Below are 112,966 nucleotides of genomic sequence, written 5' to 3' on the forward strand. Positions count from 1 at the left end.
CGGCGGAAGAGGTACGCCGAGCGCGTCGCGGAGCCGAGCCACATCCTCGACGACAGCCCACCGATGCTCACCGGCGATCCGCACCCGCACGACCCGTCGAGCCGCCGCCAGCTCCGTCAACCACGTCTCGGCGTCCGCGTCGTCCACACATCGCTGCGATGCCTCGCACAGCGAGAGCGGACCGATCATCCGCAGCACGTCGAACAACCCCTCGGCATTACGAGCGCGGCGATCCTCGGCGAGCCGCTGCAGCTCCGCCTCGGTCCGCAGCACGACCTCGGCGTCGAGAAGCTCACGCAGCTCCGTCCGGCCGAGCAGCTCCGCGAGCAGGCTCTGGTCCAGCGCAAGAGCGGCCGCACGCTTCTCAGCCAGCGGCGTATCGCCCTCGTACATGAACGCGCCGACGTATCCGAAGAGCAAGGACTTCGCGAACGGCGAAGCCTCCGGGGTCTCGACCTCGACCACCGAGATCCGCCGCTCGCTGATCCCGGTCAGCAGATCCTTGAGCGCCGACAGGTCGTAGACGTCCTGCAGCACCTCACGCAAGGTCTCGAGCACGATCGGGAACGAGCCGTACTTACTGGCCACGCTGAGCAGCTGCGCCGACCGCTGCCGCTGCTGCCACAACGGTGATCGCCGACCCGGATTCCGCCGCGGCAGCAGCAGCGCCCGCGCTGCACACTCACGGAACCGCGAGGCGAACAGCGCCGACCCACCGACCTCCGCAGTGATCAGGTCCTCGATTTCAGCCGGATCGAACAGCACCAGCTCAGCACCCGGCGGCGCCTCATCCGTCTCCGGCAGCCGCAGCACGATGCCGTCGTCACCCGACACCGACTGCGCGTCCATCCCGTACCGCTCGCGCAGCCGCGCCGCGATCGCCAGCGCCCACGGTCCGTGCACTTGGCCGCCGTACGGCGAATGCACGCAGACTCGCCAGTCGCCGAGCTCGTCGCGGAACCGCTCGACCAGGACGGTCACGTCGTCCGGCACCCGACTGGTCGCATCTCGTTGCTCAGCCAGATACGACACCAGGTTGTTCGCTGCGTACTCGTCGAGCCCGGCGGCGCGTGCGCGCTCAACGGCCTTGGCCGCCGGCAGCGAAGCCATCTTCCGCACAAAGGCACCCGTCGCCGCGCCCAGCTCGGCCGGCCGGCCCACCGCGTCGCCCTTCCAGAACGGCAGCCGCCCCGGCTGACCAGGCGCGGGGGAGACCAGCACGCGGTCGTGGGTGATGTCCTCGATCCGCCAGCTCGACGCGCCCAGCGTGAAGACGTCGCCGACCCGCGACTCGTACACCATCTCCTCGTCGAGCTCACCGACACGATGGTTCGTCGACTCGCCGACCAGGAAGACACCGAACAACCCGCGGTCCGGGATCGTGCCGCCGCTCGTCACCGCGAGCCGCTGCGCCCCCGGCCGCCCGGAGATCTCCCCGCTCACCCGGTCGAACACGATCCGTGGCCGTAGCTCGGCGAACTCGTCCGACGGGTAGCGACCCGACAGCATGTCGAGCACCCCGTCGTACGCCGATCGTGGCAGCGTCGCGAACGGCGCGCACCGCCGCACCAGAGCGAAGAGCTCGTCCACGTCGACCGTGTCCAGCGCCACGATCGACACGATCTGCTGAGCCAGCACGTCGAGCGGGTTGGCCGGGATGTGGAGGCTCTCGATCAGCCCGTCGCGCATGCGCTGCACGACAACCGCCGTGTCGATCAAGTCGCCACGGAACTTGGGGAACAACACGCCACGCGACACAGCGCCGACCTGGTGACCTGCACGCCCGACCCGCTGCAGACCGCTGGCGACGGATGGCGGCGCCTCCACCTGTACGACGAGGTCGACGGCGCCCATGTCGATGCCGAGCTCGAGGCTGCTCGTCGCCACCACGCACGGCAGCCGCCCCGACTTCAGATCCGCCTCGATCAGCAGCCGCTGCTCCTTGCTGACCGAGCCGTGGTGAGCCCGCGCGATCAACGGCGGCGCTGCCAGCGACGCACCCGACTGCGCCATCAGCTGAGCCGGTGAACCCGCGTCGGGCAGCTCCAGCTCCGCACGCTCGGCGGCGATCTCGTTCAGCCGGGCGGTGAGCCGCTCGGCCAGTCGGCGCGAGTTGGAGAAGACGATCGTGGACTTGTGCTGCGAGATGAGGTCGAAGACATGCTCTTCGACGTGTGGCCAGATCGACGCGTGCTGCGGCGGACCGGCCGCCGACCCGGAGGTCTCGATCTCGGTGCTCGCCAGCTCGGCCATGTCCTCGACCGGCACGACGACGCTCAGGTCCCACTGCTTGGTGAACTTCGGCTGCACCACGGTCACCGGCCGCTCGCCACCGAGGAAGCGCGCCACCTCCTCGACCGGCCGAACGGTCGCCGACAACCCGATCCGCTGGGCCGGCTTCGGCAGCAAGGAGTCCAGCCGCTCCAGCGTCAGGGACAGGTGCGCGCCACGCTTGGTCCCGGCGACCGCGTGCACCTCGTCGACGATCACTGTCTCGACACCGCGCAGCGCTTCGCGGCCCTGCGAGGTCAGCAAGAGGAACAGCGACTCGGGGGTGGTGATCAGTACGTCGGACGGCCGGGTCGCGAACCGTCGTCGCTCGCCGGCCGGCGTATCGCCCGATCTGACCGCGACCTCGATGTCGATCGGCGCCTCGCCGAGCCGCCGCGCGGTCTCGCGGATCCCGATCAGGGGCGCCCGCAGGTTGCGCTCGACGTCGACCGCAAGCGCCTTCAGCGGAGACACGTACAGCACCCGGCAGCGCAGCTTCGGGTCGTCCGGCGGCGGTGCGCTGGCCAGCCGGTCGAGTGCCCAGAGGAAGGCCGCCAGCGTCTTGCCCGAACCCGTCGGGGCGACCACCAGCGCATCCCGGCCCGCGGTGATGGCGTCCCACGCCTCGAGCTGGGCCGGGGTGGCCGCCTCGAAGACGTCGCCGAACCACGCCCGGGTCGCGGGCGAGAACCGGCTCAACGCGCTGGTTTTCTTCACGTCGCCCATCTTGCCGGGTCCCTCGGACACTTTCCGCGTTTCTGCCTCTGACCAGGCAGTTCACGTCCGGTGACGGCGTTGTCCCCTTCTTCTGGAATGATCGACGGCATGATGAACCGCGTACGTGCAGCGTTCGTCCTCGTGGCCTGCCTGGTCGCGTTGACCGGATGCGTGAAACTCGACGCCGACCTCAAGGTCGGCTCGAACGAGACCGTCTCGGGCAACATGCAGATCGGCGTCGACAAGCAGCTGCTGGAGTCCAGCGGCCAGTCGCTCGACAAGGTCCGCGGGCAGATCGAGAACGGGATCAAGGAGACCACGACCGACGGGGTCACCTGCAAGGCGTTCGAGGACGACCGGTACGTCGGTTCCAACTGCACCTTCGAGAGCGTGCCGTTCGACAAGATGGGCAGCTCGAGCGGTGAAGGCGTCAGCTTCCGCAAGGACGGCGACAAGGTCATCGTGACCGTGAAGGCGGACAACCTGGGCAACAACGTGCCGTCCGGGAGCCAGCCGACGGTGAACTTCAAGATCACCATGCCCGGCAAGATCCTCGAGCACGACGACGGCGCCAAGATCGACGGCCGGACGGCGACGTACGACAGCCTCGACAAGCTCGGGAACGTGTCGCTGACCTCTGAGGCGGGCAGCAGCTTCCCGCTGTGGGCAATCATCCTCATCGTCGTGCTGCTGTTGCTGGTCGTCGGTGCGGCCGTCTTTTTCGTGCTTCGCAGCCGCAAGGCCAAGGCGCAGCAGGGATATGGGCAGTACGGGCAATACCCGGGGCAGCCGCAGCAGGGCCAGTGGGGGCCGCAGTACGGCGGCCAGCCTGGGCAGTACCCGGGACAGCCGGGCTACGGCCAGCAGCAGGGCTACGCGCAGTCCGGTCCGGGCGGTCAGTACGCACAGCCTGGGCAGCCCGGGCAGTACGGCGGCCAACCCGGCCCGTACGGCGGACAGCCGGGGCAGGGCCAGCCGGGTCAGGCGCCGTACCCGGGTCAGCCTGGTCAGCCGCAGTACCCTGGACAGCCTCAGCCGCAGCAGGGCCAGCCTGGGCAGGGACAGTGGGGTCCGCCGGCCCAGCCGCCTCAGCGGGGTCAAGGTGGCTGGGGACAGCAGCCAGGCCAGCAGCAGGACGGTTGGGGGCAGGACCAGCAAGGCCGTCCTCCGGCGCAGGGCCAGCCTGGTCCGCAGGGCGGTTCGCAGGGCGGTTGGGGACAGCCACCGAAGGACGACGACGGGCAGGCATGAGACTGACGGAGTTCTGGGCGCGGATGGACGAGCATCTCGGTCCCGCCTATGCACGGACCTGGGCCGAGACCCAGGTCGTTCGGGAGCTCGGCGGCCGTACGGTCGTCGAGGCCCTGGCCGACGGTGAGCACGCCAAGACCGTCTGGCGGGCCGTCTGGGCCCACCTGCAACTCCCACCCAGCGAGCGCTGACGGCCGGCGGGCCGTCAGCGCCGCCCTCAGGTGGCCGTCAGCTCAGGCTCCGGCTCTGCGAGGTCGTCGGTCGGCTCCGGGTCACGCTTCTTCGCCAGCTTGCTCGGCCACCACAGGTGCCGGCCGATGTCGAGGTTGAGCGCGGTCACCAGCACCGAGCGAACGACGATGGTGTCCAGCAGGACACCGAGCGCCACCGCGATGCCGATCTCCGCGAACGCCACCACCGGCAGCGTGGCCAGCACCGCGAACGTCCCGGCCAGCACGAGGCCGGCCGAGGTGATCACGCCACCGGTCGCGGCGACGCCGATCAGCGCGCCGCGCCGAGTGCCGTGGATCTTCGACTCCTCGTGCACACGGGTCATCAGGAAGATGTTGTAGTCGATGCCCAAGGCAACCAGGAAGACGAAGACGAACAGCGGCAACGACACGTCCGCGCCGCCGAACCCGAGCACCTGGTCGAACACCAGCGCACTGATGCCGAGCGCAGCGCCGAAGGACAGCACCACGGTCGCCACGAGCAGCACCGGTGCGAGCAACGAGCGCAGCAACAACATGAGGATCAGCAGCACGACCGCCAGCACGACCGGGATGATCACCCTGTTGTCCCGGTCCGCGGCTCGCTGGGTGTCCAGCAGGATCGCGGTCCCGCCACCGGCCAGCGCGTCCGCTCCCGGCACTGCGTGGACTGCTTCTCGGACTCGGTCCACGGTGTCCTTCGCGGCCTGCGTGTCGGCCGCGTCTGTCAGGGTGCCCTCGAGATAGGCCAGTCCGCCCGCGACTCGGGGCTCCGTCACCGCGGCGATACCTTCCGTCGACTCCATCGCCGTACGGACCTCTGTCGCGCTCTCCGCGTTGCTCACCACGACGAGTGGATTGCCCGCGCCGGCCGGGAAGTGGGCGGCCAGGACCTTCTCGCCGACCACTGACTCCGGCGTACCGACGAAGGACTCTGCGTTGCTGAGTCCGTTTGCGTCCAGGCGCAGCATGCCGAGTGAGGCGACGGCCAGTACGAGCGTGGTCGTGACCCACGTCAGACGCGGGCGTACGGCGATCCGTCGGCCGATGCGACCCCACACGCTCGTCTCGGTGTGGTCTGCGGAGCCGTACGTCGGCTTCAGCGGCCAGAACACCCAGCGACCGCAGATGACGAGTAGTGCGGGCAGCAAGGTCAGCATGGCGGCCAGAGCAACGACGATGCCGACCGCTGCGACCGGTCCGAGGCCACGTGTCGAGTTCATCGAGGCAAGAAGCAGGCAGAGCATGCCGGCCACGACAGTCGACCCAGAGGCCACGATCGCCGGGCCGCACCGGTGCAGCGCGAACGCCATCGCCTCGTGCCGATCCTCGTGTCTCCTGAGTTCTTCGCGATATCGAGCCACCAGGAGCAGGGCATAGTCTGTCCCAGCGCCGAACACGAGCACTGTCAGGATGCCGGCGCTCTGGGCGTTGACGGTGAGGTCTGCCTCGGTGGCGAGGTAGTAGACGACCGCCTGCGCGGCGAACAGGGCTGCTCCGGCTGAGAACAGCGGCAGCAACCAGAGCACCGGACTGCGGTAGGTCAGCAGGAGGATGACGATCACTACGGCGGCAGCGGAGTACAGGAGCTTGCCATCGATGCCGGCAAAGGCCTCCTGCGAGTCGGCAGCGAAGCCGCCCGGACCTGTCACGTGGAAGGACATGCCCTCGGGGCGATCGGCTGCGACGCGCCTGAGGTCGTCTGCGCGTTCGCCGATTGTCTCCCAGCCACCGGAGCCGGCGTTGATCGGCACGAGTACCTGCAGTGCCTTGCCGTCCTCCGACGGGATCGGCCCGATCACCTCACGGTCGATGTCCGGCAACTCCGCGAACCGCGTCACATGCTGTGCGACCGCCTGCTGGTCAGCAGGGGTGATGCCGGACGACCGCTCGTAGACGAGCACTGCTGGGATCTCGTCAGGCGAGGAGAACTGCTCAGTCGCTTTGAGAACTTCGGTGGACTCGGCCTTTCCCGGCAGCCAGGACACGGCATCGTTCTCCTGCGCACCGGTCAGCTTGCCCGCCGGACCGAATGACGCCGCAATGGCAACGAGCCACAGCGCCAGCACGATCCACTTGGACACCTTGCCGCACGGCAATGCCGCCAGCCGTCCTGCTCCGCCCACCACAACCACGCCCCCTAAAGGGGACGCCCGCCCGCACGCCGGACTGTCCACGACGCACCCCCCGATCCAGCCTGCTGGCTGCACCGGACAGGGTCAACGACCACGCTGTAGTACTGCACTCACCCTGCGTCTCAATGCCCGGTCGGTCAGGGCTTCCAGCCCGTCCGGGCGGCCCACTCCTCTGCAGGTAGGTAGATGAGGTCGCAGACCGGGTCCTTCAGGTCGGCGTAGTCCGCGGTCGACTCGATGGGCAGTGCGGCGGCCCGTCGCTTGAACTCGCCGTACGCCGCTGCCGTCTCCGGGTGGCTGCGCAGGTAGTCGCGGAACAGCAGGGCATAGCGCTGGTTGGCTCGACCGGCGACCCGGACGTGCAGGTTCACCCGGCGCCGGTACATCGGCTCGACCAGTAGCCGCTTGACCCACTGCAGGTCCTCGGCGGGCAAGCCGGGCACCGGGTGGTCTCGCCTGGGCGGACGCAGCTCCCAGTCGGCCGCGACCATCCGCTCGGCCACGTCGTCCAGCTCCGGTTCAGTCCCGACGGTCACCTGCATGTCGAGGACGTCCTTCGCCGCCAGCCCAGGTACGGAGGTCGATCCGATGTGGTCGATCCGCTGTGCCGCTTCCCCCAGCAACTCACTCACGGCGCGCGCGATCTTCTCGTACTGCGCCGGCCAGCTCTCGTCCGCCCTCACGATGACGATCCCAGTCATGCCGAGATCATCCCAGCCTTTGCCTGTGCTCAGACAGGCTTGACCCGGAAGGCGCTGGACATGAGGAGCTCGGCGGCCTCGTACGCCGCCTTGCGGATGGCCTTGCGTTCGTCGAAGAAGCCGCCGACCACTCCGATCGCGGGCAGCTTGCCGACGAATCTGGCGGCGAGAGTGCCGCGCGGACGCTCCTCGAACACGTCCCCCAGCCCGCCGAACAGCTTGCTGATCCGCCAGACCAGTCTCACGCCCTTGCGCAGTCCTGCCTCCTCCGACTCGTCACCGAGCCCCAGTTGCTTGGCCACATCCTGGCCGGCTGCGGTGGGGTCGTCGTACTTGAGCACCTCGTCCGGTGTGATCGGCCGGTCGGTCAGTACGCGGGCGATGATCGCCGTACGGTCGGCATGGGCCTCGACGCCGTACTCGCGGCAGACTGCGCCGATGACCATGGCCTGTACGGCGGCGCCGAGCGTGTCCTTGATCGGCAGGCGATCGGCGGCCGCACCGCTGATCCGGGGGAGGCCTGCGACGACAGCAGCGAATCCGCCGAGCCGCTCCACCCACCAGTCGCAGCGCTCCGCCAGCGGCAGCGTCGGCCACTCGGCGTGACCCGGCACCTTCATCTTCAGCAGCCGGTCGATCGCCAGGATCAGGCCCTTCTCGGCCAGGTTGGGCTGCTCCTGGGCCGAGTAGTCGGTGAGGACGCTGCGGATGCCGAACGGGTCCTGCGTGCGGAGCGAGTCGAGCACCGAGTCGATGCCGAACTCGACCCTGCTGAGCGCCAGGATGACGGCGGAGTCGGGGATGTCTGGACGGTCTGCCACGCCGCAAGGGTAGGGAGTCGGCGGGTCCAGGACGGTTGCCGGGACGACTTCGGCGTGTCAGTTGCGATTCGAACACGTGTTCGGGATAGTTTGGTCTCCTGAAGGTGCTGGGCGGCCGAGTTTGTCCACAGATTCCCGGTGGCGACGAAAACTGTCCGACGTAACCCGTACCTTCTCTGGCGACAACGAAATCCTTCGGGCGGCTGGGACGGCGGCCCCGATACGTAGATGGGTCAGGTGGCAGTCACATGGCTGGTGCAACGAGTGCGGAACGCGCGGCAACGGATCGTGAGAAGGCGCTGGCGACCGCGCTGACGCAGATCGAGCGGCAGTGTGGCAAGGGCGCGGTGATGCGGCTGGGGGAGCAGGGCAAGGCCCCCATCGAGATCATCCCGACCGGGTCCATTGCGCTCGACATCGCGCTCGGCATCGGCGGTCTGCCGCGCGGCCGGGTGGTGGAGATCTACGGCCCGGAGTCCTCGGGTAAGACGACGGTCGCCCTGCACGCGGTGGCGAACGCCCAGCGGGCCGGCGGTATCGCCGCCTTCATCGACGCCGAGCACGCGCTCGACCCGGAGTACGCGCGGAAGCTGGGCGTCGACACCGACGCGCTGCTGGTCTCGCAGCCCGACTCCGGTGAGCAGGCGCTGGAGATCGCCGACATGCTGGTCCGCTCCGGCGCGATCGACATCGTCGTGATCGACTCGGTGGCCGCGCTGGTGCCGCGGGCCGAGATCGAGGGCGAGATGGGTGACAGCCACGTCGGTCTGCAGGCCCGGCTGATGAGCCAGGCGCTGCGAAAGATGACCGGTGCGGTCAACGGCACCGGGACGACGGCCATCTTCATCAACCAGCTGCGCGAGAAGATCGGCGTCATGTTCGGCTCGCCGGAGACCACGACCGGTGGCCGGGCGCTGAAGTTCTACGCGTCGGTGCGGTTGGACGTGCGCCGGATCGAGTCGCTCAAGGACGGCAGCGACGTGGTCGGCAACCGGACCCGCGTGAAGGTCGTGAAGAACAAGGTCGCCCCGCCGTTCAAGCAGGCCGAGTTCGACATCATCTACGGCCAGGGCATCAGCCGTGAGGGCAGCCTGCTGGACCTCGGCGTCGAGCAGGGCTTCGTCCGCAAGGCCGGCGCCTGGTTCACCTACGAGAGCGACCAGCTCGGCCAGGGCCGGGAGAACGCGCGGAACTTCCTGCGCGACAACCCCGACCTGGCCAACGAGCTGGAGAAGAAGATCAAGGAGAAGATGGGCATCGGCCCGACTCTGGACGCGCCGGCCGACGAGGCCGCCGCCGAGGTCGATGTCGACTTCTGATCGACCCACCGCGGGCGGCAGCGATCCTCGGCACCCCGCCGAAGACGCTGCCCCCGCGGCTCTGTCTCTCCCCCACGCCGACCGCCTGGCCCTGGCCCGCTCACTCCTGGCCCAAGGGCCCGGCGCATCTCCTGACGCCGTCGCGCCCGACCAACGCCGTCGTCAGACCAGCACCTCCACGGATCCACAGTCGGCAGGCGACGCCACACTCGATCCACCGTCGCCTTTGAACCGGCGCCGCCCCATCGGCAGCATCAGGCGACGCCCCCGCAATGACGACCCGTGGTCAGACGACTCCACCTCCGACGACGCGTTCCCGTCGGACCGCGCCAGCAGAAACACGCGGACCTCCGCCGACTCACAGGCAGCAGAGGACGCCGCCGTACCCGACGCCGCGTCAGGTCGTGCGAGCGGACGCAGCACCAACCGCACCACCTCTGACTCAGGGCCTGTCGCGGACGCCAGACTCGACACCGCGTCGTCCCCAACCACACGCCGCGGCGCCGGGCGGGATGCGAATGTCGACGATCCCTGGGCGGAAGACGGCGTGCCGCACGAGATCTCCGGTTCGGGTCGCCGGGTCGGGAGGACTCGGCCGACCTCCGGGACCTCGGATCCTTGGGACGAGCTTGAAGGCGTGCAGTCGACTGGGCCGGGGCGGGCTATTCGCGGTGGCGGAGTTCGGCGAGTTGCTGGGTCTGTGGATCCCTGGGGTGATTCGGCCGACGACGGGGAGTCGACTGGCCGTAGTTCTCGCGGGGTCGACCGAGCTGGGGCGTCTGTGGACCCGTGGGGAGACGATGCGGACGACGAGTCGACTGGGTCGGGTCGTGGCGGGCGTCGTACTGGCGGAGTCCGGAGCGTCGCAGGGTCCGTGGATCCTTGGGGTGATGCGGCCGAGTCGGACGGTGCTGGTCGCCGTACCGGCGTCGGGGGAGATGCGGGTGCTGACGACCGGCGGGCGGCCGCGAAGGCATTTGCGGCTGATGAGGAGTCGATCGCAGGTGCCGCCCGGGGCCGACTGGCGCCGGCGGAGGGCGTCGATCCGTGGGCGGAGCCGGACGGCGTCGCACCTGACCGCGCACAACAAGCGCAGACGCGGGCCGCGGCTGAGGTACGCGCGGAGTTGAAGTCTGGGCGCGCGAATGCGACGTCGGCGGATAACTCGTCTCAGGCTGGGGCCGGTCGTAGGTCGGGGGATAGCGGCCGCCCTGGAAGCGCAGGACGTGCTGCTCAGGCAGAAGACGAGGCTGGGGAGATGCCTCGCAGCGGTCAGGTCGGCGGTCGGTCTGGGGACGGTGCTGGTGTCGGACGTTCTGGGGGTGCTGGGTCCGGGGAGCAGGTGGATGACCGGGCTGGGGAGGTGCCTCGCAGTGGTCGATCCGGAAGTCGGTCCGGGGACGGGCGTGGTGCCGGGCGATCTCGGGGTGCTGGGCCCGGGGAGCAGGTGGATGACCGGGCTGGGGAGGTGCCTCGCAGTGGTCGGTCCGGAAGTCGGTCTGGAGACGCGCCTGGTGCCGGGCGGCCTGGGAGTGCCGGGGAGCGGCGTGGGGTTCGGAAGCGGGAGTTTGGGGGGTCTCGGCGAAAGCGGGGTACGGCGGAGGGGCCTGCGGATCCGGGGATGGATGGGGAGTCGGATCCATATTCGGTGGCTCGGACGATTTTGCTGGACAAGCTGACGGGGCAGCCGCGTACGCGGGCTGAGTTGGCTGGATTGCTTGCTGAGCGGGAGATTCCGGACGAGGTGGCCGACGAGGTGCTCGATCGGTTCACCGACGTCGGGTTGATCGATGACGCGGCCTTTGCGAATGCCTGGGTTGAGTCTCGGCATCGGGGGCGTGGGCTGGGGAAGCGGGCGCTGGCACAGGAGCTTCGCCGGCGGGGTGTGGATGATCAGTTGGCGCGTGATGCGCTCGATGAGCTGGATCCGGAGCAGGAGGAGGAGACGGCTCGCGCGCTGGTACGGCGGAAGCTCAGGTCCATGCGCTCGTTGGATCGGCAGGTGGCCATGCGCCGGCTCCTTGGCATGCTTGCCCGCAAGGGATATCCGGGTGGCCTGGCGATGACGATCGTGAAAGACGAGCTCTCCGCATCCCACGAAGAGCTACCCCTCCTCGACTCCTCCGGCATCGAGCCCGACTGACAGGCAACCGTCGTCGCCCCACGTAGGTCTTGCCGCAGCCCTGCTAGAAGCTCGGGCTGCCGACGCTGTCCGGAGTTCCCGCCAGGTGAGGGGCGCGTGGTTGTTGGTCGACGGGCGGTTCGGGGGCTGGGTAGGTTGGGTTGCATGGCTGGCTTCGAGGACGTGGAGCGGTTGGTGGCGGGGTTGCCGGAGACTGCGGAGACGACTCGGCGTGGGAGTCGGACGTGGACAGTTGGCGGGAAGGCGTACGCGTGGGAGCGGCCGTTCAGTAAGGCGGATTTGCGGCGGTTCGGGGATGAGACTCCGCCCCAGGGGCCGATTCTGGCGGTTCGGGTGGAGGACCTGGCTGAGAAGGAAGCGGTGCTCTCGGCGCGGGCGGGGGACGGGTTCTTCACGATTCCGCACTTCGACAACTACGCGGCTGTGTTGATCGAGCTCGACAAGGTTTCTGAGCCCGTGCTTCAGGATGCGCTGCTTGATGGGTGGCTGGTGTTCGCGCCGCCGCAACTCGCGAAGGCACACCTCGACGGGCAGTAGACCCGTCAGACACCACCGACAGCTGGCTCGGCCGTGACGGGCAGTGCCCTGCCGCCGGGCGGTGCCGCGAGCAAGCCGGGCGGTGGGCTGCGACGGCACCGCGGGTCGCGAGCTGGTATCGAGGCGCGCCTTGATGGGCGGTCCGGTCAGGGTTTGCGGGGGTGCTCGGTGGGGGCGGTGCGACGGAGCGGTGGCGTGCTGGGGGTTAGGTGGTGGCGGTTAGGAGGCGGTGGGCGAAGGTTCGGTAGGCGGGGGTGAAGGGGGAGGTTGGGGGGAGGTGGAAGTCGGCGTTGAGGAAGGCCAGGGGGAGTAGGAGCCATTGCCAGGTATCCAGGGCGATGGTGACTGAGGTGTGGTCGGCGTCTAGCGGGTGGATTTCGGCGTCTTGGTATTTGAGGGCGTCGAGGACGGGGGCGATGGGGGCGTCGATGGTGAGGGTGAGTTTCTGCTTGGACTTGTTGAGGGCCTGGCGGAGGTAGGCGGTGGCGGAGTCTGCCGGGAGTGGGCGTGGGGTGTAGGGGGTGTTGGTACGGCGTTCGTCGGTGATGCGGTCGAGGCGGAACACTCGCCAGTCGTCGCGGTCGAGGTCGTAGGCGAGCAGGTACCAGCGGAGCATGTAGTGGATTTGGCGGTAGGGCTCGACTCGGCGGATCGCGTGTTCGCCGCGGGCGTTGATGTAGGAGAACGAGATCGTCTCTACGGCAGCGATTGCTTCGGCGATGGTGCCGAGTTGGTCTGCGGTGACGGTTGGCGCCGGTTGGGGAGTGGTTTCCAGGCTGGAGCGGACGGAGACTACTTGGCCGCGGAGGCGGGCGGGGAGGAACTGGTCGACCTTGCCGTAGGCACGCAACGCTGCGTCGTCGATGCCCCGCTCACCTGATGAGGAACCGGCGGGGGAAGGACGGGCAGGTGTGGTGGGACCGGCGGGGGACGGGCCGGTGGGGGACGGCGCGGCGGGTGAGGGGGTCGTCGGGGACGGCGTGGTTGAGGCTAGGGCGGCTAGGGCTAGGAGGGTGGCTACGGCTTCGTCGTCGTCGAGGACCAGGGGTGGCATGGTGCGGCCGGCGGATAGGCGGTAGTAGCCGCCGGGGCCGGGTTGGGTTTCGACGGGGTAGCCGTAGCTGCGGAGGCGGTCCACGTCGCGGCGCAGGGTGCGCGGGCTGACGGACAGGCGCCGGGTCAGCTCGTCTCCGGTGAACGATCGGCCGGTCTGCAAGGTGGACAGGAGCGCCAGCACGCGGGCGGTCACGTCTGCCATGTCGACCATGATGGCACTAATTGCGGCCAGGATCCGGCCACATCTGCGCATAGCGTCGTACGCATGGCTGACCGAAGCATCACCATTCGCCAGGCCCGGACCAACAACCTCGACGGGCTCGACCTCGTCGTACCGCGGAACCAGTTGGTCGTGTTCGTCGGCAGATCCGGCTCGGGGAAGTCGTCGCTGGTGTTCGACACGATCGCCGCGGAGGCGGGGGTCGAGTTGAACGAGACGTTCCCGCCGTTCGCGCGTAACCGGTTGCCGAAGTGGACCCGCCCGGAGGTCGAGCACATCGACGGCCTGACCCCGGTGATCGTGATCGACCAGCGGCGGATCGGCGGCAACGCGCGGTCGACGGTCGGCACGATCACCGACGCGTGGACGTACCTGCGGCTGTTGTTCTCCCGGCTGAGCGAGCCGCACGTCGGTGAGTCGAACCGGTTCTCGTTCAACGACCCCACCGGGATGTGCCCGACCTGCCACGGTCTCGGCGAGGTCGTGGTCAGCGCGGTCGATCGCTTCCTGGACCTCGACAAGTCACTCGCCGGCGGCGCGATCCGGCTGCCCGGCTTCGGCAACGGCGGCTACTGGTACAGCCAGTACGCCGACATCGGCACGTTCCACGTGGACACACCACTGCGCGACTGGACCGCTTCGGAACGCGAAGCACTGCTGTACGGCGGCCAGGCCGCAGCCGACCTCGGACACAAGCCACCCAAGGACTACGAGGGGGTGGTCGAGCGCTTCGAACGCATCTACCTGCGCACCTCCGACAACCTGTCCGAACGCAAGCAGGACACGATTCGCAAGTTCACGAAGTCCGGGACCTGCCCGGAGTGCGCGGGCGATCGCCTCAACGAGGCCGCGCGCACGGCGACAGTCGACGGCCACTCCATCGGCCGGCTCGCCCACCTGGAGATCACCGAACTGCTGGACGTCGTACGGAAGATCGACACAAGCAGCGTCCGGCCGGTGGTGGCTGCGTTGACGGCGCGGTTGGAGGCGATGGTGACGATCGGCCTCGGGTACCTGGCTCTGTCGCGGGCGACGACCACGCTGTCCGGTGGCGAGTCGCAGCGGATCAAGACGGTCAAGCACCTCGGGTCGAGCCTGACGGAGATGACGTACGTCGTGGACGAGCCGACCGTCGGCCTGCACCCGACCGACGTCGACTCGATGATCAAGTTGCTCGAGCAACTGCGCGACAGCGGGAACAGCGTGCTCGTGGTCGAGCACGACCCGGCAGTCATGCGCCACGCGGACCAAGTCGTCGAGGTCGGGCCGGGGGCGGGAGCCGGAGGTGGGCGGCTCGTGTTCCAGGGAACGTTCGCCGAGCTCGGTGATGCCGGTACGCCGACCGGGAAAGCGCTGGCCCGGACGCGACCAGAGAAGGCCCAACCGCGCCGGGCGGACGGAACTCTGACCGTGACGGATGCCAAGCGCAACAACCTGCAGAGGGTCACCGTCGGCTTCCCGACCGGGGTGATGACAGTGCTGACCGGCGTTGCGGGCTCGGGGAAGTCGAGCCTCGCGCAGGAACTGGTCGAGCAGCACCAGGCGATCGTGATCGACCAGAAGCCGGTCAGCACCAACCGCCGCTCGACGCCGATCACCTACACCGGTATCGCACCGGCGATCCGGAAGCTGTTCGCCCGCCACAACAACGTGCCGGCCGCGTTGTTCAGCGCCAACTCGGACGGTGCGTGTCCGGAATGCAAGGGACTCGGCGTGATCTACACCGACCTCGCGTTCATGGACGGGCAGGAGGTGGTGTGCGAGACGTGCCAGGGGCGGCGGTTCACTCCGGAGGTGCTGGCGTACACGGTGAACGGGCGCTCGATCGCGGACGTCGACGAGCTGACAATCGACGAGGCGATCACGGAGTTGCCGGATGCGCGGATCTCGCGGGCGTTGCGGCAGCTCGCCGCCGTCGGGCTCGGGTACCTGCGGTTGGGGCAATCGCTCAGCACGTTGTCGGGTGGCGAGTGTCAGCGCGTGAAGATCGCCAAGGAACTACGGCAGGCCGAGCAACCCACGACGTACGTGCTCGACGAGCCCACGACCGGGCTGCACCTGGATGACATCGACACGCTGCTGGAGGTGCTCGACAGCCTGGTCGAGCACGGGCACACGGTGGTCGTCGTCGAGCACAACCTGGACGTGATTCGGCAGGCCGACTGGTTGATCGACCTCGGTCCGGGGCCTGGCCGGCACGGCGGCACGGTCCTGTTCGAAGGGCGGCCCGCCGACTACGTCGACCGCCCGACACCGACCAGTCTGGCGCTGGCCGAGCGGCCGCCGTACGGCGAGGGGCGTTGACGGGTCGGGTGTGACGGTGTGTTATCCGAAGTAGGACCCGTGTTTGGGCTGGTCCGTAAGCTGGGATTTTCGGTCGATCCGCCCCTGACACCGCGGAGGGTGCAATGAACGATTTCCAGGAACAGGCGAAGAACTGGCTCCGGAACGTCGTCAAGCAGAACCCGGACAAGATCAAGGCCGGTGTGGAGAAGGCCGGTGACTTGCTCGACAAGCAGACCGGCGGGAAGTACGCGGACAAGGTCGACACCGTCCAGCAGAAGGTCGGCGGGTACGTCGACTCCCAGTCGGGCGACACCCCCGCGAGCCAGCCCGCCGAGTCGGCCCCCGACGACGGCGCGCCGGAGGCCGCAAGCCAGGCGGGCACATCAGGCCAGGCAGGGGAGGCCGGTACGGCGACTGAGAGTGAGGCGACCGGTGGTGTGCCTTCGCCCGGTGGCGGTGGTGACCCCGGAGTCGTCGGTGGTGAGGCGCCGGACCCGGCGACCGAGCCTGCGAGCTCGGCCGGATCCCGCCCGGAGGGCTCCCAGACCGGCAGCACGGTGACCGGCGAGTCCGAGGAAGGCCTCCCGGGCCCACGCCCGTAGTCCGAGGACTCGAAGGCCTCCCGGGCACACGCCCCGTAGTAGGAAGACCGCCTCCCGAGAACACGCGCGCGGTCCGGCCGAATCACGAGCGAGCCGAGCTGCGCGACGTACTTGAGCGGTTCGGTTCTGGAGTGGACCAGTGGGGGTGGTGGTCTGCTGGTGCGACCGGGTCGCAGGGTGACGCTGGACGTTGGTTCCGGTGCTTGCGGTGACGGGTCGGGTGGGCTGGGAGTGTCCGTCTTGACCGGGTGATGGGGCACGCCTAGCCTCGGAATCAGTAAGGGATCACTCCACCTGACGGTGGCGGGTATAAGCACCGGCAGGGCGGTTGACCACCGGCCGACCGGCCGGAGAGAAACACGACACCACGCTCGACCGAGCTGAAGACTGACGACGGCGACTCGCAGCGCCGTCGGATAGACGGCACCGCGGCAAGCACCGAACCTGGGTGACGCACACCCACCGGCCGCCCGGCGGTACCGGCGTCACGGAACGGACAGGCGCACCGCCGTAGGCCGGTGGTGCGGTCAGCCGTACCGTCAGTCGCCGTACACGTGGCGAATCCCTTCGACCGAGGCCACAGTCCCGCCTGGTGCGTGACTCGAACGAGGGGAGACGCCGATGACGGCTACGTCGATCGGGCTGTCTCTGATCGGACTGCTGATCGCCGGCCTGCTGGCCTGGATCGGCCTCACCCTCTCCCGCCGCAAGGCCGCCGACGGGTCGGCCGCCGCCGAGCTCGAGGCCGCGAACATCACCGGCGCCGCGAAGTCCGCGGCCGAGTCGGTGCGCCGCCAGGCCGAGGAGGAGGCCGCCGTCCTGCGGGTCCGGGCCGAGGCCGCGGAGCAGCGCGCCGAGGAGATCCGCCGGGCCGCGGAAGACCGGGCGTCCGAGGTACGGCGCGAGGTCGAGCAGCGGGCGTCCGACGTACGGCGGGAAGCCGAGTCGGAGGCGCAGTCGATCCGGGACGACCTGCGCGAGCAGCGGCTGGAGATGGAACGCCGTGAGCACCGGCTGACCGAGCGTGAGGAACGCCTGGACGAGCAGCACCGCTCGATCGAGGAACGTCAGACCGAGCTGACCGCGCAACTGGCCGAGCTGGACCGCCGCAAGGCCGAGATCCGGGACCTGGAGGACGAGCGCCGCCGGATCCTGGAAGGGGTCGCGAACCTCACCACCGAGCAGGCGCGGACCGAGCTGATCGCGTCGATCGAGGCGGAGGCGAAGCGGCACGCGCACACGATCGTGCGCGACATCGAGCGGCAGGCGCTGGACGAGGGCGAGGTCAAGGCCCGCAAGATCATCACCGGCGCGGTGCAGCGGCTGGCGTCGGAGCAGACCAGCGAGTCCGTCGTCTCCGTGGTGCACCTGCCGAGTGACGACATGAAGGGCCGGATCATCGGCCGCGAGGGCCGCAACATCCGGTCGTTCGAGCAGACGACCGGCGTGAACCTGATCATCGACGACACCCCCGAGGCGGTGCTGCTGTCCTGCTTCGACCCGGTACGGCGGGAGACCGCGCGGCTGACCCTGGACTCGCTGGTGCTCGACGGCCGGATCCACCCGAGCCGGATCGAGGAGATCTACGAACGCAGCAAGGGCGAGGTTGCCGAGCTGTGCGAGCGGGCCGCCGAGGACGCGATGGCGGAGGTCGGGATCACCGACCTGCACCCGGAGCTGGCCCGGACCATGGGTCTGCTGCGCTACCGGACGTCGTACGGGCAGAACGTGCTCAAGCACCTGGTCGAGTCCGCGCACATCGCCGGCATGATGGCGGCCGAGCTCGGGCTGGACCCGAAGCTGTGCAAGCGGGGCGCGTTCCTGCATGACATCGGCAAGGCGCTGACGCACGAGTCCGAGGGCAGCCACGCGATCGTGGGCGCCGAGCTGGCCCGCAAGTGGGGCGAGAACGACGACGTTGTGCACTGCATCGAGGCGCACCACAACGAGGTCGAGGTGCGGACCGTCGAGGCCGTGCTGACCCAGGCGGCGGACGCGGTCAGCGGTGGCCGGCCGGGTGCGCGGCGGGAGTCGCTGGAGGCGTACGTGCAGCGGCTCGAGCGGCTGGAGGAGATCGCGATGCACCACGACGGTGTGGAGAAGGTGTTCGCGATGCAGGCCGGCCGAGAGATCCGCGTGATGGTGCTGCCGGACGCGGTCGACGACATCGGCGCACAGGTGATGGCACGCGACATCGCGAAGCAGGTCGAGGAGGAGCTGACCTACCCCGGCCAGATCCGCGTCACCGTCGTCCGCGAGTCCCGCGCCACCGAGGTCGCGAAGTAGCTCAGTCCGCGTACTTGAGACGCCACTCGGGCGGATCGAACGGGGCGCCGTAGATCCGGGTCTCGCGCGCGATCCGCCCGTCCCGGAACTCGACGACGTTCGCGACGTAGTAGATGTCGCCGCTGTAGTCCGAGCGCCCGAGCACCACGAAGTGGTCGCCTTCGCCGGTGATGCGCAGGATCGTGATCGACGGCGGGCTCGGGTACTCCTGCTGCATCGCCCGCATCTTGTCCCGGCCGACGATCCGCTCGCCGGACTGCGGCATCTCCAGCACGTAGTCCTCAGTTCGCATTTCGTGCTCGGCCTCGGCGGACAGCGTCAACTCACCCTCCGCCGCCCACAGCCGCTCCAGCAACTCGCGATTGTCCATGGCTTCACCGTCCCCGCGACTCTTCAGGCAGTCTTAAATGCGGGTGCGACCGGTGACAAGCCGCCGTACGGTCGGACGATGGACATCAGGCCCGCAACCCAAGCCGACGTCGACGGACTCATTGCTCCGGCCGAGCCGGCCGCGCAGCACCACCTGCGCGAACGCTGGGCGACGCAGCAGCGCGGTGACGGCCTGTTCCTGCTCGCACACCAGGACGGCGAGGTCGTCGGCCACACGATGCTGTTCCGGGCATCGAAGTACGACGAGGTCCGGGAGGCTCACGACGTCGCCGAGATCAACGCCCTGCACGCCTACGTCCAAGGCCAGGGCATCGGTACGGCGATCATCCGCGCGGCCGAGGCGATCGCCGCCGACGAGTGGTCCCGCGCGGCGATCGGCCTGGCCGTCGGCGCCGACAACCCAGGCGCCCGCAGGCTGTACGAACGCCTCGGCTACCGGCTCTGGGAAGGCGACCCGGTGATCGACCGCTGGACCGAAAAAGATGCCGACGGCAACGTCGTACGGGCGCACGCGGACCCCTGCGACTACTTGTTGAAGCCCTTCTGATCCTCACGCAGGTGCGCGGGCGTGACGTCGATCGGCCGGGTGGCGACCTGCTCCGGCGGGTCGGTGTTGTACTGCTTCTCGACCTCCGGGTCGATCACGGTGAAATCGTCGCGCTTGTGCGGGTTGGCGAGCCGGTACGAGACCCAGATGCCGGCCACACCGGCGAGCATGATGATGATCCCCAGGGCGGTGAGGTTCAGAGTGTCGGACGTGTCACGAACGGCGAACGCGATGATCGCACCGAGCGCGATCAAAGCGATTCCGGCTCCGATCCTCATGACCGACTCCTTCCTGAACTCCGAGGGTTGTCACTTGCAGTAACGGACATCACTCCCGGTACCCAAAGGGTGTCCTGACATGCGCGCCGGTCAGCGGAAGGCGGCCTGGCCGGTCAGGGCCTGGCCGATGACGAGTTGGTGGACCTCGGAGGTGCCCTCGTAGGTGAGGACGGACTCGAGGTTGTTGGCGTGTCGCATGATCGGGTACTCGCCGCTGATGCCGTTCGCGGCCAGGATCGTGCGGCACTCGCGGGCGATCGCGATCGCCTCGCGGACGTTGTTGAGCTTGCCGACGCTGACCTGCTCGGGGCGCAGCGTGCCCTTCTCCTTGAGCCGGCCGAGGTGGACGGCGAGCAGAATGCCCTTGTTCAGCTCGACAGCCATGTCGGCGAGCTTCGCCTGGGTCAGCTGGTAGCCGGACAGCGGCTTGTCGAAGACCGTCCGCTCACCGGCGTAGGCCAGGGCGGTCTCGAGGCAGTCGCGGGCGGCGCCCATCGCGCCGAAGATGATGCCGAAGCGGGCCTCGTTCAGGCAGCCGAGCGGTCCGGACAGACCACGGGCCTCGGGCAACAGTGCGGACGCCGGCAGCCGTACGTCCTCCAGAACCAGCTCGGACGTGACCGACGCGCGCAGCGACAGCTTCCCGGTGATCTCCGGCGCCGAGAAACCGGCCGTCGAGGTCGGTACGACGAAGCCGCGGACGCCGTCGTCCGTCCGGGCCCAGACCACGGCGACGTCGGCGACCGAACCGTTCGTGATCCACATCTTCGAGCCGTTCAGCACCCAGTCGTCGCCGTCGCGGCGGGCGTTGGTGCGCATGCCGGCCGGGTTCGAGCCGAAGTCGGGCTCGGTCAGGCCGAAGCAGCCGATCGCCTCACCGGCCGACATCCGCGGCAGCCACTCGTTCTTCTGCTCCTCGCTGCCGTACTTCCAGATCGCGTACATGGCCAGCGAACCCTGCACCGACACCAGCGAACGCATCCCCGAGTCGGCCGCCTCGATCTCCAGGCAGGCCAGGCCGTAGGCAACCGGACCGACACCGGCACACCCGTAGCCGGTCAGGTGCATCCCGAGGAACCCGAGTGCCCCCAGCTCCTTGGCCAGCTCCCGCGCCGGAATGCTTGCCGACTCGAACCACTCCGGCAACGACGGCCGCAACCGCTCATCCGCAAACCGACGAGCCGTAGCCCGGACGTCAACCTCCTCCGAGGTCAACAACGAGTCCACATCCACCAGATCCAGCGAAGCCGTCATAAAGCTCACGCTAGCCGGTAGAAGGTGATCAGGAAGCGGCGCAGCTCACTTCCGGTACCAGGGCCACCACCAGTGGCGTTTGCGGGGATGGCGGACGACGATCGTGCCGTGTCTGGCCTGGCCGGTGACGCGGAGGCGGACGCCGCCGGCTCGGGGTGTGGTGGCCTTGTTGCGGGCGGTGCCGTGGACCATGTCGACGGCGTCCATGTCGATGCTCCAGCCCTCCGGCACGATCATCACGACCGAGCTGTGCACGGCCTGGGCGTCGACGTGGATCTCCGGCCACCGGATCACCGCGTCGGTGAAGTCGAGCCGGACCGCGGAGTGCTCGGCGACCGCGTGCACCGTCTGCGGGACCGTCCACGGCCCTTCCCGCCGCTGGGCGCTGTGCTTGGCCCGGATGGTCAGCTCGACCGCGTTGCTGCCGTGCGCGACCGGCACCAGATCTGCGGTCGCGTTGCGCAGCTCGAGCTGCGTCTTGGCCGAGTAGATCTGGGTCAGCCGCTCGTCCAGCTCCTCGAAGTCCAGCCGCCCGTCGCTGTGTGCTTCCTGGACCAGGGCGGCGGCGCGCTCGCGGTCGTGGTCAGAGGCCCGATGCCCGGGCGGCGGCTGCTCCAGACTCATGCCCCAAAGGTAGCGCCGCTACCGGTCCGCTCCAGGAACCGGTCGAACACTGCTGACCAGGTCGCTTCCAGTTCAGCCTCGTAGAGCTCCGCCTCCGCGACCACAGTCGCCGGATCGAATCCCAACGACAGCAGTCGCTCCGGGGTCCAGCGCCGTACTCGATCTGTTGTGACCTCGGGATGGAACTGCACGCCCCAGCTCCGGCCGATGCGCAGCATCTGGATGGGACAGCGCTCGCTCGACATCAACAGCACGGCATCAGCGGGCAGCCGGGTGATCTGGTCCTGGTGACTCTCCACTGCCCGCACAACCGCAGGCAGACCGGCGAGCAGCGGGTCGTCCGCGGCCGCGGGCAGCAGGCGCAGCTCGGTCACACCTTTCTCGGGCAGACCGTGCTTGCCGAGCACCTCACCGCCGAACGTATGCGCCAGCAGCTGAGCGCCCAAGCAGATCCCCAGCACCGGCACGCGGTCGTGCGCCGCCCGCAGCAGCTCGCGCTCGGCCTTCAGCCACGGCGAGGCGTCGTCCGCGTCCGGCAGCATTCCGCCACCCAGCAGGATCAGCGCGGCGTGCCCGCTGATGTCGGACGGGATCGGCTCACCGTCCCACGCGCGTACGACGACCGCGGCGAAGCCCCGCGCCTCGAGCCAGCCGAGCAGGCGGCCCGGTCCGCTGTCGGGATCGTTCTCGATGATCAGCACAGCTGCAGACACAGTCGCCAACCGTAGACCACCGGGGCACACCGCGAGCCGCCGTACCGGCGATACTGAGCAGGGCTCAGCTGGGGGTGTGCGGCACTGTGCCGGCAGTGGATCGGCTGGTGGGCCTGCAACAGGTCACTCCGGCTGCGCTGCTCATTGTGGAGTTCAAGCCCGGAGACACCGGTGCCGAGGCCCGGCTCACGGCGAACGATCCGGTGCTCCTCACCATCAGCGATGTCAGCCATCCGGAGTTCGACGCACTGGTGCTGACCACCACGCTGGGCGGTGCAGCGTCTGCACAACTGCCGGCCGGGTTCTACAACGTGTCAGCTGTCGTGATCGACGACTGCGAGGACGTTCTGCTCGGGTACGGCGTTCAGGACAACCTGAGACTGGTCAGTGGCGACGACCTGATCCTGTCTTTGGCCATCCACACCGACGGCGTGGCCGATGTGCCGCGGCGCTGGCGTCCGGTCCGCAGCCGGTGCTCATGGGACCGGACGGTGACGTCGTACCGATCCTGGACCTGGTGCTGATCGGGCGGGCGCCGGACTGCGACCTGATCCTGGACCACCCGGAGGTGAGCCGGCACCACGCGGAGCTGCTCCGGATGGACGAGCTGAGCTACGAGCTCCGCGACCTCGGCTCGACCAACGGCACCTCTGTGAACGGCGCCCGCGTCCACAGCCGACTCGTCGGGGACGGCGACCAGCTCCGCCTCGGAAGCTTGCCCCTCAACCTCTACCTGGCCTGACGCGACCTAGCCCGCGGACCTGGGACAATGGCGCCGTGAATGCGCGAACCGTCGTCATCCTCGGCTCGACCGGCTCTGTCGGCACCCAGGCGCTGGAGCTGATCGGCCGGAACCGCGACCGGTTCCGGGTGCTCGCGCTCTCGGCCGGCGGGGACAATGTCGGCCTGCTGGCCGCGCAGGCGCTCGAGTTCGGCGTCGAAGTGGTCGGTGTGGCGAAGGCCACGGTGGCTCAGGACCTGCAGCTCGCGTTCTACGCCGAGGCGCAGCGCAAGGGGTACACGCAGGGCGAGTTCCGGATCCCGAAGATCGTCACCGGCCCGGACGCCTCCAGCGAGCTCGCCGCGATGCCGTGTGACGTGGTTCTCAACGGCATCAACGGCTCGCTCGGCCTGCAGCCCACGCTGGCCGCCCTCGACGCCGGCAACACGCTCGCCTTGGCGAACAAGGAGTCCCTCGTCATCGGCGGTCCGCTGGTCACCCGCCGGGTGAAGCCGGGCCAGATCGTCCCGGTGGACTCCGAGCACAGCGCGATCGCGCAATGCCTGCGCGGTGGCTCGGCCGACGAGGTGCACAAGCTGCTGCTGACCGCCAGCGGCGGGCCGTTCCTGGGCCGGGCGCGCAGCGAGCTCGCGGACGTGACGGTCGAGCAGGCCCTGGCGCACCCGAACTTCGCGATGGGCCCGGTCGTCACGATCAACTCCGCCAACCTGGTCAACAAGGGGCTGGAGCTGATCGAGGCGCACCTGCTGTTCGGGATCCCGATGGACCGGATCGACGTCGTCGTACACCCGCAGCAGGCGATCCACTCGATGGTCGAGTTCACCGACGGGTCCACGATCGCGCAGGTCGGCGTACCGACGATGACGGTGCCGATCGCGCTCGGCCTCGGCTGGCCCGACCGGATACCGGACGCGTCGCCGCCGTGGAACTGGGCCGAGGCGAGCACCTGGCAGTTCCTCCCGCTCGATGACAAGGCGTTCCCGGCGGTCCGGCTGGCCCGCGAGGCCGGGACCCGCGGCGGGACCGCGCCGGCCGTCTTCAACGCCGCCAACGAGGTCTGCGTGCAGGCGTTCCGGGACGGGCGGCTGCCGTTCCTGGCGATCGTCGACACGGTGGCACGGGTGGTGACCGAACACGACGTACCCTCGTATGAGGAACTGTCCATCGACGACGTGCTCGCCGCTGACACATGGGCGCGTGCGCGGGCTCGCGAGTTGACCGGCGCGTCGACCGACCACAGCCAGGAGATCACGAACGCATGACCGCGCTTCTCACCGTAATCGGCATCGTGCTCTTCGTAGCCGGCATCCTGATCTCGGTCGGGCTGCACGAGCTGGGCCACATGGTGCCCGCGAAGGCGTTCGGGATGAAGGTGACCCAGTTCTTCGTCGGCTTCGGCCGGACGCTGTGGTCGACCAAGCGCGGCGAGACCGAGTACGGCATCAAGGCTATCCCGGCCGGTGGGTTCGTCCGGATCATCGGGATGATGCCGCCGGCCAAGGGCGAGGACCCGACCAAGGTCCGCAAGGCCAACACCGGCCCGATCCAGTCCATGGTCGAGAACGCCCGAACCGCGGAGTACGAGACCATCTCGCCCGAGGACAACGGCCGGCTCTTCTACCAGAAGGTGTGGTGGAAGAAGCTGATCGTGATGGCGTCCGGTCCGCTGGTCAACGTGGTGATCGCGTTCGTGCTGTTCGGCGGCCTGTTCATGCTGTACGGCGCCAACGTCGCGCAGACCACCGTCGCCACGGTCACCGACTGCGTCATCCCGGCGTCGCAGGCCACCGCGGACCGCAAGTGCGAGGCCGGCGACCAGGTCTCGCCGGCCAAGACCGCGGGCTTCCAGGTCGGCGACAGGATCGTCTCCTTCAACGGCACCCAGATCACCAGCTGGGACCAGCTCACCCCGCTGATCCGGGCGAACACCGACAAGGCCGCCACGATCGTTGTCGAGCGCAACGGTGCGCAGCAGACCCTGCAGACCACCACGATCATCAACCAGGTCCGCGACGAGGCAGGGTCGGACAAGATCGTCTCGGTCGGCTTCCTCGGCGTCTCGCCGGAGATGAAGGTCGAGCGCCAGGACTTCGGGTTCGTGGTCAACAAGATGGGCGAGCTGACCGTCGCCACCGTGCAGGCGATCGGCAACTTCCCGGAGAAGCTGGTCGGCGTGGCCAAGTCGATCGTCGGCGGCGACCGCGACGAGGACAGCCCGATGAGCGTGGTCGGCGCCAGCCGGGTGGCCGGCGAGATCGCCTCCAACCAGTCGCTCACCGGCGGCGAGCGGATCGCGTTCCTGATCTCGCTGCTCGCCTCGCTGAACCTGTTCCTTGCCCTGTTCAACTTCATCCCGCTGCTCCCGCTGGACGGCGGCCACATGGCCGGCGCGATCTGGGAAGGCATCCGGCGCGGCTTCGCGCGGCTGCTCGGCCGGCCCGACCCCGGGTACGTCGACGTCGCCAAGCTGCTCCCGATCGCGTACGTCGCGGCCAGTGCCATCGTGGTGATGGGCGTCCTGCTCGTCATCGCCGACATCGTCAACCCGATCCGGCTGTTCAACGGATAACGCTCCACCTCAACGGACAAGGACTCATGAGCATCAACCTGGGCATGCCCGCGCTGCCGCCGCCGACCCTCGCCCCGCGCCGCAAGACCCGCCAGATCAAGGTGGGCAAGGTGCTGGTCGGCGGTGACGCCCCGATCTCCGTGCAGTCGATGACGACGACGCTGACCTCGGACGTCAACACCACCCTGCAGCAGATCGCCGAGCTGACCGCGGCCGGCTGCGACATCGTCCGGGTCGCGTGCCCGTCGCAGGACGACGCGGACGCGCTGCCGGAGATCGCGCAGCACTCGCAGATCCCGGTGATCGCCGACATCCACTTCCAGCCGAAGTACGTGTTCGCCGCGATCGAGGCGGGCTGTGCGGCGGTCCGGGTGAACCCGGGCAACATCCGCAAGTTCGACGACCAGGTGAAGGAGATCGCGGCCGCGGCCAAGGACCACGGCACCTCGATCCGGATCGGCGTGAACGCCGGCTCGCTGGACCCGCGGCTGCTGCAGAAGTACGGCAAGGCGACCCCGGAGGCGTTGGTCGAGTCGGCCGTCTGGGAGGCGTCGCTGTTCGAGGAGCACGACTTCCACGACTTCAAGATCTCGGTCAAGCACAACGACCCGGTCGTGATGGTCCGCGCGTACGAGTTGCTGGCCGACGCCGGCGACTGGCCGCTGCACCTCGGCGTGACCGAGGCCGGCCCGGCGTTCCAGGGCACGATCAAGTCGTCGGTGGCGTTCGGCGCGCTGCTGGCCAAGGGCATCGGCGACACCATCCGGGTCTCGCTGTCCGCGCCGCCGGTCGAGGAGGTCAAGGTCGGCCTGCAGATCCTGCAGTCGCTGAACCTGCGTGAGCGCAAGCTCGAGATCGTCTCCTGCCCGTCCTGCGGCCGCGCCCAGGTGGACGTCTACACCCTGGCCGAGCAGGTCACCGCCGGCCTGGAGGGCATGGAGGTCCCGCTCCGGGTCGCCGTCATGGGCTGCGTCGTGAACGGCCCCGGCGAGGCCCGCGAGGCCGACCTCGGCGTCGCCTCCGGCAACGGCAAGGGCCAGATCTTCGTCAAGGGCGAGGTCATCAAGACCGTCCCGGAATCCGCCATCGTCGAAACCCTCATCGAGGAAGCCCTCCGCATCGCCGAGCACATGGGCGACACCACCCCCGGCGAACCCACCGTCACCGTCAGTTGACCGCGACGTCCCAGAAGGTGCCATACCCTGCCGGGGTGCGGCACCTTCTGGCGTATGAAGCTGGTGCTTCGTTTGCCGGGATCAATGCATCAAATCGTCAGCCATTTTGGTGTAGCATTGGGTGCATGACACGTATCTCGGTAGACGTCAACGACGAGTGGCTCGACGCGGCCCGGGCCGAGTTGGGTACGGATAGCAAGGTGGAGACGATCAACGCCGCCTTGCACGAGTTCGCCCGGCGCAAGCGGGCGAAAGATCTCATCGCGACGCTCGACGAGGTCGAGTTGGATGTCAGTGCCTCGGCCGACGCCTGGAGATATGGGGGCGGTCGTGATCTGAGCAGGCTGGAGGAAGACGCCAGGGAGGCCCGCACCGCATGATGGCTGGCGCTGCTTATCTGGTGGACACCTCGGTCGTCGTGCTGCGCGGTCGGTACGCGTTGGTCAAGGAGCGCTTCGACACACTGCTCGTCGAAGGTCGCCTGGTGCTCTGCCAAATGGCGCTGCTGGAGTGCCTGAACAACGCTCCGGATCCGCGGTCCTACGAGCGAATGTGGGGGGACCTTCAGGGCCAGCGGTGGGTCGATGTCACCACAGCGTCCATGGACAAGGCCCTGGAGGTGCACCGCGCTCTGGCGAAGAAGAGCCAGCACCGGGGGTTCAAGCTGCCTGACCTGATCATTGCTGCGACCGCAGAGTTGGCTGGCCTGACTGTCTTGCACTACGACGAGGATTATGAGCGGATTGCCAAGGTCACTGGGCAGCCGGTGGAGTGGGTTGTGCCGAAGGGATCGCTCTGAGGGTGGTTGAGTACCTGGTGGTCGGGGCGGTTGCAGGTGAGCTTCGGTATGTGCCGCAGGGGATTCCTCGGGTGGTTACCGGGGTTGGGAAGACTGCGGCGGCGGTGGCTACTGCGAGGGCTTTGGGGGAGCGGGACACTCTTGAGCTGGTGGTGCTGAATGTGGGGACCACGGGGGCGTTGCGGGATGGGATGGCGGGGTTGTACCTGCCGTCGCGGGTGATCAATCACGACGTCAACGCGGAGGCGGTGCGGGCGCTGGGGCTCGACCCGCAGGAGGTGCTGGAGGTCGAGGGCGGGGACGGGACCGTGCTCGCCTCGGGCGATGTGTTCGTGACCGATCCGGTCGTCCGGGCCCGGCTCGCGGAGCGGGCGCAGTTGGTGGACATGGAGGCGTACGGCGTCGTCTACGCCTGCCGCGAGTACGGCGTACCCGTCCGTGTCGTGAAGCACGTCTCCGACTCGGCCGACGAGTCCGCCCTCGACTGGCCCGCGCTGGTCGACGCCAGCGCCAAGGTCCTGGGGGAGTGGGTCACCGACTACGTCCGCTGAGACGCCAGCCACTCGAGTACGGCGGTCTCCCGCACCAGCCACCGCATCACCCCAACCCCACCCGCCTGCACGGCCCGGTTCGCCGCCAGCGCCTCGTCGACCGTCATCCACCGCGGCACCAGTTCCAGCTCGGCCTCGTACCCCTCCAGCGTCTGCTCACGCTCAGCCGCACCGCCCGAGCAGCGGAAGTAGTGCGAGGTCATCCGGAACACGTCGTACGCCGGCTCGGCCGCCGGCACCTCCTCGATCGTCGAGCCGACGCCCGGGCCGACCTGGACGCCGACGACGCCGCACTCCTCGCGGAACTCGCGGCGGAGCGCCTCGGCGTGCGACTCGCCCGGCTCCACCCCGCCGCCGGGGAACTTGTAGTCGCCGTGACGGGAGCCGAGCAGCAGCAGCTCGCGACCGTGGAAGAGGATGCCGCGGACGGCGGTTCGCTTGACGACGCGACCGCCGGGAGGGAGATCCGGTGAGCTGAACCTGCCGAGGAGCATGCGGATATGCTGGCTTGACCTTGACCCTGGGGGCAAGGTTTAGCGTCGGGGTGAAGGAGGCGGGATGCGGATCAGTGATCTGGCGGCCGAGGCCGGGGTGACGGTCAAGGCGGTCCGGTACTACGAGGCGCAGGGACTGCTGAAGCCCCGGCGGGAGGCCAACGGCTACCGCGCGTACGAGGCCGAGGACGTGGTCGTCGTACGGGAGGTGAAGGCGTTGCTGTCGCTCGGCCTGACCGCGGAGCAGACGTACCCGTTCATCGAGTGCCTGCGGGCCGGCAACGACCGGGCGGACGTGTGCCCGGCGTCGCTGGCGGCGTACCGGACCCGGATCGCCGACGTGGACCGGCGGATCACCGAGCTCACCGAGCTCAGGTCCCGGCTGACCGACCTCCTGGCCGATGCCGAGAGCTGGAGGACGAGAACAGGATGAGTGACCTGCGGACGGTCGACGAGTCGACCTTCGACGAGGTGGTACTGCAGGCGGACCAGCCGGTGCTGGTGGACTTCTGGGCGCAGTGGTGCCCGCCGTGCCACCAGATCGCGCCGGTGCTGGCGCAGATCGATGCCGAGCGCAATGACCTGACGGTGGTAAAGCTGAACTCCGACGAGAACCCGGCGGTGTCGGCGAGCTACCGGGTGATGGCCCTGCCCGCGCTGATGCTGTTCCACCGTGGCGAGGTGATCTGGTCGGTGGTCGGCGCCCGCCCGAAACACAAGCTGGTCAAGGAGCTCGACGACGCCCTGCACGCCGTCGTCTGAGCGCCGCTGAGGAAGCCCGCCGGTGGATTCCGCCGGCGGGCTTCGTCGTACCTTGCTTGGTAGCTAGCTAGATTGCTAGCATCCTAGGCATGAGCGATGAAGGCGGGAAGAAGGCGCAGTTCAACGTGTACCTGCCGCCGGAGCTGGTTCGCCGGGTGAAGCACAAGGCGATCGACGAGGCGGTCAGCCTGTCCGCGCTGGTGGAGCTCGCACTGACGGAGTACCTGGACAAGCATGGGGAGGCACGAGGATGAACGATGTGATGATCCGGCCGCTGCGGTTCACGGCCGATGTGGACGCGATGCAGGCGTTCCTGGAGACCCTCGGCCTGCGGGCGCGGATCGAGTCCGAGCGTGGCGGCTGGGCGGTGCTGCTGGCCGGCCGCGGAGCTGTCTCGCTGCACGACGCGGCCACCAGCGACACCGGCGGCCGGCCGGGTCAGACCAGGCTGACGTTCGTGGCCGAAGACATCGACGAGCTGAAGACGACCCTCGAGAACGCCGGCTACGACGACGCGACGATCTTCGACGAGGCGTTCGGGCGCGTCCTGTCGGTTGCCGGGCCGGACGGGACGAAGCTGTGGATCGACGAACGCAGCAAGGATCTGTACGGCTACCGCGAGCTCGACGCGCAGCCGGATGAGCGCTTGGCGGTGACGCCACACCTGACGGTCTCGGATCAGCCCGCCTGGGAGCGGCTGCTGGGCGTGCTCGGCGTCGACCAGAAGGTGTACTTCGCCGCCGGTGACGAGCCGGCCGTCCGGCTCGGGCTGACCACCTCCGAGGATCTGGACGACATGCTGCGACGGATAGGTGCGCAGGCCACCCGGACCGATGATGGTCTGGAGATCGTGGATCCGGACGGGGAGACGGTGGTGGTGCACGGGTGATCGAGGTTCGGAAGGCCGAGCTCGGGGATGTCGAGGGCATCCGGCAGATCGGGCTGCAGACCTGGCCGGCGGCGTACGGCGGTCTGGTCTCGGAGCAGTTCATCGCCGACGGCCTGGCGCAGTACTGGTCACCGGAGGCGGTGGAGCGGGGCATGCGCCGCGGGATCACGCTGGTCGCGGCCGACGGTGAGCAGTTGGTCGGGGTGGTCGGGCTCGGTCGGGAGGACGAGTTCTGGGTGATGTGGAAGCTGTACGTGCTGCCCGATCACCAGGGCAAGGGCGTCGGCAAGGCGCTGCTCGACGCGGCGATCGAGGCTCTGCCGGCCGGTACGTCGGAACTGCTGCTGGACGTCCTGGTCGGCAACGAGAAGGCAATCCGCTTCTACCGCGCCAACGGCTTCGGCGACCCACCCCGCACCCCCGACCGCGACCTCGGCGTCGAAACGATGTGGATGAGTCGTGGCGGTCTCTGATGGTCCCCCGCCTACTGCGCGGCACTCGGCACGGCATCTCGCCGCACTGGAGCAAAGGCCACGATGAAACCACATCGAGGCCTTCACTCCAGCACGCCGAGCTACCGCACCGAGCACCTGCTCGCTACGGCGCGGGACCATCAGACACCGCCTTGACCTCCAGACGGCTTGAGGTTGCAGGGTGCCCCGCATGACAGTGACTGAACCGGTGCGGTTGCGGGACGATCCGGACTTTCGGCGGTACTGGGTCGCTCGGGTGTTGTCGTTCACCGGGTCGATGGTGACGGCGGTCGCGCTGCCGGTGCTCGTTTACCGGCTGAGTGGATCTACGTTTCTCACCGCGCTCACGACGGCGCTCGAGGCGGCGCCGTACCTGCTGACTGGGCTGTTCGCCGGCGCGCTCTCGGACCGGTGGAACCGGCAGCGGGTGATGGTGTCGGCGGATCTGGTCAACGCGGTGCTGATCGGGTCGATCCCGGTCGCGCACCTGCTCGGCGTGCTGACCGTCGCGCAGGTGCTCGTGGTCGGGTTCGCGGTACAGGCGGTCTTCACGTTCTTCGACGGTGCGAACTTCGGCGCGCTCCCTGTGCTGGTCGGGCGGGCCCGGGTCGCGCAGGCGAACTCGGCGGTCTGGACGGCGTCCAGCCTGGTCGAGCTGTTCGTCCCGGCGCTCGCCGGCCTGGCGTTGGCGGTGCTGAACCCGGCCAGCCTGCTCGCTCTCGACGCATTGAGTTTCGTCGCGTCCGCGGTCGCCGTTCGTGGCATCGTGCGTGCGATGTCGGAGCGGCGGGACGGGCAGCAGCCGCTGCGGCCGCGGGTGATCTTCGCGGACATCGCGGAGGGCGTGCGGTTCCTGGTCCGGCATCCCGGCGTCCGGACGATGACGATCGTGGGCAGTCTGCAGTCGTTCGCCGGCGGCGGGTTCGTCGCGCTGATGGTGGTCTGGTGCGACCGGATCCTGCACATCGGTACGTCGGGAGTGCGGTTCGGACTCGTCTGGGGCGCGTGGGGGATCGGTGGGCTGATCGCCGCGCTCGGCCTGCCGCGGCTGCTGAAGCGGATGCCACCGGCCGCGATCACGCTGTACGCGTTGCCGGTGTCGGCGTTGCTCGGGATCGTGACGGCGCTGATGCCGGGGTGGGCCCTGGCCGCACTCGCGTTGCTCGTGTGGGGCTCGGCGTACGTGCTGGTGATCGTCAACTCGATCTCCTACCGGCAGCAGGTGACGCCGGAGCAGTTGCTCGGCCGCGTCAACACGGCCGGCCGGATGCTGTCGTGGGGAGTGGGCTGGACGCTGGGCTCGATCGCCGGTGGTCTACTCGGGAACCAGTACGGCGTCCGCACCGCGATGGTCGTGATGGGTGCCTTCGGGTTCGCCGCCGTGGCAGTCGCTTGGACCTCGCCGTTGCGCCGGATCGCGGACGCTCACGACCCGTTGCGCGCTTGACGGGGGATCATCGGCTAGGTTCTGCGCGTGGGCGTTCGGGTTCTCGGTCCTCGTGACCTCGCGGCGGCGCGTGCCGTGATCGGCCGCGACCCGGTCGTCAACGTGTTCGTCGACAGCCTGGTGCAGGCGTCCGGACTCGATCCACGGCGCGGCGCCGAGGTCTGGGGGTACGTCGAGAAGGGCGTGCTCGAAGCGCTGTGCCACGCGGGCGGCAACATGGTGCCGGTCGGCGCGGACGACGCTGCGCTGCGGGCGTTCGCGTCGTACGCGTTGCGGCGGGGGCGGAACTGCTTCCAGATCCTCGGCCAGGCGCGCGCGGTCGAGCAGTTGTGGAACACCCTCGAACCGCACTGGGGTCCGGCCCGCGAGGTGCGCGACAACCAGCCGTTCATGGTGATCGAGGGACCGCCGGCCATCGCCCCGGATCCATTGGTCCGGGAGGTCGAACCGGTCGAGCTGCCGATCCTCTACCCGGCCTGTGTGGCGATGTACACCGAGGAGGTCGGGGTCCCGCCGCAGACCGGGCCGGACGGGACGTTCTACCGGTCGCGGGTGGCCGAGCTGATCCGGGCCGGGCGGGCGTTCGCGCGGATCGAGGACGACCGGGTGGTGTTCAAGGCCGAGGTCGGGTCGGTCGGGACCGGCGTCTGCCAGATCCAGGGGGTCTGGGTCGACCCGGAGTTCCGCGGCCGCGGGCTGGCCGCACCGGGGATGGCGGCGGTGGTCGAGCTGGCCCGGCAGATCGCGCCGGTGGTGACGCTGTACGTGAACGCCTTCAACGTCCCGGCCCGGGCGGCGTACGAGCGGGTCGGGTTCCGGACGATCGAGACGTTCGCGACGATCCTGTTCTGATACTGGGCGCCCACCGTGATGCTGCGGTGACCGCTGGTGCGCTTTCAGGCTCTGTGCATCACCAAGCTCGCGGCGGGGGACTGTGCGGTGGACAGCAACGGGAATAAGCCGAAGTTCGTGCTGCACTCGCAGATCCATGCGCGCGAGATCGCGACCGGCGAGATCGCGTACCGATGGATCGACCTGCTGGTCACGTCGTACGGCGTGGACCCGGAGATCACGTCGTTGCTCCGTTCCAGTGGGACGTGCAGCAGGGCGGGCCGTGTGACGAGACCTATCCCGGTCCAAAGGCGGAGTCGGAGCCGGAGACGGTCGCGATCCAGGGGTTGCTGGAGGCGATCTTCCCTGATGGGAAAGGGGAGGTGAACGATCCGGCGGCCCCGCCGACGACCGGGGTGATGCTGAGTCTGCACAGTTTCGGGAACGACATCCTGGCGCCGTACGGCTACACGAACACCGCTGCGCCGGACCAGGCCGCATTGGTTGCTCTGGGCAAGAAGATGGGCGCGCTGACCGGGTATCCGGTCTCGACCGGGGACGGCGGGGTGGGGTATCTGGCGCCGGGGGCGACGGACGACTGGCTGTACGGGACGCGCGGGGTGCCGGCGTACACCTTCGAGATCGGGCCGGCGTCGGGGGCCTGCGCGAGGTTCCTGCCGGCGTACTCGTGCGTGTCGTCGACGTTCTGGCCGATTCTGAAACCAGCGTTGGTTTACGCGGCCCGGGCCGCGGCGGCGCCGTACGGGAAGCTGCCGTGATTACCGTCCGGTAGGCTCCGCGCATGGCGTGCGCGGCTGGGCGCGGCTGCCGCTCCAGGTTCCGCTGATCAAATGGGCCCTGAGGGCGTCGCGCGAGACCGAATGAGGCGGCTGGGTGCGCGTGGGCTGTGGATAACGTGGTGAGAGCATGGTCGCCGGACGGATATCCTCTGTGACGTCCAATGTTCCATCCATCTTCTGTCAGGCTTTTGGAGACTCCCGTGATTCTGCGCATGTCGTCGCTGTTCCTTCGCACCCTTCGCGAGGACCCGGCGGACGCGGAGGTCCCGAGCCACAAGCTGCTCGTCCGCGCCGGCTACATCCGGCGGACCGCGCCCGGCATCTACACCTGGCTGCCGCTGGGCCTGCGGGTACTGCGCAACGTCGAGCGGATCGTGCGCGAGGAGATGGACGCGATCGGCGCGCAGGAGCTGGTGTTCCCGGCGCTGCTGCCCCGGGAGCCCTACGAGGCCACCGGCCGCTGGACCGAGTACGGTCCGAACATCTTCCGGCTGAAGGACCGCAAGGGCGCCGACATGCTGCTCGGTCCGACGCACGAGGAGATGTTCACGCTGGTCGTGAAGGAGCTCTACTCGTCGTACAAGGACCTCCCGCTGTCGATCTACCAGATCCAGAACAAGTACCGCGACGAGGCGCGGCCGCGGGCCGGCGTGCTGCGCGGGCGCGAGTTCGTGATGAAGGACTCGTACTCGTTCGACGTGGACGACGCCGGGCTGGAGACGTCGTACGAGGCGCATCGCGACGCCTACATCAAGATCTTCGACCGGCTCGGCTTCGACTACGTGATCGTGAAGGCGATGTCCGGCGCGATGGGCGGGTCGCGGTCGGAGGAGTTCCTGGCGATCGCCGAGAACGGTGAGGACACCTTCGTCCGCTCGCCGGGTGGGTACGCCGCGAACGTCGAGGCGGTCGTGGTCCCGCAGGCGGCGCCGGTGGACGCGTCGGACGTGCCCGCGGCCGAGGTCGTCGACACCCCGGACACCCCGACCATCGAGACGCTGGTCGACGCGCTGAACGCGAAGCACGCGCGCGCCGACGGCCGCGAGTGGACCGCCGCGGACACGCTGAAGAACGTGCTGGTCACGGTCGTGCACCCCGACGGCACCCGCGAGCCGCTGGCCATTGGCGTGCCCGGTGACCGCGCGATCGACGAGAAGCGGCTGGGCGCGCAGCTCGAGCCGGCCGAGGTCGTGGCCTTCGAGGAGGCCGACTTCGAGAAGATCCCCTCGCTGGCGAAGGGCTACATCGGGCCGGGCGTGCTGGGCAAGGAGAACACCTCCGGGATCCGCTACCTGCTCGACCCCCGGATCGCCGAGGGGTCGGCGTGGGTCACGGGTGCGGACAAGTCCGGCTTCCACGTGATCAACCTGGTGCACGGCCGCGACTTCACCGCCGACGGCACCATCCAGGCCGCCGAGGTGCGCGACGGTGACGAGGCGCCGGACGGGTCCGGTCCGCTGGAGACCGCGCGCGGGATCGAGATGGGGCACATCTTCCAGCTCGGCCGGAAGTACGCCGACGCCCTCGACCTGAAGGTGCTGGACCAGAACGGGAAGCTCGTCACGGTCACGATGGGGTCGTACGGCGTGGGTGTCACCCGCGCGGTGGCCGCGATCGCCGAGGGCAACCACGACGAGCTGGGCCTGGTCTGGCCGCGGGAGATCGCGCCGGCCGACGTCCACCTGGTTGCCACCGGCAAGGACTCCGAGGTCTTCGAGAAGGCCGCCGAGCTCGCCGCCGAGCTGGAGTCCCGCGGCCTCACGGTCATCTACGACGACCGCGTGAAGGTCGCCCCGGGCGTGAAGTTCAAGGACGCCGAGCTTCTCGGCGTCCCGACCATCGCCGTCGTCGGTAAGGGCCTCGCCGAAGGCACCATCGAGGTCCAGGACCGCCGCAGCGGAGACCGCGCCAACATCCCCGTGGCCGAGGTCGTGGACCACCTGGTCACCACGGTCCGCAGCTGAACCACCGGCGGCCGCAGCGCCGCGGCCTGCCGTCGCCACCACACCACCCATCGGCCCCCACTCCACACCCCCGGAGTCGGGGCCGGTGGTTTGTCACCACTTCGGCTCCTCGAAGATTTCTTGCTGGGGGATGTCGAGGGATGCCGGTCGGCTTCGATCTCGGGGCGAAGGCGCCAAGGGGGCGCTGGGATCGAGGGGTTGAGATGGCTCAGGGTGTTGGGACGCGTGGGGTCGAGAGGCTTCGGGCGGATGTGGTCGGTGAGGTTGTCGTCGCGGGGGATGCGGGGTATCAGGAGGCTGCGCGGACGTTGGTCGCCGAGGGGCGGCCGGCGGTTGTCGTGCGGTGCGCGGAGGCTGGAGATGTTGCCGCGGCGCTGCGGTTCGCCGAGGCGCACGGGCTGGAGGTGGCGGTACGGAGTGGTGGGCACCACATGGCCGGGTTCGGGACCAACGACGGGGGAGTGGTGATCGACGTCCGGCCGATGGATGAGGTTGCCATCCGAGACGACGCCGTGGTCAGGATCGGGACGGGGGCTACCTGGGGGCAGGTGGCTGAGCGGCTGGGCGAGGCCGGACTGGCGATCTCGTCGGGCGATACGGCCGGTGTGGGAGTCGGCGGGTTGATGGCCGGCGGTGGGATCGGGTGGATGGTGCGCAAGCACGGGCTCGCGATCGACCACGTCGTGGCGGCCGAGGTGGTCACCGCGGACGGGACGGTACGGCGGGTCGACGCGGCGACCGAACCCGAGTTGTTCTGGGGACTGCGCGGCGCCGCGGGGAGCCTCTGCGTGGTGACGTCGTACGACATCGCCGCCGTACACCGGCCGACAGTGCACTTCGGCACCCTCCTGTTCCCGTGGACGCAGGCGGGACAGGTGCTGGCAGGCTGGTCCGAGTACGTCGTGAACGCGCCGGACGAGCTGTCGTCGTCGCTGCAGTTGCCGCCGACGATGATGGCCGACCGGCAGGCACCGGTCGCGGTGATGGTGTGCATCGCCGGGGACGAGGCCACGCGGGACGAGATCCTGAAATCGCTGCGGGACCTGGGCACGGTGCTCACCGACACCGTGGCCGAAATCCCGTACGCAGAGGTGTTCTCGAACGAGTCGATGCCGGCCGACTGGACGCCGCGCGTGCGCAACGGGCTGTTCGACCAGTGGTCGCCGGAGCTGAGCGAGCAGCTCCTCGAGGCCCGGCTACGGCTGCCCGCGATGGCGGTGGAGATCCGGGCGCTGGGCGGTGCGTTCGGCGCAATGCCTTCGGACGCGACCGCGTTCGCGCACCGCGAGGCGCAGTTCATGCTGAACTCGGTGCTGATCGGGTCGATCGACCTGCACGGATCGCAGGTGGCCGGCTTCGACTGGCTCTGGGAGGCACTGGACCCGGAGCGCGCGTACGCGAACTTCCTGTCGCATCCGGCCACGGCCGACCTCGACCGGTGCTACCCGCCGGCGCACCGCGCGCGGCTGGCGGCGTTGAAGCAGGCCGTCGACCCGGACGACGTCTTCCACAGCGCCCTCACGGTCCCGCCCGCCGAGCGCATCCCACCGGCGGCGTGAGTCAGTCGGTGAGGCGGGCGATCCGCTCGCGGAGGTAGTTCTGCTCGGCGGTGTTGCGGGTGCGGTCCAGGGCGGCGAGGTAGTTCGCGCGGGCCAGGTCGGGCCGGTCGGCAAGCTCGTGCAGGTGGGCGAGCACCGACAACCGCCGGTGGTGGTCACCGAGGTACTTGTCGCCGGCCAGCCCGTCGACGATCGCGATCCCGGCCTGCGGGCCCTCGGTCATCGCCACCGCCACCGCCGAGCCGAGTGTCACCATCGGTCCCGGATCGACCTGCGCGAGGATCCGGTACAGGCCGGCGATCTGCTCCCAGTCGGTGCTCTCCACCGCATCGGCCTCACTGTGTACGGCGGCGATCGCAGCCTCGAGCTGGTACGCGCCGACGGGTCCCGAGCGCAGCGCGTCCTCTGCGAGCCGGGTGCCCTCGGCGATCTCGTCGGCGTACCAGCGAGTGCGATCCTGCCGGTCCGCCGGGATCAGGTCGCCGCCCGGACCGGTGCGGGCGTCCCGGCGCGCGTGGGTGAGGACCATCAGCGCGAGCAGCCCGGTCACCTCACTCGACCCGGTCGTGGCCTGATGCAGGAGACGCGTGATGCGCATGGCCTCAGCTGCCAGGTCCACGCGCTGCAGGTCCTCGCCCGCGCTGGCCGTGTGACCTTCGTTGAAGATCAGGTACAGGACGTGCAGGACTGCTCGCAGGCGTACGCCGTACTCCGCGCCAGTCGGCAGCTCGAACCGCGCGCCGGCGTCCTGGATCAGCCGTTTGGCCCGGCTGATCCGCTGTGCCACGGTCGGCTCCCCGACGAGCAGTGCGGCGGCTACCTCGGCCGTGGTCAGGCCGCCGACCGATCGCAGCGTCAAAGCAACCTGCGACGCCGGTGTCAGCGCGGGGTGGCAGCACAGGACGAGCAGGCGGACGGTGTCGTCGGCGTCCTCGCGGTAGTCGGCAACCTGCTCCGCGTCCGCCGGCTCCCGGAGGAAGTCGTTGAGCTCGCGCTGCCGCCGGGCGTTGTCGCGCCGCCAGCCGTCCATCAGCCGCCGCGTCGCGACACTGACCAGCCAACCGACCGGGTGCTCGGGTACGCCGTTCGCCCGCCACTGCACGAACGCCTCGAGCAGCGCCTCCTGGACGGCGTCCTCGCACTGGTCGAAGGCGTCGTACCGCCGGACCAGCGCCGCCAGCGCCCGCGGCGCAGCAGCCCGGATCGCCGCCTCCAAGCCGCCAGTCACCTGACCGTCCGGCATCTGGCGGCCGGTCACCTGATTGCGGCGCCCGGGGCGAAGTCGGCGTCGCCGAGCTCCATGACCGGCCGGACCTCGATCCGGCGCAGCTCCAGCGCCGGCACCTCGGCGGCGAGCTCCAGCGCCCGCTCGATCGTCGGGCAGTCCACCAGGAGCGCGCCCGCCAGGAACTCCTTCGTCTCCAGGAACGGCCGGTCCGAGATTACCGGCGTCCCGGCGACCAGCTGGGCGCTCTGGCTCGTCGACGGGTCGTCCAGGGCGAGGACGGACAACAGCTCTCCGCTCGCCCGCAGCTCGCGGACCCGGGCGGCCAGGCGCTCACGGTCACCCGCCAGCTCGATTTGCTGCTGCGGGGTCAGCCCGGCCAGCGCTTCGGCGTTGTTGTGGATCAGCAGTAGGAACTTCACCCACCCATTGTCCCGATCCAGGGATCAGGGCCGGATCCAGACCGTCCAGCGTTCGATGCGCAGGTAGCTGAGGCGCTGGTACACCGGCTGGCCGTCGTCGGACGCGAGCAGGACCGACGGCTGGTCGTGGTGGGTGGCGGCGGTCCAGGTGAGGGCGGCCCCGGCTCGGCGGCCGCGGGCGGCGGGCATGACCGCGACATTCTCGACGACGGTCACACCGGCGGCGTTGTGGGCGACGGCGGTGGCGAGCGGTACGTCGCCGTCGTACCCGACCCAGACTGTGGTTGGTCCGTCGAGGAAGGTCGCCGCGTACAGCACGCCGGTCTCGACGGGCTGGAGCTCCGGGACCGGATAGCCCTCGATGAACACGCGCTCGGCGTCGGCCAGCCCGGCGGAGTCGGTGACCTGGCGGACGTCGAGATCGGTGACCGGCGGGGTCGCCGTGGCGTCGGGGAAACGGACCATCAGCGGAGGATGGCCGACCAGGGCGAGCCCGTGCTCGCGCAGGTCGCGGGTCGGCCAGGGGCTGACGAAGAGGTACGGCACGTTGTTCGGCAGCCGGCGCGCGACCTCGGCGAGCACCTCGGCCGGGTCGACCGGTTGTTTCGCCACGATCAGGTTCGTGAACGGCCCGCGGTCGCCGAGGAAGCCGCCGGCCCAGGTGTCGCCGTCGTACCAGGGCTTGCCGGCCCGGCGGGCGCCCTCGGTCACCCAGGAGGCGTGCGCGAGGACCGCTTGGCGGACGAGGGAGTCGGCCGGTGCGAGGTCCGGTTCCCAGCCGGTGGCGAGCGACTCGCCTTCGGGTGGCACGATCGAGGACGCCATGCGCCCACTGTGGCACCGCGCCGCCGGATATGTCGTGGGTCACGTCCGCCGGTGTAAGGGTTTTTTGGGACAACGTCCTTACCTGATGATGGCCGGGTGAGTGCTTTCCGCCTGGTGTGCCGCCGTGCCTGACATCTCCCTGTGGACCCTCGTCTTCCTGGTGGTCGCGGCCTTCTCGGCCGGCTGGATCGACGCCGTGGTCGGCGGTGGCGGCCTGATCCAGCTCCCGGCGATGCTGCTCGGCCTGCCGGGCGCGACCCCGGCGCAGATCTTGTCCACGAACAAGATCTCCTCGCTGTGCGGTACGGCGACCAGCGCCGTCACCTTCGGCGTCAAGGTGCGCCCGGACAAGCGGACCGTCATCCCGCTGGCGATCCTGGCCGGTCTCGGGTCCGCCGCCGGCGCTTTGGTGGCGACGAAGATCCCGATGTCCTGGTTCAAGCCGATCGTGCTGGTGCTCCTGATCGGCGTCGCGATCTACACCGCGATGAAGCCGTCGCTCGGCGCGCGTACGGCGTTGCGCTTCGACGGCCGTGATCACTACGTCGCGGCGAGTGTGGTCGGCGTGCTGATCGGCTTCTACGACGGCGCGGTCGGGCCCGGGACGGGGTCGTTCCTGATCTTCGCGCTGGTCGGCTTCCTCGGCTACAACTTCCTGCAGGCCAGCGCGAAGGCGAAGATCGCCAACGTGGCCACCAACCTCGGCGCGATCGTCATCTTCGCCGTGAACGGCGCCCCGCTGTGGATCCTCGGCCTGGTCATGGGCGCGGCCAACATGCTCGGCGGCCTGCTCGGCGCCCGGACCGCGGTGGCCCGGCGCAGCCGGTTCGTCCGGATCATCTTCCTGGTCGTCGTCTCCGCGCTGATCCTTCGATTGGGCTACGACGTCGTCAGCGGTTGGTGAACGTCGGGGCCCAGGGCGCGTCGGCCAAGCCGATCCGCTGGATGGCTTCGGCCGTGCGGGTCGCCAGGCCCTGCAGGACGTCGATCTGGTCGTCGGTGGCGCGGTGGTGGCGGGACCAGTAGGCGCCGATCGCGGCGACCGGGGTCGGTGAGCCGACCGGCACCATCAGCAGGCTGCGGACGAAGGTCGGCAGGTACGCCTCGAGCGGGATGCGTTCGTCGAGTTCGATGTTTGGCACGACCGCGGTCTCGTCGTGCAGCATCGCCCAGCCGCTGATGCAGCTCGTGATCGGGAACCGCTGCCCCTTCCACAGCGGCGCGATCGCGTCCTCGTCGGCGTAGAAGCAACGGTCCTGCTCGCGCAGCACGAAGGTCGCGCCCTGCGCGCCGGTGAGCCGCCGGGCCTCGACACGCACGATGTCGCCGACCTCGGCCAGCGACTGCGCATCCGCCAGGTTCGTCATGCCGTCATTGTGCGGTCCGCGGGCGGCGATTCGCCAGTAGGGTCCGCATCATGGTCGACTACAACGGACGGTTGAGCAGTGTGTACGCCGCGGGGCGAGGAATGACCGTGGACGAGGTCAAGCGCTGGACTGATGCGTTCCAGCCTTACCTACCGGGTGAACGGCCGTTGACCCTGCTGGACCTGGGCAGCGGGACCGGCCGCCTCACGCCTGGGCTCGCCGACGCGTTCGGCGGTCCGGTGTACGGCGTGGAGCCGTCGGACCGGATGCGGGAGATCGCCGAAACGACCGCTGTGCACCCGGACGTGGTCTATCGGAAGGGCAGCGCGGAGGAGATCCCGTTGCCGGAGGCATCGGTCGACGGCGTGCTGATGTTCCTGTCGTTCCACCACTTCCGGGACCAGCAGCAGGCGCTCGAGGAGGTCCGCCGAGTGCTGAAGCCCGGGGGAGTGGCGTTCCTGCGCAGCCAGTTCGCGGACCTGATGCCGGACCTGTTCTGGTACGACTACTTTCCGTCCGCACGAACCGTCGACGCCGGCATGTACCTGTCCGTCGACGCCGTGAAGTCCCTTGCGCGCAAGGCAGGTCTGACACCCGCTGACGACGTGGTCTGGGTGACCACCGAGCCGCCGCGTACCTTGCGCGAGAGCTACGACCGGCTCAAACTCCGGGCGCTGTCGACGTTCGAACGCCTGCCGGAGGACGAGATCGAGGCAGGTTTCGCCCGGTTGGCCGCCGACGCTGACCGCGATCCGGACCGGCGCCTGCCCGTCCATCCCGCGGCGATGCTGCCACTCAGCCGAACTGGGTCCTAGAAGCGGCCTTCTGGGCTTCGCGCCGGGCCGCGGTGAGCAGGGCGTCGCCGAGCACGGTGCCGATCACCGCACGTTCGGCCAGTAGATCGCGGTCATCCGCTGCCTTCGCCAGCCAACGGATCTCGAGCGCCGCCAGCTCGTCGGCTGTCCGTCGGTACACCGCCAGCATGTTGCTGATCGTCGGAGACCACCCGGTGGAGTTCGTGGTTGTCGATCTGCTCGTCGTCGCCCTCCTGGTTGTCGCCGCGGTGCTCGGGCGGCTGACCCTGCTGGCGATTGCGTTCGGTGTCGGGCTCGGCGTGTCACCGTCGCTTTCGCGGCCTCCGTGGACGACGGCACCACCAGCTGGGCGCTGGCGTCCGCCGTCATCGGCTGCCTGCTGTGCATAGCGGTCGTGCTCTCAGGTCACATCCCAGCTGACGTTGAGCGCCGGCGGCTTGCGGAAGACCAACCCGCGCGGCGGCGGGGAGGACGGATCCAGCCGGAGGCCTGGCAACGCGAGCACTGCGCTCACCGCGGTCAGCGTTTCGAGACGGGTCAGGTGCATGCCGAGGCAGATGTGCGGACCGCTGGCGAACGCCAGGTGCCGACGGGCGTTCGTACGGCGTACGTCGAAATCGTCAGGCGACGGGAACAACGCCGGATCCCGGCCCGCACCCGCCAACGACACGGTGACGAAGCCTCCCCGGCGAATCGACGCACCGGCCAGTTCGACATCGCGGGTGGCGTAGCGGTCGACCACCGCCGCGGCAGGTTCGAGGCGAAGCGATTCCTCGATCGCGTTCGGCAGCAGCGACGGGTCCGCGAGCACCAGGTCCAGCTGGTCCTGGTGGTTGAGCAGGTGCCACAAGGCGTTGGTGATCATGCCTTCGGTGGTCTCGATCCCGCCGAACATCAGGACGGCGGCGTTCGCGACCACCTCGTCGACACCGAGCCCGGCCCCGGCGGCCGCGGCGATCAGCGAGTCGGCCGAATCGATGCCTGAGGCAACGTGTGCGTGCAGGGCGGCGAACGCCTTCGAGCCTTCGGCCGTGACCGGACGACCGGCGGCGACGCCGGAGACCGAGTCGGAGATCGCGGTGTACCAGTCGAGAACCGTCGACGCCGACGCCGGCGGCAGGCCGAGCGAGTAGGCGACGACCGCGACCGACAACGGCCCGGCGACGGTCCGCCGGAGGTCTGCGCTGCCGTCTGCCCGGATTGCACCGACCAGTTCGTCGACGGTCTGCTGGACAGGCTGGGTGAACCGCCGGCGGGTCTCCGCGAGCGTGAACGGCTCCTCGAAGGGACCGCGGTGCGCCTTGTGCGTCGCGCCGTCCAGCGAGAGCATTGACGGTCCGACCACCTGCGCGGTCGAGAACCGCGGGTCGTCGACGGTGAAGGTCTCCGGATCCCGCAGTACCTCGAGAGCGAGTGAACGGCCGGCGACCACCCAGCCACGGAGCGCGTCGACCCAGCCGATCGGACGGAGCGCCGCCAGCGCGGGATGCGGATCCATCTCGAGCTCCTCCACGGTGACCATTCAGCCACCCTAAAACGAGCAGACCACCTTCTAGAGTGGTATTGCTGAGACAGATTGGATCTCAACGACTCAGCGGGGCAGCGGGTGACGAATGCCGAACTAAGGCCATCTAGGGTGTGGGCCATGTCTGAGAACCTGGTGCTGCTGCCTGCCGTCGATGTGGCGGACGGTCAGGCGGTCCGGCTGGTGCAAGGGGAGGCCGGCAGCGAGACGTCGTACGGCGATCCGCTGGCGGCGGCGATGGCGTGGCAGGAGGCCGGCGCCGAGTGGATCCACCTGGTCGACCTCGACGCCGCGTTCGGCCGCGGCAGCAACCGTGAGCTGCTCGCGGACGTGACCGGCAAGGTGGACGTCCAGGTCGAGCTGTCCGGCGGCATCCGCGACGACGACTCCCTGGCGGCCGCCCTCGCCACCGGCGCGCGCCGGGTCAACATCGGCACCGCCGCGCTCGAGAACCCGGAGTGGTGCGACCGGATCATCCAGCAGTACGGCGACCGGGTCGCGATCGGGCTCGACGTCCGCGGCCGGACCCTGGCGGCCCGCGGCTGGACCAAGGAGGGCGGCGACCTCTACGAGGTGCTCGAGCGGCTGGAAGCGGCCGGCTGCGAGCGGTACGTCGTCACCGACGTGACCAAGGACGGCATGCTGCAGGGCCCCAACCTGGACCTGTACCGCGACCTGTGCGCGCGCACCGACAAGCCGATCATCGCCTCCGGCGGCGTCTCCAGCCTCGACGATCTCGTGGCTTTGAGCACGCTGGTCGAGGACGGCGTCGAAGGCGTCATCGTGGGCAAGGCCCTGTACGCCGGTGCGTTCACCCTGACCGAGGCACTCGAGCTCACGCGTGGAGGCGACAAGTGAGTCTGGCCGACAAGCTCAAGGACAAGAAGGTCCTGGTCACCGGCGTCACCGGGTTCGTCGGTGAGGCGCTGCTGCACCGGATCATCGGCGACCTCCCCGGGACGACGGTGGTCGCGATCATCCGGCCGAAGGGCTCCCTCAAGGGCGCCGACCGGATGGCGCAGCTGCTGAAGAAGGACATCTTCAAGCCGTTCTACGGCGAGGGCACCCCGCACGCCGACGCCGAGGCGCTGACCGCGGCCCGGATCGAGGTGGTCGAGGGCGACCTGGCCGACGTGCCGGAGCTGCCGAAGGACCTCGACATCGTCGTGCACTGCGCCGGCGACGTGAGCTTCGACCCGCCGATCCACGAGGCGTTCACGACCAACGTGCTCGGCACCAAGAGCCTGCTCGAGCGGATCGTCGAGACCGGGCGGGCGGTGCACTACGTGCACATCTCCACCGCGTACACCGCCGGTCGCCGGCGCGGCGCGATCCCGGAGGCCCCGGTCGACCACAACGTCGACTGGCGGGCCGAGGCCGAGGCCGGCATGGCGATGAAGGCCCGGGTCGAGGAGCAGTCCCGGTCGGCCCCGATGCTGGCCAAGTTCCGCAAGGATGCCGAGAAGCTGCACCGCCGCGCCGGTCATCTGACCGCGGCGGCCGACACCGAGCGCCGGCGGACCGAGTGGGTCGCGAAGAAGCTGGTCGAGACCGGCACCGAGCGGGCCCGCAGCCTCGGCTGGACCGACTGCTACACCTTCACCAAGGCCCTCGGCGAGCGCGTGGTCGAGGAGTTCTCGGCCACGCTGCCGACCTCGATCGTCCGCCCGGCCATCATCGAGTCCGCGGTGCAGAGCCCGCACCCGGGCTGGATCGAGGGCTTCAAGATGGCCGAGCCGCTGATCCTGGCCTACGGCCGCGGCGAGCTGCCCGAGTTCCCGGCCAGTCCGGACTCCGTGGTCGAGATCATCCCGGTCGACCACGTGGTCGGCGCGATCTGCGCGGTGATGGCGACCGAGCCGGAGCTGTCGAAGCCGGAGTACTACCACGTCAGCTCAGGTGCACGGAATCCGCTGACGTTCGAGCAGTTGTACGCCGGGGTCCGCGCCTACTTCTCCAAGCACCCGTTCGATCTGGGCGAGCGCGGCGCGGTCCGGCTGCCGGTGTGGAAGTTCCCCGGCGGCGACTCGGTCGAGAGCATGCTGCGGTACGGCGAACGCGCGCACAAGATCGCCGACAAGATCATCACCACCGTCCCGCGCAGTGAGCGGACCCGGAAGTACGCGCGCGAGCTCGACGTCCAGAAGCGCCGCCTCGACTTCCTCCGCCGCTACATGGATCTGTACTCCGAGTACGCGCAGGCCGAGCTCCAGTTCATCGACGACAACGTGCTGGCGCTGCACAACGCGCTCGAGGGTGACGACCAGGAGAAGTTCTGGTGCGACACCTCGATCGTCGACTGGCAGCACTACCTGCAGGAAGTGCACTGCCCGAGTGTCACCGACTCGCTGCGCCGGCTGGACGTCGTACGGAAGAAGCGGAACAAGGCGCTGGCCGAGTCCGCCGGTGTGCTCAAGAAGATCGGCGAGCCGGCAGGCAGCGAGACAGACGCCGAGGTGATCGCCGCGTTCGACATGGACGGCACGCTGCTGTCGTCGAACGTGATCGAGACCTACCTGTGGATGCGGCTGCCCGAGCTGGACAGCCACCAGCGGCTCGGCGAGATCGGCTCGATGCTTCGCCGGCTGCCGAAGCTGATCTCGGCCGAGCGCAAGGACCGCGGCACCTTCCTGCGGACCATCTACCGCCGCTACGAGGGCGCCGAGCTCGAGGAGCTGAACCGGATCGTCGACGAGCTGCTCGCCGAGCACGTCCTGGAGCGGCTGAGCGGGGACGCCGTACGGCGGATCCGCGAGCACCGCGCGGCCGGGCACAAGACGATCCTGATCACCGGCGCGATCCGGCCGCTGACCCGGCCGCTGGAGCCGCTGTTCGACGAGATCGTCGCCGCCGAGCTGGCCGTCGACGACCGCGGCCGGTGCACCGGGTTCCTGTCCGGGCCGCCGCTGGTCGGGGAGTCCCGGGCTGCGTGGATCAAGCACCGCGCCCGCGGCACGAACATCGACCTGTCCAAGTCCTACGCCTACGCCGACAGCCACTCGGACCTGCCGATGCTGCAGGTGGTCGGCAACCCGGTCGCGGTCTCGCCGGACGTGTCGCTGTTCCGGGCCGCCCGGGCCGCGCGCTGGCAGATCGTCGACTGGAAGACCCCGTCCACCTCGTCAAGACTGGAGCTGCCAGGGGTGAACGCCCGATGATGCTCGCGCTGGAGATGTACCGGTCGCCGGCCAAGTTCCTGGCGGCCAAGGCGGTCGGCGGCCGGATTCCCGGCATCCTGACCGGACCGGCCGCGCCGCTGCGCCTGGTCACCATCAACGAGCCGAAGGCCGAGCGGGAGGGCTGGGCGCGGATCCGGCCGATCCTGTCCGGGATCTGCGGCTCCGACCTCGGCATGGTCACTGGCTCGACCAAGCTGTACTTCTCGGCGATGGTCTCGATGCCGTTCGTGCCCGGCCACGAGATCGTCGGCGAGCTGCTCGACGACTGCGGGGACCTGCCGAAGGGCACCCGGGTGGTGATGGACTCCGTCCTCACCTGTGCCGCGCGCGGCGTCGAGCCGTGCCAGGGCTGCGCGTCCGGCACCACCAACCGGTGTGACCGGATCACGGTCGGGCACGTCGCGCCGGGCCTGCAGACCGGGTTCTGCCAGGACACCGGTGGCGGCTGGGGCAACGTGATGGTCGCGCACCGCAGCCAGCTGTACGCGGTGCCGGACGGGATGTCCGACGAGCGCGCCGTACTGACCGAGCCGCTGGCCTGCGCCGTCCACACCGCGCTGCGGGCGAAGGTGGAGCCGGGCCAGTCGATCCTGATCAGCGGAGCCGGCGCAGTCGGCCTGTTCGCGACCCTGGCGCTGCGCGAGCTGACCCAGGCCGGCCGGATCACCGTCGTCGCCAAGCACGCGAAGCAGCGGGAGCTGGCCCGGGCGTTCGGCGCCAGCGACGTGGTCGCCCCCGACGAGGTGTTCCGCGGCGTACGGCGCTCGACCGGAGCCTTCCGGCTGAAGCCGGAGATGGCCAAGGAGTTCCTGCTCGGCGGTGTGGACATCGCCGTGGACGCGGTCGGCAGCAAGGACTCGATCGACACCGTGCTGCGGGTGACCAAGGCCGGCGGCCGGGTGCTGCTGTCCGGGATGCCGGCCAGCGGCGCCGACCTGTCGCCGGTGTGGTTCCGCGAGCTCGAGCTGACCGGCACCTACGCCTCCGCGCGGGAGGAGCCGAACGACAAGCCGGCCTTCGAGACCGCCCTGGAGCTGGCAGGCAAGGCTCCGCTGGACGGGATCGTCGGTGCGCGCTACCCGCTGTACCGCTGGCGCGAGGCGATCGACCACGCGCATTCGGCCGGCCGACTGGGCACGGTCAAGGTTGCTTTCGATGTGAGGGCCTCATGAGGGCGCTGAACGTACGACGAGAGGGTTTGTGACATGTCTCGGCCAGGTTTTGTGCTTGAGGTGGACGACCGGACGCCGCCGCTGATCGTGCACTCGGGTGAGGGCTTCCAGCTGGAGCGCTTCCCGCTCGGCACCCGGGTGGTGTACCCGCCGGAGGCGCTGCCGCCGGTCCGGGACGTCGAGGAGGCGATCCAGAACGCGCTGCTGAACCCGATCGACGCCGAGCCGCTGCCGGAGCTGCTGACGGCCGGGATGCGGCTGACGATCGCGTTCGACGACATCTCGCTGCCGTTGCCGCCGATGAAGAAGCCGGACATCCGGCAGCGGATCATCGAGGCGGTGCTGACGATGGCCGCCGACGCCGGGGTCGACGACGTCGAGATCATCTCGGCGAACGCGCTGCACCGCCGGCTCACCCCGAACGAATTGCGCGACATCGTCGGCGAACGGGTGTTCCGGTCGTTCTTCCCCGACGGCAAGCTCTACAACTTCGACGCCGAGGACCGCGACAACCTCACCCACCTGGGCCAGACCCGGCACGGCGAGGACGTGGAGATCTCCAAGCGGGCGGCCGAGTCCGACCTGCTGGTCTATGTGAACGTGAACCTGGTGGCGATGGACGGCGGCCACAAGTCGACGTCGATCGGGCTGGCGTCGTACAAGTCGCTGAAGCACCACCACAACAGCCACACGATGATCCACTCCCGGTCGTTCATGGACCACAAGGCGTCCAAGATGCACCACTCCGCCTGGCGGATGGGCGAGGTGCTGACCCAGAACGTCAAGGTGTTCCAGATCGAGACGACGCTGAACAACAACATCTTCGGCGGCGGCCTGGAGTTCCTGCAGAAGCGCGAGTGGGAGTGGTCGCTGAAGGACCAGGCCTCGATGCTGGCCACCAAGCGCGGGCTGGCCGCGGCGCCGGCCAAGCTGCGGCACAGGATCTTCACCGACGTCCGGGCGAACTACGAGCTGACCGGGGTGAACGCCGGCGCGATCGAGCCGGTGCACGACAAGACGCTGGAGATGGTGCACCGCCAGCACCTGGTCGAGGTGCAGGGCCAGTCCGACGTCGGCATCATCGGCGTGCCCTACCTCGGCCCGTACAACGTCAACTCGGTGATGAACCCGATCCTGGCCGCGTGCATGGGGCTGGGCTACCACTTCAACGCCTACCGGGGGAACCCGATCGTCCGCAAGGACGGCGCGGTCATCCTCTACCACCCGGTGCCGTACGAGTTCAGCCAGCTGCACCACCCGTCGTACGTCGACTTCTTCGAGGAGGTGCTGTCGGAGTCGACCGACCCGGCCACCATCGAGGCGAAGTTCGAGAAGCAGTACGCCGAGGACCCGTGGTACATCCACCTGTACCGGACGTCGTACGCGTACCACGGCGTGCACCCGTTCTACATGTGGTACTGGATCTCGCACGCCCTGGACCACTGCGGCGACATCGTCTGGGTCGGCGCCAACCGCAAGACGGTCGAGCGGATGGGCTTCCGGTCCGCGTCGACGCTGCAGGACGCGCTCGAGATGGTCAGCCACTCGGTCGGCCGGTCGCCGTCGATCACCTACCTGCACAACCCGCCGCACCTGCTCGCGGACGTGCGCTGATGGGTACCAGCCTGGTGAAGTTCAGCCGCGACACCGCGCGCGACGTGAAGCAGGTCGCGCGCGGGTGGCGGTGGGGCCGGCGGCCGCAGGTGCCGCGGTCGGCCGAGCCGTACGTGATCCCGAAGGAGACCTCGGTCTTCCCGACCAGGTGGGCCCGGACCCCGGCCGCGATCGCGGTCCGCGAGGTGCTGCAGAAGGGCGCGCTGAACTCGGTGCTGCGGTTCGAGGTGAACCCGCAGGTGAGCGGGCTCGACTCGCTGCTCAAGGTCAACGGCCCGGCGCTGATCGTGGCGAACCACTCGTCGCACCTGGACACCCCGCTGCTGCTCTGCACGCTGCCGGACGCGATGCGCCGCAAGACGGCCGTGGCCGCGGCGGCGGACTACTTCTTCGACACCTGGTGGCGGGCGACCGCGTCGGCGATCGTGTTCAACACGTTCCCGATCGAGCGCCGCGGCGGCAAGCTCAGCTCGACCCCGGGCGACCTGCTCGCGGACGGCTGGAACGTGGTCGTGTTCCCGGAGGGCACCCGGTCGCCGGACGGCTGGATGGAGCGGTTCCGGATGGGGGCGGCGTACCTGGCCGTCGAGCACGGCGTCCCGGTGATCCCGGTCGGGATCAAGGGCTCGTTCGCCGCGATGCCGCGCGGTCGCGGCTGGCCGGTTCCCGGCCGCCCGACGGTCGCGGTCCGGTACGGCGATCCGCTCAGCCCGGCCGAGGGTGAGAGCGCCCGGGAGTTCGCGCCGAAGATCTCCGCCGCGGTGTCGGCCCTGCTGGACGAGGAGTCGACCACCTGGTGGGAGGCCCGCCGTCGGGTCGCCGCGGGGGCCTCGCCGTCGCAGTCCGGTCCGGACGCCGCCCGCTGGCGCCGGGTCTGGGAGTCGACCGCCCCGATGAAGCCTGCCGGCACCAAACGCCGCGCCTGGAAGTGACGCCACTCATGGTCCGGCCGAGGTTCGCCTCGGCCGGTCGACCGTTCTGGATCCTGGCCGGCACGTACTTGGTGATGCTCGCCGTTCTGTGCGCCTCGCTCGCGACCTGGGCGGTCAGCTGGCCGATCGCGGCCTGCCTGTACGTCGTGCTGGTCGCCGTGCTGGCGCTGATGTTCTGGGTCACCTTCCGTGACGCCGGATTCTCGATCGATGCCGAGACCGTCGCCTACAAGGCGAGCGCCTGGGGACCGCCGAGAGTGCTGCCCCGCGCCGGGCTCGTGCGGGTGCTCTCGATCGGCCGGGTCAAGTGGTCGCTGCCGATCGGCATCCTGGTGATCCTTGCGGCGGACGGTAACCGGATCGGCGCCGCGCGCTGGCTGTGGTCGTCCGAGACGCTCGCCGAGGTGACCACGGCGATCGGGCTCCCGGTCGAGCATCGGGACGCCGTCGGCTCGCTGGAGATGATTCGCGAGCTCGGTGTCGACCCGGCCTTCAAACGCAACCCGCTGCACGCGCTCGTGCTGGTGGCCGCCGCGGGCGCCGGCGTCCTGATCGCCTGGCCGGTCGTCCGCGCGCTGCTGCTCTGAGACACGTTCACCGGACCGAGACGTGGGGATCGGTACGCTTGGCCGCGTGAGTCTTGCCGTGCGAGTGATTCCCTGCCTGGACGTCGATGCCGGGCGGGTGGTCAAGGGTGTCAACTTCATCGATCTGCGCGACGCCGGGGACCCGGTCGAGATGGCCAAGGTGTACGACGCGGAGGGCGCCGACGAGCTCACCTTCCTCGACATCACCGCGTCCTCGGGCTCCCGGGAGACGACGTACGACGTGGTCGGGCGGACCGCCGAGCAGGTGTTCATCCCGCTCACCGTCGGCGGCGGGGTCCGGGAGGCGGCCGACGTGGACCGGCTGCTGCGGGCCGGCGCGGACAAGGTCGGCATCAACACCGGCGCGATCGCCCGGCCGGAGGTGATCCGCGAGATCGCGCACCGCTTCGGCAACCAGGTGCTGGTGCTGTCCCTCGACGTACGGCGGGCGCCGGACCAGCCGAGCGGGTTCGAGGTGACCACGCACGGCGGCCGGAAGTCGGCCGGGCTGGACGCGATCGAGTGGGCCCAGCGCGGGTGTGAGCTGGGGGCGGGGGAGATCCTGCTGAACTCGATGGACGCCGACGGGACGAAGCAGGGTTTCGACCTGGAGCTGATCCGGGCGGTCCGGGCGGTGGTCGACGTACCGCTGATCGCGAGTGGGGGAGCGGGCGCGCCCGAGCACTTCCCGCCTGCGGTCGAGGCGGGGGCGGACGCCGTACTGGCGGCGAGCGTGTTCCACTTCGGCGACTTCCGGATCGCCGACGTGAAGAAGGCGCTGCGCGACGCCGGGATCGTGGTCCGGTGACCGTGGACACGCAGGAGACCGAGCGGTCCGAGCAGAACGAGCAGCTGGTCGCGGACATCGAGCAGCAGCTGTCGGCGCTGTTCCGGCGGTCGCGGTCGGCGTCGCTGCGGCTGGCCCGCCGGGTGCACCCGGACATGGATGCGGCCGGCTACGCGCTGATCTCCCAGATCGAGCTCGGCTCGGCCGGCGGTGGGGCGGGCGTGCGCGCGTCGGACGTCGCCCAGGCGCTCGGCCTGGACAAGTCGACCGTCAGCCGCGGCATCACCCAGTTGGAGACCCTCGGCCTGATCGAACGCGTCGGCGACCCCGACGACGGCCGCGCCCGCCTTCTCCGCCTCACCACCGTGGGAGCCGACCGCTTCGAAGCCATGCGCTCCCAACGCCAAACCGAGTTCCGAGCCATCCTCGACCGCTGGAACCCCACAGACCTGGCCGCCCTGGGCCGCCTACTAACCCGCCTCAACGACGACCTCACCTGAACCACCCGCCCTCCGCTCCGCTCCTCGCAGGGAGCGGTCAGCGCAGTTCGGCTTGGCCGTGTTTGTCGTTGCCGGTGGTGCGCCAGGCGGGCCAGGAGAGGTCGGTGTCGTTCCAGGTGAAGAGCGGGTCGTCCAGGGACGGGACGACGTACGTGTTGGCTTCGAAGCGGTTGTTGTTGGAGGTGTAGACGGCGGTGTCGCCGATGTCCTGGACGGCGCCGGTGAGTTGGCCGGCGGACATGGCGACCCGGTTGCCGTGCACCCAGACGTTGCGTACGACGTGCGGCCCGTGCGGCGCGGGGTCCTCGCCGGCCCGCCCACCGCTCTCGATCAGCGCGATCCCGTTGGCGTTGCCGCTGAGGTCGTTGCCCACGACCTCGATCAGCCCGGTCCCGCCCGACGACTGGATCTGGATCCCGGCCTCCCACGCCCAGCCGCTGTGCCGCCGGCCGTTCCCGGAGATCTCGTTGGACCGGATGACCGCGTCGTAGCTGATCTCGTGCTGGATCCCGGCGCCCCAGTTCCCGGTGATCCTGTTCGACGAGTACTCGGTGTGGATGTTGCCGCCGTCGGTCCACAACCCCGGCCCGTAGTTGTCGTGGACGTAGTTGTGCGTGACCGTGTGCCGCTCGGTGTGCCAGCTCTTGCTGCCACCGGCCTCCCACCCGGACGAGTACCCGGCCGCCCCGTTGAACGAGATCTCGTTGCCGCCGACCAGCGACCCGTTGCCCCAGGCACCGAAACCGAGCTGCCCCTGGTGGTGCACGAAGTTCCCGGTCGCGACCGCGCCGTCGGCCAGCCCCAGGCCGACGCCGTGGTTGAGCCGCACCTCGTTGTTCAGGATCCGCCACCCCGACCCCATCGCGTACGGCGTGACCTGCCGACTCTCGACCGCAGCCACCTGAGCCTCGTTCGCCGCCTGCTCGAGAACAAGGTTCGCCACCGTCACGTCGTCAGCGGTCGCCTGGACGAGACTGGGCGCGACGGCCTGCTCGACCAAGCGCCCACGCGGGTCCGCACCGATCGTGATCGAGTTCGCCGCGTAGTCCGCATAGACCGTCCCGCTGGTCACGGCCGACCTCGAGCCCACCCGCGTCAACCGCTGCTTGTCGACGAAAACGTCCTCCGCATACGTACAGGTCGGCGCGTATTCCAGACACTCGCCGTGGTAGCTCGGCTCCGGCGACAGGAACCCAGTAGTCGACCAGACCGACCCATCCTGCCGCCACCCGCTCAACACCTTCGCCCCACTGACCACCGCACCCTGCAGCCCGATCAGCGAGTCGCCCTTCTTAGGCGTCAGCGGTTGCTCCAGCCGGAAAACGCCGGAAGAGAGGCAGTACGTCGTACCCGCTGGATGCGCGTCGATCACACCCTGCACGTCCTCGGACGGACCGACCGACACGCCATCACAAGAGCGAGGCCCCGGCCCGACCGGACCGGTGGGCCCCGGCCGACCAGCCGGCGTGAACTCGGTCGACTCGTCAGCGCCACCCAACGACCACGACACCGCAGCCACCACCGCCACCAGCGCGCAGGCGGCCGCAATCCACCGCCGCGGATGTCTCACGGCGAGCGGAACCATGGCCGGACCGTCGTCACCGCCACCCCGATCCCGAAGAGGGTCCACAGCAACGCCGCAACCTGCGGCCCCTCCAGCTGTGGATCGAAGAAGCAGGAAACGAGCACAGCCGTGGTCACCATCAGGCAGAGCACGCCCACCTGACGCCGGGTGTGCTGCCCTTCACTCGTCAGGCGCCGGCAGCCGGCGACCATACGCCAGTACCAGCCCACCCACAGGGCGATCCACAACGCGAAGCCGACGAGCCCCATCCGGGCCAGGATGTGCAGGTGCGAGTTGTGCGGACTCCGCAGGGTGTCCTTGCCCGCGTCGAGTACGCCGACCTCGCTGGCCAGGTTCTGCCCGAACCCGGACCCGTCGACGAGATGACCGTCCTCGATCTGCTTGTCGAGGATCCGCGTCCACAGTTGCTGACGGCCCTCGACCGTGCCGCCGAGGTTGCCGGGGGAGTCCTGCCCGCCGAGGCTCACCACGTTGGCCACCAACTGCGAGGCCGAGAACTCCCGCCCCTGCAGCCCAGGCATCGGCACCTTCAGCGACAGCAGCGAAGCCACACCCAGCCCGACGACCATCACGAGTACGACGCGAGCCGCGAGACCGACCCGGTTGCGCAGAAACGCCAACCCGACCGCGCCACCGGCCAGCACGCCGAGCAGCCCACCCCGGTTCTGGGTGGCGGCGAGCGCGACCACCAGCAGAGCCATCAAACTCCAGCCCACCCGGCTCCGGGCACTGCGCTCACCGGGCAGCAGCCACATCAGGCCGAGCACGAGCAGCGCCGCAATCGCCGCACTCCCGGACTTGTGCGACAGCACCGAGACCGTGGTGAACGGAACCACAGGCGCCTTCGGAGACAGCGGATAGAGGATCACGGCGATCGGCAGCCACAGCAGCAGCCACGGCGTCAGCCGGTGGAGCCCGCCGATCCACCGGTCGAGCAGCTCCGGCGACCGGGCCAGCGCGCCGACCATGAAGAACGCGAACAGGCAGTAGAGCCACAGCACGGCGTCCCGCAGCGCGTCCATCTGGTACGTCGCCACGCCAGGCGCCGTCCGGATCAGTCCCCAGACCGCGAACGCGCCGAGCAACGCGAACACCGACTCGTCCCGCACCGGCGCCTTGAGGTACTGCGTCGACACCGCGGCAGCCGCCGCGCCGACCCCGAGCACCATCTCGCCGACGAACAACGGACTGCCCGGCAGGTGCAGGTAGGCGAAGGCCCGGTCGAACAGCAGGTACCCCGCCAGCAGAACACCGAGCAGACGGCCGTACAGGACCCACGGCCGCCCCGGGGTGTCCGGCGACGCGGCGCGCAGGAGACGTCGGGCAACGACGGGCGAGGACATCCCGGATCAACCTCGCGGCGCGCCCGCCGACGTACGACGCTCCTTCGGTGGGCGCCGGAAGGCCAGCAACTCCGCCGAAGGCAGAGCCTGCGGACCGGTCCGGTGCCTGGCCTGGGCGACGATCCAGTCGCGCAGCCGCCGGACGGATCTCGCCCCACGGCCCGCCCGGCGGAACACGTAGCCGACGAGGTTCGGCTCGACCTGCTCCAGCCGCTCGACCATCGCGACATGGTCCTCGACCGGATCGCCGGCGCCGAGGACGACGACGGTCGCGTCGGAGCTCTGCGCCAGTTCCATGGCGTTGGCCACCTTCAGGACCGCCGGACTGTCGATCAGCACGAACTCGAAGGACTTCTTCGCCTCGGTGATCAGCCCTTCCACGGCGTCGGCGTACACCGAACCTGTGGTTCGCCGTACTCGGGACGGGCCGGCGCGGAGGACGGTGACGTCCGCGTTCAGCGGGCTGGGCTCGATGCACTCCGACACCGGACGGGACCCGGCCACGACCTGCTCGAAGCCGTCGGACTCCGGACTGCCTGGGAGCAGCAAGCCGGTGAGAGTGCGACTGGTGGTGTCGGCGTCGACCGCGAGCACCAGCCGACCGCTCTCGGCCAGGGCAAGTGCGACGTTCGCGACGACTGCACTCCGCTCGGAGTTGCTGTTCGCCGAGACAAAGACGAGGGCGAGTTCGTCGCCGTGTGCAGCGTACAGACGTTCGACCGAGCCGGCGGTGAACCGGAACGCCTCGGCTGCCGGCGACTGGGGGCTGACGGCCATCGGCAGTTGGCCGGCGGTCGACAGGCCGGACAGGATCCCGCCTCGCCTGGTCGGCGGGATGTCGCCGACGAGTGGCGCCTCGTAGATGGCGACCGCGTCGAGCCGATCGTCGATGCAGCGGCGGCGACTCGCTCGCCAGAACGCCAGCCCGGCGCCCAGGACCAGACCGGCCAGCAGCCCGATCGCACCGGACCGCTTGGCGTTGCCGTTGATCGGCACCTGCGGTTCGGCGGCCCAGGCGAACGTCGGGTCACCGGCCAGGTCGAGTTGCAGGTCGACCAGGGTCTTCGTCCGCTGGTTCAGCAGGTCGGCCACCTGGCCTTGCGCCCGGCTGTCCTTGATCGCCCGGTCGATGGCGGCCACGGCGGCCGCGCCCTGCGCGGCGATGGCGGCGGACCGTACGTCGTCGAACGCCTGCAGTACTGCGTTCGCGCCGGCCTGCGCCACCTTCGGGTCCGGCCAGGTGAACGTCAGCGCGACGATGCTCGACCCGAAGCTGCCTGGTGCCGCCTGCTCCGGGGGCGTGATCTCCAGCGACGTGTTCTCACCTGCGAAGTCTCCGCGGGTGAGCACGTTGTCGTTCAGCGCCGCGTTGGCGATCCGGGCAGCGCGCTCGGCGACTTCCTGGGACTGCAGCAGCAGCACCTGGCTGTCGAAGTACTGCGTTCTGGCCTCGCCCTGCGCGAACGTGGTCTGCGGCACTGTCACCGTCGCGTACGCGCGGAAGACCTCCGTCTGCAGGACGGAGTACCCCGTCGCCGCCGCGGTCGTCAGCACCGCGATGGCCAGCACCATCAGCCGGTACCGGCGGACTGCCCCCACCACCGTCGGCTCGAAGCGTGCCTGTTCGATTTTGGTCGCCCTCACTGCCCCACCTCAGTCGTTCCCCTGGACTTCGGTGCACCCCAGCCCCAACAACAGGAAGTGCTTCCCCCTCGCAGGAATCATAGACGGAGAGTCGCCAAAAGTGACCAGGCCCGATTAAAAATGCACCCTCTGTATTCGGAACTCGACACTCGCTCCATATGGTTGCAGAAACCAACTATCTAGGCATATAGTTGGGTTATGCAACTAGCTCGTGAATCCCTCGTCCCGGGGACAGCGCGGGACATGCCGGCCCAGGAGCTGCTCGAAGGGGTCAGCTCGCTGGTGCGCGCGGTGCGTTGTGTCGAGCATCGGCACCTGGCGCCCGACGGCGGGCTGCGACGGTCCGACGCGAGTGTGCTCAAGGTCCTGCTCAGGGACGGCGAGCAGCGTGGCGGCGAGATCGCGGCCAAGCTCGGCGTCGACGCCTCCGTGGTGAGCCGGCAGTTGACCGCCCTCGAGGCCGACGGACTGGTGAGCCGTCGGCCGGACCCGGCTGACGCCCGGGTCGGGCTGGTCAGCCTCGCGCCGCTCGGCAAGGCCCAGCTCGAAGCCCTCTACTCCTCCTACACCGAGCATCTTCGTGCCGCCCTCGCGGATCTCGACGACGACGCCCTGCTCGCTGCTGCGCAGACCATGCAGCGGATCGCGCACGCGATCACCGAGGTCACCAAGAGCGCGCGGCGTACCCGATCGACTGGAGACCGATGACTGTCACCGAGACCCGGCGGGAACTGCCCAGCGCGCCGGAACTCACCCACCGCGAGATCCTCGAGATCCTGATCGGCCTGCTCGCCGCGTTGTTCACCGCGATGCTGAGCTCGACCATCGTCAGCAACGCGCTGCCGACGATCATCGCCGACCTCGAGGGTTCGCAGACCCAGTACACCTGGGTGCTGACCGCGAGCTTGCTGGCCACGACGGTCTCCACCCCGATCTGGGGCAAGCTCGCCGACCTGATGAGCAAGAAGCTCCTGGTGCAGGTGGCGATCTCGCTGTTCGTGGTCGGCTCGGCGCTGGCCGGCCTGTCCCACAACGTGCCGTTCCTGATCGGCGCCCGCGTCCTGCAGGGCCTGGCGATGGGCGGCCTGATGGCGTTGGCCCAGGCGATCATCGGCGCGGCGATCCCGCCGCGCAACCGCGGCCGGTACTCCGGCTACATGGGCGCCGTGATGGCGGTGGCGACCGTGAGCGGTCCGCTGATCGGCGGCGTCATCGTCGACACCTCGTGGCTCGGCTGGCGCTGGTGCTTCTACGTCTGCGTCCCGCTGGCCGTGATCAGCCTGGTGATCCTGCAGAAGTACCTGCACCTGCCGGTGATCAAGCGCCGGGTCCGGATCGACTACCTCGGCGCGGTGCTGATCAGCGTCGCCGCCAGCCTGCCGCTGATCTGGGTCACCTTCGCCGGTCACGACTTCGGCTGGGTGTCCTGGCAGTCGGCGCTGTTCGTCGGCGGCACGCTGGTGTTCGGCATCCTCGCTGTCGTGGTCGAGAACCGCGTGGCCGAGCCGCTGGTCCCGCTGAAGGTGGTCAGGGAACGCACCACCGCGCTGGCGATCGTGGCCAGCCTGGCGGTCGGTGTCGCGATGTTCGGCAGCGCGTTGTTCCTCGGCCAGTACTTCCAGATCGCCCGTGGCTACAGCCCGACCGAGGCCGGGTTGCTGACTATCCCGATGATGCTCGGCTCGTTCTTCGGCTCGGTCGGCTCCGGCCAGCTGATCACCCGGTTCGGCAAGTGGAAGCGCTACTTGATTGCCGGTGGCATCCTTTTGGTCGCCGGCCTGCTGGTGCTCGGCACGATCGACCACACCACGCCGTACTGGTACGTCGGAGTCGGCATGCTGGCGATGGGTCTGGGCATGGGCATGACCATGCAGAACCTCGTCCTCGCCGTGCAGAACACCGTCGACGTGAGCCAGATCGGCGCGTCGAGTGCGACGGTCGCGTTCTTCCGCAGCCTGGGTGGGGCGGTCGGCGTGTCGGTCCTGGGCGCCGTACTCGCGGTGCGGGTGAAGGACCTGATCGTGCAGGGCGTGCTCGCCGGACCCGGTGGCGCCGAAGCGGCGCGGAAGTTGCAGGAAGGCGGTTCCGGGAGCACGAGCCTGCTCGACGTCGGTCACCTGCCGCCGCAGCTGGCCGAGCTGGTGCGGCAGTCGTACGGCGATGCGACCGGCCGGATCTTCCTGATCGCGGCAGCCTGTGCGGTGGTCAGCCTGATCGCGGTCCTGTTCATCAAGGAGGTCCCGCTGCGCCGGACGGTCGCCAAGCTCGACGTCGACGACGACTAGAGGTCGGGCGGTTGCAGGCCGTCGAGGTCGCGGGTGCGGATGATGGGGGAGCGGATCAGCCACAGTACGGCGAGGAAGCCGCCGGCCGCTGAGATCAGCAAGGTCTCGCGGACGCCGATCCAGGTCCCGAGGAAGCCGCCGACCACAGCGCCGAGCGGGCGGACGCCGTAGTTGATGCTGCTGAACGCTCCCGCGACGCGGCTGCGCATGTGGTCGTGGGTGACCGCGGCCTGCAGTGAGTTGAGCGGTACGTCGAAGCACATCACGGCGAACGCCCCGATGAACTCGGCGGCGGCCAGTGCGGTGGCCCGGGCCCAGGTCGGTCCGTCCGCCAGCGCCGCGATCGCGATCGATCCCGGGAAGATGATCGAGCTCGCCGCGATCACCCGGCCGGCGCCGAAGATCCGGCTCAGCGGTGACGCGGCGAGCGCGCCGAGCAGTCCGCCGGAGGCGCCGATGCCGAAGGCCAAGCCGATCGTGCCGGCGGACAGCTCGAGGTTGCGGCTGGCGAACAGCACCAGCAGCGCCAGGCTGATCAGGTTGAAGAAGTTCACCGTCGTCGCGCAGCCGAGGCTGCGGCTCAGGTACGGGTGGTGCAGCAGGTAGCGCATCCCGGCCCGGGCGCGGTGGAGCAGCGGTTCGGTCGACTCCTCGGTCGGGCCCGGCGGTGTCTTCAGGCGGCCGAGCTGGACCGCCGCCACCAGGAACGAGAACGCGTCCACCAGGATCGCGACCGGCGCGGTCAGCCACTGGACGAGAGCACCGGCGACCGCGGGTCCGCCCATGAACGAGATCGACCGGGTCGCGGAGAGCTTGGAGTTCGCCTCGAGGAACTTGTCGCGAGGAACCAGCCGGACGAAGAACGAGGCGTACGACGTACCGAACACGACGTCGGCGATCCCGGCCAGGACGGCGATCGCGTAGAGGTGCCCGAGAGTCAGCAGATCCAGCCAGTACGCGGCCGGAAGGCTGAGCAGCAGGATTGCCCGGAAGACGTCGGCAGCGATCATCAGCCGACGCTTGTCGGGCCGGTGGTCGACCCAGGTGCCGATGAACAGCGATGCGATGTTCGGCAGCCAGACCGCGGCGGTCAGGAAGCCGACCTGCGCGGGCGTGGCATCGAGCAACAGGACGGCGATCAGCGGCAGCGCCAGCTCGGTCACCCGGTCGCCGAACTCGGACACGGTCTGCGCGGACCAGAACCGGCGGAACTGCCGGTCCCGCCAGAGACTCGTCGTGGCGGTCAGAGTCTTCATCGTCCGACCCGATCAGTTCGGTGCTTCAGGCAACGACATGCGGAGGTAGCGGACCGCGCGGGCGTCCGCGGGCGCGCCTTCCTCGCCACGCTGGACGTACGGCGCGAGCAGCTGCTCGATCGCGTCCTCGACGGCCTCCGCCTCGGCGGCGGTGAGGACCAGCCGGGTGTTCGCCGATCCGGCCAGCCGGCTCCACTCGGGATCGAGCTCGGGCTCGGTCTCGACCAGCCACTGCTGAGCGGACTCCAGCGCCTGGTTCATCATCTCGGTCCGGAGCAGCCGGCCGGCCTCGTTGCCCTCGGGGGTGTCCGGCATCTCGTACCGGAACCCGCGGGCCACCGCCTTCCACCACCGCTGTCGCTTGTCCCCGTCCGGCGGCTGCTCGTCGACCACCAGGCCGAAGTTGGCCAGGTGGCGCAGGTGCCAGCTGGTGACGGACGGCGACGCGCCCACGTGCTCGGACAACTGGGTGGCGGTCGCCGGGCCGTTCTTCTGCAGCCAGCTCAGCGCGGCCAGCCGGACGGGATGCGCCAGCGCCCGCATCGCCTGCGGGTCGGTGATCTCGAAGTCGCCGTACGGATTTCTGAGAGACATGTTTCGAGAGTAGTCTCTCAGATATCGTGAGAGCAACCTCTCAGATCTGGATCGTGCGTCGCCAGATGTCGCTGATCAGGTCGGGGCGCATGCCGACCGAGGTGTAGAGACCGACCGCCGGGGTCGGGTTGGAGCTGTCGACGTGCAGGATGGTGCCGGTCCGGCCGGCCGCGGCGTCGGTGGCGAACGTGTCGTGCAACAGGTACTTCGCGAGCCCCTTCCCGCGCGCCTCGGGTACGACGGCCAGCCGGCCGACCTACCCGCAGTTGTCGGTGCTGACGAAGTTGTCGTTGCACTCGCAGACCGCGACCGCCCGCCCGTCGAGCTCGACCGTGGTGAGCTGCGACCAGTCGAACGTCGACCGGCTCTCCCGCGACGCCACCCAGTCGTCGTACGGCCGCGGATCCGCTCCCGGCTGCGTCCGGAACGCCTCCACGAGTACGGCGTGCGCCGCCCGCCGACTCGGCTCGTCCAGGGCTCCGCGCCGTACCACCGCTCCGGCCGGAATCGCCGGCCGCGCGACGGCGCCATCGAAGTTGATCCGCATCCGGTGGATCGACGTACTGATCGAGAAGCCCTTCGCAGCCACGATCTCCGGCATGAACTCGTCCTGCCGGATCACACCGATGCTGACCACCACGTCACCGGGCCCAGCCTCCCCAGCCCGCTGAAGCCCGCGCTCGATCAGCCACTCCGCAACCGCCGGGATCTCGCTCAACGCCTCCAGATCCACCCGCGACCCATCACTGTTGACGGCCGCCGTCCCCGACCCGGCAAACTCTCCGCCGCTGTCGACCACGACCCGCCCATCGCGCGCCGGATCGAACCCCGGATCCCGCAGATAGTTGGCAACATCCTCAAAACTGTGCTTCGCAAACCCAAGCAACGCAGTCGTATAAGCCCCCGACCGCTCCGCAATCAGCCGAGCATCCTCAACCGTCATCGGCCGGGCAGTGAAGGTGTTGGGGAGTACGGCGGTCATTCCGTCATCGTCGGGAATGGCCGCCGTACTGTCCAAGGGTTTAGCAGGCCTTGTCCCAGTCGAGTTCGCAGGCGGTCTCGGTGGTGGTCTTGAAGGCCGTCGCGGTCTGGTTGGGCCAGGACGCGAGGGTTACGCCTACTGCGTCCTCGATGGAGCGGGGGCTGACCAGGTAGTTGTTGCTGATCATCGAGAAGACCAGCTCGCGGCCATCAGCCGTGGTGACGTAGCCGGACAGTGACGTCACGCCGGTGAGTGAGCCGGTCTTGCCGTGCAGGTTGTTGGCGGCCGGGGTGTTGGCCATCCGGCTGCGCAGCGTGCCGCCGATGAAGCGTTGCGGGTTGCCGGCGATCGGCAGGGCGTCGTACCACTGCTGCCACCACGGCTCTTTCTGCACTCCGATCAGCAGGTCGGTGATGCTGTCGGCGGTGACGTTCACCTTGCGCGACAGGCCGGAGCCGTCGGACAGCCGGATCGTGCTGCTGTCGACGCCGACGCTCTGGGCGTAGTCGCTGACCACGCCCAGGCCGGCCGGCCAGGTCCCCGATGCCTCGGCGACTGCGCCCATCGCCTTGACCAGCGTCTCGGCGTGCATGTTGTTGGACAGCTTGAGGAACGGGTTCATCAGTTCGCCGACCGTCATCGACTCGTCCCGGGCGAGCACCCGGGCAGCGGCGGGGGAGGCCGCGGCCTTGACGTTGCCGACGACACTGATGCCCTGCGCCGCGAGCGCACGCTTGAACACGTCGGCGGCGTACAGTTCGGGCTCCCAGACCGTCACCCACTCCTGGCCGACGGACGCGCCGAGCGGCACGGAGCCGGTCACCCGCACGATGTTGGTGCCGTGCTCCCGCTCGATGTTCAGCGTGTTCGCCGAGCCGGCCGCGCCGGTCGTCGCGGTGTTCACGAGCTTGAGTACGCCGTTCGCCGGGACCAACGCGAGCTGGACCGGAGCCCCGGCCGTCGCACCAGGCCTGCTTTCGACGATCGCCGTACCGGAGTCGTAGTCGGTGTTCGGGGCGAGGGTGAGGGCGGAAATCTGCGCCGAGTAGTAGAACGGCTCGTCGTCCCAGGCCCAGCTGTCGCCGAGCCGGACGGCGTCGAAGTAGGTGTCGTCCGCGACCAGGTCACCGACGACGCGGCGGACGCCGGACTCGGCGAGCTGCTTGGCCAGGGCGGCGTAGTCGGACTCGAGCGCGGTCGGGTCGCCGTACCCCTTGAGGTAGAGGTTGCCGAGCAGAGCGCCGCGCTGGACCGGGCCGGTCGCCAGCACATCGGTGTGGAAGCGGTACGACGGGCCGAGCACGTCCATCGCGGCTGTGGACGAGAAGAGCTTGGTGTTCGAGGCGGGCAGCATTCGCGTGCCGCCGTTCCGGTCGTACAACGTCTCGCCGGTCGTCGCGTCCCGGACCACGAGCGCGACCTGCGACCCGTTGTAGCGGCTGTCGTTCAGCAGGCTGTCCAGGCGCTCCTGCAGCGGTGTTGCTTGTACAGTCGCCGGCGCGCCGGCCGACTGCGTGACCACCCCACCGACCGCGGTCGCGAGTACGGCGGCGACGGCGATCACCCCGCGTCCCGACACTCTCGGTAAATGCCTCACGAGAACACCCCTCTATCCAGGCGGAATCCAACTAGCGGGAGTCAACACCCCGGAACGCCCTGGGTCCAGTGATGACCCCTGGTCATCCAGGTGAATCGATGGAAAAGTTCGGTCCACAGGTATCCGCCCCCACCTGAGGAGTCCCCTATGCGACGACTTCTGCCGGCCTTGCTCGCCCTGCTCAGCCTCGCCGCCTTCCTGTCCCCGCCGGTCCACGCAGCCACCACCGCCGCCGTCTTCCCGGCCCAGATCATCGGGGAGGACTTCCCGGATCCGGACGTGTTCGAGAAGAACGGCATCTGGTACGCCTACTCGACCAACAACGGCCGCGGCCACGTCCCGGTCGCGACCGCCCCGAGCGCGAACGGGCCCTGGACGATCCGCGGCGACGCGATGCCGGGCGGACCGTCGTCCGGCTGGGCACAGACCGGCCGCACCTGGGCTCCCGACGTCTTCCCGAACCCGGACGGCTCCTACACCCTGACCTACACCGCTTGGCACAAGCTGTCCGGCCGGCAGTGCATCGGCGTCGCCACCGGATCCTCGCCGCTCGGGCCGTTCGCCCCGGTCGGCAGCCAGCCGCTGATCTGCCCGCTCGAAATCGGCGGCGCGATCGACGCGAACACGTTCGTCGCGAACGACGGCATCCGCTACCTGCTCTGGAAGAACGACGGGAACGCGATCGGCCAGCCGTCGACCCTGTGGCTGACGCGTACGGCGAACAACGGCACGACCCTGGTCGGCGGCAACTCGGCGCTGCTCACCTCGGGCGGGGTGATCGAGGCGCCCGATCTGGTCCAGCGCGGCAGCCAGTTCGTCCTGTTCTACTCCAGCGGCGGCTACACCGACTGCAACTACCTGACGTCGTACGCGACGGCTCCTAGCCTGAGCGGGCCGTGGACGACGGCCTTCCGGCCGCTGATGACGACCGGGACGTTCGACAACCACATCTGTGGTCCGGGTGGCGCGGACTTCGTCGGCGACAAGGTGTTCGTGCACGGATGGGTCGGCGGGTCGCGGCACCTGTACGTCGCCGATCTCGGGTACGCCAACGACTACCCGGTGGTCCGCGGCAGCCGGGTCCGGTACGAGGCGGAGCGCGGGACGCTGAACCACTGCGTGGTCCGGTCGAACGCGGCCGGGGCTTCGGACGGGAAGGTGGTCGCGTACATCGACTACGCCGACTCGTGGGTTGAGAACACCGTGTTCGCTCCGGTTGCGGGCAGTTACTCCCTGCATGTCGGGTACGCGAACGGCTCCGGCGCCACCGCGAGTCACGGGCTTGTTGTCAATGGCAACAGCCAGGGTTCGGTGAGCTACCCGGTGACCGGCTGGGACAACTGGCGGCAGAGCTCGGTCTCCATCACCCTGAACGCCGGCTGGAACACCATCCGCCTCACCAAGGGCGACTTGTACGCCGAGGTGGACTACCTGGAAGTGCAGTGAAGACGCCACCTTCGGCGGCGGAGAGGGAGGGGAAGTCGACTACCTGGAGGTTCAGTGACGGGTCAGGGATGGCCCGGGAACCACCCCCTGGTTGCGTGGCGTGATGCGGCTGGACTGGACCATGGCTCGTAGGCTCGGTACAGCACAGCGGCAGCGACGGGGAGTACTACCAGGAGATGGCGAAACCACCAGAGCAGGTGTCCGGTGACCGGCGTCGGCGACGACCGGTCTGGCTGGACCTCGGCCGTCGTACCGGCCGGGGCCTGCAGGCGATGCTGTTCGGCGGCCTGGCCTCGCTGATCTCGCTGGTCATCACGTTCTGGACGCTGCCGCAGATCAGCAGCGACGGTAGTGTGCCGATCCTGCGGCTGGTCGTGCTGCTGGCCGTGTTCAGCATGCTGATGCGCTGGGTGCTGGCCGGGATCGCGATCCTGATCGGCTCGATCGGCGTCCTGGTCGGCGGGCTGCTGTCCCAGTTCGGCGTCGTCTACCTCGGCATCACCGTCGACCCCGGCGTCAACCTGCACGGCGGAGTCGAGGCGGCGCTGCTGGTCGCGATCGTGATGTCCTCGGTCAGCGCGTTCGTCGGCTGGGTCGCGTACGCCGGCAGTGACGACGCGTACGTCGCCGAGGTGATGCGGGTCGTGCACCGCCGGGCCCGCAAGCTCACGCCGGCGCCGAAGACCGGGATGCTGATCATCCAGATCGACGGCCTGTCCGCGCCGCTGCTGAACTGGATGGTGCTGGCCGGCAACCTGCCGAACCTGGGCGGCTGGATCCGGGACGGCAAGCACTCGCTGGTCGGCTGGCACACCGGTGTGCCGTCGACCACCCCGGCCAGCCAGGCCGGCATCCTGCACGGCGGCTCCCAGCAGATCCCGGCGTTCCGGTGGTACGAGAAGGACTCCGCCCGGGTGATCGTGACCAACCGCGGCCGAGACGCCGCCGAGCTCGAGGCCCGGATGTCGACCGGTCGCGGCCTGCTCGCCGATGGCGGGGTCAGCATCAGCAACAACTGGTCCGGCGACGCGGACCGGTGTGAGCTGGTGTTCAGCCGCGCCTCGCTGCCGAGCCACCGCAGCCGCGGGTATGTCCGCTTCTTCTCCAGCCCGCAGGGTGCCGCCCGCGGCCTGGTGCTGTGCGTCGCCGAGATCGTCAAGGAGCTCCACCAGGCCCGGCGCCAGCGGGCGCGGCACCTGGTCCCGCGGGTCAAGCGCGGCAGCCCCTACATCTTCCTGCGCGCGATCACCAACGTCCTCCTTCGCGACCTGAACGTCTCGCTGATCACCGACGAGCTGGTGAAGGGCACCCCGGTCATCTACTGCGACTTCGTCGACTACGACGAGGTCGCCCACCACGCCGGCCCGACCCGCGCGGAGTCGCTGCAGACCCTCGAAGGCCTGGACCGCGTCCTCGGTGCGTTGCAGCGGATCATCGACACCCTGCCGCACTCGTACGAGATCGTGGTCCTGTCCGACCACGGCCAGAGCCAGGGCTCGACCTTCTTCCAGCGCTACGGCCGGACGCTCACCGAGGTGGTCGACGATCTGGTCGACACCACCAAGGAGCCGGTGGCCGCGGTCGGCAAGGCCGAGGGCTGGGGTCCGGTGAACGCGTTCCTGACCGAGCTCAGCCTGCGCCGCAGTGTGGCTGGATCGGTCACCCGGAAGGCACTCCACGGCAAGGCCAGGGGCGGCGAGGTGGAACTCGGCCCGAAGGACTGCGAGCCGCAGATCGCCGCTGACGAGCAGGTGGTGGTCACGTCGTCGGGCAACCTGGCCCTGATCTACCTGGCGACCACACCCGGCCGGGTGCCGCTGGAGGAGATCGAGCTACTGCACCCGAAGCTGATTCCCGGGCTGGCGACCCACCCGGGCGTCGGGTTCGTCGTGGTCGACTCGCTCGCCGAGGGGCCGGTCGCGATCGGCCGAGCCGGGGTGCACGTACTGCGGAGCGGCCGGATCGAGGGTGAGGACCCGTTGACGCCGTACGGGCCGTTCGCGATCGCGTCGATGCTGCGGCAGGCCGAGATGCCGCACAACGGGGACATCGTGGTGATCAGCCGGCTGGACGACTACACCCACGAGGTGGCCGCGTTCGAGGAACTGGTCGGGTCCCACGGCGGCATCGGCGGCTGGCAGACCGAGGCGGTGCTGGTGCACCCGAGCCGTTGGGAAGTCGACGAACCTCCCGTAGGCTCCGACGCGGTCCACGCACTGCTGATCAGCTGGCTCGAGCACCTCGGCCACCGCAAGGACCTCCGGGAGCCAGTCGAGTCGAAGGTGGAGGCCTGAAGCGTGCGGATCACCTGGTGGGGGCACGCCACCACCACGATCGAGGAGAACGGCACGCGCCTGCTCACCGATCCCGTGCTCACGTCGCGGATCGCGCACCTGCGCCGCCGCCGCGGTCCGGCCCCGCTGCCCGCCGCCGCCGAGTGCGACGCTGTACTGATCTCGCACATGCATGCCGACCACCTGCACCTGTCGTCGATCTCGATGGTTGCGCCCGGCGCCGCGCTGGTTGTGCCACGAGGTACGGCCCGGCTGATCCAGCAGGACTTCGGTACGGCGATGGCGGACCGCTGCATCGAAGTTGCCCCGGGCAATCAGGTGCGGATCGGCGCGCTCGACATCACCGCGATCACCGCTCACCATGACGGCCGGCGGCTGCCGTGGTCGTCGTACAGCGGGCCGGCTCTCGGCTTCCGGGTCGAGGGGTCGCCGAGTGTGTGGTTCGCCGGGGACACCGATCTGTTCGACGAGCTCGGGGCGGAGGCCGGTCCGGTCGACATGGCGCTGGTGCCGGTCGGCGGGTGGGGGCCGTCGCTCGGTCCGGGCCACCTGGATCCGGTTCGCGCGGCGGAGGCGGTTCGCCGGGTGCAGGCGCGGGCGGCGATCCCGGTCCACTTCGGGACGTTCTGGCCGATCGGGTGCGACTGGCTGAAGCCCGAGCTGTTCCTGCCGCCGGGTGACCGGTTCAAGGCTGCGATGGCCGAGCTCGACCCGGCGGTGGCGGTACAGATCCTGGTGCCGGGGGAGTCGACTGAGGTGGTGGCGCCGTGAGCGGCGAGCCTCGGTTCGATCTTTGGTACCTCTTTGCGCTCGCGGGTGCGGTGCTGCTGGGCGCCGTACTGCCGGTGCTGCCGACTGGGGCGGCTGTGTCGACGGGCGCCGTACTGGCGTCGCACCACAATCCGATCGGGTTGGTCGGCGTACTGATTGCGGGTGCGGTCGGGGCGTATGTCGGGGACCTGATCGTGTACGCCGGGTGCCGGTTCGGCGGGGAGCGGTTGGCGAAACGAGTCGGCTGGTTGCGGGACAACGCATCACTCGACGCGCTGCGGGTCCGGCTGGCCGAGCACGAGATCGGGGTGCTGCTGACCTCGCGGTTGATCCCGGGTGGACGGGTGCCGGTGCTGCTCGCAGCCGGGCTCGCCGGGTACCCCTGGGAGCGGTTCGCGGTGGTCGACCTGACCGCCTCGTCGCTGTGGGCGGCGGTCTACATGGCGATCGGCCTGCTCGGGTACGCGCTGTTCGACGAGCCGTGGCAAGGCGTGGTCGCGGCGATCGTGCTGGTCATCCTGACGACCGTGGTGAGCAGCTTGGTCCAGCGATGGCGGCGGAAGAAGCGCGCCTCACACTCCGAATGACGCGGTGCGGATCCGCTCGACCGTCTCCGCATCGCCATCCAGCTGTACGTCGGCCACCTGCTGCCGGCCGAAGCAGAACATCACCAGCTCGGACGGCTCGCCCGTCACGGTGACCGAACCCAGCTCGGTCGGCTTCTTCGCGACCGTCGTCGACCCGTCCGGCAGTCGCAGGATCAGCCCGCTCGGCGCCTTCCGCGTCATCGACTTCGCGGCCAGCCGGACCGCCTTCCACAGTCCGGCCTGCTGTCCGCCCGGCAGCGTTCGGATGTCGTACGACGGCTGGGCCCGGCGCACGTCCTCGTGGTGGACGAAGTACTCGGTGAAGTTCAGCTGGGGACCGAACTTCGGCACCGCGTAGATCGACACCTTCGGCGGGCCGTTGCGAACCTTGTCGACCACCTCGCTGAAGCTGTACCGCGCCTTGGCCCGGGCCATCCGCTTCTCGGTGGTGTCCGAAAGCGCCGGAATCATGATCCCCGGACCGGCCATCGGATCGGCCTCCCGGACGTAGAGGTGTACCGCCAGGTCGTAGGTGTCCCACCCCTCACACAGCGTGGGCTGATCAGGCCCGAGCTGGTCGAAGAGGTCACACAGAGCAAGACGTTCCACCCGGCTGTAGTCGGTCACAACTCGATCGTAGTTGCGCCACCTGATCCCCGCTTCTTCTCCTCCCTCCGCCTCGGCGGTGGAGGAAGAAAATCCGGGAGGAAGGAGTTTGGAATGGCAGAATGTCAAACGTTGTCATGACTGTGCCTGGTTGATGCACCTGATTGCCCTGGAGCGTGTTGCCCGTGCCGCCGAAAGTCCCCGACAAGGGCAGCGTCACCCGGAGGGGCTTCGCGGTCCTGAAGGTTGCGATCTGGGAGGAGCCGTGGATCTTCGCCCTGTCCGTGCTGGCCAGCATGCTGTACGGCGCGATGACGGTGGCGGACGGCTGGGCGCTCGGCTGGGCCACCGACAACGTGATCCGGCCGGCCCTGGAGCGCGGTGACACCACCTTCGGCGCGATCGCGTCGCTCGTCTCGCTGTTCCTCGGGATCGCGATCCTGCGCGCGATCGGTGTGGTCGGCCGCCGGATCGGCGCCGGCGTGATGCAGTTCCGGCTGCAGGCGACGTGGCGTCGCCGCGTCACCCGGCAGTACCTGAAGCTCCCGCTCGAGTGGCACCACAAGCACCCGACCGGGATGCTGCTGTCGAACGCGAACGCCGACGTGGAGTCGATCTGGTTCGTGATCGCGCCGCTGCCGATGGCGATCGGCGTACTCGCGATGCTCGCGTTCGCGACGGTCGCGATGTTCATGGCCGACGTCTGGCTGGCGCTGGTCGGCTGCCTGGTCTTCCCACTGGTGTTCCTGGCGAACGTGATCTTCCAGCGCTACCTGCAGCCGCTCGCGACCCGCGCCCAGCAGTTGCGCGCGGACGTGTCCGAGGTCGCGCACGAGTCGTTCGACGGCGCCCTGGTGGTGAAGACGCTGGGCCGGGAAGCCGCCGAGACCGAGCGCTTCCGCGCCCCGACGTACGCGCTGCGCGACGCGAACATCGCGGTCAACAAGGCTCGCGGTGTGTTCGACCCGGTGATCGACGGCCTGCCCCGGCTGGGTGTGCTCGCGGTGCTGCTGGTCGGCGTCGGCCGGGTGCAGTCCGGCGCCGCCGACCCGGGTGACGTGGTGCAGGTCGCGTTCCTGTTCACGCTGATCGGCTTCCCGATCCGGGCGCTCGGCTGGGTGCTCGGCGAGCTTCCACGCTCGGTCGTCGGCTGGGACCGGGTCCAGCGGGTCCTGGTCGCCGAGGGCGGCATGGAGTACGGCGACCAGCGGCTGACGTCGGCCAAGCCGGCGCGGCTCGAGGTGTCCGGCGTGCGGTTCGGTTACCTGCCCGAGCGGGACGTGCTGTCCGGAGTGGACTTCACCGTCCGGCCCGGCCGGACGGTCGCGATGGTCGGCCCGACCGGCGCCGGGAAGTCGACGATGACCACGTTGCTGACCCGCCTGGTCGACCCGGAGGAGGGCACGGTCAAGGTCGACGGCCTCGACCTGCGCGACCTCGCCCGCGACGAGCTGGCCGGCTCGGTCGCGCTGGTGGCGCAGACCGCGTTCCTGTTCGACGACACGATCCGCGGCAACATCACGCTCGGCGGCGACTACAGCGACGAGGACGTCTGGGACGCGCTGCGGATCGCCCAGGGCGACGGCTTCGTGAAGAGCCTGCCGGAGGGCCTCGACACCAAGGTCGGCGAGCGCGGGACGACCCTGTCCGGTGGCCAACGGCAACGAATCGCCCTGGCCCGGGCCCTGGTACGGCGACCCCGGCTGCTGATCCTGGACGACGCGACCAGCGCGGTCGACCCCCAGGTCGAGGCGCGGATCCTGGCCGGGTTGCGGTCCGCGGTCCAGGACTCCGAGGCCGCCACGACGGTCCTGGTGATCGCGTACCGGAAGGCGACGATCTCGCTCGCCGACGAGGTGGTGTTCCTCGACGAGGGCCGGATCGCCGCCCACGGGACGCACGCCGAGCTGCAGCAGCAGTCGGCCGCCTACCGCGAGCTGGTCGACGCCTACGAGAAGGACGCGGTCCGCCGCCAGGAAGAGGCGGAGCTGGCTGCCGAGATAGACGACCTCGACGCGGAAGGAGCGTCCGCGTGAGCGAGCGGAGCGAGTTGACCATCGAGCACAATGCGCCTCGTGCCTCAGCCGCGCCCGGAGCGAAGCGAGGACGCGGATGAGTTCGGCGGAGACGACCAGGCTGGACCACGCCGACGATGCGGGCGGTCTGGAGACACTGCGGCAGGGAATGCGAGTCTCGCCTGAGTTGGCTCAGGGGTGGTGGGTCACCGGGCTGCTCGCGCTGCTGATGACGGCCGGGCGGATCGTCGTACCGATCGCTGTCCAGCAGACGATCGACAAGGGACTGTCCGGTCCGGGCGGGCCGGACATGTCGTACGTGGCGTGGATGTGCGTGGTCTGTACGGGCGGCATCCTGGTCACCGCGGTGGCGTCGTACCTGACGACGGTGCGGCTCGCGGTCAACTCCGAGCACGGTCTGGCGACGATGCGGATCAAGGCGTTCCGGCATGTGCATGACCTGCCGGTGCTGACGCAGAGCACCGAGCGGCGCGGCGCGCTGGTCAGCCGGGTCACGTCGGACGTGGACACGGTGTCGCAGTTCCTGCAGTTCGGCGGGTTCATCTTCCTGGTCAGCATCGGGCAGATGCTGCTCGCGACCGTGGTGATGTTCGTCTACTCCTGGCAGCTCGCGCTGGTCGTGCTGGTCTGCTTCATCCCGCTGTTCGCCAGCCTGAAGTACCTGCAGCGGCTGATGTCCGCGGCGTACGGCGTGGTCCGGGCGAAGGTCGGCGACATGCTGTCCGCGATCGCCGAGCCGGTGGTCGGGGCGCAGGTGGTCCGCGCGTACGCGATCGAGCAGCGCACCCAGGAGCGGATCGACGCCTCCATCGAGGACTACCGCCGTACGGCGACCAAGGCGCAGGCGATCACCGGCCTGACCTTCTCGATCGGCGGACTCGCCGCCGGTCTGGCCAACGCCGGCGTGCTGACCGCCGGGGTGCTGCTCGGGGTCGACGGGCAGGCGACGCTGGGCGAGATCCTCGCGTTCATGTTCCTGGTGGCGCTCTTCTCGGACCCGGTGCAGATCGCGACGCAGGTGCTGACGGACGCGCAGAGCGCGTTCGCCGGCTGGCGGCGGGTGCTCGGTGTGATCGCGACGCCGGCCGACGTGGTCGACCCGGGGGACAAGGGCGTCGTGCAGGCGCGGGGGCCGATCTCGGTCGAGTTCGCCGACGTGGACTTCGCGTACCCGGAGGGCGAGCTGGTGCTGCGGGATGTCGACGTACGGCTGGAACCGCATCGGCGGGTCGCGGTGGTGGGGGAGACCGGGTCGGGGAAGACGACGTTTGCGAAGCTGCTGACCCGGTTGATGGACCCGTCGTCGGGCGCCGTACTGCTGGACGGGGTGGACGCGCGGGAGATCTCGTTCGCGTCGCTGCGGGAGCGGGTCGTGATGGTGCCGCAGGACGGGTACCTGTTCGACGCGTCATTGGCCGAGAACGTGCGCTTCGGCCGGCCCGAGGTGACGGACGCGCAGCTGCTGGACGCGTTCGAGTCGCTCGGCCTGACGGACTGGCTGGAGTCGCTGCCCGACGGGCTGGAGTCGCCGGTTGGTCAGCGCGGAGAGTCACTGTCGGCCGGTGAGCGGCAACTGGTCGCGTTGGTACGGGCGAACATCGCCGACCCCGACCTGCTGGTCCTCGACGAGGCAACGTCGGCGGTCGACCCCGGGACCGAGGTCCGGGTGAACGCGGCGCTGGAGCGGCTGATGGCCGGCCGGACGTCGGTGACCATTGCGCACCGGCTGTCGACGGCAGAGGCCGCGGACGAGGTGCTGGTCTTCGACAACGGCGAGATCGTCGAGCGCGGCCCGCACGCCGACCTGGTCGGCGCCGGTGGCGTCTACACCCGGCTGCACGACAGCTGGATCGCCCAACGCAACGCTCTGTAAACGTACGACGGCCGGGACCAAGGAAAGGGGCCGGTCCCGGCCGTCGACTTCACGCGATCGACTAAGGTCGCGCCTGCCGATCCCGCGCCTACTGCGCGGCACTCGGCACGGCACCTCGCCGCACTGGCCCGAAGGCCACGATGCTCCGCATCGAGACCTCCGCTCCAGCACGCCGATGCACCGCACCGAGCACCTGCTCGCTACGGCGCGGGATCGACAGCCACGACCTAGGGAGTCGGGGCGGCACCGTTCTCCCGTCCGGTCCCCGGCTGGGGTACCAGCAGGAACTCGACGCCGCCCTTGTCGTCGACCGCCGCGTCCAGGATCTTGTCGTCAAGGGCGTTCGCGGCGTTCTGCTCGAGGAACACCCGAGCTCCGGCCTCCTCGACCACCTGGTCACCCGGGCGCGGCGCCTCCGTGGTCGTCACCGCCAGCGCGGGGTTGGCCGGGTCCTCCTGCGAGATCCGCACTCCGGCGCCATCCGGCGCACCCTCGACTCCCGTGATGCTCTTGATCACCAGAGTCGCGTTCTCGGTCAGCGTCAGCACAACTACTCCAACCTCTCGATGTCACTGAGCCCGCCCCGTGCCCGATCCGCCACAGCCCAAACACCCACCTTGAGAAGCCACCAACCACAATTCGCGCCCGAGAGTGGTCGGTGGCTTCTCAAGGTGCTTCAGGCAGCGGGCAGCCAGTGGGCGGGGTCGGGGGCTCGCCAGGTGGGAGGGGGAGTCGGGCGGGATCGGCCGCGGTGGAAGGCGGCGCGGAGGCGGGCGGGCAGATCCGAGTGTCGATCGATCGCGTCCTCCCAGCCGAAGTGCACGAGCTCGATGCCTCTGTCGCTCAGCCGTTGGTCGCGGCGGTGGCCGGCGCGCAGCAGGCGACGGCGCTCCTCGGCGCTGCTGCCGTCGTACTTCGCGAGGCCGTCGGCCTCTCCGACGGTCCGGTACTGCGGCCACCAGAAGTCGACGCGTTCAGGCATCCAGCGGACCCCGTCCCAGAACTGCGCCTGGAGCACGGGTGTGGGGATCCCCGCCGCGGCGAAGAGCCCTCGCGCGATCGACTCCAGCGCCGACTCCGATCTCGGATCGCCGAATGCGAGCGTCGTCCGTGCCCTCCGGACGCCGGTCCATCGCTGCTGTCGTTCGAGGACAGCTTCGCACTCGGCGACCGGCGTACCGGTCCGTAGCGCGTGGTCGACCGTCACGATTGCCTCGCGAAGAGGCAACTCCCGCGCGAGGTCGACGACGGTTCGCGCCGCAGTGGTGACCACCAGCCCGTCGTGCCGGCGCAGATCGGCCAGCGTCAGGCCGGCCCGCCGTACGACGATGTCCGGGCGCCGCTGATTCCGCTTGGCCGCCGGAGACCTCGTCAGCCACACCGCGTCCGCCGGAGGCGCGGACCGACGCCTGATGTCCGTCCAGGTACGAAGGCCGGCGATCTGAGCGGCGCTGAAATGACTCACGACCGAGCCGCGGTGCATCGCTTGCGCACAGGCGATCCTCGCGAGCACCTGATCCACCCGTCCGTCGAGGTAGTGCCCATGGTGGTGCTGGAGAGCTTGCCTGCGGAGGAGCCGCCGTACGTCGGCATCCCGCAGTCCGAGCGCGAGCAGCGTCCGCCGACGCTGCGGGGTGCGGACCATCGCCATCAGCTGCTCGCGAACCACATCCTCGAGTCGATCCACCACCCCACCCTCCCCCTTCCCCTCGCCACCTCGCCCCTCCAATTCCCCACCGCTGTGGATGGGACCTTGAGAACCCATCGACCACAAATCGCCTTCGGAAATGATCGGTGGGTTCTCAAGGTCGCGTCCGGAAACCCGGGTGCGGGCGGGAGGTGGGGTGGTGTGGGATGGGGGGATGGCGATTGTGATGGGTAGGCCGGGGGTTGGGGGGCTTGGTGGTGTGGTGGGGGTGTTGCGGGAGTGGCAGGTTGATGGGGCGCCGATGCAGTTGCATCCGGGGGACCTGGGGTGGTTCTGGCGGTTCGGGGGTGAGCGGACGGCGGCGGCTGTGCGGACGTGGAGCCGGGATGGCGAGCTGGTAGCGGTCGGGATGCTGGACGATCCCGAGCTGTTGCGGCTCGCGATCGCGCCGGAGCTTCAGCGTGACGACGAGTTGGCGCAGCGGGTCGCCGAGGACGTGTCGTTGCCGGAGCGCGACGTACTGATCGAGGGCAAGCTGTACGTCGAGGCGCCGGTCGGATCGCTCGTCCTCGAGTTGCTGCACAAGGACGGCTGGGATTTCGACGACCCGTGGGTCCCGCTGCGGCGTGACCTCAGCTCGCCGGTGCCCGATCCGGGCGTTCGCGTCGAGGTGGTCGGGCCGGAGCAAGCGGCTGAGCGGACCGCGGTCCAGCGGGCATCGTTCGACGGGTCCACGTTCACTGACGAGCGCTGGCACGCGATGGCGGCGGGTGCGCCGTACGCCGATGCGCAGTGTCTGATTGCCCGCAACGAGCAGGGTGAGGCGGTCGCCGGCGCGACGGTCTGGTCGGCCGGTGCGGGCAAGCCCGGGCTGCTCGAGCCGATGGGTGTGCACCGAGCACACCGCGGCCGCGGCTACGGCGAGGCGATCACGCTCGCGGCAGCCCGCGCACTGCAGGAGCTGGGCTCGTCCAGCGCGACCGTCGCCACGCCGGCCTTCAACGTGGGCGCGGTCGCGACCTACCGATCAGCCGGCTTCGAGCAACTCGCCGACAAGCGGGACGTCTTCCGGAAGGGCTAGCGCGCGGCGTCGTCCGCGGCCCGGAGCACGCGGAGGATATTGCCTCCGGCAAGTTTTGCGAGCTCGGTGTCGTTCCAGCCGCGATCCGCCAGCGCCTGGAACAGCACCGGGTACGACGCCACGTCCGGCAGCTCGTCGGGGAACTCCGGGCAGCCGTCGTAGTCGCCGCCGATGCCGATGTGGTCGACACCGGCGATCCCGCGCACGTGCTCGATGTGCTCCACCACGTCGTCCAGCGTGACCGCCGGCTTCGGGACGTCGTACACCTCGGACAGCTTGGCCTGGTCGTCCGGCCGGAGCGGGTTCAGGTCCGGCACGGCTTCCTTGGCGGCCGCGATCCAGTCGACGTACCGCTGCGACACGAAGGCCGGCACGAACGTGACCATGCACACGCCGTCGTTGCGCGCGAGCGTCTCCAGGACGTCGTCGGGCACGTTCCGCGGTACGTCGCACACCGCCCGCGCGGACGAGTGGCTGAAGATCACCGGCGCGCTCGTCACCCGGAGTGCGTGCCGCATGGTGTCCGCGGACACGTGTGAGAGGTCGACCAGCATGCCGATCCGGTTCATCTCCCGGACCACCTGCTCGCCGAAGTCGTTCAGCCCGCCGAGCACCGGCTCGTCGGTGGCCGAGTCCGCCCACGACACGTTGTTGTTGTGCGTCAACGTCAGGTAGCGGACACCGAGCTCACGCATCACCCGCAGCACGGCGAGCGACTCACCGATCGAGTGACCGCCCTCCATCCCCATCAGCGACGCGATCCGGCCGGCCTTGATCGCCGCCTCCACGTCGGCCGCCGAGGACGTCAGCTCGAGGTCCGCCGGGAACCGCTGCACGAGTCGCCGGACGAAGTCGAGCTGCTCGAACGTACGCCGTACGGCGTGCTTGTCCTGCGGCACCCACAGCGACCAGAACTGGGCGCCGACGTGGCCTCGGCGCAACCGCGGCAGGTCGGTGTGCAGCTGTGGGACCGGGCCGCTCAGGTCGTGCGCGTCCAGGTCGTAGCCGCAGAGCTCGTGGAAGGCGATCGGCAGGTCGTTGTGACCGTCGACCACCGGGTGCTCGCGGAGCAGATCCGTGATTCTCGGCATCGGGCCATCCTCGCAGTTCCGGACCGTGGTCAGAAGGCCACCCGGCATCGGGGACAATAGGCGGGTGAGTATCGACGAGCTGACCTTCGACGCGGCCGGGCTGATCCCGGCAGTGGTACAGCAGTACGACACGCGTGAGGTCCTGATGGTGGGCTGGATGGACGCCGAGGCGGTACGCCGTACCGTGGAGACCAAGCGGAGCACGTTCTGGTCCCGCAGCCGGCAGGAGTACTGGGTCAAGGGCGAGACCAGCGGCCATCATCAGCACGTCAAGCAGATCCTCGTCGACTGCGACGCCGACACCCTGCTGGTCCTGGTCGACCAGGAGGGTCCGGCCTGCCACACCGGGACGCGGAACTGCTTCGAGCACGGCGAGATCGAGGTCAAGCCGTGACTGTGCTTTTGGCCGGGCCTTCGGCGCCGGCAGGGCCATGGGGCTTTGACTCCCGGCCTTCCCTCGTCCCTCCGGTCGCTTCGCTCCCTCCACTCCTCAGTCCAGGCCGGGAGGCCCCATGACCGACGCCAACCCGGTGATCGAGACCTTCCGCGAGTACGCCAAGGACCGTCGGGTGATCCCGGTGACGCGGCGGCTGCTCGCGGACGCCGAGACGCCGATCGGGGTGTACGGCAAGCTCGCCGCCGAGCGCGAAGGCACCTTCCTGCTGGAGTCGGCCGAGAACGGCGGTGTCTGGTCGCGCTACTCGTTCATCGGCGTCCGGTCCGCCGCGACGCTGACCGAGCGCGACGGCCAGGCCGTCTGGACCGGCAACCCGCCGGTCGGCCTGCCGGACCACGGTGACCCGCTGCAGGCGCTCCGCGAGACGGTCGAGATCCTCCACACGCCCCGACTGCCCGGTCTGCCTCCGCTGACCGGCGGCATGGTCGGCTTCCTCGGGTACGACGCGGTCCGCCGGCTGGAGCGGTTGCCGGACACAACGACCGACGATCTCGGCCTGCCCGAGCTGACGTTCCTGTTCGCCACCGACCTGGCCGTGCTCGACCACGAGACCGGCGAGATCTGGCTGATCGCGAACGCGGTGAACTGGGACGACTCCGACGAGCGCGTCGACGAGGCCTACGCGGACGCGGTCCGCCGGCTGGACGCGATGGAGGCCGACCTGGCCCGGCCGACCCCGTCGTACGTCGTCCGCGCCGACCGGGCCGCGGAGCCCGAGCCGCACCGGCAGCGGTCGAGCGCGGAGTACCGGCAGGCGGTCGAGCACGCCAAGGAGGAGATCCGGGCCGGCGAGGCGTTCCAGATCGTCGTGTCGCAGCGGTTCGAGCTGCAGACCTCCGCGAGCGCGCTGGACATCTACCGCGTGCTCCGCCGGTCGAACCCGAGCCCGTACATGTACCTGGTCCGCCTGGACGGGTTCGACATCGTCGGATCCAGCCCGGAGGCGCTGGTCAAGGTCACCGAGAACAAGGTGATCCTGCACCCGATCGCCGGCACCCGCCGCCGCGGTGCCACGCCGGAGGAGGACCACGCACTGGAGGAGGAGCTGCGGGCCGACGCCAAGGAGCGGGCCGAGCACCTGATGCTGGTCGACCTCGGCCGCAACGACGTCGGCCGGGTCTGCGCGCCGGGCACCGTCGAGGTCGTCGACTTCATGGACGTCCGGCGCTACAGCCACGTCATGCACCTGGAGTCGACGGTCACCGGGCAGCTGGCGGCCGGCAAGACCGCGTTCGACGCGCTGACCGCCGCCTTCCCGGCCGGAACGTTGTCCGGGGCCCCGAAGCCGCGGGCGATGGAGATCATCGACAAGCTCGAGGTGACCCGGCGCGGCGTGTACGGCGGTGTCGTCGGCTACCTCGACTTCGCCGGTGACGCCGACACCGCGATCGCGATCCGGACCGCGGTGCTGCGCGGCACGACGGCGTACGTGCAGGCCGGTGCGGGCATCGTGGCCGACTCCGACCCGGCCGCGGAGGACGCGGAGTGCCGGACCAAGGCGGCCGCCGTGCTCAATGCGATCGCAGTCGCAGGAACCTTCAGTGATGTCTGATGCGATCGCAGCGACTCGTTGACCTCTGCACCCTCGCGGCGCTGGCTCTGCTCGCGTTGTCGGCGTACCTGACCTGGTCGTCGGCCGACCCGGGCAGCGGGCGCCCGGTGGTGGACTTCAACGGCTACACGGTCACCAAGGCGCCAGTGACGCTCGCCTTGGCCTCTGTGGTCGCCGTGGTCGTCATGAAACTCGCCGGTACGGCGCTACGCCGCGTGCTGGGCGCGCTCGTCCTGCTGATGGGGATCGCCGCGATCGGTGTCGCCCTGCAGGTGCGGCCGGACACGGACGAGCTGAGCCGGATCCGGCCCGAGCTGAGCCAGGCGGTCACCGACAGCGTCGTGCTGAGCAACGGAGTTGCGCCCTGGTTCGCGCTGGCGGGAGGAGTCGCGTTGGTCGCTGCCGGGCTGATCGCGGTGCTGACAGCGCATCGCTGGCGGCGTGCTACGGACCGGTACGAGCGTGATCCGGCGGCGAGTGGGGCCGGTCACGGAGCGGATCAGTGGAAGGCGATCGACGCGGGGGAGGACCCGACTCTCTGATCGCGGCGGGCTACCGCCACAATAGGACGGGACGACGACGAGGAGTGGCGCCAACCATGGACAATACGATGGCAGATCAAGGGGCGGACCAACCGGTGACGCCGGTGAGCGAGGAGGCTCACGACCTGCACGGCAACAGCCCGGCGGCCTGGACCGCCGTGACCATCGTGCTGATCGCTTTCACGCTGGGCGCCATCGCGATGGTGCTCGGGCCGAACTGGCTGCTGTTCTGGATCTCGGTCGGGATCGCCGTGCTCGGCGCGCTGACCGGCAAGGTGATGCAGCTGCTGGGCTTCGGTGTCCCGGCCGACGGCCACCACTGAGGAGACCACGAACATGACTGTGCTTGACGACATCCTCGCCGGGGTCCGGGAGGACCTCGCGGAGCGCCAGGCGCGGGTCAGCCTGGACGATCTCAAGCTGGAGGCGCAGCGCAAGCCGGACGCCAAGGACCCGATGCCGATCTTCCGCGGCGACGGGATCGCGATCATCGCCGAGGTGAAGCGCTCCAGCCCGTCCAAGGGCGAGCTGGCCGAGATCACCGACCCGGCTGCGCTGGCGGGGGAGTACGAGGAGGGCGGCGCGGCCGCGATCTCGGTGCTCACCGAGCAGCGCCGGTTCAACGGCAGCCTGGACGACCTGCGGGCGGTCCGCGGCCGGGTCGACGTACCCGTGCTGCGCAAGGACTTCATCGTCTCCTCCTACCAGCTCTGGGAGGCCCGCGCGGCCGGCGCCGACATGGTGCTGCTGATCGTCGCGGCGCTCGAGCAGGAGGCGCTGGTCTCGCTGATCGAGCGGGCCCAGTCGATCGGGTTGTGCCCGCTGGTCGAGGTGCACGACGAGGAGGAGACCCGGCGTGCGGTGGACGCCGGAGCTCAGCTGATCGGCGTGAACAACCGGAACCTGAAGACCCTCGAGGTCGACCGGGACACCTTCGCCCGGATCGCGCCGACGATCCCGTCGCAGCTGATCCGGGTGGCGGAGTCCGGGGTCCGCGGTCCGCATGATGTAATCGAGTTCGCGCGCGCCGGGGCCGATGTCGTCCTCGTCGGTGAAACCCTGGTGACCGGCCGCGATCCCCGCGCCTCGGTCGCCGACCTGGTCGCTGCCGGATCGCACCCCGCCATTCAGCAGCGCCACTAGTACCCCAGCCGCAGGCCGGCCGGGCAGATCACCCCGTGCCTGCGGGCGACGGGTCTTCGGAAGGCAGTTTTACGGATGACAACTGTGCTGCCCGACCAGTTCGGGCACTTCGGCCGTTTCGGCGGCAGGTTCATGCCGGAGGCGCTGATCGCGCCGCTCGACGAGCTCACCACGGCGTGGCGGGAGGCGATGGCCGACCCGGCGTTCACCGGTGAGTTCGAGCGGATGCTGAACCAGTACATCGGCGCCCCGAGCCTGCTGTACGACGCGACCCGGTTGTCGGACGTGGCCGGTGCCCGGATCCTGCTGAAGCGCGAGGACCTGAACCACACCGGCGCGCACAAGATCCGGAACGCGATCGGCCAGGCGCTGCTCACCAAGCGGATGGGCAAGACCCGGGTGATCGCGGAGACCGGCGCCGGCCAGCACGGTGTCGCGACCGCGACCGCCTGCGCATACCTGGACCTCGAGTGCGTGGTCTACATGGGCGAGGTGGACACCGAGCGGCAGGCGCTGAACGTGGCCCGGATGAAGCTGCTCGGCGCCGAGGTGATCTCGGTCAAGACCGGCAGCCGGACCCTGAAGGACGCGATCAACGAGGCGCTGCGGGACTGGGTCGCCAGCGTCGACAAGACGCACTACATCCTCGGCACGGCGGCCGGTTCGCACCCGTTCCCGGCGATGGTCCGCGACTTCGTCCGCGGGATCGGCGACGAGGCGCGGGCGCAGTCGCTCGAGCTGCTCGGCAAGCTTCCGGACGCCGCGGTCGCCTCGGTCGGCGGCGGCTCGAACGCGATCGGCCTGTTCGCAGCGTTCATCCCGGACGAGGACGTGAAGCTGTACGGCATCGAGCCCGGCGGCGAAGGCTTCGACACCGGCCGGCACGCGGCCACGATCAGTGCCGGGCAGGTCGGCGTACTGCACGGCGCCCGGTCGTTCCTGCTGCAGGACGAGGACGGCCAGACGATCGAGTCGCACTCGATCTCGGCCGGGCTGGACTACCCGGGCGTCGGGCCGGAGCACGCGTGGCTGGCCGAGACCGGCCGGGCGACGTACCGGCCGATCACCGACGCCGAGGCGATGGACGCGTTCCGGCTGCTGTCCCGGACCGAGGGCATCATCCCGGCGATCGAGTCCGCGCACGCGGTTGCCGGCGCGCTCGACATCGCGAAGGAGCTCGGGCCGGAGGCAACCATTCTGGTGAACCTGTCCGGCCGCGGCGACAAGGACATGGACACGGCCGCCTCCTGGTTCGGCCTGGCCGGCAAGGAGACCGGACGTGAGTGAGCTCGTTGCCCTCGGCAAGGCCGGGGTCGCGGTCCGGAAGGCGAACGACGCCGGCCGCGGCGCCCTGGTCGGGTACCTGCCGGCCGGTTACCCGACGTACGACGGTGCGTTGGACGGCTTGAAGGCGCTGGTCGACGGCGGCGCCGACGTACTCGAGCTCGGCCTGCCGTACAGCGACCCGGTGATGGACGGCGTCACCATCCAGCGCGCCACCGAGATCGCGCTCGCCGCGGGCCTGCGGACCCGGGACGTGCTGAGCACGGTAGAGAAGATCGCGGCGTACTCCGACGTCCCAGTGCTCGTGATGACGTACTGGAACCCGATCGAGCGGTACGGCGTGGACCGGTTCGCGGCCGACTTCGCCAGCGCCGGGGGAGCGGGGCTGATCACGCCCGACCTGATCCCGGACGAGGGCGCGGAGTGGATCGCCGCGGCGGACAAGCACGAGCTGGACAAGGTGTTCCTGGTCTCGCCGTCGTCCACCGACGAGCGGATCGCGATGACGACGGCCGCCTGCCGCGGCTTCGTCTACGCAACGGCTGTGATGGGCGTCACCGGTGCGCGGGACAAGCCGTCGGAGCTCGCGGCGCCGCTGGTGGCCCGGGTGAAAGCGGCGACCGAGGTACCGGTCGGCGTCGGCCTCGGGATCTCGAACGGTGACCAGGCGGCCGGGGTGGCGGCGTTCGCGGACGCGGCGATCATCGGCGCGGCGCTCGTCAAGGCGCTCGGGGACGGCGGCCCGGCCGCCGTCCGCGCACTCACCGAGGACCTGGCAGCGGGTGTCCGACGGGAACCCCGCGCGGCCGCCGGTCGTTGAACACGCCGTGAGTCGAACCAGGAACGCGGCCCTTCTGCTCGCCGCGGTGGCTCTGCTCGCCCTCACGGGCTGCAGCGGCGGCAAGGACAAGGAACAGGCCGACAACCCCGGTGGCGCGGTCATCCGCACCACCCAGGACCCGAACGGGTTGCGCGGGGCGACGCTGGACCGGCCGTACGCGATGCCCGCGCAGACCCTGACCGACACCGGCGGCAACCCGTTCAACCTGGTCACCTCGACCAAGAAGCCGGTCACGCTGGTGTTCTTCGGCTACACCAACTGCCCGGACGTCTGCCCGACCGTGATGGCCGACGTGGCGTCCGCGCTGACCAAGCTGGACGAGTCGGTGCGGGACCAGGTGCAGGTGCTGTTCATCACCACCGACCCGTCCCGTGACACCGGCCCGGTGATGCGCAAGTACCTGGACCGTTTCGACCCGGCCTTCGTGGGGCTGACCGGGTCGCTGACCGAGATCAAGAACATCGCCAAGGCCGTCGGCGTACCGGTGGAAGGCATGAAGAAGCTGCCGTCCGGCGGCTACGAGGTCGGCCACGGTGCGCAGGTGCTCGGTTTCGGGAAGACCGACAAGGCGAGCGTGCTGTGGTTGTCGAACGCCGCCATCGGCGACCTCGCCCACGACTTCGGGAAGCTGGTGGAGGACAACCAGTGACGGCCCCTTCAACTTCTTCTTCTTTCCGTGCGAAGCACCGGTCCTGGTTTCCGTGGGTTTCGCTGGCGGCGCGGCTGGTGCTCGGCGGTGTGATGCTGGTGGCCGGCGCGTTGAAGGTGACCGATCCGGAGACCGCGTCCCAGGCGGTCCGCGCGTACGAGCTGCTGCCGGAGGCGCTGGTCGCCCCGATCGGGTGGGGACTGCCGTTCCTGGAGATCGCGATCGGGTTGCTGTTGATCGTCGGTTTCGGTGTCCGCGCCGCGGCGGTCGCCGCGGGTGTTTTCATGGTCGTGTTCATTGCCGCGGTGGCCTCCGCCTGGGCGCGCGGCCTGGCGATCGACTGCGGCTGCTTCGGTGGCGGCGGGCAGGTCGCCCCGGGTGACACGAAGTACCTGCAGGAGATCCTGCGGGACGTCGGCCTGCTGCTGCTGGCAGCCTGGCTGTGGTTGAACCCGGTGAGTAAGTTCGCCCTCGAGTCCGATCCGCACACACCCCCGACAGGAGCCCCGGCGTCGTGAGCAAGACCAAAACCCCCGTGAACCCGCTGCTGCAGCAGAAGAAGCGGTGGATCTCGCCCGGGATCGTCGTGGTGATCGTGCTGGTGCTCGCCCTGGCCGGCGGTGTCGGCGTGCAGTACTGGCGCAGCCACTCGAAGGTCGAGGTGAGCTCGAACGGCCGCCCCGAGCCGGCCGTGATCCAGGGCCCGGGCACGTCCGGCAAGGGCGTCACCGTCGGCACGGAAGGCGCCAAGGCGCACATCGACATCTACCTGGACTTCCGCTGCCCGCACTGTGCGGAGTTCCATGAGGAGACCGGCGCGACCGTCGACAAGCTGGTGCAGGACGGCACCGCGACGCTGACCTACTGGCCGCTGACCTTCGTGAACCCGGACGCCTCGCCGCGGCTGGCCAACGCGTTCGCCGCCGCGGCCGCGAACGGCAAGGCGCTGAGCTACGCCGACGAGCTGTACGCCGACTTCTCGAAGTCGTGGACCACCGACCAGCTGATCGAGCTGGGCAAGCAGCTGGGCCTGGACGACGCGAAGTTCGAGCAGGCGGTCCGGGACAACAGCTACGCCGGCTGGCTCGACACCGTCTCCAAGGCCGCCGACGACCGCGGCGTGACCGGGACGCCGACCGTCTACGTCAACGACAAGCAGCTGGACGCCGACAACCTGACCGCCGAGGGCCTGCAGAAGGCCGTCGACGAGGCCGCGGCGGCCGGCTGAGGCTCACGCACCGAGTCCCCATCGTGACCCCGGGTTCCTGGCCGCGGTGGGGACGGTCGAGTAGCGTTCCTGCTTGCCATGATTACTATGCCGTCTAGTCTGATCTCCGCCGTGATGGTTCCGGCGTCCATTCCCAGCCCGAGCCAGGGTGTCTGGCATCTCGGTCCGCTGCCGATCCGCGCGTACGCGCTGTGCATCCTGGCCGGCATCTTCGCCGGCTACTGGCTCGGCCGCCGCCGGTGGGTCGCCCGCGGCGGTTCGCCGACGGTGCTCGCCGACATCATGTTCTGGGCCATCCCGTTCGGGCTGGTCGGCTCCCGGATCTACCACGTGATCACCGACGCCGAGCTGTACTTCGGCGCCGGCAAGAGCCCGATCGACGCGCTGAAGATCTGGAACGGCGGGCTCGGCATCTGGGGTGCGATCGGGTTCGGCGCGCTCGGCGCCTGGATCGCCTGCCGGCGGGCCAAGGTGCCGTTCCTGGCGGTCGCCGACGCGATGGCGCCCGGGCTCGCGCTGGCCCAGATCTTCGGGCGGTTCGGCAACTACTTCAACCAGGAGCTGTTCGGGAAGCCCACCGACCTGCCGTGGGGCCTGCAGATCGACCCCGCGCACCGGCCCGAGGGGTACGCCGACTTCGCCACCTTCCACCCGACGTTCCTGTACGAAGCGCTCTGGAACGTCGGCGTGATCGCGCTGATCATCCTGGCCGGCCGGCGCTTCACCCTCGGCCACGGCCGCGCGTTCTTCCTGTACGTCGCCGCCTACACCGCCGGCCGCGCCTGGATCGAGAACATGCGCATCGACACCGTCAACCACTTCCTCGGCCTCCGGCTGAACGTCTGGACCTCGTTCGTCCTGTTCGTGCTGGCGGTGGTCGCCTTCGCGATCAGCGCCGTCAAGTACCCCGGCCAGGAAGACATCTCCACCGGCCCCGCCGCCGGCCAGCCCACCGAGGACGCCGAGTCGACGGACTTGACCGACGAACCGGAAAACGGCACAACGCCGGTCGACACCACCGAACCCACCGGGTCGTCGGAGCACGACGCGGCTACCTCCGCAGCTCCCGAGCGGAGCTCGGAAGGCTCCGCCGAGGCAGGGCCGGCTGCCGAGGCCACCAGGCAGCCGGCGGAGTCGAGCAACGGATCAGATGGGGCTCGTGACTGACGGTCCTGCAGTTTCTCCCGAGCATCGCGGCGACCACACCCACCGGGATGTGAACGGCGGCTGGCTACGACCCGCCGTCTTCGGAGCAATGGACGGCCTGGTCTCGAACTTCGCCCTGATCGCCGGCATGGACGGCGGCACCGAGTCCGGCTCGCATTTCATCGTGCTGGCCGGACTCGCGGGCCTGGCCGCGGGCGCGTTCTCGATGGCGGCGGGGGAGTACACCTCCGTCGCCTCGCAACGCGAGCTCGCCCGGGCCGAGATCGAGCTGGAGCGCAAGGAGATCCAGCGGCACCCTCTCGACGAGGAGATCGAGCTCGCCGAGACCTACCGCGCGAAGGGCCTCGACCCGGACCTGGCCAGCAAGGTCGCCAAGCAGTTCCACACCGACCCGGACCAGGCCCTCGAGGAGCACGTCCGCGAAGAGCTCGGCATCGATCCGCACGACCTGCCGAACCCACTCGTCGCGGCCGCGACGTCGTTCATCTGCTTCGCGGTCGGCGCGTTCATCCCGCTGCTGCCGTACCTCCTCGGCGCCGGCAGCGTCGTACCCGCTCTGGTCCTGTCGCTGAGCGCCCTGTTCATCTGCGGCGCGGTCGTCTCCCGCGTCACGTCCCGCTCCTGGTGGTACTCCGGCCTCCGCCAACTGATCCTCGGCGGCCTGGCCGCAGCCCTCACCTACTTCGTCGGCACCCTCGTCGGCCCGGGCATCGGCTAGGCCCTGAACAATCCGCTGTAGGCGTTCAGCGCGGGCTGGCCGCCGAGGTGGGCGTAGAGGACGTTGGAGTCGTTGGCGATCTCGCCGTTCCGGATCAGGTCGATCAGGCCGGCCATCGACTTCCCCTCGTAGACCGGGTCGATGATCATCCCCTCGAGCTCCCCGGTCAGCCGGATCGCGTCCAGGGTGGATTGCACCGGGACGCCGTACAGGTCGCCGGCCCAGCCCTCGAGGACGACGATCTCGTCGTCGCGTAGGTCCCGGCCGAGCCCGATCAGCTCCGCGGTCGCGCGGGCGATCCGGGCGACCTGGTCGTGGGTCTCCTTGAGCTTGGCGCTGGCGTCGATGCCGATCACCCGTCGCGGCCGGTCCTGTCCAGCGAAGCCGGCGATCATCCCGGCCTGGGTCGACCCGGTCACCGCGCACACCACGATCGTGTCGAAGAAGACGCCGAGCTCGCGCTCCTGCTGCTCGACCTCGTAGGCCCACTGCGCGAACCCGAGCCCGCCGAGCCGGTGGTCCGACGCACCCGCGGGGATGGCGTACGGCGTGCCGCCCCGAGCCTCGACGTCCGCCAGCGCCTGCTTCCAGCTGTCCTTGAACCCGATCCCGAAGCCGGCCGGGTCGAGCCGGACCTCCGCGCCCATGATCCGGCTGAGCAGGATGTTGCCGACCCGGTCGTTGAGCGCGTCCGGCCAGTCCACCCAGTTCTCCTGGACCAGCACCGCCTTCAGGCCCACCTTCGCGGCGACTGCGGCGACCTGCCGGGTGTGGTTGGACTGGTAGCCACCGATCGACACCAGCGTGTCCGCGCCCTGCGCGAGCGCGTCCGGGATGAGGTACTCCAGCTTCCGCGTCTTGTTCCCGCCGTACGCGAGCCCCGAGTTGCAGTCCTCCCGCTTCGCCCACACCCGCGCCCCACCCAGATGCGCACTCAACCGATCCAGCGGATGCACCGGACTCGGCCCGAACAACAACGGATACCGCGGAAAGTCACCTAATGGCATGTGCCCCTCCAAATCTCGACCCCACGGCCCCATCTTCGCCCAGACCCCCGCACTACGGGAGCGCGAATCGGGGCTGTGGCCGGGATATGGAGTCGGGGCGTGTGCTTCGGGCTTGGAATCGGGGCAGGAGTTGCGAGTGTGAACACCATCTGGTGGGGTCGCACAGTAAATAGCCTGTTCACGGCCCCCCGGTCCGCATCTCGGGCAGTCGGCCTTCCGGCTTCGCCTGGGCGTCGAGTTGTGAAATCTGGTCTGGATTTCCGGCCCAGCCGAGCCATTCCCCACAACTCGATGCACCCGGGTGGATGGGGCGGGGATGCGCGGAGGATCACGCGATGATGCGGGCGGCCTCCTCGATGACGGGGAGCAGCTGCTCAAACGTGTCGAGGTGATGCCGGGGGGCTGGCCGGGTCAGCGACCACGCGGCTCGCGACACGCCCGTGTACGCCGCCACCAGGACGGCCCCACGTCGTACGGCGTCCAGGTCGCCACCCTGAGCGGCCAGCAGCTCGTCCAGTGGTGTGTCGACGGCCAGCAGCAGGTAGCCGAGGTGGAAGCCGGCTGGGCTGAGGCCGAACTGCTCCCAGTCGATAGCCAGTACGTCATCCCCGGTGCGACCCAGCAGGTTCACCGGATGGACATCGCCGTGGGTTGGCACGCGTGGCAGCGTGTCCAGCACGTCCAGTGCGGCGGCACGTCGTACCCACAAGGCATCAGTCGCCGGGTGGCGGGGGAGGGCCGACCAGCCGCCTCGTCGTTCTACGGTCGTCAGACGGTCTCGCAGTACGTTCCGCGCATCCCACGAGGGCTCTGCCACCTTCCCGCGCGCAAACCGGCCTGGAGCGCCTGCCAGAGCCTCTCCAGACCACACGACAGGCTCCACGCGGGCCATGCGCAGGGTGATGCCGCTCGCGTCCTGCTCGACGCCCAGACACACGGGTGAACGGAGACCCGGGGTGCTGGCGACGACACCGGACGAGGCGACCAGCGCCTGGCGTCGCCAGTAGCCGTGGTGCCTGGGGTCCTCCACGCCGGGCACGAGGCGCTTGACCACCTGACCGTCACCGGTGAGCCAGACACCACCGGTCGCCTGGACGGTGCCGGTTGTCAGCGGACGCCATGAACGAGAGGGCTGCCAGGTCATGGGCATGGCTTACCAGCGCCGGGCTGTCTCAGTAGGTGAATTTTGGGGGTGGTGGGTGGTTCGGGCCCGGGGTTGTTGGGAAGATAGAGGCTGGTAGTGAGCGCTTGCTTACTGTGGGTGAGAAGGGCGTGGTGACGGTGGAATGGAAGTCCATCTGTCGGGCGTCATGAGGTAGTCTCGGGACTCCCGGCTTGGGCCAATGTTGTCCCGCGGCCAGTTGTTGACCGTAGGACGACGGGAGCTCCTGAATGATTGGTCGCCCGCCCTTCACGATCAGGCAGAGCCCGAGCGAGGGTCTGTACGACGGACAGCACGAGCACGACGCTTGTGGTGTCGCCTTCGTCGCGACCCTGACCGGTGAACCCAGCCACGACATCGTGGCGAAGGCCTTGACCGCCCTGCGCAACCTCGAGCACCGCGGCGCTTCCGGCGCCGAACCGGACTCCGGCGACGGCGCCGGCATTCTGATCCAGATCCCGGACGCGTACTACCGCAAGGTGTGCGAGTTCGAGCTGCCGGTGCAGCGCAGCTACGCGACCGGTATCGCGTTCCTCCCGGCCGATCCGGACGACGCCGCCAAGGCGATCGCCCGGATCGAGGAGCTCGCCGCGGAGGAGAACCTGGCCGTCCTGGGCTGGCGTGACGTCCCGACCACCCCGGACCTGCTCGGCGCCACCGCCCGCTCGGTGATGCCGACCTTCAAGCAGCTGTTCGTCGCCGCCAAGGCGGGCCGGGTGCTCGGCCTGGCGCTGGAGCGGATGGCCTTCCGGCTGCGCAAGCGCGCCGAGAAGGACACCGAGACGTACTTCCCGTCGCTGTCCGGCCGGACCATCACCTACAAGGGGATGCTGACCACGGACCAGCTGGACAAGTTCTTCCCCGAGCTGACCGACCCCGACCTCGCCTCCGCGATCGGCGTCGTGCACTCGCGGTTCTCCACCAACACGTTCCCGTCCTGGCCGCTGGCCCACCCGTACCGGTACATCGCCCACAACGGCGAGATCAACACCGTGCAGGGCAACCGGAACTGGATGCGGGCCCGCGAGGCCCTGCTGGCCAGCGACCTGATCCCGGGCGACCTGGAGCAGCTCTACCCGATCTGTACGCCGGGAGCCTCCGACTCGGCGTCGTTCGACGAGGTCCTGGAGCTGCTGCACCTGGGCGGCCGGTCGCTCCCGCACGCGATGCTGATGATGATCCCGGAGGCGTGGGAGAACGCCACCACGATGGACTCGCAGCGGCGGGCGTTCTACGAGTTCCACTCGACGCTGATGGAGCCGTGGGACGGCCCGGCGTCGGTGGTCTTCTCCGACGGCACGAAGGTCGGCGCCGTCCTGGACCGCAACGGCCTGCGCCCGTCGCGCTACTGGGTCACCGAGGACGGTCTCGTCGTACTCGCGTCCGAGGCCGGCGTGCTGGACATCGATCCGGCCACGGTCACCGAGAAGGGCCGGCTCGAGCCGGGCAAGATCTTCCTGGTCGACGTCGACGCGCACCGGATCATCACCGACTCCGAGGTGAAGAACGCGCTCGCCGGCGAGCACCCGTACGACGAGTGGCTGCACGCCGGCCTGATCCGGTTCGAGGACCTGCACGAGCGTGAGCACGTCGTGCACAGCCACGCCTCGGTCACCCGCCGCCAGCAGGTGTTCGGCTACACCGAGGAGGAGCTGCGAGTCCTGCTCACCCCGATGGCCAGGACCGGCACCGAGCCGATCGGGTCGATGGGCACCGACACGCCGATCGCCGTCCTGAGCGAGCGGCCGCGGCTGCTGTTCGACTACTTCGCGCAGCTGTTTGCGCAGGTCACGAACCCGCCGCTGGACGCGATCCGCGAGGAGCTCGTCACCTCGCTGTCGTCCTCGCTCGGCCCGGAGGCGAACCTGCTCAGCCCGAGCCCGGCGTCCTGCCGCCAGGTGGTGCTGCCGTTCCCGGTGATCACCAACGACGAGCTCGCCAAGTTGCGCCACATCAACCTGGACGGCGACATGCCGGGCCTGGCGACCACGGTGCTGCGCGGTGTGTACGACGTCGAGGGCGGCGGCGAGGCGCTGAAGGCACGGCTCGAGGCGATCTGCGCCGAGGCGACCGCCGCGATCGAGGACGGCGCCCGGATCCTGGTGCTGTCCGACCGGCACTCGAACGCCGACAGCGCGCCGATCCCGTCGCTGCTGCTGACCGCCGCGGTCCACCACCACCTGGTCCGGGAGAAGACCCGCACCCAGGTCGGCCTGGTGGTCGAGGCCGGTGACGTCCGCGAGGTCCACCACGTCGCCCTGCTGATGGGCTACGGCGCGGCCGCGATCAACCCGTACCTGGCCCTGGAGTCGGTCGAGGACCTGTGCCGCCAGGGCACCTACCTGCCTGGGATCGAGCCCGAGCAGGCGGTCCGCAACCTGGTCAAGTCGCTCGGCAAGGGCGTGCTCAAGGTGATGTCGAAGATGGGTGTGTCGACGGTCGCGTCGTACACGGGCGCCCAGATCTTCGAGGCGACCGGCCTGGCGCCGGAGCTGGTCGAGACCTACTTCACCGGTACGTCGTCCAAGCTCGGCGGGATCGGGCTGGACACGATCGCCGAGGAGGTCCGGCGCCGGCACCTGCGCGCGTACCCGGCCGACGGCATCCTGGCCGCGCACCGCAAACTGGAGATCGGCGGCGAGTACCAGTGGCGTCGTGAGGGCGAGCCGCACCTGTTCGACCCGGACACCGTCTTCCGGCTGCAGCACAGCACCCGGACCGGGCGCTACGACATCTTCAAGCAGTACACGGCCCGCGTCGACGAGCAGTCGGAGCGGCTGATGACGCTGCGCGGCCTCTTCGGCTTCGAGTCCGACCGGGAGCCGATCCCGGTCGAGGAGGTCGAGCCGGTCAGCGAGATCGTCAAGCGGTTCTCCACCGGTGCGATGAGCTACGGCTCGATCAGCGCCGAGGCGCACGAGACCCTCGCGATCGCGATGAACCGGCTCGGCGGCAAGTCGAACACCGGTGAGGGCGGCGAGGACCCGGACCGGCTGTACGACCCGAACCGGCGCAGCTCGATCAAGCAGGTCGCGTCCGGCCGGTTCGGCGTCACCTCGGAGTACCTGACGAACTCCGACGACATCCAGATCAAGATGGCGCAGGGCGCGAAGCCCGGCGAGGGCGGGCAGCTGCCCGGCCCGAAGGTGTACCCGTGGGTCGCCAAGACCCGGCACTCGACCCCGGGGGTCGGCCTGATCTCGCCGCCGCCGCACCACGACATCTACTCCATCGAGGATCTGGCCCAGCTGATCCACGACCTGAAGAACGCCAACCCGCAGGCGCGCGTGCACGTGAAGCTCGTCTCCGAGGTCGGCGTCGGCACGATCGCCGCCGGTGTCAGCAAGGCGCACGCGGACGTGGTGCTGATCTCGGGGCACGACGGTGGCACCGGTGCGTCCCCGCTGACCTCGCTGAAGCACGCGGGCGGTCCGTGGGAGCTCGGCCTGGCCGAGACCCAGCAGACCCTGCTGCTGAACGGGTTGCGGGACCGGATCGTGGTCCAGACCGACGGCCAGCTGAAGACCGGGCGGGACGTGATCGTCGCGGCCCTGCTCGGCGCCGAGGAGTACGGTTTCGCCACCGCGCCGCTGGTGGTGTCGGGCTGCATCATGATGCGGGTCTGCCACCTGGACACCTGTCCGGTCGGCGTCGCCACCCAGAACCCGGTGCTGCGCGACCGGTTCTCCGGCAAGCCCGAGTTCGTGGTGAACTTCTTCGAGTTCATCGCCGAGGAGGTCCGCGAGTACCTGGCCGAGCTCGGCTTCCGGACGCTGGACGAGGCGATCGGGCACGCCGAGGTGCTGGACATCCGGCGCGCGGTCGACCACTGGAAGGCCGACGGCCTCGACCTGTCGCCGATCCTGCACGTGCCGGCGCTGCCCGAGGGCGCCGCGCTGCACCGGACCGTCGAGCAGGACCACGGCCTGGACAAGGCGCTCGACAACGAGCTGATCCGGATCTGCCAGCCGGCGCTGGAGACCGGTGAGCCGGTGCGCGCGCAGCTGCCGATCCGGAACGTCAACCGGACCGTCGGGACGATGCTCGGCCACGAGATCACCAAGCGGTACCGGTCCGTCGGCCTGGCCGACGGCACCATCGACCTGACCTTCACCGGGTCGGCCGGCAACTCGTTCGCCGCCTTCGTCCCGCGCGGCGTCACGCTGCGCCTCGAGGGCGACGCCAACGACTACGTCGGCAAGGGCCTGTCCGGTGGCCGGGTGGTGATCCGGCCCGACCGCCGGGCCCGGTTCGACGCCGCCGACCAGATCATCGCCGGCAACGTCATCGCGTACGGCGCGACGTCCGGCGAGCTGTTCATCAGCGGCGGCGCGGGCCAGCGGTTCTGCGTCCGGAACTCCGGCGCCACCGCGGTCGTCGAAGCGGTCGGCGACCACGCCTGCGAGTACATGACCGGAGGGCGCGTCGTCGTACTCGGCGCCGTCGGCCGGAACTTCGCGGCGGGCATGTCGGGCGGCGTGGCCCACGTGCTCGACCTGGACCACTCCCTGGTGAACCCGGACCTGGTGGACCTGCACCCGGTCACCGAGGACGAGTCCGAACTGCTGCACGACCTGGTCCGGCGGCACCACGAGGAGACCGGTTCGGAACGGGCGGCCAAGCTGCTCGCCGACTGGCCGGCCGCCGCTGCCAGGTTCACCACGGTGATGCCCCGCGACTACGCCCGGGTGCTGGCGGCCAAGGCGGCCGCCGAGCGGGACGGGCTGGACGAGGACGCCACCACGCGAGCGATGATGGAGGCCATCTGATGGCTGACCCGAAGGGATTCCTGACCACCGGCCGGGAGGTCGCCGGGCGGCGCCCGGTCGACGAGCGGGTCAAGGACTGGAACGAGGTCTACCCCGGTGGGCCCGGCAAGGCGCTGCTGCCGATCATCACCAAGCAGGCCGGCCGCTGCATGGACTGCGGCATCCCGTTCTGCCACAACGGCTGCCCGCTGGGCAACCTGATCCCGGAGTGGAACGACCTGGTCTGGCGCGACGACTGGTCGAGCGCGATCGAGCGGCTGCACGCGACCAACAACTTCCCGGAGTTCACCGGCCGGCTCTGCCCGGCGCCGTGCGAGACGTCCTGCGTGCTCGGCATCAACCAGGACCCGGTCACGATCAAGAACGTCGAGGTCGCGATCATCGACAAGGCCTGGGACACCGGTGACGTCAAGCCGCAGCCGCCGGAGTGGCTGACCGGCAAGACGATCGCCGTCGTCGGCTCCGGCCCGGCCGGCCTGGCCGCCGCCCAGCAGCTGACCCGCGCCGGTCACACCGTCGCCGTCTACGAGCGGGCCGACGCCCCGGGCGGGCTGCTGCGCTACGGCATCCCCGAGTTCAAGATGGAGAAGCTCCAGGTCGACCGCCGGATCCAGCAGATGAAGGAGGAGGGCACGGTCTTCCGCTCCGGCGTCAACGTCGGCGTGGACGTCACCGGGACCCAGCTCAAGCAGCGGTACGACGCCGTCGTCATCGCGACCGGGGCGACCGCGGCCCGCGACCTGCCGGTGCCGGGCCGGGAGTACGGCGGCATCCACCAGGCGATGGAGTACCTGCCGCAGGCCAACCGGGTCGCGCTCGGCCAGACCGTGGCCGGGCAGATCGTTGCCACTGACAAGGACGTCGTGATCATCGGCGGCGGTGACACCGGCGCCGACTGCCTCGGCACCGCGCACCGGCAGGGCGCCCGCTCGGTCACCCAGCTGGAGATCATGCCGCGACCCGGCGAGGACCGGCCGGCCGGGCAGCCGTGGCCGACGTACCCGATGATCTACCGGGTCGCCTCGGCGCACGAGGAGGGCGGCGAGCGGGTGTACTCGGTCTCGACCGTCAACTTCGAGTCCGATGCCCACGGCAACGTGTCCGGGCTGAACCTGGTCGAGGTCGAACTCAGGGACGGCAAGTTCACGCCGATCGAGGGCACCGAGCGGACCATCCCGGCGCAGCTGGTGCTGCTCGCGATGGGCTTCCTCGGCCCGGAGCGCGAGGGCTTCCTCGAGCAGCTCGGCGTCGAGCTGGACGAGCGCGGCAACGTGAAGCGGGACAAGAACTACCACACCTCGGTCGAGGGTGTGTTCGCCTGCGGCGACGCCGGCCGCGGTCAGTCCCTGATCGTCTGGGCGATCGCCGAGGGCCGCTCCTGCGCCAACGGCGTGGACACCCTGCTCACCGGCTCGTCGACCCTGCCGACCCCCATCCCACCCACAGCCCGCCCCCTGGCCGTCTGAGGGAACGATGATCCGGGCCGCAGGCAACGAATCGTTGCCTGCGGCCCGCGGCCTTTCGAGGTGCAAGGGCTTGCCTCGACCAATACGGTTGTCCCATGGCTAGCCGCCGCCTGGTGACCAGAGCCCGGCTCCGTGCGATCGCACCGTGGGCCGGGCTCAGCCTGCTCTTCCTGATCACCTCGGTCGGGGTCGGGCTGTTCGGCTTCGCGAACGACTCCGAGCGGGTCACCATCGGCGCGCACGCCGCCACCGTCTCGCCGACCTTCGACGGCCACGCGACGCTCGACCTGGGCGCCGTACTGCCGCGGCTGCGGCTGTCCACCAACGCCCCGCTGGGGATCGGCGTCAACATCGACATCCAGGAGACCGACGCCGACAACCTGACCGAGCTGCTCAACCGGGACGCGTTGATCGCCTCCCAGCCCGATGGTGAGATCGCCCGGATCCAGCAGGTGATCGCGGAGATGGCGGTCGACAACGCGGTCGCCGGCGCCGGGACCGGCCTGCTGGTCGCGGTCGTGGTGGCAACGGTCTGGACCGCTCTCGGTGCTCGCCGCCGGCGTGAGCTGTGGGATCTGGTGCACAAGCACGAACGGCGGTTCGAGCACCGGGCGATCGTCGTACTGGTCGCGATGCTGATCACGATCGCGTCGATCTTCGGACCAGGCCGGATGCGGCCGGCCGAGGTGCCGCCGACCGAGTGGCGGCCGCTGCACCAGTTGCTGCCCGAGCTGTCCTTCGACGAGCGGCTGAAGAGTGTCGAGGTCGCGTCCGGGTTCTCCACCACCGGCGGCGTTGGCGTGATCCGGACGGCGGTCGAGACGTACGAGCGCTCCACCGAGTTCTACGGCCGGCTGCAGGAGCGGGTCGGCCGGGCCGGCGGCCGGATTCGGCAGGCAGGAGAGGGTGAGACCGTCGCTCTGCTGGTGTCGGACCGGCACGACAACATCGGCATCGACCGGTTCGCGTCGGAGGTGGCCAGGGTCGCGGGCGCGAAGGTGCTGATCGACGCCGGCGACGACACGTCGTCCGGGCAGTCGTGGGAGGTGTTCAGCATCAACTCGCTGGCCCAGCACTTCCGCGACCTCAAGGTGGTCGCGGTGGCCGGCAACCACGACGCCGGCGGGCACATCGAGGAAGCGATGCGCAAGAACGGGTTCACCGTGCTGGACAGCAAGCCGGTCGAGGTGGAGGGGATCCGGTTCCTCGGTGACAGCGACCCGACCCGGACCGGGCTCGGCAGCGCCGACTCGCCGGGGGAGGAGACGATCGCCGAGCAGTCCGAGCGGCTCGCCGACGTCGCCTGCGAGCAGGCGGAGGACAAGCGGATCTCGACGTTCGTCGTCCACGACCCCTCGTCGTTCGCCGACACCGCCGAGCGTGGGTGCGCGACGTTGCTGCTGTCGGGACACCTGCACCGGCAGGTCGGGCCGGAGCACAAGGTGGTCAACGGTCTGCCGGTGACGACGTACACGAACGGGACGACCGGGGGAGCGGCGTACGCCTTCGCACTGGGCTACACGCTGCGCCGGCCGGGTGAGGTCACCCTCATCACCTACTCGAACGGCCGGCCGATCGGCCTGCAGTCCGTCACCGCGGAGCTCAGCGGCGAGGTGACTGTCGGGGCCTACACCCCCTTGCCTTCTTGACGATTCAGCCTCCGCGCCCAACGGTCATCAGCCCTCGTCCCACCTCGCCGAAGGCGCTCTTTCCTTCCTGTCCAGCACTCGTCACGAGCTGTTAACTGTCCAGTAATGGGGGCGGACCAGCGGGCACAGTGGTTTGTAGGAGTAGGGTTTTGTGACGTGCGTCGCGCAAAGATCGTTTGTACGCTCGGCCCGGCTACGGCCGCCCCTGAGCGCATCCTGGAACTCGTCCAAGCAGGTATGGACGTCGCAAGGCTCAACCTGAGCCATGGTGCCCATGCCGAGCATGAGCGCATCTACCAGCGGATCCGCACCGCAGCGGCCGAGACCGGCCAGAACGTCGGCATCCTGGTCGACCTGCAGGGGCCGAAGATCCGGCTGGCCGAGTTCGCCGAAGGCAAGGTCACGCTGACCTACGGCGAGCGCTTCACCATCACCACCCGGGAGGTTCCCGGCGACGCGACCATCTGCGGTACGACGTACGACGGTCTGCCCGGTGACGTGAAGCCCGGCGACCAGCTGCTCATCGACGACGGCCGGATCGCCCTGGTCGCCGAGGAGGTGACCGAGACCGACGTGGTCTGCCGGGTCACCGTCGGCGGGCCGGTGTCGAACCACAAGGGCATCAACCTGCCCGGCGTCGCGGTCAGCGTGCCGGCGCTGTCGGAGAAGGACGCCGAGGACCTGCGCTGGGCGCTGCACCTGCCGGCCGACATGATCGCGCTGTCGTTCGTCCGGGACGCCTCCGACGTCCAGCTGGTGCACAAGATCATGGACGAGGAGGGCCTGCGGGTCCCGGTCATCGCCAAGATCGAGAAGCCGCAGGCGGTGGCCAACCTGGACGAGATCATCGAGGCCTTCGACGGGTTCATGGTGGCCCGCGGCGACCTCGGCGTGGAGCTCCCGCTCGAGGAGGTCCCGATCGTCCAGAAGCTGATCATCGACCAGGCCCGGCTGAACGCGAAGCCGGTGATCGTCGCCACCCAGATGCTGGAGTCGATGATCTCCGCGCCGCGCCCGACCCGGGCCGAGGCGTCCGACGTCGCGAACGCCGTACTGGACGGCGCCGACGCGGTGATGCTGTCCGGCGAGACCAGCGTCGGCCGGTTCCCGATCGAGACCGTGAAGACGATGGCGCGGATCGTCTCGTCGACCGAGCAGCACGGCCTCAGCCGGCTCAAGGAGATCGAGTGGGAGCCGCGCACCAAGGGCGGCGTGATCGCCCGGGCCGCCGCGGACGTGGCCGAGCGGCTGGACGCGAAGTTCCTGGTCGCGTTCACCCAGTCCGGTGACACCGCTCTCCGGCTGGCCCGCTACCGCACCGAGATCCCGGTGCTCGCGTTCACCCCGGTCCCGTCGGTCAGCGCCTGGCTCAGCGTGGTCTGGGGGATCGAGACGCACATCGTCCCCACCGTCGACCACACCGACGAGATGGTCCGCCAGGTCGACCAGCGCCTTCTCGAGCTCGGCAAGCTCGACAAGGGCGACATCGTCGTCATCGTCGCCGGCTCGCCGCCCAGCATCCCCGGCTCCACCAACGCCCTCCGAGTCCACCGCATGGGCGACGCCATCGAAGGCATCGCCCCCGCCTACCGCAACCCCGAAACCAGGTAGGCAGAGATCCAGGCAGGAAGCGGGCGGTCAGCTGACCGCCCGCTTTCAGTTGGATAGGTCGAAGGCGACCGGGTGGAGCGGTTGGTACACGGGGAGATTCGCCCCGCTCGGCAACGGAATCATCGCCAGCCGCCCCCACCCCGCCTCGGTGACCTCGGGGGCCACCTCCAGCCTGGCGAGCAGCGCCTCGATGTCCTCACACATCAAATAGAACTCATGCCGCCCCTCACCATCGGTCGGATGCACAGCAACCTCCGCCGGCGGCAACCGAAAGATCAACCACCCGTCCCCGGCATCGACGTACGGAAACCCGAGCACATCCCGCAGAAACCCCCGATCAGCCTCCGCATCCGCGCTGTAGATGATCACGTGCGCCCCACTGAACATCTCCCGCTCCTTTCCTGCGTCTCCTCCGCCCGTCATCTTCGTCGATCGACGCGCAGACGTCTGCTTCCCGTTCGGGCACCGGCTGAGACATGGCAGTCATCCCCGGAGGGCGCGTGGCTACGGAGAGTGTTCGGCGGGCCGATGAGCGGAAGTGGCTCGGGAGCGGATACAGTTCTCCTGCAACCTTGCCGGGTTGGTGGAATGGCAGACACGACGGACTCAAAATCCGTTGCTCGCAAGGGCGTGTGGGTTCGAATCCCACACCCGGCACAAATTTGTCGGTGCCTGGCGTGACCATGTGGCATGCCCCACTTCAGGTCGCAGGAAACGGTGGACTCCGCGCTGCGGATGTCGGACGAGGGCGTCGGCGATCGGGCGAACGCTGAGATCCACGGCGTCGCGATTACCACGATCCGGCGGTGGCGCCGGCTGTATCAGCGGCGCGGGCTTCCCCGGGGGAGCGGGTTCGCCGGCACACCGTGTCCTCGGTGCGACGGGGCTGAGCTGGACGAGGCGGCGTACGCGCTGCTGCTCGGGTGGTACCTCGGCGACGGGTGTATCGCGCGGGCGCGTCGGGATGTCTTCACGTTGCAGATCGCCAACGACCAGAAGTACCCGCAGCTCAACCAGGAGATTGCGGAGACGATCCGGCGGGTGAAGCCGACTGCGAGTCCGTGTCTGCGGGGCGGGTCGGCGGCGGTCCGGATCGAGGCACGGTGGAAGCATTGGCCGTGTCTGTTCCCTCAGCACGGGCCGGGGATGAAGCATCGGCGCAAGATCGAACTGCTGGCGTGGCAGTCGGAGATTGTTGCCAGGTATCCCGAAAAGCTGCTGCGCGGGCTGTTCCACTCCGACGGCTGCCGGTTCGTCAACTGGGCGAGCAAGCCGGACGGAAGGCGCTATTACTATGCGCGCTACATGTTCACGAACGAGTCCGGCGACATCCGGAACATCCTCACCCAGACGCTCGACATGCTTGGAATTCCCTGGCGGCAGCCGAGGCGGAATGCGATCGCGGTGAGCCGGAAAGCGGCGGTGGAGATGCTCGACAGCTTTGTCGGTCCGAAGGCCTGAGTGCGGGATCGATAAGGTGTGGGCGTGACTGCTAAGCGTGTGGTGATCGCTGAGGACGAGGCTTTGATCCGGATGGATCTGGCCGAGATGCTGGCCGAGGAGGGGTACGACGTCGTCGGGCAGGCAGGCGACGGGGAAGAGGCGATCCGGCTGGCCACCGAGCATCGGCCCGACCTGGTCATCCTCGACGTCAAGATGCCGAAGCTGGACGGGCTGAGCGCGGCGGAGAAGATCGCCGGCGAGCGGATCGCGCCGGTGCTGATGCTGACCGCGTTCTCGCAGCGCGAGCTGGTCGAGCGGGCCCGCGACGCCGGTGCCATGGCGTACCTGGTGAAACCGTTCTCCAAGGCCGATCTGCTGCCCGCGATCGAGATCGCCGCATCCCGGTACGTCGAGCTCGCCGAGCTGGAGCGTGAGGTCGCCGACCTGGCCGAGCGGCTGGAGACCCGCAAGCTGGTGGACCGGGCCAAGTCGATCCTGCAGACGAAGTTCGGATTGAGCGAGCCGGACTCGTTCCGGTGGATCCAGAAAACCGCCATGGACAAAAGAGTTTCCATGCGTCAGGTCGCGGAGTTGGTCGTTGACGAGGCAGGCGGTAGCGACTGAGTCACTCTCCGCGTCGGGCGTCCAGCGGGCGTACAGCAATCACCGGCACTCACGGTGCTTACCGCTGTAACGACCTCACAACACACGCTGCGTGACATCGCCTCAGGAGCCATGGGAGGTCTAACCTGCGGGTGCTCGCGGCATTCGCGGGAGTCCGGGGATCTGCTCGGACTATCCAGACATGGGAGGAACAGTGCAACAGCGTTCCGTAGTACGGGTCGGCGCGTCGCTGATCGTTGCGTCGTTGGCCCTGACTGCCTGCGGTTCACGCAGTGGCGACGACGGTGGCGGGGGCTCCGGCGAAGCGACGAAGACCGCCAAGATCGGCGTGATCGCGCCTTTGTCGGGAGACCTGTCGGCGCTGGGTCTGGGTATCCAGCACTCCGTCGAGCTGGCGGTGAAGCAGGCCAATGACTCCAACGCGATTCCCGGGTGGAAGCTCGAGGTCGACGCGAAGGACGACGAGGCGAAGCCGGACGTCGGCAAGAACGCGGCCACCGCGCTGTCGTCGGACGCTGACGTGATCGGCGTCGTCGGCACGCTGAACACCAGCGTCAGCCAGCAGGTCCAGCCGGTCCTCGCGCCGAAGAACATCGTGCAGGTCTCGCCGGCCAACACCGGCCCGGGTCTGACCCAGGGCGCGAACTGGCAGACCGACCCGAAGCGGCCGTACCCGACCTACTTCCGGACCTGCACCACCGACGCGGTCCAGGGCCCGTTCGCCGCTCGCTACCTGTACGAGACGGCGAAGATCACCAAGGTCGCCACGATCCACGACAAGAAGGCGTACGGCCAGGGCCTGGTCGGCACCTTCACCGAGGAGTTCAAGAAGCTGGGTGGTCAGGTCGTCGCGGCCCAGACCATCAACCCGGACGACTCGAACTACCAGGCCGTCATCTCGGCGGTCAAGCCGTCCGCGCCGCAGGCTGTCTACTACGGCGGTGAGTACCCGAACGCGGGTCCGCTCTCGCAGCAGATGAAGGCAGCCGGCCTGAACGTTCCGCTGATGGGCGGCGACGGCATCTACGACCCGAAGTTCATCAGCCTGGGCGGCGCGACGAGCAACGGCGACCTGGCCACCTCGGTCGGTGCGCCGATCGACCAGCTGGAGTCGGCGAAGAAGTTCGTCGAGGACTACAACGCGGCCGGGTTCAAGGACCCGTACGCGGCGTACGGCGGCTACTCCTACGACGCGGCGAACGCGATCATCAACGCGCTCAAGGAGTCGCTGAAGGACGCGTCCGACGTCGAGTCCGCGCGGCAGAAGACGGTCGAGGCGCTGGGCAAGGTCTCCTTCGACGGCGTGACCGGCAAGGTCGCCTTCGACCAGTACGGCGACACCACCTCGAAGGTGCTCACCGTCTACAAGGTTGACGGCGGCAAGTGGGCCACCGTCGAGACCAAGGACTTCGAGACCAAGTAATCGAGTCGACCTCATGCCTCGGGGGTGGGAGCGGATCCTCCCACCCCCGCGGCATGTTCGGAACTGAGGCAGTTGGGAGGTCGACGTGGACCAGTTCTTCCAGCAGCTCGTGAACGGGCTGACGCTGGGATCGCTGTACGCCCTGATCGCCGTCGGGTACACCGTCGTCTACGGCATCGTGCAGCTCATCAACTTCGCCCATGGCGAGGTCTTCATGATCGGTGCGTTCGGCGCACTGACCACGTATCTGTTGTTCTTCGACGGTCAGACCAGCGTGTGGATCCTGCCGATCATGATCGTCGGCGCCATCATCGCGTCGGTCGGCACCGCGGTGGCGATGGAACGTGTCGCGTACCGTCCCCTGCGGAACGCGCCACGACTCGCACCGCTGATCACCGCGATCGGCATCTCGGTGTTCCTGCAGGAGTTCGTCCGGCTCTTCTACGAGCGGCCGGGCTGGACCGTGGTGGCGTTCGCCGTCATCGCGGTCGGAGTCGGGTACTACGTCGGCTCGGTGCTGACGAAGGCTGATCTGAACCACCACACGACCAAGTGGTACGACCGTGCTCCGCTGATCGGCGCCGCGTTCGGCGCCGTCGCGCTGTGGGTTGTGGCCCGGCTGATCGAGCCGGACCTGAGTGCGGTCCTGGCCGTCGGTGTCGTCGTCCTCGGCACTGCCGTCGGTACGGCGGTCGGCTGGTTGGCCGGTCTCGTCGCGCGGGGGCGGGCACAGAGCGAAGTCAAGCTCCTGACGGTCGCGGAAGCGGCCGCCGGGGCGGTCGTGTTCGCAGAGTTGTTCTGGGTGTTCTACAAGCAGGTCATCACCAGCATTACCTGGCCGAGCGCCAAGCAGCGCATCCCGTTCCCGCAGATCGACGTGGTGACCGGCCCCGCGCTGGAGGTCGGCGGGGTGACCATCCAGCGGTCCGCGATCTTCACTGTCGCGGCGCTGGCGGTGTGCGCGGTGCTGCTCTGGGTCTTCATCAACCGGACCCGGCTGGGCCGTGGTATGCAGGCCGTGTCGCAGGACCCGGACACCGCCCGCTTGATGGGTATCAACGTCGACCGGATCATCGTGGTGGCTTTCGCCCTCGGTGCCGTGCTGGCCGCGATCGCCGGGATCTCACAGGGCTTCCAGAACAACAACATCGACTTCCGGATGGGCTTCCTGGCCGGTCTGAAGGCGTTCACCGCCGCGGTTCTCGGTGGTATCGGCAACGTGTACGGCGCCGTCGTCGGTGGCCTGGTGCTGGGTGTCGTCGAGGCCTTGGCCACCCAGTACATCCCAGGTCAGTTCGGTGGCGGCTCCTGGAAGGATGTCTGGGCGTTCGTCATCCTGATCCTGGTACTGGTGTTCAGGCCGCAGGGCCTGCTCGGAGCGAGGGTGGTGGATCGGGCGTGAGCGAGGTACGGACAAGCACTCCGGCGGAGCCGGAGGCGACGGCTCAGCAGCCGGTGAACCCGATCGCGTGGCCGGCCGGTGTCGCCGGCGTGGTGCTGGTGATCGTGGGCTCCTTCCTGTCGTGGAGTTACGACGGATCGATCCTCAACGATCTGTCGATCAACTTCTATCCGGGCGGCCTGCAGGTCCTCGCGATCATCGGGGCCTTGCTCGCGCTGATCCTGCTGCTCGCCGAGCGCGGTCCGCTGACGGCGCTGGGGTCCTGGTTGGACGCGACCCTCGGCCTGCGGGCCCTGGGCCTTGGCCTGACGCTGTACATGGTGGGCATCATCGTGGCGATCACGGTGGAGTCGGACGGCCTGATCAACGTCAACCCGGGTGCCTACGTCTCCCTGGCCGGTGCCGTTCTGATCCTGGTCAGCTCGCGGATGCTCCCGTTGCGGCAGCTTCACGACCTGAGCAAGGCGAGGCTGCCGGGCTGGGCGGAGATCCTCGCCATCTCCGTGATGATGGCGGCGATCCTGTTCGGTGCGGCGTACGCGCTGGGCCTCACGGACGCGTGGTCGTTCATCCTCTGCCTGCTCTTCATCGGCACGGTGATCCTGGCGCTGTTCCGGACCGGCGTGATGACCTGGTTCGGCCACGTCGCCCAGCGGCACAGGAAAGTGCTGACGCTGGCGGCCTTCGTGGTCGCGTTCTTGTTCCCCTTCACCCAGCGCGGGTCGGACGCGAACATGTCGATCGCGTGCCAGGTGCTGATCTTCGCGGCCACCGCGATGGGCCTGAACATCGTGGTCGGTCTGGCCGGCCTGCTGGACCTCGGCTACATCGCCTTCCTCGGTTCCGGCGCCTACGTGGCCGCGATGTTGTCGAACTCCGCGTTCTCGACGATCGACTGGCACCCGCCGTTCGTGGTGGTGATGCTGATCGGCGCCAGTGTGGCGGCGACGCTCGGCCTGATCATCGGGTCACCGACACTCCGCGTCTCCGGTGACTACCTGGCCATCGTGACCTTGGGCTTCGGTGAGATCTTCCGGCTGGCGATGTTCAACCTGGACGGCATCAACGGTCCGCTGCTGACCAATGGCCCGAACGGTATCCCCGGCATCCCGGACCTGCAGATCGGCAACTTCAACTTCGGCGACGAGCACACGATCGCCGGGCTGGAGCTGGGTCGCTTCTCGAACTACTACTTCCTGCTGCTGCTTTTGATCGCGTTCGTCATCCTGGTCTTCGCCCGGCTGAACGACAGCCGGATCGGCCGGGGCTGGGTCGCGATCCGGGAGGACGAGAAGGCCGCCGAGGCGATGGGCGTGAACGTCTTCGGCCTGAAGGTGCTGGCCTTCGTGATCGGGGCCTTCCTGGCCGGTCTGGCCGGCACCATCAAGGCACACCAGGACGTTGCCGTCAGCCCCGACCAGTTCATCTTCCTCGAGTCGGCGTTCCTGCTCGCGGCCGTCGTGCTGGGCGGTATGGGCACCATCGCCGGTGTCTTGCTGGGAGCAACGATCCTGAAGCTGCTGCCGGAGAAGCTGCGTTTCTTCTCGGAGTACCGGCTGCTGCTGTTCGGCCTGCTGCTGGTGCTGATGATGCGGTTCCGGCCGGAGGGCCTGGTGGCGAGCAGACGCCGGCAGCTGGAGTTCCACGAGGAGGACGAGCAGTTGGCCGTCGCGGTCGAGGAAGAGTATCTGGCCGTGGAGGAGGCGAAATGACCGTCACCGAGACTCAGCCCACGACCGGCCGGCCGGTCGGCCAGCCGGTGCTGGAGGCCTCCGGCGTGACCATGCGGTTCGGTGGTCTGCTGGCGGTAAACGACGTGAACCTGACCGTGCGGGAAGGTGAGATCGTCGGCCTGATCGGCCCGAACGGGGCCGGCAAGACGACGTTCTTCAACTGCCTGACCGGCCTTTACAAGCCCACCTCCGGGGTGGTCCGGTTCGCCGGCACGCCGCGCAAGCCGGAGGCGGCCAAGCGCCAGGTGCAGGAGGCGGACGAGGCGGTGGCGGTCCAGGAGCTCGCGCCGCTGACCCCGCTGCCGCCGAAGCCACGCGCCGTGGTCCGGGCCGGAATGGCGCGGACGTTCCAGAACATCCGGCTGTTCGCCAACATGACCGCGCTGGAGAACGTGATGGTCGGGCGCTACTGCCGGACCAGCTCGGGCGCGCTCACCTCGGTGCTGCGCGGGCCGAAGTTCCGTCGCGAGGAGGTGGCCACCCGGGCCCGGGCCCAGGAGCTGCTCGACTTCGTCGGCCTCGGCAAGTCCACCGAGCACCTGGCCCGGAACATGCCGTACGGCGACCAGCGCCGGCTCGAGATCGCGCGGGCGCTGGCCACCGACCCGAAGCTCATCCTGCTGGACGAGCCGACGGCCGGTATGAACCCGCTGGAGACCAAGCAGGCCAGTGACCTGATCTTCAAGATCCGGGACTCCGGCCTGTCGGTCGTGGTGATCGAGCACGACATGCGGTTCATCTTCAACCTCTGCGACCGGGTGCTCTGCCTGGTCCGCGGCGAGGCGCTGATCGAGGGCTCGCCGGCCGAGGTGCAGTCGGACCCGCGCGTGATCGAGGCCTACATCGGCACCGGCGAGGAAGACGACGAGCAGGAAGCGCAGCGTCTGCAGGATGCCGTCGACGGCGAGGAGGAGGCCCCGTGACCGCGATGCTCGAGGTCCGCGACCTGGAAGTTGCCTACGGCAAGATCGTTGCGGTGAAGAAGATCAGCTTCAGCGTGGAGCAGGGGCAGGTGGTGTCGCTGATCGGCACCAACGGCGCCGGCAAGACCACTACGCTGCGGACGATCTCGGGTCTGCTCCGGCCGGTGTCCGGCGAGATCCTGTTCCAGGGCGAGCGGATCGACACCGTCGCCGCGCACGACATCGTCGCGCGCGGGCTGGCACACTCGCCGGAGGGCCGGCGGATCTTTCCAAGGCTGTCGGTCGAGGAGAACCTGACGCTCGGCGCGTTCGCCCGCCGGGACCAGGCCGGCATCCGTGCCGACCTGAACGCGGCGTACGAGCTGTTCCCGATCCTGGGGGAGCGGCGCAAGCAGCCGGCCGGGACGTTCTCCGGCGGTGAGCAGCAGATGCTGGCGATGGGCCGGGCGATGATGAGCCGGCCGAAGCTGCTGATGCTGGACGAGCCGTCGATGGGTCTGTCGCCGATCATGATGCAGCGGATCATGTCGACGGTGACCGAGCTCCAGCGGCAGGGCACGACGATCCTGCTGGTGGAGCAGAACGCGCAGGCAGCGCTGAAGCGGGCCGACTACGGCTACGTGCTCGAGGTCGGCAAGATCGTCCTGTCCGGCACCGGACGCGACCTGCTGGTCAACGAGGACGTCCGCAAGGCCTACCTCGGCGAGGACTGATCAACCAGTAGTTGCTGAGAGCCCCGGTCCGCTAGGACCGGGGCTCTCGTCTCAGTTGCGGATCACGACGAGCAGCTGCACCAGCAGCGGCGCGACGATCAGGGCAGGCAACAGGTCCGCCACCGCGATCTGCTTCAGCTTCAGCAACCGCAGCGCGACACCGATCAGCATCACGCCACCGGTCGCGCCGAGCGCGGTCACATGCGCGTCGGGCAGCACGTCGCCCAGCACCGCGCCGACCGCAGTCATCAGGCCCTGCACGACCAGTACGACGAGCGCCGAGGCCATCACGCCCCAGCCGAAGGACGCAGCGAAGGCGATTGCGGCGAAGCCGTCCAGCACCGCCTTGAGGAACAACTGGTCCGCGCCTCGGCCGAGCCCGTCGGACAACGCGCCCAGGAACGTCAGCGGCCCGACACAGAACACCATCGACGCGGTCACGAAGCCTTCGACGAAGGTGCTCTCGCCTTCGCCGCGATCGAACCGGCGCTGCATCCAGGCGCCGAACTCCTCCAGCCGCTCCTCGATCCGCAGCAGCGAGCCGGCGATCCCGCCGATCAGCATCGCGCCGAGCACGATCAGCACCGGAGCGCTGTCACCGACCGCGTCGCTGAGCACCTGGTCGCCGACCGTGAGTGCCGAGGTGATCGCGATCAGCAGCGTGACCAGGCCGAGCGCGTCCGTCACGAGGTCGCGAGTCCGGTGACTCAGGCGATGGCCGATGAGCACGCCGAGTACCGATCCGACGAGCACTGTCGCGACGTTCACGACAGTACCGATTCCGATGAACAAACCTGGTCTCCGATCAGCCCCGGGAGGCAGCTTTGCAAGTGACCCCCGAGGGCCTACTGTTGCGCGAGGACGAGCGTATCCGCCGTCCCGTTCACCTCGGGGGTGGACCAGACCAGGAGGTCGCTGTGGCAGCAGCCATCGAGGTGAGGGACGCCCAACGCGGTGACGCCGACGCCTTGGTTGCGTTGTGGCGTGAGATGACCACCGGTTCCGGCCATCCGCTGCGGCTGCCCGCGCCGCCGGCGCCGGCTGCGGTCGAGGTTGCTGTCGGCAAACATCTCGACAACCCGTTCGGCCGGCTGCTGGTCGGCGAGCTGGACGGCGCCGTGCACGGGATGGCCTACCTGCGCCGTACGGCGATCAGCCCCCTGCACGACGACTACACCGTCACGGTGGAGTACCTGCATGTCAGCGACGACGCCCGCCGGCATGGCCTGGGCAAGGCGCTGATCGCGGAGGCGGCCGCCTGGGCCGAGCACGAGAACTGCGCCCACCTGGCCGCTGTGGCTCCCGCGATCGCCCGGGAGGCGAATCGGTTCCTGGCCCGGCTGGGGCTCGGACAGGCCGGCGTGCTGCGGTTCGCGACCACGCACACCGTGCGCCGCCGGTTGGCCGCGGAGCACGCGCCGAATCTGCTGGCCCTGCTGTCGTCACGACGCTCCGTGATCGCCCGCCGCGCCCAGCTGGCGCGGCCGCTGCCGGTCGACCCTGCCGACGTCAGCTACCCGGCGGCGCCGGAATCAGCTGGCACGTGATCCGCGCGGTGCACACCCGCTTGTCCCGCTCGTCGGTGATGACCACCTCGTACGACGTCGTCGTACGGCCGAGGTAGATCGGGGTGGCGACGCCGGTGACCACGCCGTCGCGGACCGCGCGGTGGTGGGTGGCATTGATGTCTACCCCCACCGCGACCTTGTCGTAGGCCGCCGCGTGCAATGCCGAGCCGATCGAGCCGAGGCTCTCGGCCAGCACGCAGGACGCGCCGCCGTGCAGCAGGCCGTACGGCTGGGTGTTGCCCTTGACCGGCATGGTGGCGACGATCCGCTCCGGGGCCGCCTCCTTGACCACGATGCCCATGAGCTGGAGGAGAGTGCCCTCCATGCCCATGCCCGGTCCGAGGTTCATTTGATCAGTCACGGAAGCAGACTACGCGGCTGTGACGGAACTGTCGGAGGGAACCACTAGAGTCGGGTTGTGGCTCCAGAAACGAACACCTCGACGATGACCAAGGACTCCGCGCAGCCAGGTGCCGGCCGGCCGCGGATCCTGCTGCTGGACGGGCACTCGCTGGCGTACCGGGCGTTCTACGCGCTCCCGGTGGAGAACTTCTCCACCACCACCGGGCAGCACACCAACGCGGTGTACGGGTTCACCTCGATGCTGATCAACATGCTCCGCGACGAGCAGCCCACCCATGTCTGCGTCGCGTTCGACGTGTCCCGCAAGACCTTCCGCTCCGAGCAGTACGCGGAGTACAAGGCCGGCCGGTCGAAGTCGCCGGACGAGTTCAAGGGGCAGGTCTCGCTGGTCAAGGAGGTGCTGGAGGCGCTCCGGATCCCGACCACCGAGATCGACGGCTGGGAGGCCGACGACATCATCGCCACACTCGCCACGCAGGCCTCCGAGCAGGGCTTCGAGGTGCTGATCAGCAGCGGCGACCGGGACGCGTTCCAGCTGGTCAGCGAGGACGTCACGGTGCTGTACCCGAAGCGCGGCGTGTCCGAGATCGCCCGGATGGACCCGGCCGCGGTCGAGGAGAAGTACGGCGTGACCCCGCGGCTGTACCCGGATCTCGCGGCGCTGGTGGGGGAGTCGAGTGACAACCTGCCGGGGGTGCCCGGCGTCGGCCCGAAGACGGCGGCCAAGTGGCTGAACCAGTTCGGCTCGCTGAACGACGTGGTCGACCGGGTGAACGAGATCAAGGGCAAGGCCGGTGAGTCGCTGCGCGAGCACCTGGCCGACGTGATCCGGAACCGGCAGATCAACGAGCTGGTCCGCGACCTGACCCTGGACGTCACCGTGGACGACCTGGTCCGCACTCCGTGGGACCGGGAGAAGGTGCACACGCTGTTCGACAGCCTGGAGTTCCGGGTGCTGCGCGAGCGGCTGGTCGCCGAGCACGAGGAGGTCGACGCGACCGTCGACCACGGATTCGAGCTGGAAGGCGTCCAGCTGAAGCCCGGTGAGGTGGCCGGCTGGCTCAAGGAGCACGTGAGCGGCGGCGAGCGGGTCGGCGTCGCGGTCCAGGGCAGCTGGGGTCGTGGCACCGGTGAGATCACCGGCCTGGCGCTGGCCGACACCTCGGGCGCGGCCGCCTGGTTCGACCCGACGACCCTGACGCCTGACGACGACGCGGCCTGGCAGGCATGGCTCGCCGACCCGAAGCAGCCGAAGGCGTTGCACGACGCGAAGGGCCCGCTGCTCGGCTTCCTGGAGCGCGGCTGGACGCTGGCCGGGCTGAGCTCGGACACCCAGCTCAGCGCGTACCTGGCCCGCCCCGACCAGCGGTCGTACGACCTGGCCGACCTGACCGTCCGCTACCTCAAGCGGGAGCTGCGCAACGAGGATGCCGACAACGGCCAGCTCAGCTTCGACGACGTCGAGGGCGGCCCGGCCGCAGACCACACGATGCTGCGCGCCCGGGCGATCGCCGACCTGGCCGACACGCTGGACGCGGAGCTGGAGAAGCAGGCGGGGACGTCGCTGCTGGCCGACGTCGAGCTGCCGCTGATCGACGTCATCGCCGGCATGGAGCGGGACGGAATCGCCGTCGACCGGCCGTACCTGGAGGAGCTCGAGGCACGGTTCGCCACCGGGGTCCGGGAGGCCGCGACCTCGGCGTACGAGGTGATCGGCAAGGAGATCAACCTCGGGTCGCCGAAGCAGCTGCAGGTGGTGCTGTTCGACGAGCTGCAGATGCCGAAGACGAAGCGCACCAAGACCGGGTACACCACCGACGCGGACTCGCTGCAGGCGCTGTTCGAGAAGACCGAGCACCCGTTCCTGGCGTACCTGCTGGCGCACCGGGACGCGACCCGGCTGCGGCAGACGGTCGAGGGGCTGCTGAAGACGATCAGCCCGAAGGACGGCCGGATCCACACCACGTTCAACCAGACCATCGCGGCGACCGGGCGGCTCAGCTCGACCGATCCGAACCTGCAGAACATCCCGATCCGGACCGAGGAAGGCCGCCGGATCCGGCAGGCGTTCATCGTGGGCGAGGGCAACGAGTCGCTGATGTCGGCCGACTACAGCCAGATCGAGATGCGGATCATGGCGCACGTGTCCGCCGACGACGGGCTGATCTCCGCGTTCAACTCGGGCATGGACTTCCACTCGGTGACCGCGTCGCGGGTGTTCTCGGTGGAGCCGTCGGAGGTCACGCAGGAGCAGCGGGCCAAGATCAAGGCGATGAACTACGGCCTGGCGTACGGTCTGTCGGCGTTCGGGCTGAGCCAGCAGCTGAAGATCGGCGTGGACGAGGCCCGCGGGCTGATGGACGAGTACTTCGAGGGCTTCGGTGGCGTCCGGGACTACCTGCGGTCGATCGTGATCGACGCGGGCAAGAGCGGGTACACCGAGACCATCCTGGGCCGCCGCCGCTACCTGCCGGACCTGACCAGCGACAACCGGCAGCGCCGGGAGATGGCCGAGCGGATGGCGCTGAACGCGCCGATCCAGGGTTCGGCCGCGGACGTGATCAAGATGGCGATGCTGAAGGTCGACGCGTCGCTGCGCGAGTCCGGCCTGAAGTCGCGGATGCTGCTCCAGGTGCACGACGAGCTCGTCTTCGAGATCGCCCCGGGCGAGCGCGAGCCGCTCGAGGAGCTGGTCCGCCGCGACATGGGCCACGCCGTCGACATGGCCGTCCCCCTCGACGTGTCGGTCGGCGTCGGCCGCACCTGGCACGAGGCCGCTCACTGAGCTGATGGTGGAGCCGAACCGGCCGTTCCGGTGGGACCTGGTGCGGCCGGACCAGCTCGGCTCCCTGCTGGACGGCGTCGAGGAGCCGGACCTGTTCTTCCTCGACGACCTGGTCGAGTGCGCCGCGCGAGTGCTGGCGCAGTGCGGCGACGGCGATCTGTACTTCGTGGGCCGGTCCGTCGACAGCCTCTTCGACCTGCTCAGCGGCGCCCTCGCGGACACCGCCTGGAGCTCCCGGCTGCACCCGCTGCCGCTGTCGCTGTTCCGGGGTGCAGGCCAGGACCTCACCGGCGCGGAGCTGCGGCAGCTCCGGACCAACCTGGCCGCCGACGGCCTCGCACCGGCCGAGCTCATGCGCGGCCGCCCGACTGTCTTCGTCGACCTGGTCTACGAGGGCTCCACCTTCGAGAACCTGTACGACGTGCTGCGCCGGTGGATCGACGACGACCGGGCCCAGTGGGACGTGATCCGGCGGCAGCTGCGGTTCATCGGGATCACGGCCCGCAGGAAGACCAGTCCGAACATCTGGCGCTGGCAGCAGCACGCCGAGTTCGCCGCGGAACTGCCGCCGTCGGCGATCCGGAACGTGTCGATCGACGGCCGGCTGTGGTCGTACTTCGGCGACTACCAGCCGAAGACGGCGGCGTCGTTCCGTCGGCAGGCCTGGTCCGATCCCGGGGTGACGGATCCGCGCCGGGACGACCGGACCAGGTTCGCGCTGGCACAGGCTGTCCGGCTGGTCGAGAAGGCACGCACCCCAGAGGTCCGACGTCAGCTGGCGGAGCGCCTGGGCCGCGAACCTGCCATTAACGAACGGTGGTTGCGCGACTTGCAACTCGCCTTACGGCGTTAGCCGCGGACGAAGGTCGGGGTTGGGCCGGGGGAGAGGGCGCCGGCGATCGCCTGCTGTTCGTGGGGAGACAGGGGCGGGAGGTCCGACAGCGGGAACCAGGCGACCTCGAGGGACTCGTCGTCGTTGACGCGAGGGGTGCCGTGCAGTGGGCGGCAACGGAAGCAGAGGTCGAGGAACTGCACCTGGTCGCCGTTCGGGTAGCTGGACGGCGGCAGCGACTCCACGCTGATCAGGCGTTCCACGTCGACGGTGACCGCGGTCTCTTCCTGGATCTCCCGGACCAGCGCGACCGCCGGCTGCTCACCGGGTTCGAGGATGCCGGCGACCAATGCCCAGTGGCCGGTGTCCACGCGCCGTACCAGCAGGACCTGGCCGGCGTCGTCGAGGACCACTCCGCTGATGCCGGTGAGCCACAGCAGGTCGTGGCCGATCTTCTCGCGGAGCTCGAGGATGAACTTCGGGGTCGCCATGGTGTGAATCCTAGAGAAGCCGCGACAACCCTTTAGTTTCCGCAAGAAAGTTGACCACCGGGCAGCAAGGGCAAGCGGTTTCCACGCAAGACACGGACAGTGCCGATCTGGTCCCGGTCAGTAAAGAGTGAACTCTTCCGAAGTCATCCGATCTGTGCCATTCTCCCGCCAAAGATCCGAGATCCTATCGGATATTTCGTCTCTTCCGTCCTAGACCGCCATCTAGACCGCCTTGGAGGACCCATGCCGAAGAACGCTGCCGGGCCGACCGGACTCAGCCGTCGATCACTCATCGCCGGAGCTCTCGGCCTGACTGCCGCGACCGCCGGCGGAGGTC

The 112,966-nt window shown here is 69.3% G+C and carries 109 protein-coding genes, 1 tRNA gene and 2 pseudogenes (2 of these 112 only partly in view); 77 read left to right on the forward strand and 35 right to left on the reverse strand.

The window, feature by feature from the left end; translation table 11 throughout:
* Nucleotides 1-2,997, reverse strand: the 5' portion of a protein-coding gene (locus ACIBGM_RS19445) for an ATP-dependent helicase (protein ID WP_396386350.1). The gene continues 1,593 nt to the left of window position 1, outside the view; the window shows 2,997 of its 4,590 coding nt (coding positions 1-2,997); its start codon is at nt 2,995-2,997; its stop codon lies beyond the left edge, outside the window.
* Between the two features lie 99 nt (nt 2,998-3,096).
* On the opposite strand from ACIBGM_RS19445, the gene ACIBGM_RS19450 reads away from it, so the two are divergent.
* Together ACIBGM_RS19450 and ACIBGM_RS19455 are read left to right on the forward strand one after the other, a co-directional pair.
* On the forward strand, nt 3,097-4,239 hold the full coding sequence (locus ACIBGM_RS19450; RefSeq protein ID WP_396386351.1) for an LppM family (lipo)protein: 1,143 nt from the start codon (nt 3,097-3,099) through the stop codon (nt 4,237-4,239).
* A complete protein-coding gene (locus ACIBGM_RS19455; RefSeq protein WP_360522364.1) occupies nt 4,236-4,430 on the forward strand; it encodes a DUF3046 domain-containing protein in 195 nt (64 codons plus the stop codon). The genes ACIBGM_RS19450 and ACIBGM_RS19455 overlap by 4 nt, the downstream gene beginning before the upstream one ends.
* Before the next feature lie 26 nt (nt 4,431-4,456).
* Here ACIBGM_RS19455 and ACIBGM_RS19460 read toward each other — a convergent pair whose 3' ends face one another.
* The 3 genes from ACIBGM_RS19460 to ACIBGM_RS19470 form a co-directional block, all read right to left on the reverse strand.
* Nucleotides 4,457-6,574 carry an MMPL family transporter gene (locus ACIBGM_RS19460; RefSeq protein WP_396386352.1) on the reverse strand — a complete coding sequence of 706 codons (2,118 nt, stop codon included), beginning with the start codon at nt 6,572-6,574 and terminating at the stop codon, nt 4,457-4,459.
* Nucleotides 6,575-6,720: 146 nt separating this feature from the next.
* Nucleotides 6,721-7,284 (reverse strand): GrpB family protein, encoded by a 564-nt coding sequence (locus tag ACIBGM_RS19465; protein WP_360522358.1) that lies wholly within the window; start codon nt 7,282-7,284, stop codon nt 6,721-6,723.
* Between the two features lie 29 nt (nt 7,285-7,313).
* Nucleotides 7,314-8,105, reverse strand: coding sequence for a hypothetical protein (locus ACIBGM_RS19470; RefSeq protein ID WP_360522355.1), 792 nt, complete (start codon nt 8,103-8,105; stop codon nt 7,314-7,316).
* A 248-nt stretch (nt 8,106-8,353) separates the two neighbouring features.
* On the opposite strand from ACIBGM_RS19470, the gene recA reads away from it, so the two are divergent.
* The 4 genes from recA (at nt 8,354) to ACIBGM_RS19490 (ending at nt 12,104) form a co-directional block, all read left to right on the forward strand.
* Nucleotides 8,354-9,424 (forward strand): recombinase RecA, encoded by a 1,071-nt coding sequence (gene recA / locus ACIBGM_RS19475; RefSeq protein ID WP_360522352.1) that lies wholly within the window; start codon nt 8,354-8,356, stop codon nt 9,422-9,424.
* 800 nt (nt 9,425-10,224) lie between these two features.
* On the forward strand, nt 10,225-10,554 hold the full coding sequence (locus ACIBGM_RS19480; RefSeq protein WP_360522349.1) for a hypothetical protein: 330 nt from the start codon (nt 10,225-10,227) through the stop codon (nt 10,552-10,554).
* A 518-nt stretch (nt 10,555-11,072) separates the two neighbouring features.
* Nucleotides 11,073-11,567, forward strand: a complete 495-nt coding sequence (locus ACIBGM_RS19485) for a regulatory protein RecX (RefSeq protein ID WP_396386353.1) — start codon at nt 11,073-11,075, stop codon at nt 11,565-11,567.
* A gap of 144 nt (nt 11,568-11,711) precedes the next feature.
* Nucleotides 11,712-12,104: a hypothetical protein gene (locus ACIBGM_RS19490; protein WP_360522344.1), complete on the forward strand. Its 393-nt coding sequence runs from the start codon at nt 11,712-11,714 to the stop codon at nt 12,102-12,104.
* Nucleotides 12,105-12,309: 205 nt separating this feature from the next.
* On the opposite strand, the gene ACIBGM_RS19495 is transcribed toward ACIBGM_RS19490, so the two are convergent.
* Entirely contained in the window at nt 12,310-13,362 is a 1,053-nt protein-coding gene (locus ACIBGM_RS19495) for a helix-turn-helix transcriptional regulator (protein ID WP_396386354.1), read from the reverse strand.
* 63 nt (nt 13,363-13,425) lie between these two features.
* Here ACIBGM_RS19495 and ACIBGM_RS19500 point away from each other — a divergent pair, with 63 nt between their 5' ends.
* The 3 genes from ACIBGM_RS19500 to rny all read left to right on the forward strand — a co-directional run bounded on the left by ACIBGM_RS19500 (nt 13,426) and on the right by rny (nt 18,554).
* Entirely contained in the window at nt 13,426-15,684 is a 2,259-nt protein-coding gene (locus ACIBGM_RS19500; protein ID WP_396386355.1) for an ATP-binding cassette domain-containing protein, read from the forward strand.
* 104 nt (nt 15,685-15,788) lie between these two features.
* Complete coding sequence (locus ACIBGM_RS19505) at nt 15,789-16,268, forward strand: antitoxin (RefSeq protein ID WP_360522335.1); 480 nt, start codon at nt 15,789-15,791, stop codon at nt 16,266-16,268.
* Between the two features lie 621 nt (nt 16,269-16,889).
* Nucleotides 16,890-18,554 carry a ribonuclease Y gene (gene rny / locus ACIBGM_RS19510; protein WP_360522332.1) on the forward strand — a complete coding sequence of 555 codons (1,665 nt, stop codon included), beginning with the start codon at nt 16,890-16,892 and terminating at the stop codon, nt 18,552-18,554.
* 1 nt (nt 18,555) lies between these two features.
* Here the strand turns inward: rny and ACIBGM_RS19515 are convergent, their stop codons facing one another.
* Nucleotides 18,556-18,924, reverse strand: a complete 369-nt coding sequence (locus ACIBGM_RS19515) for a nuclear transport factor 2 family protein (protein WP_360522329.1) — start codon at nt 18,922-18,924, stop codon at nt 18,556-18,558.
* 78 nt (nt 18,925-19,002) lie between these two features.
* Here ACIBGM_RS19515 and ACIBGM_RS19520 point away from each other — a divergent pair, with 78 nt between their 5' ends.
* Entirely contained in the window at nt 19,003-19,491 is a 489-nt protein-coding gene (locus ACIBGM_RS19520) for a GNAT family N-acetyltransferase (RefSeq protein ID WP_360522326.1), read from the forward strand.
* Here the strand turns inward: ACIBGM_RS19520 and ACIBGM_RS19525 are convergent.
* From ACIBGM_RS19525 to ACIBGM_RS19540, 4 genes are all read right to left on the reverse strand, one after another.
* Entirely contained in the window at nt 19,470-19,769 is a 300-nt protein-coding gene (locus tag ACIBGM_RS19525) for a DUF6458 family protein (protein ID WP_360522323.1), read from the reverse strand. The two genes, ACIBGM_RS19520 and ACIBGM_RS19525, sit on opposite strands and share 22 nt — an antisense overlap.
* A gap of 90 nt (nt 19,770-19,859) precedes the next feature.
* Nucleotides 19,860-21,023, reverse strand: a complete 1,164-nt coding sequence (locus ACIBGM_RS19530) for an acyl-CoA dehydrogenase family protein (RefSeq protein ID WP_360522320.1) — start codon at nt 21,021-21,023, stop codon at nt 19,860-19,862.
* Between the two features lie 45 nt (nt 21,024-21,068).
* Nucleotides 21,069-21,647, reverse strand: a complete 579-nt coding sequence (locus ACIBGM_RS19535; RefSeq protein WP_360522317.1) for a DUF1707 domain-containing protein — start codon at nt 21,645-21,647, stop codon at nt 21,069-21,071.
* Nucleotides 21,644-22,360, reverse strand: coding sequence for a type 1 glutamine amidotransferase (locus ACIBGM_RS19540; RefSeq protein ID WP_360522314.1), 717 nt, complete (start codon nt 22,358-22,360; stop codon nt 21,644-21,646). Before ACIBGM_RS19540 ends, ACIBGM_RS19535 begins: the two co-directional genes overlap by 4 nt.
* Nucleotides 22,361-22,455: 95 nt before the next feature.
* Here ACIBGM_RS19540 and ACIBGM_RS19545 point away from each other — a divergent pair, with 95 nt between their 5' ends.
* From ACIBGM_RS19545 to ACIBGM_RS19580, 8 genes are all read left to right on the forward strand, one after another.
* Nucleotides 22,456-22,884 carry a hypothetical protein gene (locus tag ACIBGM_RS19545; protein WP_360522311.1) on the forward strand — a complete coding sequence of 143 codons (429 nt, stop codon included), beginning with the start codon at nt 22,456-22,458 and terminating at the stop codon, nt 22,882-22,884.
* Entirely contained in the window at nt 22,839-23,102 is a 264-nt protein-coding gene (locus ACIBGM_RS19550) for an FHA domain-containing protein (protein WP_396386356.1), read from the forward strand. The genes ACIBGM_RS19545 and ACIBGM_RS19550 overlap by 46 nt, the downstream gene beginning before the upstream one ends.
* A gap of 35 nt (nt 23,103-23,137) precedes the next feature.
* Complete coding sequence (dxr, locus tag ACIBGM_RS19555; RefSeq protein WP_360522305.1) at nt 23,138-24,364, forward strand: 1-deoxy-D-xylulose-5-phosphate reductoisomerase; 1,227 nt, start codon at nt 23,138-23,140, stop codon at nt 24,362-24,364.
* Complete coding sequence (locus tag ACIBGM_RS19560) at nt 24,361-25,671, forward strand: site-2 protease family protein (protein WP_360522302.1); 1,311 nt, start codon at nt 24,361-24,363, stop codon at nt 25,669-25,671. The genes dxr and ACIBGM_RS19560 overlap by 4 nt, the downstream gene beginning before the upstream one ends.
* A gap of 26 nt (nt 25,672-25,697) precedes the next feature.
* Nucleotides 25,698-26,846: a flavodoxin-dependent (E)-4-hydroxy-3-methylbut-2-enyl-diphosphate synthase gene (gene ispG, locus ACIBGM_RS19565; protein WP_360522299.1), complete on the forward strand. Its 1,149-nt coding sequence runs from the start codon at nt 25,698-25,700 to the stop codon at nt 26,844-26,846.
* A gap of 125 nt (nt 26,847-26,971) precedes the next feature.
* Nucleotides 26,972-27,226 (forward strand): type II toxin-antitoxin system VapB family antitoxin, encoded by a 255-nt coding sequence (locus ACIBGM_RS19570; RefSeq protein ID WP_360522296.1) that lies wholly within the window; start codon nt 26,972-26,974, stop codon nt 27,224-27,226.
* Between the two features lie 20 nt (nt 27,227-27,246).
* Nucleotides 27,247-27,645, forward strand: a complete 399-nt coding sequence (locus tag ACIBGM_RS19575; RefSeq protein ID WP_396386357.1) for a PIN domain nuclease — start codon at nt 27,247-27,249, stop codon at nt 27,643-27,645.
* 17 nt (nt 27,646-27,662) lie between these two features.
* Entirely contained in the window at nt 27,663-28,196 is a 534-nt protein-coding gene (locus tag ACIBGM_RS19580) for a nucleosidase (RefSeq protein ID WP_396386502.1), read from the forward strand.
* Here ACIBGM_RS19580 and ACIBGM_RS19585 read toward each other — a convergent pair.
* On the reverse strand, nt 28,184-28,690 hold the full coding sequence (locus ACIBGM_RS19585) for an NUDIX domain-containing protein (protein ID WP_360522287.1): 507 nt from the start codon (nt 28,688-28,690) through the stop codon (nt 28,184-28,186). The genes ACIBGM_RS19580 and ACIBGM_RS19585 overlap by 13 nt on opposite strands.
* A 64-nt stretch (nt 28,691-28,754) precedes the next feature.
* On the opposite strand from ACIBGM_RS19585, the gene ACIBGM_RS19590 reads away from it, so the two are divergent.
* From ACIBGM_RS19590 to ACIBGM_RS19635, 10 genes and pseudogenes are all read left to right on the forward strand, one after another.
* Nucleotides 28,755-29,123, forward strand: a complete 369-nt coding sequence (locus ACIBGM_RS19590) for a MerR family transcriptional regulator (RefSeq protein ID WP_360522284.1) — start codon at nt 28,755-28,757, stop codon at nt 29,121-29,123.
* Nucleotides 29,120-29,452 (forward strand): thioredoxin, encoded by a 333-nt coding sequence (trxA, locus tag ACIBGM_RS19595; protein ID WP_396386358.1) that lies wholly within the window; start codon nt 29,120-29,122, stop codon nt 29,450-29,452. The genes ACIBGM_RS19590 and trxA overlap by 4 nt, the downstream gene beginning before the upstream one ends.
* 89 nt (nt 29,453-29,541) lie before the next feature.
* Entirely contained in the window at nt 29,542-29,706 is a 165-nt protein-coding gene (locus ACIBGM_RS19600; protein WP_360522278.1) for a CopG family transcriptional regulator, read from the forward strand.
* On the forward strand, nt 29,703-30,341 hold the full coding sequence (locus ACIBGM_RS19605) for a VOC family protein (RefSeq protein ID WP_360522275.1): 639 nt from the start codon (nt 29,703-29,705) through the stop codon (nt 30,339-30,341). Before ACIBGM_RS19600 ends, ACIBGM_RS19605 begins: the two co-directional genes overlap by 4 nt.
* Entirely contained in the window at nt 30,338-30,814 is a 477-nt protein-coding gene (locus tag ACIBGM_RS19610; RefSeq protein WP_360522272.1) for a GNAT family N-acetyltransferase, read from the forward strand. The genes ACIBGM_RS19605 and ACIBGM_RS19610 overlap by 4 nt, the downstream gene beginning before the upstream one ends.
* Nucleotides 30,815-31,004: 190 nt before the next feature.
* Nucleotides 31,005-32,261, forward strand: coding sequence for an MFS transporter (locus ACIBGM_RS19615; RefSeq protein WP_396386359.1), 1,257 nt, complete (start codon nt 31,005-31,007; stop codon nt 32,259-32,261).
* A gap of 27 nt (nt 32,262-32,288) precedes the next feature.
* Nucleotides 32,289-33,113 carry a GNAT family N-acetyltransferase gene (locus ACIBGM_RS19620; protein ID WP_360522266.1) on the forward strand — a complete coding sequence of 275 codons (825 nt, stop codon included), beginning with the start codon at nt 32,289-32,291 and terminating at the stop codon, nt 33,111-33,113.
* 117 nt (nt 33,114-33,230) lie between these two features.
* Nucleotides 33,231-33,871: pseudogene (locus ACIBGM_RS19625) on the forward strand (M14 family zinc carboxypeptidase).
* A gap of 221 nt (nt 33,872-34,092) precedes the next feature.
* The gene (locus tag ACIBGM_RS19630; RefSeq protein WP_396386360.1) at nt 34,093-35,856 is read left to right on the forward strand and encodes a proline--tRNA ligase; all 1,764 of its coding nucleotides are present in this window, start codon (nt 34,093-34,095) and stop codon (nt 35,854-35,856) included.
* Between the two features lie 203 nt (nt 35,857-36,059).
* Nucleotides 36,060-37,415: an FAD-binding oxidoreductase gene (locus ACIBGM_RS19635; RefSeq protein ID WP_360522261.1), complete on the forward strand. Its 1,356-nt coding sequence runs from the start codon at nt 36,060-36,062 to the stop codon at nt 37,413-37,415.
* A 1-nt stretch (nt 37,416) separates the two neighbouring features.
* Here the strand turns inward: ACIBGM_RS19635 and ACIBGM_RS19640 are convergent, their stop codons facing one another.
* The 3 genes from ACIBGM_RS19640 to ACIBGM_RS19650 are packed head-to-tail and all read right to left on the reverse strand — an operon-like array spanning nt 37,417 to nt 39,887.
* On the reverse strand, nt 37,417-38,643 hold the full coding sequence (locus ACIBGM_RS19640; protein ID WP_360522258.1) for a DUF6596 domain-containing protein: 1,227 nt from the start codon (nt 38,641-38,643) through the stop codon (nt 37,417-37,419).
* Nucleotides 38,644-38,669: 26 nt separating this feature from the next.
* Nucleotides 38,670-39,062, reverse strand: coding sequence for a YciI family protein (locus tag ACIBGM_RS19645; protein WP_360522255.1), 393 nt, complete (start codon nt 39,060-39,062; stop codon nt 38,670-38,672).
* A 24-nt stretch (nt 39,063-39,086) separates the two neighbouring features.
* Nucleotides 39,087-39,887: a GNAT family N-acetyltransferase gene (locus ACIBGM_RS19650; protein WP_396386361.1), complete on the reverse strand. Its 801-nt coding sequence runs from the start codon at nt 39,885-39,887 to the stop codon at nt 39,087-39,089.
* Between the two features lie 124 nt (nt 39,888-40,011).
* Between ACIBGM_RS19650 and ACIBGM_RS19655 the strand changes: the two genes are divergently transcribed.
* Nucleotides 40,012-40,791 (forward strand): sulfite exporter TauE/SafE family protein, encoded by a 780-nt coding sequence (locus ACIBGM_RS19655; RefSeq protein ID WP_396386362.1) that lies wholly within the window; start codon nt 40,012-40,014, stop codon nt 40,789-40,791.
* Here ACIBGM_RS19655 and ACIBGM_RS19660 read toward each other — a convergent pair.
* Nucleotides 40,778-41,254, reverse strand: a complete 477-nt coding sequence (locus ACIBGM_RS19660; protein WP_360522245.1) for a GAF domain-containing protein — start codon at nt 41,252-41,254, stop codon at nt 40,778-40,780. The genes ACIBGM_RS19655 and ACIBGM_RS19660 overlap by 14 nt on opposite strands.
* Before the next feature lie 50 nt (nt 41,255-41,304).
* On the opposite strand from ACIBGM_RS19660, the gene ACIBGM_RS19665 reads away from it, so the two are divergent.
* Entirely contained in the window at nt 41,305-42,069 is a 765-nt protein-coding gene (locus tag ACIBGM_RS19665) for a methyltransferase domain-containing protein (protein WP_396386363.1), read from the forward strand.
* Here ACIBGM_RS19665 and ACIBGM_RS19670 read toward each other — a convergent pair.
* Nucleotides 42,050-42,238 (reverse strand): hypothetical protein, encoded by a 189-nt coding sequence (locus ACIBGM_RS19670; RefSeq protein WP_396386364.1) that lies wholly within the window; start codon nt 42,236-42,238, stop codon nt 42,050-42,052. The two genes, ACIBGM_RS19665 and ACIBGM_RS19670, sit on opposite strands and share 20 nt — an antisense overlap.
* Between ACIBGM_RS19670 and ACIBGM_RS19675 the strand changes: the two genes are divergently transcribed.
* Complete coding sequence (locus ACIBGM_RS19675) at nt 42,237-42,458, forward strand: hypothetical protein (RefSeq protein ID WP_396386365.1); 222 nt, start codon at nt 42,237-42,239, stop codon at nt 42,456-42,458. The genes ACIBGM_RS19670 and ACIBGM_RS19675 overlap by 2 nt on opposite strands.
* 11 nt (nt 42,459-42,469) lie before the next feature.
* Here ACIBGM_RS19675 and ACIBGM_RS19680 read toward each other — a convergent pair whose 3' ends face one another.
* Entirely contained in the window at nt 42,470-43,591 is a 1,122-nt protein-coding gene (locus ACIBGM_RS19680) for a cytochrome P450 (RefSeq protein ID WP_396386366.1), read from the reverse strand.
* Nucleotides 43,592-43,714: 123 nt separating this feature from the next.
* On the opposite strand from ACIBGM_RS19680, the gene priA reads away from it, so the two are divergent.
* From priA to ACIBGM_RS19720, 8 genes are read left to right on the forward strand one after another with little or no spacing between them, the layout of a single operon-like run.
* Nucleotides 43,715-44,452, forward strand: a complete 738-nt coding sequence (gene priA / locus ACIBGM_RS19685; RefSeq protein WP_360522230.1) for a bifunctional 1-(5-phosphoribosyl)-5-((5-phosphoribosylamino)methylideneamino)imidazole-4-carboxamide isomerase/phosphoribosylanthranilate isomerase PriA — start codon at nt 43,715-43,717, stop codon at nt 44,450-44,452.
* Complete coding sequence (locus ACIBGM_RS19690) at nt 44,449-46,752, forward strand: HAD-IB family hydrolase (protein ID WP_396386367.1); 2,304 nt, start codon at nt 44,449-44,451, stop codon at nt 46,750-46,752. The genes priA and ACIBGM_RS19690 overlap by 4 nt, the downstream gene beginning before the upstream one ends.
* Entirely contained in the window at nt 46,749-47,945 is a 1,197-nt protein-coding gene (locus ACIBGM_RS19695) for a zinc-binding dehydrogenase (protein ID WP_360522224.1), read from the forward strand. The genes ACIBGM_RS19690 and ACIBGM_RS19695 overlap by 4 nt, the downstream gene beginning before the upstream one ends.
* 33 nt (nt 47,946-47,978) lie before the next feature.
* Entirely contained in the window at nt 47,979-49,559 is a 1,581-nt protein-coding gene (locus ACIBGM_RS19700; protein ID WP_360522221.1) for a lactate racemase domain-containing protein, read from the forward strand.
* On the forward strand, nt 49,559-50,491 hold the full coding sequence (locus ACIBGM_RS19705; protein WP_360522218.1) for a lysophospholipid acyltransferase family protein: 933 nt from the start codon (nt 49,559-49,561) through the stop codon (nt 50,489-50,491). Before ACIBGM_RS19700 ends, ACIBGM_RS19705 begins: the two co-directional genes overlap by 1 nt.
* A gap of 8 nt (nt 50,492-50,499) precedes the next feature.
* On the forward strand, nt 50,500-51,078 hold the full coding sequence (locus ACIBGM_RS19710) for a hypothetical protein (RefSeq protein ID WP_360522215.1): 579 nt from the start codon (nt 50,500-50,502) through the stop codon (nt 51,076-51,078).
* A gap of 46 nt (nt 51,079-51,124) precedes the next feature.
* Entirely contained in the window at nt 51,125-51,886 is a 762-nt protein-coding gene (hisF, locus tag ACIBGM_RS19715; protein ID WP_360522212.1) for an imidazole glycerol phosphate synthase subunit HisF, read from the forward strand.
* Nucleotides 51,883-52,365, forward strand: a complete 483-nt coding sequence (locus ACIBGM_RS19720; protein WP_360522209.1) for a MarR family transcriptional regulator — start codon at nt 51,883-51,885, stop codon at nt 52,363-52,365. The genes hisF and ACIBGM_RS19720 overlap by 4 nt, the downstream gene beginning before the upstream one ends.
* A gap of 37 nt (nt 52,366-52,402) precedes the next feature.
* Here the strand turns inward: ACIBGM_RS19720 and ACIBGM_RS19725 are convergent, their stop codons facing one another.
* The 3 genes from ACIBGM_RS19725 to ACIBGM_RS19735 all read right to left on the reverse strand — a co-directional run bounded on the left by ACIBGM_RS19725 (nt 52,403) and on the right by ACIBGM_RS19735 (nt 56,937).
* Nucleotides 52,403-53,770: a right-handed parallel beta-helix repeat-containing protein gene (locus tag ACIBGM_RS19725; protein ID WP_360522206.1), complete on the reverse strand. Its 1,368-nt coding sequence runs from the start codon at nt 53,768-53,770 to the stop codon at nt 52,403-52,405.
* A 161-nt stretch (nt 53,771-53,931) separates the two neighbouring features.
* Nucleotides 53,932-55,293: an O-antigen ligase family protein gene (locus ACIBGM_RS19730; protein WP_360522203.1), complete on the reverse strand. Its 1,362-nt coding sequence runs from the start codon at nt 55,291-55,293 to the stop codon at nt 53,932-53,934.
* Between the two features lie 6 nt (nt 55,294-55,299).
* Nucleotides 55,300-56,937: a Wzz/FepE/Etk N-terminal domain-containing protein gene (locus ACIBGM_RS19735; protein WP_360522200.1), complete on the reverse strand. Its 1,638-nt coding sequence runs from the start codon at nt 56,935-56,937 to the stop codon at nt 55,300-55,302.
* 198 nt (nt 56,938-57,135) lie between these two features.
* Here ACIBGM_RS19735 and ACIBGM_RS19740 point away from each other — a divergent pair, with 198 nt between their 5' ends.
* Both ACIBGM_RS19740 and ACIBGM_RS19745 read left to right on the forward strand, forming a co-directional pair.
* On the forward strand, nt 57,136-57,645 hold the full coding sequence (locus ACIBGM_RS19740; protein WP_360522197.1) for a MarR family transcriptional regulator: 510 nt from the start codon (nt 57,136-57,138) through the stop codon (nt 57,643-57,645).
* Nucleotides 57,642-59,222 carry an MDR family MFS transporter gene (locus ACIBGM_RS19745; protein WP_396386368.1) on the forward strand — a complete coding sequence of 527 codons (1,581 nt, stop codon included), beginning with the start codon at nt 57,642-57,644 and terminating at the stop codon, nt 59,220-59,222. Before ACIBGM_RS19740 ends, ACIBGM_RS19745 begins: the two co-directional genes overlap by 4 nt.
* Here ACIBGM_RS19745 and ACIBGM_RS19750 read toward each other — a convergent pair.
* Genes ACIBGM_RS19750 through dacB form a run of 5 tightly spaced genes read right to left on the reverse strand, consistent with a single transcriptional unit; the run spans nt 59,219 to nt 63,651 of the window.
* Complete coding sequence (locus ACIBGM_RS19750) at nt 59,219-60,478, reverse strand: MFS transporter (protein WP_396386369.1); 1,260 nt, start codon at nt 60,476-60,478, stop codon at nt 59,219-59,221. The genes ACIBGM_RS19745 and ACIBGM_RS19750 overlap by 4 nt on opposite strands.
* Before the next feature lie 12 nt (nt 60,479-60,490).
* Entirely contained in the window at nt 60,491-61,072 is a 582-nt protein-coding gene (locus tag ACIBGM_RS19755) for an ArsR family transcriptional regulator (RefSeq protein WP_360522188.1), read from the reverse strand.
* 40 nt (nt 61,073-61,112) lie between these two features.
* A complete protein-coding gene (locus ACIBGM_RS19760; RefSeq protein ID WP_396386503.1) occupies nt 61,113-61,319 on the reverse strand; it encodes a GNAT family N-acetyltransferase in 207 nt (68 codons plus the stop codon).
* A gap of 9 nt (nt 61,320-61,328) precedes the next feature.
* A complete protein-coding gene (locus ACIBGM_RS19765; protein WP_396386370.1) occupies nt 61,329-62,054 on the reverse strand; it encodes a GNAT family N-acetyltransferase in 726 nt (241 codons plus the stop codon).
* A gap of 40 nt (nt 62,055-62,094) precedes the next feature.
* Nucleotides 62,095-63,651 carry a D-alanyl-D-alanine carboxypeptidase/D-alanyl-D-alanine-endopeptidase gene (gene dacB / locus ACIBGM_RS19770; protein ID WP_396386371.1) on the reverse strand — a complete coding sequence of 519 codons (1,557 nt, stop codon included), beginning with the start codon at nt 63,649-63,651 and terminating at the stop codon, nt 62,095-62,097.
* 147 nt (nt 63,652-63,798) lie between these two features.
* Here dacB and ACIBGM_RS19775 point away from each other — a divergent pair, with 147 nt between their 5' ends.
* The 4 genes from ACIBGM_RS19775 to ACIBGM_RS19790 all read left to right on the forward strand — a co-directional run bounded on the left by ACIBGM_RS19775 (nt 63,799) and on the right by ACIBGM_RS19790 (nt 68,749).
* The gene (locus tag ACIBGM_RS19775) at nt 63,799-65,097 is read left to right on the forward strand and encodes a family 43 glycosylhydrolase (RefSeq protein WP_396386372.1); all 1,299 of its coding nucleotides are present in this window, start codon (nt 63,799-63,801) and stop codon (nt 65,095-65,097) included.
* Nucleotides 65,098-65,273: 176 nt separating this feature from the next.
* Nucleotides 65,274-67,391, forward strand: a complete 2,118-nt coding sequence (locus ACIBGM_RS19780) for an alkaline phosphatase family protein (protein ID WP_396386373.1) — start codon at nt 65,274-65,276, stop codon at nt 67,389-67,391.
* A gap of 3 nt (nt 67,392-67,394) precedes the next feature.
* Nucleotides 67,395-68,162: an MBL fold metallo-hydrolase gene (locus tag ACIBGM_RS19785; RefSeq protein WP_396386374.1), complete on the forward strand. Its 768-nt coding sequence runs from the start codon at nt 67,395-67,397 to the stop codon at nt 68,160-68,162.
* The gene (locus ACIBGM_RS19790; RefSeq protein WP_360522170.1) at nt 68,159-68,749 is read left to right on the forward strand and encodes a VTT domain-containing protein; all 591 of its coding nucleotides are present in this window, start codon (nt 68,159-68,161) and stop codon (nt 68,747-68,749) included. The genes ACIBGM_RS19785 and ACIBGM_RS19790 overlap by 4 nt, the downstream gene beginning before the upstream one ends.
* On the opposite strand, the gene ACIBGM_RS19795 is transcribed toward ACIBGM_RS19790, so the two are convergent.
* Nucleotides 68,735-69,376, reverse strand: coding sequence for a TIGR03085 family metal-binding protein (locus ACIBGM_RS19795; protein ID WP_396386375.1), 642 nt, complete (start codon nt 69,374-69,376; stop codon nt 68,735-68,737). The two genes, ACIBGM_RS19790 and ACIBGM_RS19795, sit on opposite strands and share 15 nt — an antisense overlap.
* A gap of 164 nt (nt 69,377-69,540) precedes the next feature.
* Here ACIBGM_RS19795 and ACIBGM_RS19800 point away from each other — a divergent pair, with 164 nt between their 5' ends.
* Complete coding sequence (locus tag ACIBGM_RS19800) at nt 69,541-71,391, forward strand: ABC transporter ATP-binding protein (RefSeq protein ID WP_360522164.1); 1,851 nt, start codon at nt 69,541-69,543, stop codon at nt 71,389-71,391.
* Nucleotides 71,392-71,467: 76 nt separating this feature from the next.
* Nucleotides 71,468-73,264 carry an ABC transporter ATP-binding protein gene (locus tag ACIBGM_RS19805; protein ID WP_360522161.1) on the forward strand — a complete coding sequence of 599 codons (1,797 nt, stop codon included), beginning with the start codon at nt 71,468-71,470 and terminating at the stop codon, nt 73,262-73,264.
* A 227-nt stretch (nt 73,265-73,491) separates the two neighbouring features.
* Here the strand turns inward: ACIBGM_RS19805 and ACIBGM_RS19810 are convergent, their stop codons facing one another.
* Nucleotides 73,492-73,812 (reverse strand): Fe-S cluster assembly protein HesB, encoded by a 321-nt coding sequence (locus ACIBGM_RS19810; RefSeq protein ID WP_360522158.1) that lies wholly within the window; start codon nt 73,810-73,812, stop codon nt 73,492-73,494.
* A 128-nt stretch (nt 73,813-73,940) separates the two neighbouring features.
* The gene (locus tag ACIBGM_RS19815; RefSeq protein WP_396386376.1) at nt 73,941-74,951 is read right to left on the reverse strand and encodes a hypothetical protein; all 1,011 of its coding nucleotides are present in this window, start codon (nt 74,949-74,951) and stop codon (nt 73,941-73,943) included.
* 262 nt (nt 74,952-75,213) lie between these two features.
* Between ACIBGM_RS19815 and ACIBGM_RS19820 the strand changes: the two genes are divergently transcribed.
* Complete coding sequence (locus ACIBGM_RS19820; protein WP_396386377.1) at nt 75,214-75,993, forward strand: GNAT family N-acetyltransferase; 780 nt, start codon at nt 75,214-75,216, stop codon at nt 75,991-75,993.
* Here ACIBGM_RS19820 and ACIBGM_RS19825 read toward each other — a convergent pair.
* The gene (locus ACIBGM_RS19825) at nt 75,990-77,084 is read right to left on the reverse strand and encodes a dipeptidase (RefSeq protein WP_396386378.1); all 1,095 of its coding nucleotides are present in this window, start codon (nt 77,082-77,084) and stop codon (nt 75,990-75,992) included. The genes ACIBGM_RS19820 and ACIBGM_RS19825 overlap by 4 nt on opposite strands.
* A gap of 64 nt (nt 77,085-77,148) precedes the next feature.
* On the opposite strand from ACIBGM_RS19825, the gene hisI reads away from it, so the two are divergent.
* The 12 genes from hisI (at nt 77,149) to ACIBGM_RS19885 (ending at nt 86,665) form a co-directional block, all read left to right on the forward strand.
* Nucleotides 77,149-77,478 carry a phosphoribosyl-AMP cyclohydrolase gene (hisI, locus tag ACIBGM_RS19830; RefSeq protein WP_396386379.1) on the forward strand — a complete coding sequence of 110 codons (330 nt, stop codon included), beginning with the start codon at nt 77,149-77,151 and terminating at the stop codon, nt 77,476-77,478.
* Between the two features lie 118 nt (nt 77,479-77,596).
* On the forward strand, nt 77,597-79,093 hold the full coding sequence (locus ACIBGM_RS19835) for an anthranilate synthase component I (RefSeq protein WP_360522146.1): 1,497 nt from the start codon (nt 77,597-77,599) through the stop codon (nt 79,091-79,093).
* A complete protein-coding gene (locus ACIBGM_RS19840; RefSeq protein WP_360522143.1) occupies nt 79,093-79,635 on the forward strand; it encodes a Trp biosynthesis-associated membrane protein in 543 nt (180 codons plus the stop codon). Before ACIBGM_RS19835 ends, ACIBGM_RS19840 begins: the two co-directional genes overlap by 1 nt.
* 68 nt (nt 79,636-79,703) lie before the next feature.
* A complete protein-coding gene (locus tag ACIBGM_RS19845) occupies nt 79,704-79,958 on the forward strand; it encodes an HGxxPAAW family protein (RefSeq protein ID WP_360522140.1) in 255 nt (84 codons plus the stop codon).
* 13 nt (nt 79,959-79,971) lie between these two features.
* Nucleotides 79,972-80,778, forward strand: a complete 807-nt coding sequence (gene trpC, locus ACIBGM_RS19850; RefSeq protein ID WP_360522137.1) for an indole-3-glycerol phosphate synthase TrpC — start codon at nt 79,972-79,974, stop codon at nt 80,776-80,778.
* Nucleotides 80,779-80,853: 75 nt separating this feature from the next.
* Nucleotides 80,854-82,065, forward strand: a complete 1,212-nt coding sequence (gene trpB / locus ACIBGM_RS19855; RefSeq protein WP_396386380.1) for a tryptophan synthase subunit beta — start codon at nt 80,854-80,856, stop codon at nt 82,063-82,065.
* Entirely contained in the window at nt 82,058-82,882 is an 825-nt protein-coding gene (gene trpA, locus ACIBGM_RS19860) for a tryptophan synthase subunit alpha (protein ID WP_396386381.1), read from the forward strand. The genes trpB and trpA overlap by 8 nt, the downstream gene beginning before the upstream one ends.
* Before the next feature lie 7 nt (nt 82,883-82,889).
* A complete protein-coding gene (locus ACIBGM_RS19865) occupies nt 82,890-83,552 on the forward strand; it encodes an SCO family protein (RefSeq protein ID WP_396386382.1) in 663 nt (220 codons plus the stop codon).
* The gene (locus ACIBGM_RS19870; protein WP_360522125.1) at nt 83,549-84,070 is read left to right on the forward strand and encodes a MauE/DoxX family redox-associated membrane protein; all 522 of its coding nucleotides are present in this window, start codon (nt 83,549-83,551) and stop codon (nt 84,068-84,070) included. Before ACIBGM_RS19865 ends, ACIBGM_RS19870 begins: the two co-directional genes overlap by 4 nt.
* Nucleotides 84,067-84,780 carry a thioredoxin domain-containing protein gene (locus ACIBGM_RS19875; RefSeq protein WP_360522122.1) on the forward strand — a complete coding sequence of 238 codons (714 nt, stop codon included), beginning with the start codon at nt 84,067-84,069 and terminating at the stop codon, nt 84,778-84,780. The genes ACIBGM_RS19870 and ACIBGM_RS19875 overlap by 4 nt, the downstream gene beginning before the upstream one ends.
* Nucleotides 84,781-84,867: 87 nt before the next feature.
* A complete protein-coding gene (gene lgt / locus ACIBGM_RS19880) occupies nt 84,868-85,947 on the forward strand; it encodes a prolipoprotein diacylglyceryl transferase (protein ID WP_396386383.1) in 1,080 nt (359 codons plus the stop codon).
* A complete protein-coding gene (locus ACIBGM_RS19885; RefSeq protein ID WP_360522116.1) occupies nt 85,940-86,665 on the forward strand; it encodes a VIT1/CCC1 transporter family protein in 726 nt (241 codons plus the stop codon). The genes lgt and ACIBGM_RS19885 overlap by 8 nt, the downstream gene beginning before the upstream one ends.
* On the opposite strand, the gene ACIBGM_RS19890 is transcribed toward ACIBGM_RS19885, so the two are convergent.
* Complete coding sequence (locus ACIBGM_RS19890) at nt 86,662-87,672, reverse strand: 1-aminocyclopropane-1-carboxylate deaminase (protein ID WP_396386384.1); 1,011 nt, start codon at nt 87,670-87,672, stop codon at nt 86,662-86,664. The two genes, ACIBGM_RS19885 and ACIBGM_RS19890, sit on opposite strands and share 4 nt — an antisense overlap.
* A gap of 328 nt (nt 87,673-88,000) precedes the next feature.
* The gene (locus ACIBGM_RS19895; protein ID WP_360522110.1) at nt 88,001-88,816 is read right to left on the reverse strand and encodes a phosphotransferase; all 816 of its coding nucleotides are present in this window, start codon (nt 88,814-88,816) and stop codon (nt 88,001-88,003) included.
* A gap of 248 nt (nt 88,817-89,064) precedes the next feature.
* Between ACIBGM_RS19895 and gltB the strand changes: the two genes are divergently transcribed.
* The 4 genes from gltB to pyk all read left to right on the forward strand — a co-directional run bounded on the left by gltB (nt 89,065) and on the right by pyk (nt 98,329).
* The gene (gltB, locus tag ACIBGM_RS19900; protein ID WP_396386385.1) at nt 89,065-93,603 is read left to right on the forward strand and encodes a glutamate synthase large subunit; all 4,539 of its coding nucleotides are present in this window, start codon (nt 89,065-89,067) and stop codon (nt 93,601-93,603) included.
* Nucleotides 93,603-95,069 (forward strand): glutamate synthase subunit beta, encoded by a 1,467-nt coding sequence (locus tag ACIBGM_RS19905; protein ID WP_360522104.1) that lies wholly within the window; start codon nt 93,603-93,605, stop codon nt 95,067-95,069. The genes gltB and ACIBGM_RS19905 overlap by 1 nt, the downstream gene beginning before the upstream one ends.
* 95 nt (nt 95,070-95,164) lie before the next feature.
* Entirely contained in the window at nt 95,165-96,718 is a 1,554-nt protein-coding gene (locus tag ACIBGM_RS19910) for a metallophosphoesterase family protein (protein WP_360539064.1), read from the forward strand.
* 156 nt (nt 96,719-96,874) lie between these two features.
* The gene (pyk, locus tag ACIBGM_RS19915) at nt 96,875-98,329 is read left to right on the forward strand and encodes a pyruvate kinase (protein ID WP_396386386.1); all 1,455 of its coding nucleotides are present in this window, start codon (nt 96,875-96,877) and stop codon (nt 98,327-98,329) included.
* Nucleotides 98,330-98,374: 45 nt separating this feature from the next.
* Here pyk and ACIBGM_RS19920 read toward each other — a convergent pair whose 3' ends face one another.
* Entirely contained in the window at nt 98,375-98,716 is a 342-nt protein-coding gene (locus tag ACIBGM_RS19920; protein WP_360535679.1) for an extradiol dioxygenase, read from the reverse strand.
* A 187-nt stretch (nt 98,717-98,903) separates the two neighbouring features.
* On the opposite strand from ACIBGM_RS19920, the gene ACIBGM_RS19925 reads away from it, so the two are divergent.
* The 9 genes and pseudogenes from ACIBGM_RS19925 (at nt 98,904) to ACIBGM_RS19965 (ending at nt 106,590) form a co-directional block, all read left to right on the forward strand.
* Nucleotides 98,904-98,986 (forward strand) — tRNA-Leu (locus ACIBGM_RS19925).
* A 33-nt stretch (nt 98,987-99,019) separates the two neighbouring features.
* On the forward strand, nt 99,020-99,790 hold the full coding sequence (locus tag ACIBGM_RS19930) for a transcriptional regulator (protein WP_396386387.1): 771 nt from the start codon (nt 99,020-99,022) through the stop codon (nt 99,788-99,790).
* Between the two features lie 24 nt (nt 99,791-99,814).
* Complete coding sequence (locus ACIBGM_RS19935) at nt 99,815-100,396, forward strand: ANTAR domain-containing response regulator (protein ID WP_131351947.1); 582 nt, start codon at nt 99,815-99,817, stop codon at nt 100,394-100,396.
* Between the two features lie 193 nt (nt 100,397-100,589).
* Nucleotides 100,590-101,819, forward strand: a complete 1,230-nt coding sequence (locus tag ACIBGM_RS19940) for a branched-chain amino acid ABC transporter substrate-binding protein (protein WP_360535675.1) — start codon at nt 100,590-100,592, stop codon at nt 101,817-101,819.
* A gap of 85 nt (nt 101,820-101,904) precedes the next feature.
* A pseudogene (locus tag ACIBGM_RS19945) lies at nt 101,905-102,258 on the forward strand (branched-chain amino acid ABC transporter permease); the annotation flags it as partial.
* A 75-nt stretch (nt 102,259-102,333) separates the two neighbouring features.
* The gene (locus ACIBGM_RS19950; RefSeq protein ID WP_396386504.1) at nt 102,334-103,221 is read left to right on the forward strand and encodes a branched-chain amino acid ABC transporter permease; all 888 of its coding nucleotides are present in this window, start codon (nt 102,334-102,336) and stop codon (nt 103,219-103,221) included.
* A complete protein-coding gene (locus tag ACIBGM_RS19955; RefSeq protein WP_396386388.1) occupies nt 103,218-104,933 on the forward strand; it encodes a branched-chain amino acid ABC transporter permease in 1,716 nt (571 codons plus the stop codon). Before ACIBGM_RS19950 ends, ACIBGM_RS19955 begins: the two co-directional genes overlap by 4 nt.
* Complete coding sequence (locus tag ACIBGM_RS19960) at nt 104,930-105,877, forward strand: ABC transporter ATP-binding protein (protein ID WP_360535671.1); 948 nt, start codon at nt 104,930-104,932, stop codon at nt 105,875-105,877. Before ACIBGM_RS19955 ends, ACIBGM_RS19960 begins: the two co-directional genes overlap by 4 nt.
* Nucleotides 105,874-106,590, forward strand: coding sequence for an ABC transporter ATP-binding protein (locus ACIBGM_RS19965; RefSeq protein ID WP_360535669.1), 717 nt, complete (start codon nt 105,874-105,876; stop codon nt 106,588-106,590). The genes ACIBGM_RS19960 and ACIBGM_RS19965 overlap by 4 nt, the downstream gene beginning before the upstream one ends.
* Nucleotides 106,591-106,641: 51 nt before the next feature.
* Here the strand turns inward: ACIBGM_RS19965 and ACIBGM_RS19970 are convergent, their stop codons facing one another.
* On the reverse strand, nt 106,642-107,358 hold the full coding sequence (locus ACIBGM_RS19970) for a DUF554 domain-containing protein (protein WP_360535667.1): 717 nt from the start codon (nt 107,356-107,358) through the stop codon (nt 106,642-106,644).
* 149 nt (nt 107,359-107,507) lie between these two features.
* Here ACIBGM_RS19970 and ACIBGM_RS19975 point away from each other — a divergent pair, with 149 nt between their 5' ends.
* Nucleotides 107,508-108,137 (forward strand): GNAT family N-acetyltransferase, encoded by a 630-nt coding sequence (locus ACIBGM_RS19975; RefSeq protein ID WP_360535665.1) that lies wholly within the window; start codon nt 107,508-107,510, stop codon nt 108,135-108,137.
* Here ACIBGM_RS19975 and ACIBGM_RS19980 read toward each other — a convergent pair.
* Nucleotides 108,100-108,507, reverse strand: a complete 408-nt coding sequence (locus ACIBGM_RS19980) for a hotdog fold thioesterase (protein WP_360535685.1) — start codon at nt 108,505-108,507, stop codon at nt 108,100-108,102. The genes ACIBGM_RS19975 and ACIBGM_RS19980 overlap by 38 nt on opposite strands.
* Before the next feature lie 96 nt (nt 108,508-108,603).
* Between ACIBGM_RS19980 and polA the strand changes: the two genes are divergently transcribed.
* Both polA and ACIBGM_RS19990 read left to right on the forward strand, forming a co-directional pair.
* The gene (polA, locus tag ACIBGM_RS19985; RefSeq protein WP_396386505.1) at nt 108,604-111,306 is read left to right on the forward strand and encodes a DNA polymerase I; all 2,703 of its coding nucleotides are present in this window, start codon (nt 108,604-108,606) and stop codon (nt 111,304-111,306) included.
* Between the two features lie 4 nt (nt 111,307-111,310).
* Entirely contained in the window at nt 111,311-112,159 is an 849-nt protein-coding gene (locus tag ACIBGM_RS19990) for a hypothetical protein (protein WP_360535663.1), read from the forward strand.
* Here ACIBGM_RS19990 and ACIBGM_RS19995 read toward each other — a convergent pair.
* Complete coding sequence (locus tag ACIBGM_RS19995) at nt 112,156-112,629, reverse strand: NUDIX hydrolase (RefSeq protein WP_396386389.1); 474 nt, start codon at nt 112,627-112,629, stop codon at nt 112,156-112,158. The genes ACIBGM_RS19990 and ACIBGM_RS19995 overlap by 4 nt on opposite strands.
* A gap of 243 nt (nt 112,630-112,872) precedes the next feature.
* Here ACIBGM_RS19995 and ACIBGM_RS20000 point away from each other — a divergent pair, with 243 nt between their 5' ends.
* Nucleotides 112,873-112,966: the 5' portion of a hypothetical protein gene (locus ACIBGM_RS20000; RefSeq protein ID WP_396386390.1), read on the forward strand. It continues 1,667 nt past the right edge of the window; the window shows 94 of its 1,761 coding nt (coding positions 1-94); it begins with the start codon at nt 112,873-112,875; its stop codon lies beyond the right edge, outside the window.

The sequence above is a fragment of the Kribbella sp. NPDC050470 genome, assembly GCF_044458365.1.
Taxonomy (GTDB): domain Bacteria; phylum Actinomycetota; class Actinomycetes; order Propionibacteriales; family Kribbellaceae; genus Kribbella.

Excerpts from the sequence above, each read along its gene's own strand:
- ACIBGM_RS19675 (WP_396386365.1), top strand. The coding sequence starts at position 42,237 with ATGTTGCTGATCGTCGGAGACCACCCGGTGGAGTTCGTGGTTGTCGAT.
- ACIBGM_RS19825 (WP_396386378.1), bottom strand. The coding sequence starts at position 77,084 with ATGCCGAGAATCACGGATCTGCTCCGCGAGCACCCGGTGGTCGACGGT.
- ACIBGM_RS19700 (WP_360522221.1), top strand. The coding sequence starts at position 47,979 with ATGTCTCGGCCAGGTTTTGTGCTTGAGGTGGACGACCGGACGCCGCCG.
- ACIBGM_RS19820 (WP_396386377.1), top strand. The coding sequence starts at position 75,214 with ATGCAGTTGCATCCGGGGGACCTGGGGTGGTTCTGGCGGTTCGGGGGT.
- polA (WP_396386505.1), top strand. The coding sequence starts at position 108,604 with ATGACCAAGGACTCCGCGCAGCCAGGTGCCGGCCGGCCGCGGATCCTG.
- ACIBGM_RS19775 (WP_396386372.1), top strand. The coding sequence starts at position 63,799 with ATGCGACGACTTCTGCCGGCCTTGCTCGCCCTGCTCAGCCTCGCCGCC.
- ACIBGM_RS19910 (WP_360539064.1), top strand. The coding sequence starts at position 95,165 with ATGGCTAGCCGCCGCCTGGTGACCAGAGCCCGGCTCCGTGCGATCGCA.
- ACIBGM_RS19920 (WP_360535679.1), bottom strand. The coding sequence starts at position 98,716 with ATGTTCAGTGGGGCGCACGTGATCATCTACAGCGCGGATGCGGAGGCT.
- ACIBGM_RS19615 (WP_396386359.1), top strand. The coding sequence starts at position 31,005 with ATGACAGTGACTGAACCGGTGCGGTTGCGGGACGATCCGGACTTTCGG.
- ACIBGM_RS19840 (WP_360522143.1), top strand. The coding sequence starts at position 79,093 with ATGCGATCGCAGCGACTCGTTGACCTCTGCACCCTCGCGGCGCTGGCT.
- ACIBGM_RS19960 (WP_360535671.1), top strand. The coding sequence starts at position 104,930 with ATGACCGTCACCGAGACTCAGCCCACGACCGGCCGGCCGGTCGGCCAG.
- ACIBGM_RS19895 (WP_360522110.1), bottom strand. The coding sequence starts at position 88,816 with ATGACCTGGCAGCCCTCTCGTTCATGGCGTCCGCTGACAACCGGCACC.
- ACIBGM_RS19450 (WP_396386351.1), top strand. The coding sequence starts at position 3,097 with ATGATGAACCGCGTACGTGCAGCGTTCGTCCTCGTGGCCTGCCTGGTC.
- trpC (WP_360522137.1), top strand. The coding sequence starts at position 79,972 with ATGACTGTGCTTGACGACATCCTCGCCGGGGTCCGGGAGGACCTCGCG.
- ACIBGM_RS19455 (WP_360522364.1), top strand. The coding sequence starts at position 4,236 with ATGAGACTGACGGAGTTCTGGGCGCGGATGGACGAGCATCTCGGTCCC.
- ACIBGM_RS19980 (WP_360535685.1), bottom strand. The coding sequence starts at position 108,507 with ATGAACCTCGGACCGGGCATGGGCATGGAGGGCACTCTCCTCCAGCTC.
- ACIBGM_RS19550 (WP_396386356.1), top strand. The coding sequence starts at position 22,839 with ATGGGACCGGACGGTGACGTCGTACCGATCCTGGACCTGGTGCTGATC.
- ACIBGM_RS19660 (WP_360522245.1), bottom strand. The coding sequence starts at position 41,254 with ATGACGAACCTGGCGGATGCGCAGTCGCTGGCCGAGGTCGGCGACATC.
- ACIBGM_RS19605 (WP_360522275.1), top strand. The coding sequence starts at position 29,703 with ATGAACGATGTGATGATCCGGCCGCTGCGGTTCACGGCCGATGTGGAC.
- ACIBGM_RS19695 (WP_360522224.1), top strand. The coding sequence starts at position 46,749 with ATGATGCTCGCGCTGGAGATGTACCGGTCGCCGGCCAAGTTCCTGGCG.
- ACIBGM_RS19465 (WP_360522358.1), bottom strand. The coding sequence starts at position 7,284 with ATGACTGGGATCGTCATCGTGAGGGCGGACGAGAGCTGGCCGGCGCAG.
- ACIBGM_RS19585 (WP_360522287.1), bottom strand. The coding sequence starts at position 28,690 with ATGCTCCTCGGCAGGTTCAGCTCACCGGATCTCCCTCCCGGCGGTCGC.
- ACIBGM_RS19750 (WP_396386369.1), bottom strand. The coding sequence starts at position 60,478 with ATGAAGACTCTGACCGCCACGACGAGTCTCTGGCGGGACCGGCAGTTC.
- ACIBGM_RS19805 (WP_360522161.1), top strand. The coding sequence starts at position 71,468 with ATGAGTTCGGCGGAGACGACCAGGCTGGACCACGCCGACGATGCGGGC.
- ACIBGM_RS19560 (WP_360522302.1), top strand. The coding sequence starts at position 24,361 with ATGACCGCGCTTCTCACCGTAATCGGCATCGTGCTCTTCGTAGCCGGC.
- ACIBGM_RS19590 (WP_360522284.1), top strand. The coding sequence starts at position 28,755 with ATGCGGATCAGTGATCTGGCGGCCGAGGCCGGGGTGACGGTCAAGGCG.
- ACIBGM_RS19710 (WP_360522215.1), top strand. The coding sequence starts at position 50,500 with ATGGTCCGGCCGAGGTTCGCCTCGGCCGGTCGACCGTTCTGGATCCTG.
- ACIBGM_RS19650 (WP_396386361.1), bottom strand. The coding sequence starts at position 39,887 with ATGGCGTCCTCGATCGTGCCACCCGAAGGCGAGTCGCTCGCCACCGGC.
- ACIBGM_RS19515 (WP_360522329.1), bottom strand. The coding sequence starts at position 18,924 with ATGGACAATCGCGAGTTGCTGGAGCGGCTGTGGGCGGCGGAGGGTGAG.
- priA (WP_360522230.1), top strand. The coding sequence starts at position 43,715 with ATGTCTGAGAACCTGGTGCTGCTGCCTGCCGTCGATGTGGCGGACGGT.
- ACIBGM_RS19765 (WP_396386370.1), bottom strand. The coding sequence starts at position 62,054 with ATGACCGCCGTACTCCCCAACACCTTCACTGCCCGGCCGATGACGGTT.
- rny (WP_360522332.1), top strand. The coding sequence starts at position 16,890 with ATGACGGCTACGTCGATCGGGCTGTCTCTGATCGGACTGCTGATCGCC.
- ACIBGM_RS19995 (WP_396386389.1), bottom strand. The coding sequence starts at position 112,629 with ATGGCGACCCCGAAGTTCATCCTCGAGCTCCGCGAGAAGATCGGCCAC.
- recA (WP_360522352.1), top strand. The coding sequence starts at position 8,354 with ATGGCTGGTGCAACGAGTGCGGAACGCGCGGCAACGGATCGTGAGAAG.
- ACIBGM_RS19670 (WP_396386364.1), bottom strand. The coding sequence starts at position 42,238 with ATGCTGGCGGTGTACCGACGGACAGCCGACGAGCTGGCGGCGCTCGAG.
- ACIBGM_RS19905 (WP_360522104.1), top strand. The coding sequence starts at position 93,603 with ATGGCTGACCCGAAGGGATTCCTGACCACCGGCCGGGAGGTCGCCGGG.
- ACIBGM_RS19755 (WP_360522188.1), bottom strand. The coding sequence starts at position 61,072 with ATGTCTCTCAGAAATCCGTACGGCGACTTCGAGATCACCGACCCGCAG.
- ACIBGM_RS19780 (WP_396386373.1), top strand. The coding sequence starts at position 65,274 with ATGGCGAAACCACCAGAGCAGGTGTCCGGTGACCGGCGTCGGCGACGA.
- ACIBGM_RS19680 (WP_396386366.1), bottom strand. The coding sequence starts at position 43,591 with ATGGTCACCGTGGAGGAGCTCGAGATGGATCCGCATCCCGCGCTGGCG.
- ACIBGM_RS19500 (WP_396386355.1), top strand. The coding sequence starts at position 13,426 with ATGGCTGACCGAAGCATCACCATTCGCCAGGCCCGGACCAACAACCTC.
- ACIBGM_RS19665 (WP_396386363.1), top strand. The coding sequence starts at position 41,305 with ATGGTCGACTACAACGGACGGTTGAGCAGTGTGTACGCCGCGGGGCGA.
- ispG (WP_360522299.1), top strand. The coding sequence starts at position 25,698 with ATGAGCATCAACCTGGGCATGCCCGCGCTGCCGCCGCCGACCCTCGCC.
- ACIBGM_RS19990 (WP_360535663.1), top strand. The coding sequence starts at position 111,311 with ATGGTGGAGCCGAACCGGCCGTTCCGGTGGGACCTGGTGCGGCCGGAC.
- ACIBGM_RS19730 (WP_360522203.1), bottom strand. The coding sequence starts at position 55,293 with ATGTCCTCGCCCGTCGTTGCCCGACGTCTCCTGCGCGCCGCGTCGCCG.
- trpB (WP_396386380.1), top strand. The coding sequence starts at position 80,854 with ATGACAACTGTGCTGCCCGACCAGTTCGGGCACTTCGGCCGTTTCGGC.
- lgt (WP_396386383.1), top strand. The coding sequence starts at position 84,868 with ATGCCGTCTAGTCTGATCTCCGCCGTGATGGTTCCGGCGTCCATTCCC.
- ACIBGM_RS19480 (WP_360522349.1), top strand. The coding sequence starts at position 10,225 with ATGCGGACGACGAGTCGACTGGGTCGGGTCGTGGCGGGCGTCGTACTG.
- ACIBGM_RS19570 (WP_360522296.1), top strand. The coding sequence starts at position 26,972 with ATGACACGTATCTCGGTAGACGTCAACGACGAGTGGCTCGACGCGGCC.
- gltB (WP_396386385.1), top strand. The coding sequence starts at position 89,065 with ATGATTGGTCGCCCGCCCTTCACGATCAGGCAGAGCCCGAGCGAGGGT.
- ACIBGM_RS19745 (WP_396386368.1), top strand. The coding sequence starts at position 57,642 with ATGACTGTCACCGAGACCCGGCGGGAACTGCCCAGCGCGCCGGAACTC.
- ACIBGM_RS19525 (WP_360522323.1), bottom strand. The coding sequence starts at position 19,769 with ATGAGGATCGGAGCCGGAATCGCTTTGATCGCGCTCGGTGCGATCATC.
- ACIBGM_RS19490 (WP_360522344.1), top strand. The coding sequence starts at position 11,712 with ATGGCTGGCTTCGAGGACGTGGAGCGGTTGGTGGCGGGGTTGCCGGAG.
- ACIBGM_RS19505 (WP_360522335.1), top strand. The coding sequence starts at position 15,789 with ATGAACGATTTCCAGGAACAGGCGAAGAACTGGCTCCGGAACGTCGTC.
- ACIBGM_RS19530 (WP_360522320.1), bottom strand. The coding sequence starts at position 21,023 with ATGACGGCTTCGCTGGATCTGGTGGATGTGGACTCGTTGTTGACCTCG.
- ACIBGM_RS19890 (WP_396386384.1), bottom strand. The coding sequence starts at position 87,672 with ATGCCATTAGGTGACTTTCCGCGGTATCCGTTGTTGTTCGGGCCGAGT.
- ACIBGM_RS19930 (WP_396386387.1), top strand. The coding sequence starts at position 99,020 with ATGCCCCACTTCAGGTCGCAGGAAACGGTGGACTCCGCGCTGCGGATG.
- ACIBGM_RS19835 (WP_360522146.1), top strand. The coding sequence starts at position 77,597 with ATGACCGACGCCAACCCGGTGATCGAGACCTTCCGCGAGTACGCCAAG.
- ACIBGM_RS19600 (WP_360522278.1), top strand. The coding sequence starts at position 29,542 with ATGAGCGATGAAGGCGGGAAGAAGGCGCAGTTCAACGTGTACCTGCCG.
- ACIBGM_RS19495 (WP_396386354.1), bottom strand. The coding sequence starts at position 13,362 with ATGGCAGACGTGACCGCCCGCGTGCTGGCGCTCCTGTCCACCTTGCAG.
- ACIBGM_RS19535 (WP_360522317.1), bottom strand. The coding sequence starts at position 21,647 with ATGAGTCTGGAGCAGCCGCCGCCCGGGCATCGGGCCTCTGACCACGAC.
- ACIBGM_RS19740 (WP_360522197.1), top strand. The coding sequence starts at position 57,136 with ATGCAACTAGCTCGTGAATCCCTCGTCCCGGGGACAGCGCGGGACATG.
- trxA (WP_396386358.1), top strand. The coding sequence starts at position 29,120 with ATGAGTGACCTGCGGACGGTCGACGAGTCGACCTTCGACGAGGTGGTA.
- ACIBGM_RS19705 (WP_360522218.1), top strand. The coding sequence starts at position 49,559 with ATGGGTACCAGCCTGGTGAAGTTCAGCCGCGACACCGCGCGCGACGTG.
- ACIBGM_RS19635 (WP_360522261.1), top strand. The coding sequence starts at position 36,060 with ATGGCTCAGGGTGTTGGGACGCGTGGGGTCGAGAGGCTTCGGGCGGAT.
- ACIBGM_RS19845 (WP_360522140.1), top strand. The coding sequence starts at position 79,704 with ATGGCAGATCAAGGGGCGGACCAACCGGTGACGCCGGTGAGCGAGGAG.
- ACIBGM_RS19520 (WP_360522326.1), top strand. The coding sequence starts at position 19,003 with ATGGACATCAGGCCCGCAACCCAAGCCGACGTCGACGGACTCATTGCT.